This is a genomic window from Sphingopyxis terrae subsp. terrae NBRC 15098, from assembly GCF_001598815.1.
Lineage (GTDB): Bacteria > Pseudomonadota > Alphaproteobacteria > Sphingomonadales > Sphingomonadaceae > Sphingopyxis > Sphingopyxis terrae.
The window spans coordinates 389469-504811 of record NZ_BCZQ01000003.1; the positions used below are offsets into that span (position 1 = coordinate 389469).

Annotated in this window: 100 protein-coding genes, 1 tRNA gene and 3 pseudogenes (2 of these 104 cut by a window edge); 52 read left to right on the forward strand and 52 right to left on the reverse strand. The window is 66.9% G+C overall.

The window, feature by feature from the left end; all coding sequences use genetic code 11:
• The 4 genes and pseudogenes from STE01S_RS01965 to STE01S_RS01975 all read right to left on the reverse strand — a co-directional run.
• Positions 1–265: pseudogene (locus tag STE01S_RS01965) on the reverse strand (DUF2460 domain-containing protein); its annotated part reaches 1256 nt to the left of the window's first position; the annotation flags it as partial.
• Positions 266–309: 44 nt separating this feature from the next.
• Positions 310–378: pseudogene (locus STE01S_RS19490) on the reverse strand (phage tail assembly chaperone); the annotation flags it as partial.
• Positions 379–427: 49 nt separating this feature from the next.
• A complete protein-coding gene (locus tag STE01S_RS01970) occupies positions 428–742 on the reverse strand; it encodes a gene transfer agent family protein (RefSeq protein WP_003043116.1) in 315 nt (104 codons plus the stop codon).
• On the reverse strand, positions 739–1146 hold the full coding sequence (locus STE01S_RS01975) for a phage major tail protein, TP901-1 family (protein WP_062764316.1): 408 nt from the start codon (positions 1144–1146) through the stop codon (positions 739–741). The genes STE01S_RS01970 and STE01S_RS01975 overlap by 4 nt, the downstream gene beginning before the upstream one ends.
• A gap of 49 nt (positions 1147–1195) precedes the next feature.
• On the opposite strand from STE01S_RS01975, the gene STE01S_RS01980 reads away from it, so the two are divergent.
• On the forward strand, positions 1196–1531 hold the full coding sequence (locus STE01S_RS01980; RefSeq protein ID WP_058811123.1) for a hypothetical protein: 336 nt from the start codon (positions 1196–1198) through the stop codon (positions 1529–1531).
• A 224-nt stretch (positions 1532–1755) separates the two neighbouring features.
• On the opposite strand, the gene STE01S_RS01985 is transcribed toward STE01S_RS01980, so the two are convergent.
• The 11 genes from STE01S_RS01985 to STE01S_RS02030 all read right to left on the reverse strand — a co-directional run bounded on the left by STE01S_RS01985 (position 1756) and on the right by STE01S_RS02030 (position 10143).
• Positions 1756–2151 (reverse strand): DUF3168 domain-containing protein, encoded by a 396-nt coding sequence (locus STE01S_RS01985; RefSeq protein WP_062764318.1) that lies wholly within the window; start codon positions 2149–2151, stop codon positions 1756–1758.
• Positions 2148–2696: a head-tail connector protein gene (locus STE01S_RS01990; protein WP_062764320.1), complete on the reverse strand. Its 549-nt coding sequence runs from the start codon at positions 2694–2696 to the stop codon at positions 2148–2150. The genes STE01S_RS01985 and STE01S_RS01990 overlap by 4 nt, the downstream gene beginning before the upstream one ends.
• Complete coding sequence (locus tag STE01S_RS01995) at positions 2693–2968, reverse strand: phage fiber-tail adaptor protein (protein ID WP_082657267.1); 276 nt, start codon at positions 2966–2968, stop codon at positions 2693–2695. Before STE01S_RS01995 ends, STE01S_RS01990 begins: the two co-directional genes overlap by 4 nt.
• Before the next feature lie 22 nt (positions 2969–2990).
• Positions 2991–3143, reverse strand: coding sequence for a hypothetical protein (locus STE01S_RS20230; protein WP_156001055.1), 153 nt, complete (start codon positions 3141–3143; stop codon positions 2991–2993).
• Complete coding sequence (locus tag STE01S_RS02000) at positions 3140–4861, reverse strand: tail fiber domain-containing protein (protein WP_062764322.1); 1722 nt, start codon at positions 4859–4861, stop codon at positions 3140–3142. The genes STE01S_RS20230 and STE01S_RS02000 overlap by 4 nt, the downstream gene beginning before the upstream one ends.
• A gap of 119 nt (positions 4862–4980) precedes the next feature.
• Positions 4981–6123, reverse strand: coding sequence for a phage major capsid protein (locus STE01S_RS02005; RefSeq protein ID WP_082813179.1), 1143 nt, complete (start codon positions 6121–6123; stop codon positions 4981–4983).
• A 5-nt stretch (positions 6124–6128) separates the two neighbouring features.
• Positions 6129–6578, reverse strand: coding sequence for an HK97 family phage prohead protease (locus STE01S_RS02010; RefSeq protein ID WP_062764324.1), 450 nt, complete (start codon positions 6576–6578; stop codon positions 6129–6131).
• Positions 6575–6904, reverse strand: coding sequence for a DUF6127 family protein (locus STE01S_RS02015; protein ID WP_003043149.1), 330 nt, complete (start codon positions 6902–6904; stop codon positions 6575–6577). Before STE01S_RS02015 ends, STE01S_RS02010 begins: the two co-directional genes overlap by 4 nt.
• Positions 6905–7009: 105 nt before the next feature.
• Positions 7010–8116, reverse strand: a complete 1107-nt coding sequence (locus tag STE01S_RS02020; RefSeq protein ID WP_062764325.1) for a phage portal protein — start codon at positions 8114–8116, stop codon at positions 7010–7012.
• Between the two features lie 111 nt (positions 8117–8227).
• Complete coding sequence (locus STE01S_RS02025) at positions 8228–9532, reverse strand: DNA-packaging protein (RefSeq protein WP_120694133.1); 1305 nt, start codon at positions 9530–9532, stop codon at positions 8228–8230.
• Positions 9533–9603: 71 nt separating this feature from the next.
• Positions 9604–10143, reverse strand: coding sequence for a hypothetical protein (locus STE01S_RS02030; RefSeq protein ID WP_062764327.1), 540 nt, complete (start codon positions 10141–10143; stop codon positions 9604–9606).
• 400 nt (positions 10144–10543) lie between these two features.
• Between STE01S_RS02030 and STE01S_RS02035 the strand changes: the two genes are divergently transcribed.
• Positions 10544–12688, forward strand: coding sequence for a S9 family peptidase (locus tag STE01S_RS02035; RefSeq protein WP_082813180.1), 2145 nt, complete (start codon positions 10544–10546; stop codon positions 12686–12688).
• Positions 12689–12713: 25 nt separating this feature from the next.
• On the opposite strand, the gene STE01S_RS02040 is transcribed toward STE01S_RS02035, so the two are convergent.
• Positions 12714–13487, reverse strand: coding sequence for an SDR family oxidoreductase (locus STE01S_RS02040; RefSeq protein ID WP_062764329.1), 774 nt, complete (start codon positions 13485–13487; stop codon positions 12714–12716).
• A 145-nt stretch (positions 13488–13632) separates the two neighbouring features.
• On the opposite strand from STE01S_RS02040, the gene STE01S_RS02045 reads away from it, so the two are divergent.
• From STE01S_RS02045 to STE01S_RS02060, 4 genes are all read left to right on the forward strand, one after another.
• The gene (locus STE01S_RS02045; protein WP_162928176.1) at positions 13633–14502 is read left to right on the forward strand and encodes a helix-turn-helix domain-containing protein; all 870 of its coding nucleotides are present in this window, start codon (positions 13633–13635) and stop codon (positions 14500–14502) included.
• A gap of 97 nt (positions 14503–14599) precedes the next feature.
• On the forward strand, positions 14600–16249 hold the full coding sequence (locus STE01S_RS02050) for a M28 family metallopeptidase (protein WP_062764333.1): 1650 nt from the start codon (positions 14600–14602) through the stop codon (positions 16247–16249).
• 94 nt (positions 16250–16343) lie between these two features.
• On the forward strand, positions 16344–16922 hold the full coding sequence (locus STE01S_RS02055) for a phosphoribosyltransferase (RefSeq protein WP_003043171.1): 579 nt from the start codon (positions 16344–16346) through the stop codon (positions 16920–16922).
• On the forward strand, positions 16915–17943 hold the full coding sequence (locus STE01S_RS02060) for an adenosine deaminase (RefSeq protein WP_062764335.1): 1029 nt from the start codon (positions 16915–16917) through the stop codon (positions 17941–17943). The genes STE01S_RS02055 and STE01S_RS02060 overlap by 8 nt, the downstream gene beginning before the upstream one ends.
• Before the next feature lie 96 nt (positions 17944–18039).
• Here STE01S_RS02060 and STE01S_RS02065 read toward each other — a convergent pair whose 3' ends face one another.
• The 4 genes from STE01S_RS02065 to STE01S_RS02080 form a co-directional block, all read right to left on the reverse strand.
• Positions 18040–20100 carry a TonB-dependent receptor plug domain-containing protein gene (locus STE01S_RS02065; RefSeq protein ID WP_255265850.1) on the reverse strand — a complete coding sequence of 687 codons (2061 nt, stop codon included), beginning with the start codon at positions 20098–20100 and terminating at the stop codon, positions 18040–18042.
• Positions 20101–20147: 47 nt separating this feature from the next.
• Positions 20148–20903, reverse strand: coding sequence for a hypothetical protein (locus STE01S_RS02070; RefSeq protein WP_062764339.1), 756 nt, complete (start codon positions 20901–20903; stop codon positions 20148–20150).
• 113 nt (positions 20904–21016) lie between these two features.
• Positions 21017–22717: a M56 family metallopeptidase gene (locus STE01S_RS02075; protein ID WP_062764342.1), complete on the reverse strand. Its 1701-nt coding sequence runs from the start codon at positions 22715–22717 to the stop codon at positions 21017–21019.
• Positions 22714–23091 (reverse strand): BlaI/MecI/CopY family transcriptional regulator, encoded by a 378-nt coding sequence (locus STE01S_RS02080; RefSeq protein WP_003043189.1) that lies wholly within the window; start codon positions 23089–23091, stop codon positions 22714–22716. Before STE01S_RS02080 ends, STE01S_RS02075 begins: the two co-directional genes overlap by 4 nt.
• Positions 23092–23230: 139 nt before the next feature.
• Between STE01S_RS02080 and STE01S_RS02085 the strand changes: the two genes are divergently transcribed.
• The 5 genes from STE01S_RS02085 to STE01S_RS02105 all read left to right on the forward strand — a co-directional run bounded on the left by STE01S_RS02085 (position 23231) and on the right by STE01S_RS02105 (position 28251).
• Positions 23231–25045 carry a DUF885 domain-containing protein gene (locus tag STE01S_RS02085; protein ID WP_062764344.1) on the forward strand — a complete coding sequence of 605 codons (1815 nt, stop codon included), beginning with the start codon at positions 23231–23233 and terminating at the stop codon, positions 25043–25045.
• 59 nt (positions 25046–25104) lie between these two features.
• Positions 25105–26076: a magnesium and cobalt transport protein CorA gene (locus tag STE01S_RS02090; RefSeq protein WP_062764346.1), complete on the forward strand. Its 972-nt coding sequence runs from the start codon at positions 25105–25107 to the stop codon at positions 26074–26076.
• A gap of 131 nt (positions 26077–26207) precedes the next feature.
• Positions 26208–27812 (forward strand): ABC-F family ATP-binding cassette domain-containing protein, encoded by a 1605-nt coding sequence (locus STE01S_RS02095; RefSeq protein WP_003043197.1) that lies wholly within the window; start codon positions 26208–26210, stop codon positions 27810–27812.
• 59 nt (positions 27813–27871) lie between these two features.
• Positions 27872–27947 (forward strand) — tRNA-Val (locus STE01S_RS02100).
• Between the two features lie 112 nt (positions 27948–28059).
• Positions 28060–28251, forward strand: a complete 192-nt coding sequence (locus tag STE01S_RS02105; RefSeq protein ID WP_040589835.1) for a YgaP family membrane protein — start codon at positions 28060–28062, stop codon at positions 28249–28251.
• Here the strand turns inward: STE01S_RS02105 and STE01S_RS02110 are convergent.
• From STE01S_RS02110 to STE01S_RS02145, 8 genes are all read right to left on the reverse strand, one after another.
• Positions 28229–28495, reverse strand: a complete 267-nt coding sequence (locus STE01S_RS02110) for a CBU_0592 family membrane protein (RefSeq protein WP_003043326.1) — start codon at positions 28493–28495, stop codon at positions 28229–28231. The genes STE01S_RS02105 and STE01S_RS02110 overlap by 23 nt on opposite strands.
• A 71-nt stretch (positions 28496–28566) precedes the next feature.
• The gene (gene acnA / locus STE01S_RS02115) at positions 28567–31239 is read right to left on the reverse strand and encodes an aconitate hydratase AcnA (protein WP_003043329.1); all 2673 of its coding nucleotides are present in this window, start codon (positions 31237–31239) and stop codon (positions 28567–28569) included.
• 269 nt (positions 31240–31508) lie between these two features.
• The gene (locus STE01S_RS02120) at positions 31509–32519 is read right to left on the reverse strand and encodes a LacI family DNA-binding transcriptional regulator (RefSeq protein ID WP_003043331.1); all 1011 of its coding nucleotides are present in this window, start codon (positions 32517–32519) and stop codon (positions 31509–31511) included.
• Between the two features lie 52 nt (positions 32520–32571).
• A complete protein-coding gene (locus STE01S_RS02125; protein WP_062764348.1) occupies positions 32572–33570 on the reverse strand; it encodes a DUF2891 domain-containing protein in 999 nt (332 codons plus the stop codon).
• Positions 33571–33692: 122 nt separating this feature from the next.
• Positions 33693–34631, reverse strand: coding sequence for a DUF979 domain-containing protein (locus tag STE01S_RS02130; RefSeq protein WP_062764350.1), 939 nt, complete (start codon positions 34629–34631; stop codon positions 33693–33695).
• Entirely contained in the window at positions 34628–35308 is a 681-nt protein-coding gene (locus STE01S_RS02135; protein WP_062764352.1) for a DUF969 domain-containing protein, read from the reverse strand. Before STE01S_RS02135 ends, STE01S_RS02130 begins: the two co-directional genes overlap by 4 nt.
• Positions 35309–38938 (reverse strand): hydantoinase B/oxoprolinase family protein, encoded by a 3630-nt coding sequence (locus tag STE01S_RS02140; RefSeq protein ID WP_062764354.1) that lies wholly within the window; start codon positions 38936–38938, stop codon positions 35309–35311.
• Positions 38922–40517 carry a CHASE domain-containing protein gene (locus tag STE01S_RS02145; RefSeq protein WP_255265851.1) on the reverse strand — a complete coding sequence of 532 codons (1596 nt, stop codon included), beginning with the start codon at positions 40515–40517 and terminating at the stop codon, positions 38922–38924. Before STE01S_RS02145 ends, STE01S_RS02140 begins: the two co-directional genes overlap by 17 nt.
• A 201-nt stretch (positions 40518–40718) precedes the next feature.
• On the opposite strand from STE01S_RS02145, the gene STE01S_RS02150 reads away from it, so the two are divergent.
• From STE01S_RS02150 to STE01S_RS02200, 11 genes are all read left to right on the forward strand, one after another.
• Positions 40719–41369, forward strand: a complete 651-nt coding sequence (locus tag STE01S_RS02150) for a glutathione S-transferase family protein (protein ID WP_062764358.1) — start codon at positions 40719–40721, stop codon at positions 41367–41369.
• Positions 41366–42007: an energy transducer TonB gene (locus tag STE01S_RS02155; protein ID WP_062764360.1), complete on the forward strand. Its 642-nt coding sequence runs from the start codon at positions 41366–41368 to the stop codon at positions 42005–42007. Before STE01S_RS02150 ends, STE01S_RS02155 begins: the two co-directional genes overlap by 4 nt.
• A gap of 163 nt (positions 42008–42170) precedes the next feature.
• Positions 42171–44306, forward strand: a complete 2136-nt coding sequence (locus tag STE01S_RS02160; protein ID WP_062764362.1) for a TonB-dependent receptor — start codon at positions 42171–42173, stop codon at positions 44304–44306.
• Positions 44306–45385, forward strand: a complete 1080-nt coding sequence (locus STE01S_RS02165; RefSeq protein ID WP_062764364.1) for a PepSY-associated TM helix domain-containing protein — start codon at positions 44306–44308, stop codon at positions 45383–45385. Before STE01S_RS02160 ends, STE01S_RS02165 begins: the two co-directional genes overlap by 1 nt.
• 105 nt (positions 45386–45490) lie before the next feature.
• Positions 45491–45865, forward strand: coding sequence for an ArsR/SmtB family transcription factor (locus STE01S_RS02170; RefSeq protein WP_003043361.1), 375 nt, complete (start codon positions 45491–45493; stop codon positions 45863–45865).
• Positions 45862–46341, forward strand: coding sequence for an SRPBCC family protein (locus STE01S_RS02175; RefSeq protein ID WP_062764366.1), 480 nt, complete (start codon positions 45862–45864; stop codon positions 46339–46341). Before STE01S_RS02170 ends, STE01S_RS02175 begins: the two co-directional genes overlap by 4 nt.
• Positions 46342–46460: 119 nt before the next feature.
• Positions 46461–48365, forward strand: a complete 1905-nt coding sequence (locus STE01S_RS02180; RefSeq protein ID WP_062764368.1) for a potassium transporter Kup — start codon at positions 46461–46463, stop codon at positions 48363–48365.
• Positions 48366–48382: 17 nt separating this feature from the next.
• Positions 48383–49816, forward strand: a complete 1434-nt coding sequence (locus STE01S_RS02185) for a DUF4118 domain-containing protein (protein WP_062764370.1) — start codon at positions 48383–48385, stop codon at positions 49814–49816.
• Positions 49813–50493, forward strand: coding sequence for a response regulator transcription factor (locus STE01S_RS02190; RefSeq protein WP_062764372.1), 681 nt, complete (start codon positions 49813–49815; stop codon positions 50491–50493). The genes STE01S_RS02185 and STE01S_RS02190 overlap by 4 nt, the downstream gene beginning before the upstream one ends.
• Positions 50494–50538: 45 nt before the next feature.
• Positions 50539–52707: a primosomal protein N' gene (locus STE01S_RS02195; protein WP_062764374.1), complete on the forward strand. Its 2169-nt coding sequence runs from the start codon at positions 50539–50541 to the stop codon at positions 52705–52707.
• 46 nt (positions 52708–52753) lie between these two features.
• On the forward strand, positions 52754–54334 hold the full coding sequence (locus STE01S_RS02200; RefSeq protein ID WP_062764376.1) for an alpha/beta hydrolase: 1581 nt from the start codon (positions 52754–52756) through the stop codon (positions 54332–54334).
• Here STE01S_RS02200 and STE01S_RS02205 read toward each other — a convergent pair.
• Genes STE01S_RS02205 through STE01S_RS02215 form a run of 3 tightly spaced genes read right to left on the reverse strand, consistent with a single transcriptional unit; the run spans position 54328 to position 56611 of the window.
• Positions 54328–55086 carry an isocitrate lyase/PEP mutase family protein gene (locus STE01S_RS02205; protein ID WP_062764378.1) on the reverse strand — a complete coding sequence of 253 codons (759 nt, stop codon included), beginning with the start codon at positions 55084–55086 and terminating at the stop codon, positions 54328–54330. The genes STE01S_RS02200 and STE01S_RS02205 overlap by 7 nt on opposite strands.
• Positions 55083–56117 carry a bifunctional transcriptional activator/DNA repair enzyme AdaA gene (locus STE01S_RS02210; protein WP_082813181.1) on the reverse strand — a complete coding sequence of 345 codons (1035 nt, stop codon included), beginning with the start codon at positions 56115–56117 and terminating at the stop codon, positions 55083–55085. The genes STE01S_RS02205 and STE01S_RS02210 overlap by 4 nt, the downstream gene beginning before the upstream one ends.
• Positions 56114–56611, reverse strand: coding sequence for a DUF1203 domain-containing protein (locus STE01S_RS02215; protein ID WP_082813182.1), 498 nt, complete (start codon positions 56609–56611; stop codon positions 56114–56116). The genes STE01S_RS02210 and STE01S_RS02215 overlap by 4 nt, the downstream gene beginning before the upstream one ends.
• Before the next feature lie 160 nt (positions 56612–56771).
• On the opposite strand from STE01S_RS02215, the gene STE01S_RS02220 reads away from it, so the two are divergent.
• Together STE01S_RS02220 and STE01S_RS02225 are read left to right on the forward strand one after the other, a co-directional pair.
• Positions 56772–57593 carry a DUF2306 domain-containing protein gene (locus STE01S_RS02220; protein WP_062764381.1) on the forward strand — a complete coding sequence of 274 codons (822 nt, stop codon included), beginning with the start codon at positions 56772–56774 and terminating at the stop codon, positions 57591–57593.
• A gap of 36 nt (positions 57594–57629) precedes the next feature.
• Positions 57630–59189 (forward strand): S1C family serine protease, encoded by a 1560-nt coding sequence (locus tag STE01S_RS02225; RefSeq protein ID WP_062764383.1) that lies wholly within the window; start codon positions 57630–57632, stop codon positions 59187–59189.
• Between the two features lie 27 nt (positions 59190–59216).
• On the opposite strand, the gene STE01S_RS02230 is transcribed toward STE01S_RS02225, so the two are convergent.
• Complete coding sequence (locus STE01S_RS02230; protein ID WP_062764385.1) at positions 59217–59906, reverse strand: dienelactone hydrolase family protein; 690 nt, start codon at positions 59904–59906, stop codon at positions 59217–59219.
• Positions 59907–60166: 260 nt separating this feature from the next.
• Between STE01S_RS02230 and STE01S_RS02235 the strand changes: the two genes are divergently transcribed.
• The 5 genes from STE01S_RS02235 to STE01S_RS02255 are packed head-to-tail and all read left to right on the forward strand — an operon-like array spanning position 60167 to position 65102.
• Complete coding sequence (locus STE01S_RS02235; RefSeq protein WP_058811089.1) at positions 60167–60733, forward strand: F0F1 ATP synthase subunit delta; 567 nt, start codon at positions 60167–60169, stop codon at positions 60731–60733.
• Between the two features lie 38 nt (positions 60734–60771).
• Positions 60772–62301 carry a F0F1 ATP synthase subunit alpha gene (gene atpA, locus STE01S_RS02240; protein WP_003043389.1) on the forward strand — a complete coding sequence of 510 codons (1530 nt, stop codon included), beginning with the start codon at positions 60772–60774 and terminating at the stop codon, positions 62299–62301.
• 57 nt (positions 62302–62358) lie between these two features.
• The gene (locus STE01S_RS02245; protein ID WP_003043390.1) at positions 62359–63234 is read left to right on the forward strand and encodes a F0F1 ATP synthase subunit gamma; all 876 of its coding nucleotides are present in this window, start codon (positions 62359–62361) and stop codon (positions 63232–63234) included.
• A 24-nt stretch (positions 63235–63258) separates the two neighbouring features.
• Positions 63259–64797 (forward strand): F0F1 ATP synthase subunit beta, encoded by a 1539-nt coding sequence (gene atpD, locus STE01S_RS02250; RefSeq protein WP_082813183.1) that lies wholly within the window; start codon positions 63259–63261, stop codon positions 64795–64797.
• A 47-nt stretch (positions 64798–64844) separates the two neighbouring features.
• Positions 64845–65102: an ATP synthase F1 subunit epsilon gene (locus STE01S_RS02255; RefSeq protein ID WP_003043394.1), complete on the forward strand. Its 258-nt coding sequence runs from the start codon at positions 64845–64847 to the stop codon at positions 65100–65102.
• Positions 65103–65177: 75 nt separating this feature from the next.
• On the opposite strand, the gene STE01S_RS02260 is transcribed toward STE01S_RS02255, so the two are convergent.
• Entirely contained in the window at positions 65178–65918 is a 741-nt protein-coding gene (locus tag STE01S_RS02260) for a Crp/Fnr family transcriptional regulator (protein ID WP_062764387.1), read from the reverse strand.
• A 131-nt stretch (positions 65919–66049) separates the two neighbouring features.
• Between STE01S_RS02260 and STE01S_RS02265 the strand changes: the two genes are divergently transcribed.
• Positions 66050–67441, forward strand: a complete 1392-nt coding sequence (locus STE01S_RS02265; RefSeq protein ID WP_062764389.1) for a DUF1254 domain-containing protein — start codon at positions 66050–66052, stop codon at positions 67439–67441.
• A 42-nt stretch (positions 67442–67483) separates the two neighbouring features.
• Here the strand turns inward: STE01S_RS02265 and STE01S_RS02270 are convergent, their stop codons facing one another.
• Entirely contained in the window at positions 67484–68668 is a 1185-nt protein-coding gene (locus STE01S_RS02270) for an SPOR domain-containing protein (protein ID WP_062764391.1), read from the reverse strand.
• A 258-nt stretch (positions 68669–68926) separates the two neighbouring features.
• On the opposite strand from STE01S_RS02270, the gene STE01S_RS02275 reads away from it, so the two are divergent.
• From STE01S_RS02275 to STE01S_RS02285, 3 genes are read left to right on the forward strand one after another with little or no spacing between them, the layout of a single operon-like run.
• The gene (locus STE01S_RS02275; RefSeq protein ID WP_003048766.1) at positions 68927–69649 is read left to right on the forward strand and encodes a ParA family protein; all 723 of its coding nucleotides are present in this window, start codon (positions 68927–68929) and stop codon (positions 69647–69649) included.
• A gap of 17 nt (positions 69650–69666) precedes the next feature.
• Positions 69667–70383 carry a hypothetical protein gene (locus tag STE01S_RS02280; protein ID WP_062764392.1) on the forward strand — a complete coding sequence of 239 codons (717 nt, stop codon included), beginning with the start codon at positions 69667–69669 and terminating at the stop codon, positions 70381–70383.
• Between the two features lie 27 nt (positions 70384–70410).
• The gene (locus STE01S_RS02285) at positions 70411–71814 is read left to right on the forward strand and encodes an SPOR domain-containing protein (protein WP_062764394.1); all 1404 of its coding nucleotides are present in this window, start codon (positions 70411–70413) and stop codon (positions 71812–71814) included.
• 111 nt (positions 71815–71925) lie between these two features.
• Here the strand turns inward: STE01S_RS02285 and STE01S_RS02290 are convergent, their stop codons facing one another.
• Positions 71926–72939 (reverse strand): helix-turn-helix domain-containing protein, encoded by a 1014-nt coding sequence (locus STE01S_RS02290; protein WP_062764396.1) that lies wholly within the window; start codon positions 72937–72939, stop codon positions 71926–71928.
• 287 nt (positions 72940–73226) lie between these two features.
• On the opposite strand from STE01S_RS02290, the gene crcB reads away from it, so the two are divergent.
• The 5 genes from crcB to STE01S_RS02315 are packed head-to-tail and all read left to right on the forward strand — an operon-like array spanning position 73227 to position 76381.
• On the forward strand, positions 73227–73604 hold the full coding sequence (gene crcB, locus STE01S_RS02295; protein WP_062764398.1) for a fluoride efflux transporter CrcB: 378 nt from the start codon (positions 73227–73229) through the stop codon (positions 73602–73604).
• Positions 73601–74839, forward strand: coding sequence for an RluA family pseudouridine synthase (locus STE01S_RS02300; protein WP_062764400.1), 1239 nt, complete (start codon positions 73601–73603; stop codon positions 74837–74839). The genes crcB and STE01S_RS02300 overlap by 4 nt, the downstream gene beginning before the upstream one ends.
• On the forward strand, positions 74839–75462 hold the full coding sequence (locus tag STE01S_RS02305; RefSeq protein WP_062764402.1) for an FMN-binding negative transcriptional regulator: 624 nt from the start codon (positions 74839–74841) through the stop codon (positions 75460–75462). Before STE01S_RS02300 ends, STE01S_RS02305 begins: the two co-directional genes overlap by 1 nt.
• On the forward strand, positions 75459–75695 hold the full coding sequence (locus tag STE01S_RS02310; RefSeq protein ID WP_003048754.1) for a hypothetical protein: 237 nt from the start codon (positions 75459–75461) through the stop codon (positions 75693–75695). The genes STE01S_RS02305 and STE01S_RS02310 overlap by 4 nt, the downstream gene beginning before the upstream one ends.
• Positions 75692–76381 (forward strand): ATP12 family chaperone protein, encoded by a 690-nt coding sequence (locus STE01S_RS02315; RefSeq protein WP_062764404.1) that lies wholly within the window; start codon positions 75692–75694, stop codon positions 76379–76381. Before STE01S_RS02310 ends, STE01S_RS02315 begins: the two co-directional genes overlap by 4 nt.
• A gap of 25 nt (positions 76382–76406) precedes the next feature.
• On the opposite strand, the gene STE01S_RS02320 is transcribed toward STE01S_RS02315, so the two are convergent.
• The 7 genes from STE01S_RS02320 to mutM all read right to left on the reverse strand — a co-directional run bounded on the left by STE01S_RS02320 (position 76407) and on the right by mutM (position 83375).
• Positions 76407–77210, reverse strand: a complete 804-nt coding sequence (locus STE01S_RS02320) for a crotonase/enoyl-CoA hydratase family protein (protein ID WP_062764406.1) — start codon at positions 77208–77210, stop codon at positions 76407–76409.
• 11 nt (positions 77211–77221) lie between these two features.
• On the reverse strand, positions 77222–77833 hold the full coding sequence (locus STE01S_RS02325) for a 2-hydroxychromene-2-carboxylate isomerase (RefSeq protein WP_062764408.1): 612 nt from the start codon (positions 77831–77833) through the stop codon (positions 77222–77224).
• A gap of 29 nt (positions 77834–77862) precedes the next feature.
• Entirely contained in the window at positions 77863–78513 is a 651-nt protein-coding gene (locus STE01S_RS02330) for a TetR/AcrR family transcriptional regulator (RefSeq protein WP_003048746.1), read from the reverse strand.
• A complete protein-coding gene (locus STE01S_RS02335; RefSeq protein WP_062764410.1) occupies positions 78510–80033 on the reverse strand; it encodes an acyl-CoA synthetase in 1524 nt (507 codons plus the stop codon). The genes STE01S_RS02330 and STE01S_RS02335 overlap by 4 nt, the downstream gene beginning before the upstream one ends.
• A 194-nt stretch (positions 80034–80227) precedes the next feature.
• The gene (dnaA, locus tag STE01S_RS02340; protein WP_062764624.1) at positions 80228–81598 is read right to left on the reverse strand and encodes a chromosomal replication initiator protein DnaA; all 1371 of its coding nucleotides are present in this window, start codon (positions 81596–81598) and stop codon (positions 80228–80230) included.
• Positions 81599–82101: 503 nt separating this feature from the next.
• Positions 82102–82365: a 30S ribosomal protein S20 gene (gene rpsT, locus STE01S_RS02345; protein ID WP_003048739.1), complete on the reverse strand. Its 264-nt coding sequence runs from the start codon at positions 82363–82365 to the stop codon at positions 82102–82104.
• Positions 82366–82562: 197 nt separating this feature from the next.
• On the reverse strand, positions 82563–83375 hold the full coding sequence (gene mutM / locus STE01S_RS02350; RefSeq protein WP_003048737.1) for a bifunctional DNA-formamidopyrimidine glycosylase/DNA-(apurinic or apyrimidinic site) lyase: 813 nt from the start codon (positions 83373–83375) through the stop codon (positions 82563–82565).
• Positions 83376–83467: 92 nt separating this feature from the next.
• Here mutM and STE01S_RS02355 point away from each other — a divergent pair, with 92 nt between their 5' ends.
• The 8 genes and pseudogenes from STE01S_RS02355 to STE01S_RS02390 all read left to right on the forward strand — a co-directional run bounded on the left by STE01S_RS02355 (position 83468) and on the right by STE01S_RS02390 (position 91186).
• Positions 83468–84205 (forward strand): class I SAM-dependent methyltransferase, encoded by a 738-nt coding sequence (locus STE01S_RS02355; RefSeq protein WP_062764412.1) that lies wholly within the window; start codon positions 83468–83470, stop codon positions 84203–84205.
• A gap of 142 nt (positions 84206–84347) precedes the next feature.
• Complete coding sequence (ubiB, locus tag STE01S_RS02360; RefSeq protein WP_062764414.1) at positions 84348–85895, forward strand: 2-polyprenylphenol 6-hydroxylase; 1548 nt, start codon at positions 84348–84350, stop codon at positions 85893–85895.
• A 113-nt stretch (positions 85896–86008) separates the two neighbouring features.
• Positions 86009–87136: a glycosyltransferase gene (locus STE01S_RS02365; protein ID WP_062764416.1), complete on the forward strand. Its 1128-nt coding sequence runs from the start codon at positions 86009–86011 to the stop codon at positions 87134–87136.
• The gene (locus STE01S_RS02370) at positions 87124–88239 is read left to right on the forward strand and encodes a glycosyltransferase 87 family protein (protein WP_062764418.1); all 1116 of its coding nucleotides are present in this window, start codon (positions 87124–87126) and stop codon (positions 88237–88239) included. Before STE01S_RS02365 ends, STE01S_RS02370 begins: the two co-directional genes overlap by 13 nt.
• A gap of 52 nt (positions 88240–88291) precedes the next feature.
• Entirely contained in the window at positions 88292–89554 is a 1263-nt protein-coding gene (coaBC, locus tag STE01S_RS02375; protein ID WP_003048728.1) for a bifunctional phosphopantothenoylcysteine decarboxylase/phosphopantothenate--cysteine ligase CoaBC, read from the forward strand.
• Positions 89517–89978 (forward strand): annotated as a pseudogene (dut, locus tag STE01S_RS02380) (dUTP diphosphatase); the annotation flags it as partial. The gene coaBC and the pseudogene dut, both read left to right, overlap by 38 nt.
• 105 nt (positions 89979–90083) lie before the next feature.
• Positions 90084–90833, forward strand: a complete 750-nt coding sequence (locus tag STE01S_RS02385) for a HesA/MoeB/ThiF family protein (RefSeq protein ID WP_062764422.1) — start codon at positions 90084–90086, stop codon at positions 90831–90833.
• Complete coding sequence (locus STE01S_RS02390) at positions 90812–91186, forward strand: DsrE family protein (RefSeq protein ID WP_255265852.1); 375 nt, start codon at positions 90812–90814, stop codon at positions 91184–91186. The genes STE01S_RS02385 and STE01S_RS02390 overlap by 22 nt, the downstream gene beginning before the upstream one ends.
• Positions 91187–91196: 10 nt before the next feature.
• On the opposite strand, the gene STE01S_RS02395 is transcribed toward STE01S_RS02390, so the two are convergent.
• From STE01S_RS02395 to STE01S_RS02425, 7 genes are all read right to left on the reverse strand, one after another.
• Positions 91197–91940: a class I SAM-dependent methyltransferase gene (locus STE01S_RS02395; RefSeq protein WP_003048721.1), complete on the reverse strand. Its 744-nt coding sequence runs from the start codon at positions 91938–91940 to the stop codon at positions 91197–91199.
• Complete coding sequence (gene prfB / locus STE01S_RS02400; protein WP_040590389.1) at positions 91940–93067, reverse strand: peptide chain release factor 2; 1128 nt, start codon at positions 93065–93067, stop codon at positions 91940–91942. Before prfB ends, STE01S_RS02395 begins: the two co-directional genes overlap by 1 nt.
• 61 nt (positions 93068–93128) lie before the next feature.
• A complete protein-coding gene (locus STE01S_RS02405) occupies positions 93129–95645 on the reverse strand; it encodes a penicillin-binding protein 1A (RefSeq protein ID WP_062764424.1) in 2517 nt (838 codons plus the stop codon).
• 108 nt (positions 95646–95753) lie between these two features.
• Positions 95754–96434: a TetR/AcrR family transcriptional regulator gene (locus STE01S_RS02410; RefSeq protein WP_062764426.1), complete on the reverse strand. Its 681-nt coding sequence runs from the start codon at positions 96432–96434 to the stop codon at positions 95754–95756.
• A complete protein-coding gene (locus STE01S_RS02415; RefSeq protein WP_062764428.1) occupies positions 96431–97576 on the reverse strand; it encodes a DSD1 family PLP-dependent enzyme in 1146 nt (381 codons plus the stop codon). Before STE01S_RS02415 ends, STE01S_RS02410 begins: the two co-directional genes overlap by 4 nt.
• Positions 97573–98841: a D-arabinono-1,4-lactone oxidase gene (locus STE01S_RS02420; RefSeq protein WP_062764430.1), complete on the reverse strand. Its 1269-nt coding sequence runs from the start codon at positions 98839–98841 to the stop codon at positions 97573–97575. The genes STE01S_RS02415 and STE01S_RS02420 overlap by 4 nt, the downstream gene beginning before the upstream one ends.
• A gap of 71 nt (positions 98842–98912) precedes the next feature.
• Positions 98913–100181 carry an N-acetylmuramoyl-L-alanine amidase gene (locus STE01S_RS02425; RefSeq protein ID WP_062764432.1) on the reverse strand — a complete coding sequence of 423 codons (1269 nt, stop codon included), beginning with the start codon at positions 100179–100181 and terminating at the stop codon, positions 98913–98915.
• 602 nt (positions 100182–100783) lie between these two features.
• On the opposite strand from STE01S_RS02425, the gene STE01S_RS02430 reads away from it, so the two are divergent.
• The 6 genes from STE01S_RS02430 to STE01S_RS02455 all read left to right on the forward strand — a co-directional run bounded on the left by STE01S_RS02430 (position 100784) and on the right by STE01S_RS02455 (position 112279).
• Positions 100784–103414, forward strand: coding sequence for an Rne/Rng family ribonuclease (locus STE01S_RS02430; RefSeq protein WP_062764434.1), 2631 nt, complete (start codon positions 100784–100786; stop codon positions 103412–103414).
• 168 nt (positions 103415–103582) lie between these two features.
• Complete coding sequence (locus tag STE01S_RS02435) at positions 103583–104989, forward strand: M48 family metalloprotease (protein ID WP_003048705.1); 1407 nt, start codon at positions 103583–103585, stop codon at positions 104987–104989.
• A 56-nt stretch (positions 104990–105045) separates the two neighbouring features.
• Entirely contained in the window at positions 105046–106659 is a 1614-nt protein-coding gene (locus tag STE01S_RS02440; protein WP_255265853.1) for a DsbA family protein, read from the forward strand.
• A gap of 2 nt (positions 106660–106661) precedes the next feature.
• Positions 106662–108260 carry a tetratricopeptide repeat-containing sulfotransferase family protein gene (locus tag STE01S_RS02445; RefSeq protein WP_255265854.1) on the forward strand — a complete coding sequence of 533 codons (1599 nt, stop codon included), beginning with the start codon at positions 106662–106664 and terminating at the stop codon, positions 108258–108260.
• A 202-nt stretch (positions 108261–108462) separates the two neighbouring features.
• Complete coding sequence (locus tag STE01S_RS02450) at positions 108463–110928, forward strand: TonB-dependent receptor (protein WP_255265855.1); 2466 nt, start codon at positions 108463–108465, stop codon at positions 110926–110928.
• A 4-nt stretch (positions 110929–110932) separates the two neighbouring features.
• Positions 110933–112279 (forward strand): amino acid permease, encoded by a 1347-nt coding sequence (locus tag STE01S_RS02455; RefSeq protein WP_003050736.1) that lies wholly within the window; start codon positions 110933–110935, stop codon positions 112277–112279.
• Here the strand turns inward: STE01S_RS02455 and STE01S_RS02460 are convergent.
• The 3 genes in view from STE01S_RS02460 to STE01S_RS02470 are tightly spaced (each overlapping or abutting the next) and all read right to left on the reverse strand, a layout consistent with a single transcriptional unit that may run on beyond the window.
• Positions 112256–113860 carry a phytoene desaturase family protein gene (locus STE01S_RS02460; RefSeq protein WP_062764440.1) on the reverse strand — a complete coding sequence of 535 codons (1605 nt, stop codon included), beginning with the start codon at positions 113858–113860 and terminating at the stop codon, positions 112256–112258. The two genes, STE01S_RS02455 and STE01S_RS02460, sit on opposite strands and share 24 nt — an antisense overlap.
• Entirely contained in the window at positions 113857–115077 is a 1221-nt protein-coding gene (locus STE01S_RS02465) for an FAD-dependent oxidoreductase (RefSeq protein WP_255265856.1), read from the reverse strand. Before STE01S_RS02465 ends, STE01S_RS02460 begins: the two co-directional genes overlap by 4 nt.
• Positions 115074–115343: the final stretch of an aromatic ring-hydroxylating oxygenase subunit alpha gene (locus STE01S_RS02470; RefSeq protein WP_062764442.1), read on the reverse strand. Its footprint extends 897 nt past the window's final position; the window shows 270 of its 1167 coding nt (coding positions 898–1167); its start codon lies beyond the right edge, outside the window; its stop codon occupies positions 115074–115076. The genes STE01S_RS02465 and STE01S_RS02470 overlap by 4 nt, the downstream gene beginning before the upstream one ends.

Below are 115343 nucleotides of genomic sequence, written 5' to 3' on the forward strand. Positions count from 1 at the left end.
CCGCCAGTGCGACAAGGGCGCGCGCCACCAGTTGCAACCACCCCATCGCCTCGGCGTGGGCGGGCGACAACAGGGTCGATGGCGGTTCCCAGCCCGTCAGCGCAGGGTTCCCCTCGCTATCGCGCTGCTTCCAGTCCGCGGGGCAATAGGCATCGAATAATTCGTAGGAGAGCGACCAGATGAGCCCCAACCCGGCGGCGGCACATCCGGCTGCAAAGGCGCGGTGCCATGCTGCGCACGGCGCGTTGAGCGGGCCGCCCGCGACATCATGCCGCCGCCGCCATCATCGTCGCCGCGCCAGCCGGCCAGCACTGCCGCCACCTCGGCAGGCGTCGCGGCCCAGAATTCGCCGGGGCGCCAGCCGCAGACGCGCGCCATCACGCCCGCCAGCGCCAGCGCGCCGGGGGCCAGCCGATCGTCGGCCACCTCATCGCCCCTGCAATATCTGCCCGAGCAGCAGGCGCAGCGCCGGCGTCGCACCCGCCAGCCCGGCGGCAACCACCGCCTCACCCACCGCCTCGCGGGTCAGCGCGGCGGGCCGCTCGGCGATACAGTGCCAGAACAGCGTCGCCATCTCGCCCAGCGCCAGCCGCCCGTCCGCCGCCCGCTCGACCAGCGCGAACAGCGGGCCAAGCTCCGCCTCGGCCGCGACCAGCGCGCCGAAACTCGGACGCAGCACATGGGTCGCTCCGCCGATCCGCAACTCTCCCTCGCCGCGCAAGGCGTTCGCCGCCGCGCTCACAGGCTCGCCACCGCGCCGCTCGATTCCAGGTTCAGCGTGTAATTGCGCTCACCATTATAATCGCCCGCATAGTCGAGCCGCGTGACCAGGAACCGGCCGCGCAGCCGCTCGCCGCTTTCGAAGCTCAGCTCATAATCGTCGATCGCCCCCGACAGCGCATGGCCGCGCAGCCGAATTTCGGCGTCGGAGCCGGTAAAGATTCCCGCCGCGCTCACCGACACCGATCGCACCCCGGCGCCCGACAGCAGCTCGCGCCACCCGCCCGAATCCTTGGTCGTCACATTCACCGCCTCGCCGTTCACCGACATTTGCGTCGTCCGCAAACCCGCAACGGTGCGATAGGCCGGCGGCGTTTCGCCGTCGCCGATCTTCAGCAGAAAGGCGCTCCCATTTTCGATAGCCATCGTCTACATCTCCTCGCACATAATCATCCGCAAACTGGGGAGTCGCAGGATGCTTGTTTTTTCCATTCTTCTCGCTGCCATGGCGCCGTCGCCCGCTGCCGCCGTCGACAATTCGCGCGCGGTCTTCACCAAATGCCTGCGCGACCACATGAAGAAGTCGCTCGAGGCAAAGATGGGCGAAGCCGAATATGAACTCGCGCTCAAGGAAGCGTGCGGCACCGAACGCGATGCGTTCCGCAACGCGGTGATCGCGCTCGATCGCGCCGACGGCGACACTGCCGCCGAAGCGGCCGAGGACGCCGATTCGCAGGTCGAGGATTACCACTCGACCTTCATCGACAAGTTCAAGGACTACACCGAAACCAAGACGATGCCCGCCGACTAGGACGGGGGATGAAGCGGGCGGACCATCGCATCGGAAATGACACGACCGGTTTCGGCCGTTTGCGGCTGTCGGCCGATCTTTCTTTCATCGTCATCCCGGCGAAGACCGGGATCTCTACCTAACGGAATAGCGCACCGGAGAGATCCCGGCCTTCGCCGGGATGACGAAAATGGAGGGCGGCAGCTTCCCACCCCATCCCGGCCGCATTTGATTATCCCCCCACCCTAACCATCGCCAACCAGGCAGCGGCATCGCAGCACCATCTCGTGCCGCCAGCCGCCGTCGCGCCCGAAGCGCGTTCGCGTCCGTTCGACCCGCGCGCCCACCACCGTCCAGCCGTCGGCGCCGCCGCGCAGCGTCGCGGCGATCGCCTCGATCCGCGCTGCCGTCGCACCATCGACCGCGCCCGCGCCGTGCACCGCCAGCGTCAGGCGCACCTCGCGTCCCGCGCGGTCCTTGGTTCCCCAGTCACGCGCCTCGACCGCGTCGAGCGCGACGAATGGCGCGGTCGCCCGCGCCGGCACGCCGTCGAATATCCCGTGGACCAGCCCCGCCAGCTCCGCGTCGGCCTGCAACAGCGCCAATGTCCGCGCACGCACCGCTGCCTCCGCGCCGCTCATGCCGCACCGCCCAGCGTCATCCGCCGCCAGGGTTGCCACAGCGCCGCGATGGCCGCCGGCGGCGTCGCCGGGGCGCCGTCGCGCGCATCGTGCAGATGCTGCGTCATGCGCACGATGCCCTGGCGGATCGCCTCGGGAATCCCGTTCGCCTCGGCGGCGATGCCGGCGCGGTAGGACAGGCGCGCGCGCACCGCGCCGCTCGTCTGGTGAAGCGTCACCCGCGCGGTGCCGTCGCGGCCGATCACCGCATCCCATGCGTCGGCCGCCAGCACCGCCTCCCCCCCGTCAATCCCGATCAGCGCGACCGCATCGACCGCCACGACGGGCCGCACCCGTGGCACCAGCGGCGCACCGTTTATCGGCAGCACTTCCTCCGCCGCGCGCTCGATCAACCACTGGCCGACAAAGGCTTCGCAGATATTGGTCGCCGCGCGCACCAGTCCGGCGACCACGGCATCGTCGATCGTCGGGCCCAGCCGCAGCCAGCCGCGCGCCTCGTTCAGGCTCACCGGGCTCTCGCCCGGCGTCACGCTCTGCATCGTCATCGCTCCTCCACCCGCACCGTCATCGATCGCTCGTCGATCTGACCGTCGCTCAGCGTGACGCGGTTCGTCACCCGATAGACATGGCCGGCGATCCCGCCCGCCAGCGTCACCGCCGCCTGCTCCAGCTCGTGCGTCTGGGCGGCGATTGTAACCCCGCCGGGCTCGTCGGGCGTTGCCAGCCATTCGCTCGCGACCAGCGCCTGCCCCTCGGGATAGGCGGCGCCCCATTCGAATGCGAAGTCGACCCGCGTTCCGGGGTCTTTGACAATCATTGTCACCGCAAAATCCTTTCGGTCAGGGCTTGCGCACGATGACGCGCCGGGGCCGGTCGCGCGCGATGGTCATTTCGGTCTGCCGCGCGGCAGGCGCGGGTCCGCCCCATGCCGCGGCAAGGTCTCGGCGCGCCGCATCGGCAATCGCGCGCGAAGCGAGGGCGCTCCCGATCATGCCGTCTCCATCGCGGCGATCCGCGCCTCCTGCGCGGCGATCAGGAACAGCGAAAGCTGGTCGGGGCGAATACCGAACCTGTCCCCGGCGGGCGCCGCGCCATCTGCGCCGCCATCCCAGCGGTCATAACAAAGAAAGGCATAGCGGCTGTCGGGCGTGGCCTCCGGGACCAGCGGATCGATCAGGCCCTCGTCGGCCATGATCGCCCACACCGTCTGCGCGCGCACGCCGAAATGCAGCCGCGCCCCGGCGGCGCCCTTTTCGACAATGGCCGCGTTCCATTGATAGAAGCCGAGTTCGAGGGCGATCCGGCGCGCCGCCGCCATCTCCGGCACCGTCAGCGCGCCGCGCCACGTCTTTTCGCGTGCGTCGGACGTGTTGATCGATCCGGTCGCGGCATACAGCGTGCTCGCGCGGTTCGCCGCCCCGCCCAGCGGCAGGGCATTGTCGGTCGAAGGAAAGAAGGATCCGGTCGATGCGGACACGTTCCACTGCCCGCCCGCACCGGCCTGAAGACTGAGCGCGACGCCGGAGGGCGTCACCATCTTCGACGCCCATAATTCGGACCATCGGTTGGTCGCAGATCCGAAGGACTGCGTGTTGTTTCCGGCGGGGCGCAGCGCGCCGCCGGTCTCCAGAACCACCCGCTCGACATTGTTGCACCTGAGCGCCAGCCCATGCGCGGTCGAGGTGCCGACGGTCATGCCGCTCGCGGTGGTATAGAGAAACCCCCGCACCGTGTCCGATGCGCCGTACAGGGTGATCTGCGAACCGGTCGGGCCGGTCATGTGCAGATTGCGATAGCCGCCGAAATTCTCAGGCGTTGTCGTGCCGATGCCGACATTGCCGGCGCTGCTGATCGCGACGCTGTCGACGCCATTGTTCAGAAACTGGTGCGACGACGCCGCGCCGGTATCATATTGCATCGTCCCCGAACTGCTGATCCGCACCGATGCCGACCCGGCGCTGGCAACCCCGAACCGCCCGGCGCTCGTCTGGACGTCCAGCTTGTTGACGGGATCGATGCCGATGCCGACATTGCCCCCGGCCGTGACGCGGACGCGCTCGGTTCCGCCCGTCGCAAGCGCGACGATATTTGCGGCGGGACGATAAAGGCCCGTGTCGGGATCGCTCGCGAACGACACCGACGGCTCGGCGGCACTTCCGTCGACACCGGCGAGGGCCGCGCCCGCAAGCACCCGTCCACCGGCATCACGATACGCAAGCGTCGCGATCGGGATGTTCACCCAATCCGCGCCCCGCCGCACCGTGATCATGTCGCCGGCTTCACCGACGGGCACGGCCTCGTGCGTCGTCGACAGCGGTTGTTTGCCGTCCAGCGCGTCACCGAGCGCCGTCACCGCGTCGCCGACGCTCGCCATTTCGGCCGCGACCATCGCCTGGGCTTCGAACCAGTCGGCGGCAACGGTCAGCGCGATCGTCTTCAGGCCGGGGGCGAAATCGACGCGGGCACCGCCGTCCGACGACGCCGCGATCGCTGCGCGCACCAGACGTCCGGCAGAATCGAGATGGCCGGTGCCCACCTCCCACTGGTCGGGCTGCGCCACGCCGGCAATCGTATAATGGAAATCTCTATCGACAGGCACGGTCCCCGCGAAACGGCGATGGCCGGGCACCGCGCCGCTCGGCGTCAGCGGGCCGGTCCCGCCCTCGTGGCACAGCTCGCGCACCAGGTCGGCGAAAAAGGGGGTCGGCATGGCAGGGCCATCCTTTCGAATGTAGCTATAATGTCGGTGTGTCGTGCCGGCGGGTAGGCGCCCGGCCCGTCCCGAAAGGGAAGGGAGCCGGGACCGGGCGCCCTCGCGCACCAGCCGCTTTAGCTGGCGGCGAACTTCAACAGCTTGATGGCGTTCGAATCGATGATCGCACCGCCCACCCTTTTGGTTGCATAGAAATGCACGAAAGGCTTGTTGCTGAACGGATCGCGCAGGATCCGCGTCTCACCGCGGTCGGCGATCAGATAGCCGGCGCGAAAATTGCCGAAGGCGACCGACAGGCTGTTCGCGGCCACATCGGGCATATCCTCGGCTTCGATGACCGGATAGCCGAGCAGCGTCGCCGCCCGCCCTTCGACCATCCCCGGCTGCCAGACGAAAGCGCCGTCGCTCGTCTTGAACTTGCGGATGCGCGCCAGCGTATCGCTGTTCATCACCCAGCATGCCCCCTGCCGGTATGGCGCCTTCAGCGCATGGACCAGCTCGACCAGCTTGTCCTGCGGGTTCGACGCGGCAAAGCCGCCCGCCGCACCCGATGCCAGATATTGCAGCGTCCCGAAGGCGCGCGCGCTGTCGGTCTCGTTCGTCGCGGCATAGGACAGGAATCCCTTGGGACGGTTCGTGCCGTTGCCGGTCACGAAGGCCGCACCTTCGGCCACCGCGAACTCGCGGCCCAGCTCCCCCGCCAGCCAGTCCTCGACATCGAACATCGCATCGTCGAGCATCGCCTGGCTCGCCGCCGGATTGGCGTAGAGTTCGCCCGAAGGCGGCGCGATTTCGGCAAAGCTGCGCGTCGCCGTCTCGGGCCGCGCCGCCGTCTCGCCGACCCAGCCCGTCGCCGTCGATCCGGTCGCGACCAGCTTGCGGTATCCGCTCGTCCCCGTCTGCACGACGGTGGCGATCGACCGGATCGGCGATAGCGCCTTCAGCGTCGCCGCGATGCTGCCGTCGATTTCGCGCGGCACCGCATAGCCGCCCTCGCCGCCGCTCGCGCCCGCCAGGCTCTTCATCTCGACGCCCGCATCGATCCCGCGCCGCAGATAGCGTTCGACAAAGGCGTCGCGCGCCGGATCGGCCGCTGCCTTCGCGCCGTCGAGCGGCAGCCGCGAGGCCGCCACCGCCTGCGCGTCGACCTGCGCCTTCAGCGCCGCTACCGACGCCTTCAATTCGTCGACTGCCTCGGCCGCCAATACCGCATCGAACGCGCCGTCGAGCGCGTCGGCTTTCACTTCCATATCGTCCATGCTTGTCACTCCTTCACCAAATCCACCGCAATCACCCGCGCCAGCGGCTGCATCGGCTGGGCGACCAGGCTCACTTCGGCGAGGTCGAGCGCCAGCAGCTCGCGCGGACGCACCCCGCGCGCCGCGCGCACCCGATAGCCAAAGCTCAATCCGGTCAGCGCGCCGCGCTCGACCAGCCGCGCCGCCGTGGGATGCGTCACCCGCCCAACGACGCGCAGCCCGCGCGCATCCTCCGCCAGCGCCTCGATCGTCCCGACGACCGCACCGGGCCGATGCTGCCACAGCAAAGGCACCGCGCGCGCCGAACGCAAACTCGCCGCGAAAGCCCCGCTGCGCACGACATCGCCACCGCGATCGACCCGGTCGAACACCGAGGCATAGCCGGCGAAGCGTATCTCCCCCTCCCGCTCGCGGGAGGGGGTCGGGGGGAGGGAATGTTCGAAGGCCGCGCTCACTTCAGCAACCCCGGCAGCCCCATCTTCATCGCCAGCCCGACGACGAGCAGCGCCAACATCCCGCGCACCGCCCAGTCGACCGCCGCCTTCCACGCGCTCGTCTTCGCGTCGCGCCACGCGCCGAGCAGTTGGCGCAGGTCGCTAACATCGTCGCGCGCTGCCGCATCGGCGAGCCCCAGCCGCGCCAGCGCCCGCCGCGCCCCCAGCTCGCTCGCTTCCTCGACCAGCGCCCGCAGCGCCGCCGCGTCGGCGCTTCCGGCCGCACTCGTCCCAGCCCCCGTCCCAGCCAGCGCGATCAACCGCGCCAGCGCTTCATCCTCGTCCATATCGAATACTCCCGTCGCCCCCGCGAAGGCGGGGGCCGCAATCGGCCTAACTCGGCGTCACTGGGCCCAACCACAGCGCCCCCCGCATCCGCGAGGGCGCCGATGTCACGCCATGCCCAAAAGCGCCTTCTTCTCGTCGGCGGTCAGCCAGTCGGCTGCCGACACTTCGCGCCACAGCGCCATGCGGTCGTCGGCGAGCGCCGGCACCCGGTCGAGATCGACGCGCAGCGCCGCGTCGGCGAACCAGTCGCCCAGTCCTTGCGCCAGCGCGCCCAATATCTTCGCGCACAAGGGCAGCACCGTCAGCCGCCACAGCGCGCGATTGGCCTCGCGATAATTGGCATAGGTCGCATCGCCCGGCAGGCCGAGCAGCATCGGCGGCACCCCGAAGGCCATGGCGATCTCGCGCGCGGCGCTATGCTTCAACTCCAGAAAATCCATGTCGGCGGGCGACAGCGACAGCGCCTGCCATTTCAGCCCGCCTTCGAGCAGCAGCGGCCGCCCCGCATTGGCCCCGCCGGCAAAACTCTCGGCCAGTTCCTCGCGCAGCCGGTCGACCTGCTCGGCCGACAATGGCATCCCCTTGTCGCCCGGATCGTGGACCAGCGCCCCCGACGGCCGCGCCGCATTTTCGAGCAGCGCCGCATTCCACTTCGCCGCCGCATTATGCGCCGCGATGGCGCCCGCCGCCGCGCCCAGGCACCCCGCGCCATAATGATCGTCGAGCGGGTGCAGCGCCTTGATGTGGATCAGCGCGGTGCGCCCGGCGCCATCCTCGGCCGCGAGCGCCACCGCCTCGCCGCCCGCCTTGTAGCGATAGGCGACCGGCCAGCCGCGCGCATCGGCCTCGACCGTCACCCGCTCGGGCCGCAGCGCATAAAGCTCCGCCGGCCGCCCCGCGGCGTCGCGCAAAATCTGCACATAGCCATTGCCGTGCAGCAGCAATTGCGCCGCCAGCGTCTCGACCAGCCCCTGCCCGCCCGACGTCGCGGTCACAAGCGCCGCGAGCGCAGGATCGCCCGCCGCCAAAGGCGCCGCCCCCGCCGCCTCGGCCACCAGCCGCACCGACCGCTGCACGATCGCATTGCCCAGATAACCGGCCCGCACCTGCGCCTCCCACGACAGCGGCGCCGGCGCCGACCACGCCCCATACACCCGCGACAAAGCAGGCCGCGCAGCCCCCTGCGCGGCCTTCCGGCCAAACCAATTCATGATATTCTCCTGCCTTGGTTGCCTGAAGCGACCGGCTATTCCTCGCAGATCGTCACCCTGGGCTTGACCCGGGGTCCCGCTTTTTATGAGCCCACCGGAATCGATGCACGATCACATCCGCCGCACCCCCGGTTCCCGCCCTTTCCGCACCCCATCGAGCAGCGCCGCCAGCGCCCAAACGCACGCATCCGCCCGATCGGGCGAGCGCCCCGGCCCCGCATAGCCGCCGCCCACCTGCAGGCCGCAAAGCTGATCCTCCAGCGCGGCGAACGCCCCCGCATGCACCACCTGCCCGCGTTCGTATGCGAGCGCGACGGGTTCCGCGCGCCGCGCCTTGCCGACGCTCGCATGCACCGCCACCACGGGCAGCGTCACATCGGCCTGGCGCAGCGTCGCCGTCACCATCTCGCCGCCCATATTGCTTTCGGCGACGATCCGGTCGGCGCCCCAGCGCGCCGCCGCAGCGGCGACCGCCTGCGCCCACAGCGCGGGCGGCGGCGTTTCGACGCTCGCATCCTCGACCACCGCCAGCCGCCCGTCGCGCAGCAGCGCCGCGACCACGATGCCGCAGGCATCGCCGTTCGTGCTCGCCGGCGGATCGACGCCGATGATCACCCGCGCCGGCTTGCCGATCGCATCGGTTTCGACCCGGCACCGCTCGATCAGCGCGCGGGTCCACAGCGCGCCCTCGACATCCTCCAGCATCTCGCCGTCCAACTCCTGCCGACCGAGGCGCGTGCCGCCGTAATTTTCCAGCATCGCGCCAACGAAATTGGCGGGCAACCACGGATTGTCGCCTGTCCGGCCCCGCGTCTCGACCAGCCCCGACGCAGCCTTCACCCGCCGCATCGCCGCGCTGGTGCGCGGCGTCGTCGTCACCACGACGCGCGGCCGCTCGCCCAGTCGCAGTCCCATCATCAGATTGTCCCACGCCGCCTCGCCGCGCCGCCATTTGGCGAGCTCGTCGCACCAGGCGGCATGATGTTCGGGGCCGCGAAGCTCCTCGCCCGCCTCTGCGGAATAGAGCGTCGCAATCGCGCCGCTGTGGAAACGCAGTTCGCGCCGGCCCGCAATCCAGCGCACCGGCTCGTGGCTGCGCGCCACCGCAATCAGCCCGCTCGGCCCCTCGATCATCACCCGCTGCGCGTCCGCGATCGTCGCGCCGACCAGCGCGAACCGCGCGCCGGGCGAGGATCGGGCAACCTCGCTCACCCATTCGGCGCCCGCGCGCGTCTTGCCGAACCCGCGCCCCGCCTGGATCAGCCAGATGCGCCAATCTCCCGGCGGCTCGCGCTGGCCCTCATTCTCAAGTCCATACCATCGGTTTGCCATTTCACGGCGCTGTTCGACGGTCAGCGTTCGCAAAACCTGTCGGCGCTGCGCTTCCGTCAGCCGCTCCAGTTGCGACCATATCATCTGCGACCAGGCACTCAGCCGCTGCGCCGTCCAGCCATTTGCGGCCTGCCGCCGCTTCATCTGGCGCGCCGTCACGCGGTGTCTTTCAACGTCGGCGGATCGCCCGCCGCGCGAACGGCCCGCTGGCGCTTCACCATGCGAATCCGCCTGATCAGTATCGCATCGACCTCCTGTTGCGTCGGCACTTGATGCGCGGGCGCCCGCCGACCGCGGGCTTGGCCGCGCGCGACGCTCGCGCGATGCAGGCGCAGCAACGCGGTCGCCTCGGCGACCGTCATCTTGGCCACCGGCTCCCTGGCCTCGTCCAGTTCCAGATTATCGACAGCCTCGAGCGCGCGGCGCACCAGCGCCGTCTCCAGCCTTTCATATCCGATTTCCAGCGCCGCCTGCCATTGCGCAGCAAATTCCGGATCCCGCTGGCGCAGCCGATAGACGCCGGACGACGCCATCCCCGCGGCCTCATGCGCGCGCACCACGTTGCAGCTCGCCGCCAGTTCGGCCAAAAACGCTGCGCGCCGCGCCTTGGTCCACCCATTGGCGCGCGCCGCCCTCCGCTGTACGGGCCGCCCGTTTCCCGGTCCCATCGCATCCTCACCGCTTGCCTTGCCCATGCGCCGATCCCCAAAACAACGGGCCGGAACGCCCCCCGCATCGGAAGGGCGCCGGCCCGAATCGCAATTCTTCATGATGTGATACTTGTGCCATATGAGCGTAACGATGTCAATATAAAATAACCTATATGGTTATTACGTTGCCCAAACCAGAAAACGGCGCCAAGGTCGCACGCTGCCCCCCCCCTCCCGCAGGCGGGAGGGGCAGCGAGACTTGCGAGCCTGCTCGCTAGTCGCAGCGGGGTGGGCTGGTCGCACCGTCGCACCCCGCCCCCAGCCCCTCCCGCAGCGGGAGGGGAGAAGAAAATCACAACCCCCTACCCCATCCCCACCCGCTCGATTGACGCCCCGCGCCAGATGGTTACACCCTCAACCATCCACCGGAAAAAGGGGCACCCTTATGATGCGCAAACTCGCCTTGCTCGGCGCGAGCCTTCTCACCCTCGCAGCGCAGCCGCTTTACGCGCAGCAAAGCACCGCCCCCGAGCCCGCAAGCGCCCCCGCCGCAACAACCGCCGCGCAGGATGACGCGACCGGCAGCGCGCAGACCGGGCCGCAGCGCCGCCTCACCGGCGAGGATCTTTTCGGCCTCGCCGCCGCATCGGACCCGCAGATCAGCCCCGATGGGCGCCACATCGCCTATGTCCGCCGCGCGAACGACATCATGTCCGACCGCGCGGTCAGCACGATCTGGCTGATCGACACGCAAACCGGCGCCGAAGTCCCCGTCGCGGGACGCGGCGGCGATGCTTTTTCGCCGCGCTGGTCGCCCGACGGCAAGCGGCTCGCCTATGCCTCGACCGAGGGCGGCAGCGTCCAGCTCTGGGTGCGCTGGATGGACGGGGGTGAGGCGGTGAAGCTCACCGGCCTGCCGACCAGCCCGTCGAGCATCGCATGGTCGCCCGACGGCCGGTCGATCGCCTATACGATGCTCGTCAAGGACGATGCGCCGCGGTTCGGCAAGGCCCCCTCGAACAAGCCCGAAGGCGCCAAATGGGCCGAGCCGCTGGAGGTCCACGACCTGCTCACCTACCGCGCCGACGGCCAGGGCTATATCGAGCCGGGGTTCGAAAAGATCTTCCTCGTCTCGGCAACCGGCGGCGCGCCGCGTCAGCTCACCTTCGGCCCCTATCATGACGGCGGTCCGCTCAGCTGGTCGCGCGACGGCGCAATGCTCTATTTCAGCGCCGACCGCCGCCCCGACTGGGAAAGCGATCCGCTCGAAAGCAACATCTATGCGCTCGACGTCGCGAGCGGCTCGATCACCCAGCTCACGACGCGCAAGGGCCCCGATGCCAATCCGCTGGTGTCGCCCGACGGCCGGATGATCGCCTATCTGGGGTTCGACGACCGGCTGCGCGCGTATGAAAACACCGGCCTCTACGTGATGAACCGCGACGGATCGAACAGCCGCCGCATCGCTCCCGACTGGGATTTCAGCGTCGACGGCCTCGCGTGGGACGCCGACGGACGCGGCCTTTATGCCCAATATGACGAGCATGGCGAAACCAAGGTTGCGCGCATCGGTCTCGACGGATCGGTCCGCACCGTCGCCAGCGGGCTGACGAGCAGCGGGCTCGACCGACCCTATTCGGGGGGCAGCTTTTCGGTCGCCGACAATGACGCGATCGCCTTCACCGGCGGCGGCCCGGCGCGGCCGGCCGAGGTCGAACTCGCGGCCGCCGGCAAGACGCGCATCCTGACCGATCTCAACCGCACGCTGCGCGAGGTGAAAGCGCTGGGCGAGGTGCGCAAGATCACCGCCGCGTCGATCGTCGACGGCCTGTCGATCGACGGCTGGCTCACCTTGCCGCCGGGCTATCGCGAGGGGCAGCGCGTGCCGCTGATCCTCGAAATCCACGGCGGGCCGTTCGCCGCTTATGGGCCGCATTTTTCGACCGATAACCAGCTTTATGCCGCGGCGGGCTATGCCGTCCTCTCGTCCAACCCGCGCGGGTCGACCAGCTATGGCGCGTCCTTCGCCAATGCGATCGACAAAAATTATCCCGGCAACGATTATTTCGACCTGATGAGCATCGTCGACCGCGCGATCGACCTCGGCATTGCCGATCCCGACGCGCTCTTCGTCACCGGCGGGTCGGGCGGCGGCGTGCTGACGAGCTGGATTGTCGGCAAGACCGACCGCTTCAAGGCCGCGGTCGCCCAAAAGCCCGTCATCAACTGGACGACGCAGGCGCTCACCGCCGACGGTCCCGCCTTCTTCGGCCGCTACTGGATCGGCGCGATGCCGTGGGAGGATCAGACGCCGTTCTGGAGCCATTCGCCGCTGTCGCTGGTCGGCAACGTCAAGACCCCGACGATGGTCGTCGTCGGCAGCGAGGATTATCGCACCCCGGTCAGCGAGTCGGAGCAATATTATACCGCGCTGCGTCTGCGCGGCGTCCCGACGGTGCTGGTGAAGGTGCCGGGCGCCAGCCACGGCGGCATCGCCGCCCGCCCGTCGCAGGCCGCGGCAAAGGCGTCGGCGATCCTCGCCTGGTTCGAAAAATACAAGAAAGGATGGACGCCGGCCGCCAAGGATTGAAGGCCGGCCGGCGCCCGCGCGCGCCTTATTTGGTCGTATAGCCGCCATTCACCAGGATCGTCTGCCCGGTCATCCACCACCCGTCGGACACCAGCATGCGGATCCACGGAACGATGTCGGCGATGTCGGTCAGGCCCGTCTTGGTAAAGGCCGACAGCGCCGCCGCCGACTTGTGATACGCCTGCGCATCGGCGGCTTCGGCGGGATAGAAGAAGGGCGTGTCCATCGGCCCCGGACCGATGGCGGTCACCGAAATGCCGCGCGCCCCGAACTCCTTCGATGCCGCGCGGGTGAAATGCTCGACCGGCGCCTTCGTCCCGGCATAGGCGGCATAGAAGGGCGTGTAGGCGCCGAGCAGCGACGTGACGAGCGTGCAGATCTTGCCATTGTCGTTGAGGTGCTTGCCCGCTTCCTTCAGAAAGAAAAAGGCGGTCTTGCTGTTGACCGCGCTCATCGCGTCATATTCTTCCTCGCTGATCTCGACGAACGGCTTCTTCAGCACCTTGCCGACCGTGTTGATCGCGATGTCGGGCCGGCCGATCGCCGCGATGGTATCGGCGAACAATTTTTCCATGGCGCCCGCGGGGGTCAGGTCGGCCTGAAAGGCCACCGCTTCGGCACCGGCGGCGCGGATCGCCGCGACCGTCGCCTCGGTTTCGGCCGCCGCACCCGCGCTGTTATAGTGAACCGCAATCGCCTTGGCGCCCTGCTCGGCCAGATCGCGCGCGACCAGCGCGCCCAGATTCTTGCCGCCGCCGGCGATCAGCACGGTCTTTCCCTTGATGCTGTGGTCGACCATAGCCTTGTCCTTTCAGTCTGTTGGGCGGAGCTCCGCCCAGGAGGAGGGACGATCAGCTAGGCATGTTCGACCTTGCCCGCTTCCCGAATCCGGCGCAGTTTTCAAATCGGGCACATCGAGTCGTGGGGACTCGCAAGGAGCTTGATTGACCAACCAGCACCCCGGTCCATGGGACGGCAGCCGGCCGCTTTCACCGCGGCATGTGGTGCGGCGTGCGCACGCGATGCTTGGCCGGATGGACGTCGTCGCGGCCACCGAACAACTGGCTCTGCCGACCGATTGGACCATCGAACAGGATCGTCACACGATCATCGTCCACCTCGACGGCCGGCTCGACCGCATGGAATGCGTCTTTTCCAACGGACCGTCGGGGCGCGCGTTGCCCGCTCCCGGCGACATCTGGATGGTGCCGGCCGCTTCGCGCTACGCCGCCCTCGCGCAGGGCGGGTTCGCACGGTTCGTCGAAATCGGCCTGCCGCCGCCGCTCCTTGCCGGCGGCGAATTTCCCGCCCGCGTCCGGCACCGCGATCCCTTTCTTGCTGCCGCCGCAGCGCGGCTTGCCGAATTGATCGCCGATCCGGCCGACGATGTCGGCGCCATGGCCGCGCACGCGATCGCGCAAGCGATCGAACTGCATCTCCGCCACCAATATGGGCGTCCGGCGGCCCCGTCCCCGCGCCGGCTCGCATTCGATACGCAAGTGCGCCGCTTTCTGGCCGACGCCATCCATGCCACGCTCGACGATCCGCACGATCTGGAAAGCCTCGCGGCGCTCGTCGGGATGGACGTGCGGCGCTTCACCGCCGCCTTCCGCACCGCCTTCGGCTGCTCGCCCTGGCAATATATTCTCGATGCCCGCCTCGCTGCGGGCGCGCGGCTGCTGCGCGAAAGCGACCGGACGATCACTGACATCGCGCTATCCACCGGCTTTGCCACGCCAAGTCATTTCACCACGCGCTTCACGCGCCATTTTGGCGTCCCGCCCTCGCGCTATCGCAAGCTGGCGGCCGGATAGGCGGGCGCCTCTCGCCCTCGCTGCTCCATGGCGGTTCCAATTGCCGCGCATCCTGCTAGGGTCGGCGCTTCCCCAACCAACGGAGCCCGCTCCCCTGATGTTTCTGCGCCCTCTCGCCGCCCTGCTCGCTGCCGCCCTTGCCGTCCCCGCGCTTGCGCAGGATATCAGCACCGCCAATCTGACCGAGACGGTCCGCACCCTCGCGTCGGACCAGTTTCAGGGCCGCGCCCCCGGAACGGTCGGCGAAGAACGCACCGTCGGCTATCTGATCGGCCGGCTTCAGGCGCTCGGGCTCGAACCCGCCGGCCCGAACGGCGAATGGACGCAGCCCGTGCCGCTGCTCCATACCCGCCTCGGCACCCCGACCGCGCTCGCCTTCGACCGGCAGGGCAGCGCCACCCCGCTCACCCTCGGCACCGATATCTATGTGTCGAGCCAGCAGGACAAGGATGTGGCGGCGATCGCCGATGCGCCGATGGTCTTCGTCGGCTATGGCGTCCACGCGCCCGAACGCGGCTGGGACGACTTCAAGGGCGTCGATCTCAAGGGCAAGGTCGCGGTCTTTCTGGTCAACGACCCCGATTTCGTCGCGACGAAGGGCGAAGACAGCTTCGGCAAATTCGGCGGCCGCACGATGACCTACTATGGCCGCTGGACCTACAAGTTCGAAGAAGCGGCCCGCCGCGGCGCCATCGCAGCGCTGATCGTCCACGACACCGACGGCGCAGGCTATGGCTGGAACGTCGTGAAAAGCCCCGGCGGCGAAAACTACAGCCTCGTCGTACCGCCCGAAAAGGCCACCAGCCTCGCGCTTCAGGGCTGGATTTCGGGCGAAGCCTCGACCCGGCTGTTTGCATCCGCCGGTCGGGATCTCGCAAAGCTGCGCATTGCCGCCCGGCGCAAGGATTTTCGTCCCGTCGACCTCGGCACCGGCTTTCGGGCGTCGATTCCGGTCACGCATGAAGTCGTGCGCAGTCAGAATGTCCTCGCCAAAATCTCGGGCACCGACCGGGCCGACGAGGTCGTGATGTATGGCGCGCATTGGGATGCCTATGGCGAGGGCAAGCCCGACGAAAAGGGCCGCGTCTACCGCGCCGGTGCGAACGACGACGCGCTGGGCGTTGCGGCGCTGATCGAAATCGCGCGCGGTTTCAAGGCCGCACCGCCCACCGATCGCACGCTGCTTTTCGCCTTCTGGACCGCCGAAGAGCGCGGCCTTCTCGGGTCGGAGGCCTATGCGCAGGCGCCCGTCTATCCGGTTGAAAAGACGGTGGCGAACCTTGGCATCGACATTCTTCAGACGGCAGGCAAGTCAAAGGACGTCATTCTCGTCGGCAAGGGCCAGGGCACGCTCGAGGATGATCTTGCCCGCGTCGCCGCGATGCAGGGCCGCACCGTATCGCCCGAAAGCCTCCCCGAACGCGGCCTCTTCTTCCGCGCCGACCATTTCAGCATGGCCAAGCGCGGCGTCCCCGTGCTGCTGCTCATGGGCATCGCCGGCGTGTCCGACCTTGTCGACGGCGGCAAGGAAGCAGGGCAAAAATGGGTCGATGACTATACCGGCCGCTGTTACCATCAGGCTTGCGACGCGTGGGACGAAAGCTGGAATCTGGCGGGCGCCGCCCAGGATATCGCGCTCTTCTACACGATCGGCGACGAACTCGCGCGCTCGGGCAAATGGCCCGGCTGGAAGAGCGGCAGCGAGTTCAAGGCGCTGCGCGACCAGACCGCCGCCACCCGCAAATAGCATCTTGGCTGCGGGGCGGCCCGGGCGGCCGGGGGGAGAGGACGCCCCGTCGCCGCGCCTTGCCCGGCGCTTCGCCTGCGTATAACTCCGGCCCATGACCACCGACAAGATCTACATCAGCGCCAACGACCTTCTTGCCGACTCGTTGCGGCTCGGCATGCAGGTGATCGACAGCGGTTTTGCGCCGACACATCTCGTCGGCATCTGGCGCGGCGGGGCCCCCGTCGGCATCGCGGTGCAGGAATTGCTGGAATATCACGGCGTCCACAGCGACCATATCGCGATCCGCACCTCCTCCTATCACGGCATCGACCGCCAGGACACGCAGGTGAAGGTTTTCGCGCTCGGCTATCTGATCGATACGCTCGATCCCGACGACCGGCTGCTCATCATCGATGATGTTTTCGACAGCGGCCGCAGCATCCGGGCCTTTCTTGCCGAACTCAGGGCGCGATGCCGCCACAACATGCCGCGCGATATCCGGATCGCGACCGTCTATTACAAACCGCGCCGCAACGTCACCGATCTCAAGCCCGACTTCTTCGTCCATGAAACCGACCAATGGCTAATCTTCCCGCACGAAATCGACGGGCTGACGGTCGACGAAATACGCCGCCACAAGCCCGAGGCGGCGATCATCCTGCGCGAAGGAACGGAGACGCCGCATGGCTGACGCTTTTGCTACCCCGGCGGACCGGGCGGCCTTTATCGCTGCGCTCCCGAAGGCGGAGTTGCACCTTCATATCGAAGGGTCGCTCGAGCCCGAACTGATGTTCGAACTCGCGCAGCGCAACGGCATCGCCATCCCCTTCGCGACCGTCGATGATGTCCGCGCGGCCTATGCCTTTTCGAACCTGCAGGATTTTCTCGACATCTATTATCAGGGGATGGGCGTTCTGCAGACCGAACAGGATTTCTATGACCTGACGGCCGCCTATCTCGCGCGCGCGCATGCCGATGGCGTTCGCCACAGCGAAATCTTCTTCGATCCGCAGGGCCACACGGCGCGCGGCATCCCCTTCGCGACCGTCGTCGGCGGTATCACCCGCGCGCTCGACGATGCGCAGGCCCGATATGACATGAGCTCGCGGCTCATCATGTGCTTTCTGCGCCATCTCAGCGAGGAGGAGGCAGAGGCGACGCTCGACGAAGCGTGCCCCTGGCTCGACCGGATCGACGGTGTCGGCCTCGATTCGTCCGAAGTCGGCCACCCACCCGCGAAGTTTCAGCGAGTCTTCGCCCGCGCCCGCAACCTCGGCCTGCGCCTCGTCGCCCATGCCGGTGAGGAGGGGCCGCCGGCATATGTGCACGAAGCGCTCGATCTTCTGGGCGTCGATCGCATCGATCACGGCAATCGCAGCCTCGAGGACGAAGCCCTCGTCGCGCGGCTCGCCGATGACGCGATGTGCCTGACCGTGTGCCCGCTTTCCAATCTCAAGCTTTGCGTCGTCGACGACATGACCGCGCATCCGCTCAAGACGATGCTGGACGCCGGACTTCTTGCCACCGTGAACAGCGACGACCCCAGCTATTTCGGCGGCTATGTGAACGCCAATTACACCGCCGTCGCCGATGCGCTCGACCTGTCGCGGGACGAGCTTGTCACGCTCGCCCGCAACAGCTTTCTCGGCGCCTTCCTCGATGACGACGCCAAGGCGCGTCATCTCGCCGCGATCGACGCCTACGCGGCGTAGAGCATTTTCCAGTCAGGTGGAATCACCTGACGATCCAGAAAATGCGGAAAAACAAGAATCTAGAGCGGGCGATCCGATGCAATCGGATCGCCCGCTCTAGAATTTCCCGCGAACCGAGAAAGCGAAGATCGGCCCGATCAACCGATCGCGCTTTTCGACGAAGGCAATCGGGCTTTCGCCGCGCAATCCCGTCCACACCGTACGGTCGCGCTTCGACCTTGCATTGAGGATGTTCGCCACCGTCGCACGGACCGTCAGGCCGAACACATCCTTGTTTTCGACAAAGATGTTGGCGAACACAGGCCCCTCCCACGCGGTGTCGATCTGGTTGCGGCGATAGACCGGCTGGTAATGCGAATGGTTGGCGCTCGTGCCCCAGGCCCAGTCGCTGCCGGGAATATCGTGGCGCAGGCTCAGCTCGACGACCCGGTCGGTAAAGCCGTTCCACTGGCGCGTCTCGCCGGTGAAGGGATCGCGCAGCGAACTTTTCTGAAGCAGCAGCCGCGCTTCGATCTTCATGCCCTTGATGCCGGCCGGATCGAGATTGATCGTCGAGGTCCAGTCGATCGCGCCGGCGCGCGCCTTGGCAATGTTACCGACGCCTTCGCCATCGCCGATCGGGATCACATCGACCCGGTCTTCGACGTCGCGGTACACGAAGAACAGCTTCGTCGATCCCCACGCCCCGAACCGCTTGTTGACCTCCAGTTCATAGCTCCAGTCCTGCTGCGGCCGCAGATCGGTGTTGCTTCCATTCTGGTTGTCGTCGTTCAGAAAAGCGCGTGCGAGGAAATCGTAGAAGCTCAGCTGCAGCACGCGGCGCCGGATCTTGAGCGACATGTCGAAATCGGGCGCCGGCGCCCAGGCGATCGACAGCGATCCCTTCGGTCGGAAGAAGCTGCGGGTCAGGCCGTTCACGCCGCTTTGCGTGATCGTCGACCGTTCGGCGCCCGCAACGACCTGCACGTTCAGTTTGTCGGTGATCTTGCGGCCAAAACTCAATAGGCTTTCGTAGCGATCCTCCTTCACGCCGCCGGTGCCGCCCGGGAACGGAAGCTCGACGAACGTCCCGGTCGGATCGAGCGTATAAAGCGCCGCGACATTGTCGAGCGTGTTGAAGGCCGCCTCCCCCGACAACTCCCAATCGCCGCCCAGCATCTTCCACTGATATTCGCCGCGCGCGATCGTCTCGCCGATATCGCCCGTCTGGGTGAAGCGATCGCCCACCGCAGGCGATCCGTCCGAAAAGCTGGTGATCACTTCCTGCGAATAGGGTTCATGGCTGAAGCGCCGCAGCCCGATCAGCTTCAGTTTTCCGGGGCCGACCCCGAACTGGTAATCGCCGTTGATTTCGTAATTCCAGCTGTTCGGATTTTCGCGAACGGTGCGATATTCCTCTGGGGCGCCGTCGCGCGTCCGACGTCCGAATTCGACATAGGGATTATAGATGCGCTGATAATGGGCGCCCAGATGGCCCACCGTATCGGCGGGGCCGTCCCAGGTCAGCCGCCCTGAAAGCTTCGGCGTGTCATAGGGACTGCGCCAGACATCGTGGCGGCGCTCGATGATGTTGCCGTCGCCGTCGGTGATGATCGTCGGCCCACCCGCGGAACTGCGCGCCGAATCATTGTTATAGAGACCCAGTTCATATTCGATCGTTCCCTTGCGGCCACGGACCGAAATGTCGCCGCGCGTGTAGAGCGGATGCGCATAATGAGCGCGAAACTCGGGCTTCCACGCAAATTGGCCCGAAAAATCGTCGGCGCGATAAACGATATTCGCAACCTGCCCCGACAAGCCGGGAATATCGAGCGAGGCGCCATCGACGATTTCGATGCGCTCGACATTTCCGGCGGGAATGCGCGACAGCAATGTCACCATATCGTCCGACTTCGTCGAGGGACGCTCGCCGTTGAACAGGACATTGCCCGTCGCCTGCCCCAGCCCGCGGAGCTGTTCATTGTCGCGGATCGAAAAGCCCGGAACCTGATTGAGCATGTCGTAGGCGTTCTTGGGCGCGTAGCGGACGAAGTCGGCGGGGGTAAAGACCTGCCGCGCGCTGCCGCCACTCGCCGGAGCGGCGGTCGGAGCCGGAACCGGCGGCGGGGCGGCGCTGTCGACCGCGGCATCCTGCGCGCTCGCCGTCGTCGCCGTCATCGATGCGGCAAGGGCGGCCGCCAACGCGAGTCCACTTGTCATCCGCATCACTGCGTGCCTCCGGCTGCCGCATTCATCGAGCGCGCATAGTCGGGGGTAATCCCCAACGCCTTCATGCTGATCACCTGGTCGGAGGTCAGCTTTGCGTAACCGGCCTCTGCCAGCCCGCGCACATAGTCGCGGTCGACGCCCAGCGCCTTGCACGCGATCGCATCGTTGATCGAGGTGAGCCGAAGCGCGCCTGACTGGAGGTCGCGGACATAAGCGGGCGTCACCTTCAACGCTGCCGCCGCGACAAGTTCGCCGATGTGCGGACGAAGCCCCGCGTCGATCAGGCCGTCGGCCAGTTCCACCGTCGCATCGACCATCAACATGGCGAGTTGTTCCTTGCGCGTCGGCGTGCCGACACCGCGGCTCTCCAGCGCGGTCGCGAAGCCGGCATCGGGCGCAAAGCGGCATTGTCCCTCGCCCTCATAGGCTGCGTGCAGACTGCCCGTGCAATCGAGGCGGCCCGCCGCGTGCACCACGCTGAAGCTGACCGGACCGCGCCCGCCGCCCAGCGTGTCCCGCGCCGCGGAAAATTCCGCGCGGGCACCGTCGAGAGCAACGCTGCTGGTCGATTGCTTGGCACGAAGCTGCAGGCGCGGATCGCCGTCGCCGTCGTCGGGTTGCGAAACATCCCAGCGGATCGCGCTGCTCTCCTGGGCCGAGGCCGCGGTCGGCTGCGCAGGGGCAGCGCAGGCGATCAGGGTCAACAGTACGCTGCCGGCGGCGACAAATAATGTCTTCGATTGTGGTTTCATTGGGGGCACTCCTCCTCCGTGCGCCGGGCGAGCGTCATCGCTCGCCGCCGCAGCGGCGCTTCAAAATCAGGCTTCGATGAGCGGCGGCTTGGCTTCGGCCAGTGGCCGAAGGGTCAGTCCTGCGGCGCTGCGGGATTTTCAGGCGGTGCTGGCGGGCGCGGCGGACTTATCCGCGCGACCCTGCCGTCGGCGCTGCGCGCCTCGAGCGTTCCGTCCGGTCCGATGCGTGCGGTCGCGCCCGAGCTGGACCGGACTTCGCTATAGGCCCCGCCCCAATTGCCCAGCGCGCGCGCCTCGATCGCATCGTCGGGGTCGCGCATCGCGCGGCCCGCGGCACGCATCTGGCGGACATAGTCGCCGGTGACGCCCATGGCGCGCATCGCCGTCAGATCGTCGAGATTCACATCGGGGAAATAGCGCCGCATGTCGCGGGCATAGGCCGGGTCGATGCCCACCGCTTTCGCGCCAACCAGATCGCCGACATCGGCGTTCGGAAAGACACGGCGCATCGCGTTGATATAGGCCGGGTCGACGCCGGTCGCCTTGGCCGCGATAATGTCGTCGGCATCGGCATGGCCGCTTTCGCGCATCTTGCGGACATCGTCGGGCGTCACGCCGACCGCGCGCATGCCGACAAGATCGTCGGGCGACAGCGGCTTGCCGGCAGCAGCAGAGGCCGGCTTGTCGGTCCGCTCGGCCGCCGAACCCACGGCCGCGGCGGACTGCAATGCCGCGGCCGGGGCGGTTGCGACGGGGGTGTGGACAGGCCCCGACGCGGACGGTGTGGCGGTCGCGGAAAAGGCGGCAAGCGGCGCCGATACGCCGGCGAGCAGCACCAGGCTCATCAGAACCCAGCTCGCACTGGCGGGTCCGCGCTTCAGGCTGCCGTCGAGCACGCGGGTGATCCGGCGCTTCAGGCTGTTCTGCGCCGGCGCGACGCCGTGGGCGGCAAGCAGCGCGCCCTGATTGTCGTGACGCGCCGCACCGACGAGCAGCGAGGCATAGTCGGGACCGTCGATGTCGGCGAGCAGGACGGCATCATCGGCCGCTTCCTCGCGCAATTGATGGCTTTCGCGCGCCAGCATCCAGACGAGCGGATTGAACCAGAACAGCGCGCAGGCAAGGCGCGCCGCGAGCAGCTTCGCCCAGTCGAGCCGCGCGACATGCGCCAGTTCGTGCGCGATAATCGCTTCGGCCTCGGCCACGGCATCGACCGCGGCGGGGTTGAGCACGATCGTCGGGCGGACCACGCCCCAACTGATCGGCGAGCGCAGTTCGTTGCTGACCAACAGCGCGGTCCCGTGCTTGAAGCCCATCCGCCGCTGCGCTTCGGCGAGGGCCGACAGCCACGAAGGCTGAACCAGCACATCGGCCCGGCCGCGCATCGCGAACAGGCGCACCACGGCAACGGTCATCAAAAGGGCAAGCAGGAACAGGGGAAAGCTGTACACCCATATGGCAAGGTCGGCCATCGCGGGCAGCGTCCAACCGGCATCGGCTTTGCGATCCGCAGCCATCGCCGACGCCGCAGCGCCGGGCTGAGTCGCCGCCGCGGGAGGCGCCTCGACAACCGTCGGTGGCGCCGACATTGCAGGCGCAGACGCTTCCACCCAGCCGGCGGGCAGCGGGGCCCATTCGGGAAGCGCCAGCGTCGCCACGGGCAGCAGCAGCAGCGCCGCCAGCCCGGCATGCGCGATAAGCGAACGCTCGCCTGCCGAACGCGACCGCGCGAGGCGCAGCAACACCAGCGTCAGCCCGGCGATGATCGCCGATTTCCAGGCAAGACCCAGCAGGGTCGCGGCGGTGATCATCATTTCGTCCTCCCTTCGCGCGCTTCAGCGATCAGCTTTTCCAGCTCATCGAGATCGCCCGCACTCATCTTGTCCTGCATGCCGAGCAGAGCCGCGGCGGCGCTGGTCGCCGATCCGTTGAAAAAGACGCGCACCACCTGGGTCAGCGCCGATTTGCTCGCCGTCTTCTCTTCGACGCTCGGCGCATAGAGAAAGCCGCGATCCGAGGCCTCGCGAACGACGAAGCCCTTGGCCTCGAGCCGCTTGAGCATTGCGCGAATCGCCGATCCGGACAGTTCGGCGGGCAAAGCCTCGCCGATTTCGGTCACGGTCGACGCACCACGTTCGTAAAGAATATCGACAATTTCGCGTTCCCGCGGGGGCAAGCTCGACAACATGCGAATCACCTTTTGCGCTACATTTGTAGCGTGCTACATTTGTAGCGCATGCTTGGCAAGGGGTTTTATTCGACCAATACACATGCTTGCGGCAAAGCCCCCGAAACCATAGGGTCCGCGGCATGACAGGAGGACAAATATGATCGATTTCGCGCTGGATCGCCGGACGCTGCTAGCGGGCATGGGCATGGCGTCGGCGGGGCTTGCGATGCCGGCATGGGGTGCGGACAGCGCCGACGCGCGCCTCGATGCACTGCTCACCCGCCAGTTCGATCAGGCGCTGATTGACGACCCGACCCGCGCCGCGAGCCTGGGCCTCGATATCGGTGCGCGCGCCGGGCTGCGAGCGCGATTTCCCGACTGGTCGGCCGCCGCGCGGACCGCACGCGACCGCCGGATCGACACCGACCTTGCCGCACTGCACGCGATCGATCGCGGTGCGCTCGGCGATAATGCGCGAGTGGCCTATGACAGCGCCGAATTCGATCTTGTGGCCCGCCAGCGACTGGCCCGCTTCCCCTATCACACCGGCGGCTTTGCGCACCGCGCCGGTCCCTATGCGATCACGCAGCTCGGCGGCTTCTATACCGGCGTCAGCACCTTTCTCGACAGCCAGCATCCGGTGAAGACCAAGGCCGACGCCGATGCCTATATCGCGCGAATGGAGGCAACGCCGGCGCTCCTCGACGATGATAGCGCGATCGTGCGCGCCAATGCCGCGATGGGCGTCGTCGCGCCGCGCTTCATCATCGAACAGGCCCTGCAACAGCTCGGCCGTTTACGCGACGGCGATGCGGCATCGAAGACGATCGTCGCCTCGCTCACGCGCCGCGCCAAAGCCACCGGCCTCACCGGCTATGATGCACGTGCGCAGGCAATATTCGAAGGGCCGATCCGCGCCGCGCTGACGCGTCAGATCGACCTGCTGACGGCGCTGCTGCCCAAGGCTGGTGACGACGCAGGCGTATCGCGCCTTCCGGACGGTCCCGCCTATTATGCGGCGACGCTGGCGCAGCACACGACCACCGACATGACCGCCGAGCAGATCCATCAATTGGGACTCGACCAGCTTGCCGATCTGCACGCGCGCATGGACCAGCTGCTGACGGCGCAGGGGTTTAAAGAGGGCAGCTTGCGCCAGCGGCTCGACGCGCTGACCGCGACCGAGGGCCAGTTGTTCGCCAATGACGATACGGGGCGCGCGGCGCTGCTCGCCTATCTCAACGATCGGCTCACCACGATTCGCGCGCGACTGCCGCAAGTTTTCAGCCGGATGCCGCGCGCGCCCTACGAAATCCGCCGCGTGCCGCCCGAGATCGAGATCGGCGCCCCCGGCGGTTCGGCGCAGGCGGGTACGCCCGACGGGTCGCGCCCGGGCATTTTCTTCATCAATCTGCGCGATACGCACGAATGGCCGCGATACACGCTGCCGACGCTCGCCTTTCACGAGGGGGCACCGGGGCATCTGTTCGAAAATGCCCTTAAGTTCGAAGACGCGGCCTTGCCGCTTTACCGCCAATCCTCTTACGTCACGGCCTATGGCGAAGGCTGGGGGCTGTATGCCGAGCAGGTTGCGGCCGAGCTCGGGATGTACGACGACGATCCGCTCGGCGAGATCGGCTATCTGGCGTCCTATGCGTTTCGCGCGTCGCGCCTCGTCGTCGATACCGGGCTGCACGCCAAGGGCTGGAATCGCCAGCAGGCGATCGACTTCATGGTCGAAAACTCGTCCGAAACGCCAAGTTCGGCGCGAACCGAGATCGACCGCTACATCGTCTATCCGGGGCAAGCCTGTTCGTACAAGGTCGGTCAGACCGCGATCAGCCGGCTGCGTGACGAGGTTTCGTCGCACCGCGATTACGACATCAAGCGTTTCCACGACGTCGTGCTCGGTGCCGGACGCATCCCGCTTGCGGTGCTCGAACGCCGCGTACGCGACGCCTTTCCGGCTTGAGTTATTTCCCTCGGCCGTCCGGGCCGCTATCTGCAGCGGGCAGTCGAGGGAGTTTGACGATGCCGATCAAGGCCGCCCGCCTCTATAATGATGGCAAGCTCGTGCGCGAGCTGGGCCCGAACGAGGCCATTCCCGACCATTGCGATCCCGGCGACTTCTTCTGGCTTTGCCTGTTCGAGCCGACCCCCGGCGAGCTTGAGGGGATCGCCAGGCGCTTCGGCCTGCATCCGCTGGCGGTCGAAGATGCGCTGAAGGCCAACCAGCTCCCAAAGGTCGAAGCCTATGGCGAGCAATTGTTCGTCGTCGCCAGCACCGGCAATCGCGATGGCGATACGATCCAGTCGGGCGAAACCGCCTTCTTCCTTGGCCGTCACTTCATCGTGAGTGTCCGTCACGGGTCGGCGCGGACGCACAGCGAGGTGCGCGCACGGCTCGAATCCTTGCCGGCGAAACTGGCGCACGGCCCCGATTATGTTCTCTATGCGGTGCTCGATTTCATCGTCGACGGCTATTTCCCCGTGATCGACGCGATCGAGGACCGGCTGCTCACGGTCGAGGAAAGCGTCATGGACACGCCGCTCGACGCTGACGACATCCGGCATCTTTACGGCCAGCGGCACGAGATCATCCGTTTTCAACGCCTGGTCGGATTGATGAAGGATGTTGCATCGCGCCTGACCAGCGATGCCGACCTGCCGTGCATCGACGATGCCGTGCGCCCCTTTTTCCGCGACATCTGGGACCATGTGCAGCGCGCCGAATTCCGCCTCGTCGGATTGCGCGATGTCGCGGCGTCGGTCGTCGACACCAACAATCTGCTCGAACAGCAGCGGCAGGGCGCGATCACGCGCCAGCTTGCGGCCTGGGCCGCAATTCTGGCCGTGCCCACCGCGATCGCGGGCATCTACGGCATGAATTTCGAGCATATGCCCGAACTCGGCTGGACTTTCGGCTATCCCTTCGCGCTCGGGCTGATGGGCAGCGTATGTGCGCTCCTCTATTGGCGCTTCAAGCGGATCGGCTGGCTCTAATATCGGCCCCGCTCTTGCCCCGTCGCCACCGGGGCGCTATCTGTCATCCGTCATCTTTTAGAGGAGTCAGAGGATCATGGACCGCAACTGAACGCATCGCCCCTAGCCTTGCCTTCAGGAAAGCCTTGTCCATGTCTACGATAACCCTCTCTCGCCTCGGCTGGTCGACCCCCGACGGTCGCCGCATATTTTCCGATCTCGACCTTCAGTTTCGCCCCGAACGCACGGGTATCGTCGGGCGCAACGGCGTCGGCAAATCGACCCTGTTGCGCCTGATCGCGGGTGAGGCAACGCCGACGAACGGCGCGATCAGCCGCGGCGCGCACATCGCCATGCTGCACCAGACGGTGCAGGTTGCCGCCGATGCGACGATTGCCGATCTGTTCGGCGCGCGCACGGCGCTGGCCCTGCTCGCGCGCGCCGAAGCGGGGACGGCGTCGCTCGACGATATCGCAGAGGCCGACTGGACGCTGGCGTCGCGGATCAACGAGGCGCTGGCCGGTGTCGACCTGCCACTCGATGCCGCAACCCCGCTTGTGCATCTTTCGGGTGGGCAACGCACGCGCGCCGCGCTCGCCGGCGCAATATTCGCGCGGCCCGATTTTCTGCTGCTCGACGAACCGACCAACAATCTCGATCGTCAAGGCCGTGAAACGGTGCGCGCAATCCTGCACGACTGGCAGGGCGGCGCGATCGTCGTCAGTCACGACCGCGAACTGCTCGAGGAAATGGATGCGATCGTCGAACTGACCGCGACGGGCGCCGCCCGCTATGGCGGCGGCTGGAGCGCCTATCGCGCGCGCAAGGCGGTCGAACAGGCGGCCGTCGAGGCCGACCTTGCCACCGCAGAGAAGCGCGTCGATCAGGCCCATCGCCAGGCGCAGGCCGCCGCCGAGCGGCAGGATCGCCGCGATTCGCGGGGCCGGAAGAATGCGGCACGCGGCGACATGCCGCGCATCGTGATGGGGGCAATGCAGCGCCGCGCCGAAGAATCACGCGCTGCCGCCGGGCGGCTGGCCGAACGCCAGCAGGGACAGGCCGAGCAGGCGCTCGCCGCGGCGCGCAGCCGGATCGAGATCGGAGATCCGCTGGCGATCGCGCTGCCGTCGACGGGCCTCCCGGCTTCGCGGACAGTCGTAGCGTTGGAGCATGTCCGCGCGGGCTATGACGGCGGCGCACCCGTCATCGATGATTTGTCGCTCACGATCACGGGACCCGAGCGATTGGCAATCACCGGCCCAAACGGATCGGGCAAATCGACGCTGCTCGCGCTGATCGCCGGAACACTGACGCCCTGGTCGGGGAGCGTGCGCGTCGGTGTGCCGTTCGCGCTGTTCGATCAGCGCGTCGCGCTGCTCGATCCGCTACTTTCGATCGCCGACAATTTCCTGCGGCGCAACCCCGGGGTCGGCAACAATGCCTGCCGCGCCGCGCTCGCACGCTTCCGCTTTCGCGCCGACGCCGCCGACCGCATCGTCGGCACGCTCAGCGGCGGGCAGATGCTTCGCGCCGGGCTTGCCTGCGTGCTCGGCGCGCCGCAGCCGCCGCAAATGCTGATCCTCGACGAACCCGGCAATCATCTCGATCTCGATTCGCTCGCCGCGATCGAAACCGGGCTTGCGGCCTATGACGGCGCGCTGATCGTCGTCAGCCACGATCCCGCCTTTCTGGACGCGATCGGGGTGAGCCGCGAACTGGCGCTGGGAGACGACCGCGATCACCCCCCACCCGGCTGACACGCCAGCGACTTGCCAGCGGCGTCTGGCTGTGGCAGGGGCGCCGCTCCCACGCGATGGGGCGCTTAGCTCAGTTGGTAGAGCATCTCGTTTACACCGAGAGGGTCGGCGGTTCGAGCCCGTCAGCGCCCACCATCCCGCCGCCCGGCCCGAAAGGGGCGGGCCGCGTCTCTTGATCCAGCGCAATGACCGCGCGCCGCGCGCGCGTCAAAACTTCCGTGTCGCACCTGCAATCGGGAGTCTGGATATGTTTGCACGCAATGTTGGCACCATCGACCGCCTGCTGCGGATCGTCGTTGGCGTAATGCTGATCGTTCTCGCCGCGTACGGACGCATCGGCCCGTGGGGCTATATCGGGGTGGTGCCGCTGCTCACCGGCCTGTCGAGCCGCTGCCCCGCCTATTCGCTGCTTGGGGTCAGCACCTGTCCGCGCGGCTGAGACGGCGCACGTTCCACAGGGTAAAAAGGCCGATCGCGGCCCAGATGATGTTGAGGCCGGCGGACGGCAAGGCACCGTTATAGCCCGAATTGATGACGAAGCCGGTGGCGCCGACGACGTTCATCCATTGATAGGCCGCGCCGCGCGGTTCGAGCTTGCCGAGCGAGAGCAGCACATAGCTTGCCAGAATGATCGCGGCCGCGGTCCAGCCGATCACCTCGATCATGATCTGAAGCAGGTTCATCGCCCTATCCCCAAAGAAAACGCCCGCCCCGGTAAGGGGGCGGGCGCGTGTTGCCGATTATCCTGCGGCAATCAGGCCGCGAGCTTGCGCAGCACATAGTGCAGGATGCCGCCGTTCATATAATATTCGACCTCGTTCGCGGTATCGATCCGGCACAGCGTATCGAAGCTGAAGGTCGAACCGTCGGGGCGCGTGACTTCGACCGTCACCGTCTGGCGCGGCTTGATGTCGGCGATGCCCGTGATGGTGAAGCTGTCGTCGCCAGTCAGGCCCAGCGTCTCGCGGGTCTGCCCCTCGATGAACTGGAGCGGCAGCACGCCCATGCCGACAAGGTTCGAGCGGTGGATACGTTCGAAGCTTTCGACGATGACGGCGCGGACGCCGAGCAGATTGGTGCCCTTCGCCGCCCAGTCGCGCGACGAGCCGGTGCCATATTCCTTGCCGGCGATCACGACGAGCGGGGTGCCGTCGGCCTTGTGGCGCATCGCGGCGTCGTAGATCGGCATGACTTCCTGGCCATAGCGCGACATGCCGCCCTCGATACCGGGGACCATTTCATTCTTGATGCGGATGTTGGCGAAGGTGCCGCGCATCATCACTTCGTGGTGGCCGCGGCGGGCGCCGTAGCTGTTGAAGTCGGCCTTGCTGACCTGATGTTCCATCAGCCATTTTCCGGCCGGCGAATCCGCCTTGATGCTGCCCGCCGGAGAAATATGGTCGGTGGTGATGCTGTCGCCGAGGATCGCGAGCGGCTTTGCCCCGACGATGTCGCTGACCGGCGCCGGAGTCATCGACATGCCCTCGAAATAGGGCGGGTTGGCGACATAGGTCGAGCCGGCGCGCCACTGATAGGTGTCGCTGCCCTCGACCTCGATCTTCTGCCAGTGCGCGTCGCCCTTGTAGACGTGCGCGTAGCGCGCCTCGAACATGTCGCGGTCGACCGCGCCGGCGACCATGTCGGCGACTTCCTGGTTGGTCGGCCAGATGTCCTTGAGGAACACGTCCTGCCCGTCCTTGCCGGTGCCGATCGGGGTGGTGGTGAAATCCTCGATCACCGTGCCCTTGAGTGCATAGGCGACAACGAGCGGCGGAGAGGCGAGGAAGTTGGCGCGCACGTCAGGCGACACGCGGCCTTCGAAGTTGCGGTTGCCCGAGATGACCGCCGCGGCGACGAGGCCATTCTCGTTGATCGCCTTCGAAATCGGCTCGGCGAGCGGACCCGAGTTGCCGATACAGGTGGTGCAGCCATAACCGACGAGGTTGAAGCCGATATTGTCGAGATGCTTCTGCAGCCCGGCCTTTTCGAGATAGTCGGTGACGACCTGCGATCCCGGCGCGAGGCTGGTCTTGACCCACGGCTTGGGCTTCAGGCCCAGCTCGTCGGCCTTTTTGGCGACGAGCCCCGCGGCAACGAGAACGCCGGGGTTCGAGGTGTTGGTGCAGCTGGTGATCGCGGCGATGGTCACGTCGCCGTCGCCGATGTCGAAATCCTTGCCCTCGACCGGCACGCGCGTCTGCGCCTTGTTATAGACCTTTGCCATGTCGGCGTTGAACACATCGTCGACATCGGGAAGCGAGACGCGATCCTGCGGCCGCTTCGGCCCGGCGAGCGACGGGACGACGGTCGACAGGTCGAGTTCGAGCGTGTCGGTGAACACGGGGTCCGCCGCGCCGTCGACGATCCACAGCCCCTGCGCCTTCGCATAGGCTTCGACCAGCGCGATATTTTCTTCGCTGCGGCCGGTCAGGCGCATGTAATCGATCGTCTTGTCGTCGATGCCGAAGAAGCCGCAGGTCGCGCCATATTCGGGCGCCATATTGGCGAGCGTCGCGCGGTCGGCGAGGCTCAGCGAGGCGAGGCCGGGGCCGAAATATTCGACGAAGCGGCCGACGACGCCCTTGGCGCGCAGCATCTGCGTCGCGGTGAGCACCAAGTCGGTCGCGGTGACGCCTTCCTTCAGCTTGCCGGTGAATTTGAAGCCGACGACTTCGGGGATCAGCATCGACACCGGCTGGCCGAGCATGGCCGCTTCCGCTTCAATCCCGCCGACACCCCAGCCGAGGACGCCGAGGCCGTTGATCATCGTCGTGTGGCTGTCGGTGCCGACGCAGGTGTCGGGATAGGCGACGGTGGTGCCGTCGGCATCTTCGCTCGACCACACCGCCTGCGCGATATGTTCGAGGTTGACCTGGTGGCAGATGCCGGTGCCCGGAGGCACCGCCTTGAAGTTCGACAGCGACTTCGACCCCCATTTCAGGAAGTCGTAGCGTTCGCCGTTGCGATAATATTCGATCTCGACATTCTGCTCGAACGCCTTCGGCGTGCCGAATTCGTCGACCATGACCGAGTGGTCGATGACGAGGTGGACGGGGACGAGCGGGTTGATCTTGGTCGTGTCGCCGCCGAGCTTGGCAATCGCATCGCGCATCGCGGCAAGGTCAACGACGCAGGGAACGCCGGTGAAATCCTGCAGCAGCACGCGCGCCGGGCGATACTGGATTTCGCGGTTCGAATGGGGATCCTTCTGCCAGTCGACGAGCGCCTGGACGTCATCGGTCGAGACGGTGAAGCCGCCGTCCTCGAAGCGCAGCAGATTTTCGAGCAGCACCTTCATGCTGAATGGCAGGCGCGAAACGTCGCCCAGCTTTGCTGCCGCCTTTTCGAGCGAATAATAGGCGTAGCTCTTGCCGCCGACGCTCAGCGTCGAGCGGGTTCCCAGCGTGTCGTGGCCGGTGGTGGTCATAGGTCAGCAGTCCCCATGTTGGCGCGGCGGGGAATGACGGCCGGCCGCCCAAGCCAGGAGAGCGGGGCAAGCGGAGTCGCACGCGCGGGTTTATGTCCGCGCCGCCTTACGCCGGAAGGCAGGAATTGCAAGGGGGTGGCGGCGGATGATGCACGCGAACCCGGCCATTCGTCCGCGGGCGGCGCACGAAATTTTCCCGGACAAGGACACAAACGCCGCGGTCCCGAAGCTTTGTTATTCGGGATGACGATCCCGCCCGAACAATCGCGTCAGGCGGTACCGCGCACCGCGAGGCGGACGGGTATGCGGGTGCCGTCGCGGGCGTGGGCATCATCCTCCAGCGCCATGGCGACGAGCGCCTCGCCCGCGGCGTCGAGATCGGGCTCGATCGTGGTGAGCGCAGGGTCGGCGAGCGTGCCGGCGCGGATGCCGTCGAAGCCGATCAGCGCGACGTCGCCGGGCACGCTGCGCCCCATATCCTTGATCCCCTGAAGCACCCCCAGCGCGAGCATGTCGCTGGCGGCGAAAATACCCTCGATGTCGGGATGCGCGGCGAGCAGCGCGCGTGCCGCGGCGATACCCTGGGCATGGCGATCTTCCGCCGGCGGCGGCTCGGCGAGGACGGGGGCGAGGCCGTGCGCAGCGAGCGCGGCGGTGAAGCCGTCGCGGCGCTCGTCGAACTGGCGCTGCGGCGAGCGCTGCGGTCCGACGAAGGCGAGGCGGCGGCGGCCGGTGGCGACGAGATGATCGGCGGCGAGGCGCCCGCCCACCTCATTATCGCTGCGCATCCAGTGGAAGTCGCCGCCGGGGCTGCCCCAGCAGGTGAAATCATGCCCCGATGCCTGCGCCGCGGCGAAATAATCCCACGCGGCGCGGTTGCTGGTCGTGCCGATGACGATCATCGCGTCGGCGAGCCCCGAGCGAACGAAATCGGCGCGGAAATTGGCTTCGCTCTCCTGAAAGGAAACGAGCAAATTGAAACCGCGTGCCGAGGTGGCGGCGGCGATGCTGCCGAGAAGCGCGAAATAAAAGGGGTTGATCGCGCTGCGGTCCTCGCCAGGGCGGCAGATGGTCACGAGCGCGATCGTCTCGCTGCTCTTGAGGCGCAGCGACGAGGCGTGGCGATCGACGACATAGCCAAGCTCGGCCGCCGCCTGCGCGACGCGGGCACGCGTTTCGGCGTTGACGCCGGGGCTGCTGCGCAGCGCGCGCGAGACGGTCGACTGCGACACGCCCGCGCGCTCGGCGACGTCGAACGATGTCGGGCGCAGGGTTTTCATGTGCAGTCCGTCTCCCCTCTTACGCCGTCTCTTGCGTCCACGCGGGGGCTTGTCAATCGGCGAGGCCGTCCAATGCCAGGAGCGCGAAGCTCGCGAGCCAATGTTCGCCCATATAGTCGCCGGTGACGTGCGGGAGCGCGGCGGCGAGGTGCTGCTCGGCGGCGGCTTCGGCGACGGGGGTAACGGGGTGCGCGGCGCCGAGCTTGGCGGCGATCGCACGCCAGCACCAAGCGCGGCTGAGATTGAGGCCGTCGAGATGCGCGATCTTACCGTCGCTGCGGTCCGACACGGTCGCGGGGGCGAAGAGCGTTGCGGGTTGATGCGCAGCTGCGCGGGGCAGAAAGGCGTCGAACCACGCCGGGAAGGCATCGCCGAGCACGACCGCCATCAGATGCGCCTCGGTCAGCGCCGAGGAGAGAAATTCGTCGCCGCCGGGCTCCCATGCCTGACAATCGCGGTCGCCGGCGAACCAGTCGCGCGCGCAGGCATCGACCAGGGCGACGAGCGCGGGGTCGCGGAGCGCGGCCCAGTGGCGCGCGAGGAGCAGCGCGAAAGCGATGTTGAAATGGGTGCCGACGCGCAAGGGATAGGTGAGCTTGGGCAGGAAGGCATGGAAGCGCGCCGCAAAGGCGAGCGCGAGCGGTTCGAGCGCGACGGCCCAGGGGGCGTTGTGCTGTTTGGCCTCTGCATGCAGCGCGAGGAGCCACGCCCAGCCATAAGGCCGTTCGAAACCCGCCGACATCGGCCGGCCCAGAAAGGCAAGCTCGCCCGCGACCTTATCCGGCACGAGCATCGCATCGGCGCGCGCGCGGATCTCGGCCGCGACGGGCAGATCGGGATAGAGGCGCGCAAGGCGAAGGATCTGCCACCAACCATGGACGCAGCTATGCCAGTCGAAACTGCCGTGAAAGATCGGGTGATGCTCGCACGGGGGCCGTGCGTCCTCCGGCCCGTTCAGCACCAGGTCCATCTTGTAGGGATATTCGCGGCCGAGATGCGACAGGGTCGCGGTGGCAAAGCGGACGGCGTGGTCGGGGGTGAGGTCGGTCATTACCGGAATTTCTCTATCCGTTTGTGCTGAGCTTGTCGAAGCGCCGTTCTTCTCTTTCGACGCTGCAGAAGCAAGAACGGCCCTTCGACAAGCTCAGGGCGAACGGAAATTTGAAGGCGGCGCTAAAACGCAAAGAGCCAGATGAAGAGGATATTGACCGCGAGCAGCGGGATCGCGGTGCCGATCTGCACCTTGATGACCCCATAGGGGTTTTTGAGCTCGAGCAGCGCGGCGGGGACAAGGTTGAAGTTCGCCGCCATCGGGGTCATCAGCGTGCCGCAGAAGCCTGCGAGCATGCCGATCGCGGCGACGACCGCGGGATTGCCATCATATTGCTTGATGAGCAGCGGCATGCCGACCGCCGCGATCATCACCGGAAAGGCGGCGAAGGCGTTGCCCATCACCATGGTGAAGAGCGCCATGCCGAGCCCGAAGGCGACGACGGCGCCGAACAGGCTGCCTTGCGGGATCGCGGCGCCGATAAGGTCGCCGACGACTTCGCCGACCCCGGCGAGCGCGAACACCGCGCCGAGGCTGGCGAGCATCTGCGGCAGGATCGCCGCCCAGCCGACCGCGTCGAGCAAGCGCCGCCCCTGCTGCGCCGGGAGCAGGAGCGCGGGCCGCAGCCGCGCCATGCCGACGGCAAGCGCGATCAGCACGCCGATACCGAGCGAGATCAACGTCGCCTGCTTCGGATCGGCAAGCCCCGGCACCCATTTGAAGAGGAAGGTGCCGGCGAGCGCGACCGCCGGGATGATGAGCGCGACGACAAGCAGGAAATTTCCGTATTTCGCTGCGCGTTCGGCCTGCACGGCCGCCGCCACCTCGCCGCCCGGCGCGCGGCCGATCTGGCCCGTCCCGGCGATGGCGACAAGTGCGAGCACGAGCAGCCCGTTGCCGAAATCGCCGAGGCGGTCGCCCGCGAGCATCGACAGCGCGAGCAGCCCCCAGAAGGCGGCGTTGCCGAAGCGTTTGGGATTGCTGCGATCACCGAGGCCGAGCGCGGCGAAGATCGCGAAGGTCAGTCCGGCGAGGACATAGACGAAACCGAGCGTGATCATGCGCCGGTCCCTTGCCCCGGCGCGCGCAGCATCCGCTTTTCGAGCAGCCGCAGCCGGAAGCCGTGGATCAAAAAGGCCGCGATCGCGGTCGGGATCGCCCAGACCGAGAAATGCAGCGGTTCGATGACATAGCCATAGCCTTCGAGCAGCCCCTTCATCAGCAGGATCGACCCGATGGCGAGGAAGATGTCTTCGCCGAAAAACAGCCCGACATTGTCGGTCGCGGCGGCATAGGCCCGAATCTCGTCGCGCTGCGTATCGCTCAGCGCGACGCCCTGCGCCTCCGCGGCGGCTTCCGCCATCGGCGCGACGAGCGGACGCACCGTCTGCGGATGCCCGGCCACCGACGTCAGCCCGACCGCCGACATCGCCTGGCGCAGTAGCAGATAGGAGGCGAGCAGCCGGGCGAGCGTCGCGCCCTTGATCCGCCCGATCAGCGAGCGTGCATGCTGCTGAAGCCCATAGGCTTCGAGCAGGCCGATGACGGGGAGCACGATCCAGACGATGCTGACATAGCGCGTATCGTTGAACGCCTTGCCAAAGGCGGCGATGATCGCGGTAACGTCAAGCCCGGCGGCCAGACCCGTCGCGAGCGCCGACGCCATGATGACGAGCAGCGGATTGAAGCGGAGCAGGAAGCCCGCGATGATGATGGCAATCCCGATCAGGACAAGCATCTAATCCCCCTCCGCTTCGCCATAACCGCCGCCGCCGGGGGTTTCGATGACGAAGGCGTCGCCCGCGCCCAGGTCCGCGCTTGCGGTCGCGCCCAGTTCTTCGGTCGTCCCGTCCGCACGCTCGATCCAGTTACGGCCCGGTGCGCCGTCGGCGCCGCCCGCAAGGCCGCTGGGCGCGATCCGGCGACGATTAGCGAGAATGTTCGCAGCCATCGGTTCGCGGAACCGGATGCGGCGCGTCGCGCCGTCGCCGCCGCGCCAGCGGCCCAGACCGCCCGACCCTTTGCGGATCGAGAATTCCTCGACGATCACCGGAAAGCGCGCCTCCATCACTTCGGGATCGGTCATCCGGCTGTTGGTCATATGCGTCTGGATCACCGCAGTGCCGTCGAAGCCCGGGCCGGCGCCCGATCCGCCGGCGATCGTTTCATAATATTGGTAGGCTTCGTTGCCGAAGGTGAAATTGTTCATCGTCCCCTGCGCCCCCGCCATCGCGCCGAAGGCGGCGAACAGCGCGTCGGTGATGACCTGGCTGGTTTCGACATTGCCCGCGACCACCGCGGCCGGATAGCGCGGCGAGAGCATCGAATCGTCGGGAACGATCAATGTCACCGGCGCCAGGCAGCCCTCGTTCATTGGGATCGGGTCGTCGAGCATCGTGCGCAGCACATAGAGCACCGCAGCGCGCACGACCGGCAGCGGCGCGTTGAAATTATCGGGGAGCGTCGCCGACGAGCCGGTAAAGTCGATGGTGACGTGGCGTGCCGCGCGATCGACCGTCACGGCCACGACGACTTCGGCGCCATTGTCCATCGCATAGCGGAAATGCCCATCGCCCAGCCGCGCGACGAGCTGACGCACCGCCGCCTCCGCCTGACGCTGACCATGTGCCATATAGGCGGCGACGGTCGCGCCGCCGTGCGCGGCGGCGAGGTCGGCAAGGCCGCTGGCGCCACGCTGGCAGGCGGCGACCTGCGCCTTCAGATCGGCGATGTTGAGCGCCGGGTTGCGCGCCGGCAGGTCGCCTGCAGTCAGATGCTCCTGCACGGCGGCGTCGCGGAAATGGCCGTCATCGACGATCAGCATATTGTCGAAGATGATGCCTTCTTCCTCGATATTGCGGCTGCCCGGCGGCATCGATCCGGGCGCGATCCCGCCGAGATCGGCGTGATGGCCCCGCGCCGCGACGAAAAAGGCGGGGGCATCGGCTTCGCTATCGACGAACACCGGCATGATGACGGTGATGTCGGGCAGATGGGTGCCGCCGTCATAGGGAGCGTTGAGCGCATAGGCGTCGCCGCGCCGGATGCCGCGCCCGTCGCGCGGACGCCCCTCCGGGCCGGGTCCGCGCTGGCGCAGGATGGTCCGCACGCTTTCGCCCATCGACCCCAGATGCACCGGCATGTGCGGCGCATTGGCGACGAGCCGACCTTCACCGTCGAACAGCGCGCAGGAAAAATCGAGCCGTTCGCGAATATTGATCGACGAAGCGCTGTGCTGAAGCGCGCCGCCCATTTCCTCGGCAATCGCCATGAACAGGCTGTTGAAGATTTCGAGGCGGACGGGATCGGGTGCGGCCGGATCGTCACTATCGCCTTGCGATGGCGAGGCGACGGGACGGGTCGCCGATGGTTTTACGAGCCGCAGCGTCCCCTCGGGCTCGACCGTTGCGGTCCAGCCGGGTTCGACGACGGTCGTCGACAGCGGATCGACGATGATCGCGGGGCCCGCGATGCTGCGGCCGGGGGCAAGCGCGCTGCGCTGATGGAGCGGGACGGCGCAGGGTCCGCCCGCGAGCCAGGCGGTGACGGTTTCTGCCGCGACCTCGGCCTCTGGCGCGGGGGCCGGCAGAGCCGCGGGCGCGTCGCCCGCTTCGGTCAGTTCGACACGGATGCGATCGACGACCAGATCGTCGTGCGGCGCATAGCCGAAGCGTGCGCGGAAGGCATCGACAAAGGCGGCACGCACCGCTGCGGGGTTTCCGGTCGGCAGCTCGATCGCATTGTCGCTGTCGGCAAGACGCACGAACAGCAGGGTTTCGTGTGTGACCGTTACGTCGGGTGCCAGATCGCCGCGCGCCTGAGCGACGAGTTCGGCCTCCGCGCGGTGCAGCGGTTCGACGCAGCCCGCGCCGAGCGGCAGCGCGAGCGTACGCTCACGGATCGCCGACGGCCGCGCGAGGCCCATGCCATAGGCCGACAGCACCCCGGCAAGCGGATGGAGCAGGATCCGGTCGATCCCCAATGCGTCGGCCACGAGGCACACATGCTGCCCCGCGGCGCCCCCGAAGCCGACGAGATGATAGCCCTGCGTCACATCATGCCCGCGCGCGATGGTGATGCGTTTGATCGCATTCGCCATCTGCTGAACCGCGATTGCGAGCAACCCCTCGGCAAGCGCCTCGGGCGTGATGTCGCCGACTTCGGCCGCCATGGCGGCAAATTTTTCGGCGACGATGGCGCGATCGAGCGGCTGGTCGCCCGCCGGACCGAAGAGCCTGGGGAAATGTTCGGGCTGAATCTTGCCGAGCAGCACGTTGCAATCGGTGACGGTCAGCGGCCCGCCGCGGCCATAGGCGGCGGGGCCGGGATTGGCGCCCGCGCTTTCGGGTCCGACGAGCAGGCGCGCACCGTCCCAGCGGCAGATCGAACCGCCCCCGGCGGCGACGGTGTGGATACGCAGCATCGGCGCCCGGATGCGCGCGCCCGCGACGATGCTTTCGTTATCGCGTTCGAGCCGCCCGGCATAATGGCTGACGTCGGTCGAGGTGCCGCCCATGTCGAAGCCGATGAGCCGATCCTTGCCCAGCGGCGCGGCGGTGCCGACCATGCCGACGATGCCGCCCGCGGGGCCCGAAAGAATCGCATCGCGGCCGTGGAACGCCGCGGCCGACGCGAGCCCGCCCGAGCTTTTCATGAACTGCGGACGGCTATCGTCGCCAAGTTGGGCGCAGAACTGGCCGACATAGTGGCGCAGCACCGGCGACAGATAGGCGTCGGCAAGCGTCGTGTCGCCGCGCCCGACCAGCTTAATCAGCGCGCTCACTTCATGGCTGACCGAAATCTGCGCGAAGCCGAGTTCGGCGGCGATCTCTGCCAGGCGCCGTTCGTGCGCGGGGTAGCGATAGCCATGCATCAATATGATCGCGATGCTGTCGATGCCGTCCGCGCGCGCCTTTTGCAGCGCGGCGCGCGCGGCGTCTTCGTCGAGCGGGATCAGCAACTCGCCGTCGGGACCGACGCGCTCGGCAACTTCGGCAACTTGGGCGTGCGGCGGCGGCGTGCGGTCGAGCCGGCGCGCGAACAGGTCGGGACGATCCTGATAGCCGATGGTCAGCGCATCGCCGAAGCCGCGCGTGATCGCGAGCAGGGTCGGCGCGCCCTTGCGTTCGAGCAGCGCGTTGGTCGCAACGGTCGATCCCATGCGCACCGCGAGCGGCGGCAGCGCGCCTGTCCCGGCGCCGGTCAGGTCGCGGATCGCACCCACCGCCGCGTCGCCGGGACGCGCCGGGTCTTCGGAAAGATATTTGGCAGTGACGACCGCCCCCGCCGGCGAGCGCGCGACGACGTCGGTGAAGGTGCCGCCGCGATCGATCCAGATATGCCAGCGCGGATCAGGCGGCGGCGACACGATCGGGCCAGCGGATGACGATCGACAGGCCGTGATCGGCGGCAGCGCGGGTCCATTGCCCCTTGAGCTGGCGTTCGATCAGCGAGCGGATGAACTGGGTTCCGAAGCTTTCGCTTTCGATGTGCGGGGTTTCGGGCAGGCCGCTCTCGATCCACGACAGCTCGACATCGCCGCCGTCGCGGCGCCAGCCGACCGCAAGATCGCCCTTACCGCCGAGCGCGCCATATTTGACGCTGTTGGTCACCAGTTCGTGCACGGCAAGGGCAATAGCCTGCGCGCCCTCTTCGTCAAGCCGCACGTCCGGGCCTTCGACCGCGGCAAGCCGCTGTGCGTCCCAGCCCGCAATGTCGAGTTCGCGCCGGACGATGCGGCCGAGGTCGACCGTATCGACCGCGCCGGTGACGAGCATCTGCTTCGAATCGGACAGCGCGCGCAGCCGCCCGTCGAACTTCGCCTCGAACGCCTCCAGACTGTCGACCTCGCGCAGCGTGATCCGCGCGAGCGCACCGATGCGCGCGAAGGCGTTTTTCATGCGGTGCGCCATTTCGCCGATCATCAGCTCGCGATCTTCGGCATGACGCTCCTTCTCCTCAGCCAGCGCCTGCGCCACGCCGAGGCGGCGATGCTGCAGGCGGTGCAATTGCACCGCGAGCCAGGCGAGCGCGGCGCCGAATAGCAGGATCGCGAGCGGACGGCCCAGCCGGTCGATGAAGCGGCCGTAGGACAGCCGCATCGTCCAGCGGCGATCGGCGACGCGCAGCGTCTCCTGATGCGCGTCCCAGCCGACCTTGCCATGACGGAAGACGAGCGGCGCCGACGGGCCTTCGCCGGCATAGACTTCGATCCCGTCGACCGTGTCGAGCTGGTTTCCCAGCACCGCGCGCATCAGATTCTCGATGCGGAACGGCGCGTAGACAAAGGCCTCGATCGGTTGCGCTGGCGAGGGCGGCGGCACCGCAGACGGCGCGGCGTCTGCAGCCACCGGCGGGTTGGCGTAGACAGGCACATAGATCAGGAAGCCCGGCTGCTTATGCTGCGCATTACGCTCCTGGATCAGTTCGACGATCCCGCTCGCTGCCGGCTGGCCGGTCTGCCAGGCGCGGCGCATCGCCTCGCGCCGGATCGGTTCGCTGTACATGTCGTAGCCGAGCGCCCCGCGGTTGCGATCATTGTCGGGTTCGACAAGGACGATGGGAAAGCCGATCGGCTCACTTGTCCGCGGCCAGACCTTGATCTCTCTGCCGTAATTTTCGCGCAGCTGCGCCTCGGCCGCGGCGGGGGTGTCCTGCTGGATCGCGACGGCGATGCCGACCCCCTGCATCACCGGCGCGCGCACCTGCGGCCGCAGCGCCGCGAGGAAGGCGCGGACCCCCGGCCCGCTCGCCGCCGTGTCGGACTGATAGAGCGCGCGCACCCCTTCGAGCACCGCGAGCTGATCGCGCAGCCGGACGTTGACCTGCATCGCGACGCGGGTCGCCTGCTCATCCTCCTGCGCCTTGTTGTAAAAGAAACTGGCGACCGCCGCCGCGAGGGCGGCTGCCAGGATGCCAAGCCCGACGAAGCGGACCGAAAGGGCCATCAGCCGATCTGCCCAGAGCGAAGGGCGCATTACACATATCCTGATGATTGCTGCCGTAGCAGCGCCCCCCTCTGTCACAAATAGGAGCATGCCAAGCGACCGATAGCAAGCAGCATTTGTTGCGCATTGCTGTAATCATCGAACAGGTTGCAGCGAACAACCGACCGCCTATGTTCGGGCAGGAAACAGGAGGATGCCAAGATGATAGTCTATGGGTCGATCGTATCGCCTTTCGTGCGCAAATTGCTCGCTTTTCTGGGTGAAAAGGGTCTTGATTTCGAGCTCAAGGGCGTGGGCATCGGCGATCCTGATCCCGGCTTTCGCGCCGCGTCGCCGCTCGGCAAGATGCCGGCGATCGACGACGACGGCTTCCTGCTCGCCGATTCGAGCGCGATCATCCACTATCTGGAAGCGAAATATCCCGAACCAGCGCTGATCCCCGCCGACCCCGAAGCGCGCGGCCGCACCGTGTGGTGGGACGAGTTCGGCGACACCGTGTTCGCCGCCTGCGGCGGCAAGATGTTCTTCAACCGCATCGTCGCCCCCAAATTCCTGGGCCGTGAAGGCGATCTCGCCGCCGCCGCCGAAGCCGAAGCCGAGGAGCTGCCAAAATTGCTCGCCTATCTGGAAAGCGCGATCCCGGCGTCGGGTTATCTGGTCGGCGACCGGCTGACCCTCGCCGATCTGGCGGCAGTGTCACCGCTGGTCAATGTCCGTCACTGCGGCGTGACGATCGATGCCGCGACCTATCCCAAAATCGCCGCGTGGAGCGAGGCGATTCTGTCGCGCCCGAGCATGGCGCCATGGATCGCCAAGGAAGAGCGGATGATGGCCAAGGTGCTGGCGGGTTGACCCGGACCGGCGCGACGATCGCGGGCGCGCTGGCGCTGGCATCCGCGGCGGCCGCGCAACCGTCGATGCCGGTGGCGCGTGCCACCGACGCCGACCGGTTGCTCGTCGGCCTCGCGGACGAAGCGGCGGGCGAAGCGATCGTAACGCTGCGCCATGACGAAGCGAGCAACGCGGCGACGTGCAAGGCGGGAAGTGTGCCGGGCGGGCAGGCGATTGCCGATGCGTCCTGCACGCTCGCGCTCAAAAAGCTGGGCTGGGCAACGGCGGGCGTCGACCGCAACGGTAAACGGCAAGCGTTGCCGCGCCTACGCATAGCCTGGACCAAGCCCGACAAGGCGGGCGCGGACTCCGACGCCACCGACGAAGATGGTCTGACGCCAATCAGCCCCGAACGCTGGATCCTGCCTGCCGATTATCCCGGTACACGGGCGCAAGGCGCCAGCGAGTTCATACTGGATGTCGCACCTTCGGGCCGCCCGACCGCTTGCCACATCACAAAATCGGCCGGCAGCGACATCCTTGATCGCAAGACATGCGAGGTCCTGATGCGAAGCGGGCTGTTCCTGCCCGCCCTCGACGCGCAAGGAAAGCCGCGCCCCGCGCAGTTCCGATCGCGGCTCAGCTGGGCCATCGAATAGCGGCGGGTCGGCCAGCGAGACGCGGCGTGTGCCGCTTTCGTCATCCTAAGCGCCATCCAGGAAGGCGAAGCGGCAAAGGAATTGCGCTCGGCCAAATTCTGCCCTGAAACCCCTTGCATTTGCGAATCAGTCGCACTAGCGGCCTGCTTAACAGGAGTTGAGAATGATTCGCAAAATTGTCGCCGCGGCGCTGGCCTGCACCGCGCTTTCCTCCCCCGCGCTCGCGCAGACCGCGGCGCCCGACACGAAGGGCGAGGATAATATCGTCGTCACCGCGGCGCGCACGATCCTGCCGCCCAACGCCCTGCCACTGACGGTCGATGTCATCGGCAAGGACGCGCTCGACCAGCAGGTGCTGATTTCGGGATCGCTCACCGACGCGGTCGCAACGCTGACCCCCAGCTTTTCGCCGACGCGTCAGAAATTGTCGGGCGCCGGTGAGACGTTGCGCGGGCGCTCGCCGCTCTATGCGATCAATGGCATTCCGCAATCGACCCCGCTGCGCGACGGCAGCCGCGACGGCTTCACCATCGATGGCTTCTTCATCGACCGGGTCGAGGTCATTTACGGTTCGAACGCGCTGCAGGGGATCGGCGGCACCGGCGGTATCGTCAATCAGGTGACGGTCGGTGCGCCGAAGACCGAAGGCGTCAGCGGCCGACTGCTGCTGCAGGGCACCGCCGACGACGAATTTTCCGAAGCCGGCATGGGCGGCAAGGCGGCGGGGCTGATCCAGTATCGGGCCGGTCGCTTCGACGCGTCGGTCGGCGCCGCCTATGAGGTGCGCGGCATCTTTCGCGACGGCGAAGGCCGTCCGGTCGGGATCAATCTTACGCAGGGCGAGACGCAGGATTCCAAGACGCTCTCGCTGTTCGGGCGCTTTGGCTACGAGGTCGCGGACACGATGCGGCTCGACCTGATCGCCAGCCGTTACGAATTGAAAGGCGACGGCGATTATGTCGCGGTGGCAGGCAATCGTGCGACCGGCCTGCCGACCAGCGCGGCGCGCGGCACCCCGCCCGGCGATCCCGCCGCGAGCCGCACCGAAAGCCTGGCGCTGTCGTTGACCGACAGCAACCTTAGCGGCGGGAATTTCGTCGGCCAGATTTTCTGGAACCGCACCCGCGACACCTTCGGCGGCGAACCCAATCCGATCGCGACCTTCCAGGACGTCCAGATCGCGCCGGTCGGAACGCTGTTCGATCAATCGCAGAACCGCAGCCGCAAATATGGCGCCAAGCTCAGCTATGAACGTGCGGTGCCCGGTTTCGAGGCACTGACGCTGATCGCCGGTTTCGACGCGCTGTGGGATTCGACCGAGCAGCGGCTGATCGCCACCGACCGCGTCTGGGTGCCGCCGACCGATTTCCGCAGCTTCGCTCCGTTCGGACAGGCCAATCTCAAATTGTTCGACGGCCTCGTCCGCCTCGCCGGCGGCGCGCGCTACGAGAATGTGAAGATCAGCATCGACGATTATACCACGCTCGCGAGCGCCGGCCGCACCTTCGTCAAGGGCGGCAGCCCGAGTTTCGACGACGTGCTGCTGAACGGCGGGGTGATCGTCGAGCCCATCCCCGGCATCCGCGCCTATGCGAGCTATGCCGAGGGCTATACCGCCCCCGACGTCGGCCGCATCACCCGCGCGGTGAGCACGCCGGGGGTCGAGATCGACAATTTCCTGAACATCCGTCCGATCGTATCGAACAATCGCGAGATCGGCGTCGAGGTGAAGCGCGGCCCGCTCGATGCGAGTGCGACCTATTTCTGGTCGTCGAGCAAGGAAGGGCAATTGCTCGTCGCCCGGCCCGACGGCATTTTCGACGTGCTGCGCCAGCGCGTCGCGATCGAGGGGCTGGAGATCAATCTGGCGGTCAAGCTGCCGATTGACGGCCTGACCGTCTCGGCAGGCTATGCCCATCTCGACGGCAAATATGATGCCGACGGCGACGACATCGTCGAAACCGACCTCGACGGTGCGAATATCTCGCCCGACCGGCTGAACCTGGCCGCCAGCTACGCCAAGGGGCCACTGTCGGCGCGCGTCCAGACGCAATTCTATCTTGCGCGCAGTTTCACCGGCCCGATGCGCGACCCGCGGAACGATTTCGAGGGCTATAATCTGACCGACGCCTTCCTGCGCTACCAGACGCGGATCGGCGGCATCAGCCTGGCGGTGCAGAATCTGTTCGACCGGCAATATATCGCCTATGCGAGCGACACCCAGCGGCCGACCGATAATTTCTTCAACTTCGCCGGGCGCGGTCGCACCTTCACCCTCGGTTGGGATTATCGCTTCTGATGCAGTTGCTCGACACGCTGCACCGCTGGACCGGCGGGCTGATCGGGCTGGTGCTTGGCCTTCTGGGCCTCACCGGCGCGATCCTCATCCACAAGGATGCGTGGATCGGGCTGCCGCATAGCGGCGATCCGCTGCGCACCGACCTTGGCAGCGTTACGCGGGCGACCGAGGCGATCATGGCGAAGCCGGGTGCGCAGGGCATCATCTATGCCCGCGACGGCTTTGGCCTCCACCAGACCCGCTTCGGCGAAGGCGCCGGTGCCTATGCCGACCAGACGGGGCAGATCGTCACCCGCTGGGCCAGCCAGTGGGAGCGGCCCGAGCTGTGGATCTTCGATTTCCATCACCATCTCTTCGCCGGCGACAGCGGCGAGTGGGTGATCGGCATCGCCGGCCTGTGCGGGCTGTTCTTCATCGTGTCGGGCGTCATCCTGTTGTGGCGGACGCGCCGGACCTTCCGTCTGCGCCTGTGGCCCAAGCGGATGAGCCGGCCGGCGATCGTCACGCATCACCGCGACCTGGGGATCGTGATGGCGCCGCTGTTGCTGCTCTCGGTCGTCACCGGGACGATGATGATCTTCCGCCCCTTCGCAATGGCGGTCGTCGCACCCTTCGGTTCGATTGCCGCGGCGGAGAAGTCGATGGCACCGCCCAAATATAAGGGCGGCCCGCTCGCCGCGAGGCCCGATTATGCGGCGATGCTCGCCGAAGCGCGCCGCCGCTTTCCCGACGGCGAGTTCCGCATCCTCAGCCTGCCGCGCAAGGCGGGCGACCCGATCATGCTGCGGATGCGCCGACAGGCCGAATGGCTTCCCAACGGGCGCTCGACGCTGTGGTTCGATGCGCAGACGGGCCGGCTGCTGGGTGCGCGCGACGCGCTCGCCATGGCGCCCGCCGCACAGGCGTTCAACAACGCCTATCCGCTGCACGCCGCCAAGGTCGGCGGGCTCGGCTATCGCATCGTCATGACCTTGTCGGGGCTGACGATGGCGATGCTCGGCAGCTTTGCGGTGTGGACCTTCTGGTTCCGGCGGCCGAAGCCCGCCCGCGCCCGACCGCGCCGCATCGCCACCGCCTGACCCCCCGCTCCGCCCGCGATCGCGCGCCATATTGCGGCGCTCCAATAGTTAGGCATTGACCTAACTATTGGAGCGCTCTAAGAGGGTTGGCGAAAGGAGACTGCGATGTCGACCATCCGGCCCGACGCCCCGATTGCGCCCGAACCGGCGATGATCGACGGCATCTTCCGCGCCCTCGCCGACCCGACACGGCGGCAGGTTCTCGAACGGCTGGGCGAACGACCGGCGTCGGTCAGCGAACTTGCGGCGCACCACCCGATGGCGCTCCCCTCCTTTCTCGCGCACCTCAAGGTGCTCGAAGGCTGCGGCCTCGTCCATTCGCGCAAGCATGGCCGGGTCCGCACCTACAGCCTTGCCCCCGACCGGCTGCGGCTGGCCGAGGACTGGCTCGCGACCCAGCGCCGCCTGTGGGAAGGCCGGCTCGACCGCATGGATGCCTATCTGCTCTCGCTCAAAAACAAGAAGGAGACCCCCGAATGACCTTTCCGCTCAGCCCGGTCGATCCCGACCTCGACCTTGTCCTCGAACGCGTGATCGACGTGCCCGCCGACCTTGTGTGGAAGGTCTGGACCACACCCGAGCATCTGGTGCACTGGTTCGTGCCGAAGCCCTGGACGGTCACCGCCTGCGAGATGGACCTGCGCCCCGGCGGCGTCTTCAGCACGACGATGCGCTCGCCGGAGGGCGAGGAGTTTCCCAACAGCGGCTGCTATCTGGAAGTCGTGCCGGGCGAACGGCTGATCTTCACCGACACGCTGCTCCCCGGCTTCCGCCCCGCGCCCGCGCCCTTCTTCACCGCCGGCCTGTTCCTGACGCCGCAGGGCGACAGCACGCTCTATCGCGCGGTTGCGGTCCACGGCGACAGCGCCGCGCGCCAGAAGCATGAGGAAATGGGCTTCCACGACGGCTGGGGAACCGTGGTCGGCCAGATGGTCGACTATATCAAGGCGATGTGATCGGCTGATCCCTCGGCCGGCGCTTTAATGTTGCTTTAACGCGCCGGCCGCGCGATCCCCATGGCGCGCTAACACCGATACGCACCACATGCGATGCTCCAGCATATGGGGCTTTGAGTATGACGGCTGCATCCAGAACATCACGCAATTCCACCCTCGCCGCATTGACGCTCGGCGCGATTGGCGTCGTTTACGGCGATATCGGCACCAGCCCGCTCTATGCGTTTCGCGAAGCACTCGCGCAGACCAGCGGCCGGATCGGCAGCGCCGAAATTCTGGGCGTATTGTCGCTCGCACTGTGGGCGCTGATCATCGTCGTAACGATGAAATATGTCCTCTTCCTGCTGCGCGCCGACAATGGCGGCGAAGGCGGGGTGCTCTCGCTGATGGCGCTCGCCAGCCGCGCAACCCAGGGACGTTGGCCGGTCGTAATGGCGCTCGGCGCCATTGGCGCGGGACTCTTCTTCGGTGACGCGATCATCACCCCCGCACTGTCAGTTCTGTCGGCAGTCGAGGGACTGAAGACCGTTCCAGGCATCGCGCCGGTGATGTCGCTGCCCGCGATCCTGTTGCTGACGGTGGCTATCCTCATCGGCCTTTTCATGATCCAGGCGCGCGGCACAGCGAGCGTCGCGGGGCTGTTCGGCCCGATATGCGCGGTCTGGTTCGTCGCACTCGCGCTGCTCGGCCTGTGGCACATCGCCGATGCCCCGCAAATCCTGTTCGCCTTCAATCCCGTCCACGCCGTCCTGTTTCTGACGAGCCATGGCACCACCGGCCTGTTCGTGCTTGGCGCCGTCTTCCTGACCGTCACCGGAGCCGAGGCGCTGATCGCCGATATGGGGCATTTCGGCCGCAAGCCGATTCAGCTTGGCTGGCTGGGATTCGTCTGGCCGGCGCTGACCCTCAACTATCTGGGCCAGGGCGCACTCGCGCTCAAGGCGCTCGCGGCGGCGAAGGCCGCCGGGCAGCCCTTTGCCAATGCCGACTGGTTTTTTCTGATGGCGCCCGACGCACTGCGCGCGCCGCTCGTGATCCTCGCGACGCTGGCGACGATCATCGCTAGCCAGGCAGTGATCACCGGCGCCTATTCGCTGACGCAGCAGGCGATCGCGCTCGGCCTGCTGCCGCGCATGACGATCCGCCAGACCTCGGCCGACCAGCAAGGGCAAATCTATATGCCGGTGGTCAACTGGCTGTTGCTCGCCGGCATCCTGCTCCTTGTCTTCGGGTTCCAGAGCAGCAGCCGGATGGCTGCCGCCTATGGCATCGCAGTGACCGGCACAATGGTCGTCACCACCTGTCTTGCCTTCATCGTCGCGTGGAAGCTCTGGAAATGGGATGTCTTCTGGACCGCGCTCCTGTTCCTGCCCTTCCTCGCCATCGACCTGATCTTCTTTGGCGCGAACATCCTGCGCGTCGTCGAAGGCGGCTGGGTGCCGCTTCTGGTCGGCACGGTGATGATCGGCCTGATCGCGACCTGGCGGCGCGGCCGCGCCATCGCGCTGCGACGCGGAGCCGATCAGGGCATTCCGATGAGCGAACTCGCCTCCGCGCTCGCCAAGCGTCCGCCGCCCCGCGTCGAAGGCATCGCCGTCTATCTGACCGAGGATACCGACCGTGCGCCGAGCGCGCTGCTCCACAACCTCAAACACAACAAGGTGCTGCATGCCCGCAACATCCTGCTCACCGTCGCGACCGCGCGGGCGCCGCATGTGCCATCTGCGGACCGGCTCGCGCAAACGCCGCTCGGCGCCGATTTCGTCGCAGCCCGGCTAACCTACGGTTATATGGACCATATCGATGTGCCGAGCGATCTGGGCACCGCGGGGCTGCTCGCCGGCTCCGGCGGAACATCCTTCTTCGTCGGACGCAATGCGATCCGCGCGGCGGCGCGGCCGGCGATGCCGTTGATCCCCCTGCTGCTCTTCCGCTTCCTTCATCGCAACGCTGCCGACCCCACCGCCTTCTTCGGGGTGCCGACCAACCGCGTGGTCGAACTTGGCTCGCAGATCGAACTCTAGCAGGTTATGAGAGGGTCATGCGCGTCCAGCCCGCCGCCTATATCCTTGCCCTGACCGGGGTTGCGCTGGTCGCGCTGGCGACGAGCCTGTTGCACAGCCATCTGGGTCTGGCATCGGCGGCGTTGCTCTTCCTGCTGCCCGTTCTGCTCGCATCGGTTCACGGGGGCATGGGACCAGCACTGGTGGCGGCGGTCGCCGGGGCGCTGTCCTTCAATTTCTTCCTGTTGCCGCCGCGCTTCACCTTTCGCATCGACAGTTTCGACCATGTGATCAGCGTCGTCGTACTGCTGGTGGTGGCGCTGGTGACAAGCCGCCTCGCCACCGCGCTGAAAAGCCGCGAAGCCGAAGCGCGGGCGCAGGCGGCGGCAAGCGCCGAACAAGCCGAACTTGCTGGCCTGCTGGGTGGTGACACGCCCGATGCGCTGGATCGCGCTCTGGCATTGATCGGCGAACGCTATGGCAGTGCGCGCCTGATCGCCGGAACGGAACCGGACGCAAGCGATGCCGCCTTTTCGAGCCTCGATCGATCGGCTGCCGCATGGGCGACCAACGGCGCCGAGGCGACGGGTCATGGCAGCACCGCGCTGCCCGCCAGCGACTGGAGCTTCTTGCCGCTGGCACCCGGTCGGCCCGATGGCACCGCGCTGCTTGCCGTCGCGCGGCCGGCGGGCGGCGGCACCCGTACGCCGACCGAGGCTCAGCAATTGCAGGCGCTCGCCCGGCTGATCGGTCAGGCCCGTGACCGCCGCGCGCTCGACACCGAACGCCGCGCCCGCGAACGGCTGGAGGATCAGGATGCGCTGCGCGGTACATTGCTGGCGGCGCTCGCGCATGATTTCCGGACCCCGCTGACCGTTCTGGGCGGCGAGATATCGGCGCTGGGCGGCGATCCCGACATGCGCCGCCGGGCGCTCGCCGAGGTTCAGCGGCTCGGTGCCATGATGGACGATTTGGTCGGTGCGGCCCGGATCGAAAGCGGTGCCCTGCGACCGGCGATCGAGGCGGTCGATCTGGTTGACTGCATCGACAGCGCTGCCGAACGGCTCGCGCCGCAGCTGGCCGCGCGCGAAGTGGCGCGCGATCTGCCCGCCGATCTGCCGCTGATCGCCGCCGACCCGATCCTGCTGACGCACATATTGACCAATTTGCTCGCCAATGCGGGTCGTCACGCACGCGCGGCGATCCGCATCAGTGCGATGGCGGCGGACGGCTTCGTCGAATTCCATGTCGACGACGACGGGCCGGGCGTGCCGCCGACACTCCGGTCCCGTCTGTTCGAGCGCTTCGCGCGCGGCGAAGGCGGCGACCGGAGCGGCGGGAGCGGGCTTGGCCTTGCTATCGTCAAGGGCTTCGCCGACGCCATGGGAATCGCGGTGGCCGCGGGCGATGCCCCCGGCGGCGGTGCACGCTTCACGCTGCGTCTTCCGCAGCGCCAGACGGCGCGCGTATGACGCGGGTGCTGGTGGTCGACGACGAACCGGCGATCCGGCGGCTCGTCGCGCGCGTTCTAGAACGCGGCGGCTTTACCGCCGTCGCCGTCGACCATGCGCGCGGGGCGCTCGCCGAGGTCGAGCGCGCGCCCCCGGACGCCGCGATCGTCGATCTGGGCTTGCCAGACATGGACGGAATCGAGCTGGTCGCGGCGCTTCGTCAGCGGATCGCCGCACCGCTGCTCGTGCTTACCGCGCGCGACGCAACGGCGGACAAGATCGCGGCGCTCGACCTGGGCGCCGACGATTATGTCGTAAAGCCCTTCGACGGCGACGAATTGCTCGCCCGCTTGCGCGCCGCGCTCCGCCGCGCCGGGCGCGCGATCGGCGCCGACGGCTTGCAACGCCATGGCGCGATCAGCATTGATGCCGCGCACCACGAACTGCGCCGCGGCGACATGCCGGTCGCACTGACGCCGCGCGAGTTTGCGGTGATGGAAGTACTCGTCGCGGCAGGCGGCAGGCTCGTCACCCATCACGACCTTCTCACCCGCGTCTGGGGTCCGGCGCATGCTGGCGATACCGATTATATCCGCGTCGTGGTGCGCGCGCTGCGGCTGAAGCTGGAGGCCGACCCATCGGCGCCCACACTTATCCGCAACGAACCCGGCATCGGATACCGGCTCGGCGAGGCATAGCGCGCTTTCCTATTTTCGCCGCGCTCCTATATCGTCATCGCTTCCATGACCCGTGCCCGCGTCCTCCTTCTGACCGCCGCCCTCGGCCCGCTCGACTATCGCGTCCCGCACGGCAGCGACGCGCCGCTCGGCAGCGTCGTCGTCGCGCCGCTCGGCCCGCGGCGGCTGGGCGGCGCCGTGTGGGAGGACGATAGCTTCGGCGCCCCAGAGCCCGTCGGCGACAACCGCCTGCGCAATTTGTTCGAAGTCGTGCCGGTGCCGCCGATCCGCGCCCCGCTGCGCCGCCTCGTCGAATGGACCAGCGACTATTATCTCGCACCCCCGGGATCGGTGCTGCGCATGGTTCTGCCCGGCGCCGCCTTTGCCGACGCGCGGCGCCCCATCGTCGAATATCGTGCGACGGGCGAACGACCGGCGCGGATGACGCCGCAACGCACCGTTGCGCTCGAAAAGATCGGCGCACGGCAGGGCATTGTGCGCGAACTCGCGGCACTGGGCGAAGTCAGCGAGGCGGTGATCCGTGGCCTCGTCCAGACGGGCGCACTCGAGGCGGTGAGCGTGTCGGCCGATCAGCCCTATCCGGAGCCCGACTCTGCATTCGCGCCGCCCGACCTCTCGGTCGAACAGGCGGCCGCTGCCGGGCAATTGCGCGACGCCGTCGCCGCCCGCGGGTTCGAGACGCTGCTGCTCGACGGCGTCACCGGATCGGGCAAGACCGAAGTCTATATGGAAGCGATTGCCGCCGCCGTGGATGCCGGCCGGCAGGCGCTCGTCCTGCTCCCCGAGATCGCGCTTACCGAACCAATGCTGACGCGCTTTGCCGCGCGCTTCGGCTGCGAGCCGGTGGCGTGGCACAGCGGGCTGCGATCGGTCGAGCGGCGGCGCGCCTGGCACGCGATCGCAAGCGGCGAGGCGAAGATCGTCGTCGGCGCGCGCTCGGCGCTGTTCCTGCCTTACGCCAATCTGGGCGTGATCGTCGTCGACGAGGCGCATGAAACCAGCTTCAAGCAAGAGGATGGCGTCCATTATCACGCGCGCGACGTCGCGGTGATGCGCGGCCATTTCGAAGGCTTGCCGGTGATCCTTGCGAGCGCGACCCCCGCGCTCGAAAGCCTCGCGCAGGTCGAGGCCGGACGCTATCGCCACATCGTGCTCCCCGCCCGCTTTGGCGGCGCGACGCTGCCCGATCTTGCCGCAATCGACATGCGGCAGGATCCGCCCGATCGCGGCCGCTGGCTCGCGCCGCCGCTCGTCGAGGCACTCGCCGACCGGTTGCAGAAGGGCGAGCAGAGCCTGCTGTTCCTCAACCGCCGCGGCTTTGCGCCGCTGACGCTGTGCCGAACCTGCGGCCACCGCATTCAGTGCCCGAACTGCACCGCGTGGATGGTCGAGCACCGGCTCGTCCACCGCCTCGCTTGCCACCATTGCGGTCATGTGATGCCGCCGCCGCGCCTCTGCCCCGAATGCGAGGACGAGGACAGCCTTGTCGCGTGCGGCCCCGGCGTCGAGCGCGTTGCCGACGAGGTGAGCTTACGCTTTCCTGAGGCGCGCACCGCGATCGTCACCAGCGACACCCTGTGGTCGCCCGCGAAGGCGGCCGAGTTTGTCGAGGCGGTCGAGGGTGGGCTCGTCGACATCATCATCGGCACCCAGCTCGTCACCAAGGGCTATCATTTCCCCAATCTCACGCTCGTCGGGGTGGTCGACGCCGACCTCGGCCTCGACGGCGGCGACCTGCGCGCCGCGGAGCGGACCTTCCAGCAGATCGCGCAGGTCGCGGGACGTGCGGGGCGCGGCGTGAAGCCCGGCGAGGTGCTGATCCAGACGCGCGTACCCGACGCCCCCGTCATGGCGGCGCTCGTCGCCAACGACCGCGAAGGCTTTTATGCCGCCGAAGCGGCGGCGCGCAAATTCGCCGGGGCGCCGCCCTATGGCCGCTTCGCCGCGCTCGTCATCTCGTCCGAAGATATCGAGGTTGCGCGCGGTGTCGCGCAGCGGCTGGGCGAAAAGGCGCCCGTCGCCGACGGCCTCGCCATCTATGGGCCAGCGCCCGCGCCGCTCGCGATGCTGCGCGGCCGCCACCGCTTCCGCCTCCTCCTCCACGCCCCGCGCAGCTTCGACCTGCAGGGCGCTATCCGCGACTGGATCAGCAGCATCGATTGGCCAGCAAAGGTGCGCCTCGCGATCGACGTCGATCCCTATAGTTTCGTCTGAGGCGAATCGGCATTTACAGGGCCGACATTGGGGCTAGACCTCGGTCATGTCCCGCTCGACCCTGCGCCTTGCGCTCGCCCTCGCCACCGGCCTCGTTGCCGTCGGCGCCACGCCGCTTCTTGCCGAGCCGATCGCGGTTCCGGTCATCACGCCCAAAGATCTCGGCGATGATGACAGCGGGCGCCTGATCGTCTTTGCTCAAAAGGTCGAGCCCGGCACAAAACCCCAGGACGCGGTCGACACGTCGCCGTTCGAGCCGACCGGCACGGCGATCGCGGCGATCGAGGTGAGCAGCCTCAAGCCGGGCCGGACCGCAATCGTCGGCACCGACGTCGATGCCTTTCCGGCCGCCTGGTCGACGCTGGCGCCGGGCACCTATCGCATCCAGGCGGTGTTCGACCGCAACCATGATTATAACTATGGCGGACGCGGCGCGGGCGATCTGGTCTCACCCGTCGTCGAAGCCCGCCTGCCGGGGCCGGTGCCGACCTTGTCGCTCGACCGCGAGATCGCAGGGCAGGATTTTGCAGCCTGGCTTGCCGCACTTTCGCCCGAGGCGCGGGCGGGTATCGAACCCGGGCTGACGTCGGTCGAGCCGCTTTCGGTGCACAGCACCGCCCTCTCGCGTTTCTGGGGACGCAATACCGCGATCGAGGGATGGGTCGCCTTGCCGCCGGGCTATGCCAGGGGCGGCGACACCTATCCCACTGTCTATTCGGACGGCGGTTTCGGCAGCACGAACGACAGCGCGCGGGCAAGCGCCGCGCGCACCGCCGCGATGATGGCGAAGGGCGAGCTGCCCTCGATGATCTGGGTTTTCCTCGACCATCATATCGCGACCGGGACGCACGAATTTGCCGATTCGGCCAACAACGGCCCGTGGGGTACGGCGCTGACGACCGAGGCAATCCCCGCGCTGGAGGCGAAATATCGCATGGACGCCCGTCCGTCGGGCCGTTTCCTGACCGGACACAGTTCGGGCGGCTGGTCGACGCTCTGGTTGCAGGTCGCCTATCCCAAGCTGTTCGGCGGAAGCTGGCCGACCGCGCCCGACCCGAGCGACTTTCACGATTTCACGAATATCGACCTCTATGCGCCTGCCGCCAATGCCTATGCGGGCAGCGACGGCAAAGACCGGCCGCTCGTTCGCGACGACGGCAAGGTCGTCGCGACCTTTCGCCAGTTCGCCCGGCTCGAGGCGGTACTCGGCCCCTATGGCGGCCAGCTTGCAAGCTTCGACTGGGTCTTTTCGCCCAAATGCCCCGATGGACGTCCCTGCGCGATGTTCGATCGCGCGACCGGCAAGATCGACCCCGCCGTCGTCACCTATTGGCGCGATCATTATGACATCGCGCATATCATCGCGCGCGACTGGGCACGGCTCAAACCCGACCTCGACGGCAAGATTCATCTGACCGTCGGCACTGCGGACACTTTTTATCTCAACCAGTCAGCCGAGCGGCTGAAGGTCGTCCTCGACGGCCTGGGCGCCAAGGCGAGCTTCCGCTTCGTTCCCGGCCGCACCCACTTCGATCTCTACAAGGAAGGCGACGATCGCTGGGCGCTCACCAAGACGATGGCAAAGGAAATGTACGCCGTGGCGCGGCCCGCAACGGCCGCTCAATAATCGGGTTCGGCGCCGCCCAGCACCTGCTGCGCCTGACCGGTCAGCCACGCCATCGCCGCCGCCCACGGCTGATGCCCGTGGCTGATCCGCGCGACGCCGAGCGCCGCCAGTTCGGCATGGGTCGGCCCCCCCTTGGCGCGCAGGATATTGACCGGTAGCGGCGACGCCTCGCAGATCGCGCCGATGCAGCGCGGATCGCCAAGGAAGGGGACGAACAGCGACCCCGCACCGGCATCGGCATAGGCGCGGGCGCGCTCGAGCACGGCGGCGACAAGCCGTTCGCCGTCCTTCGCCGCATCGGCGCCGCGAAAAACATCGCAGCGGGCGTTTACGAAAATGCCGGTATCGGCCGCGGCACGGTAGCGCGCCTGCGCCTCCGCGATCGGCAGCAGATCGTTCCGGCCGGGCATACGGTCCTCCATATTGATCCCAGCCGCTCCCGCCGCCCTTGCCCGCGCGACCGAGACGCCGACGCCGGCAGGATCGGCGCCATAGCCCGATTCCATGTCGATCGTGACCGGCAGGTCGGTGACCGACAGGATGCGCGCCAGATTCTCGAAAACATCGGCGAGCGGAAAATCCTCGCCATCGGCGCGCCCCTGCGCACCCGCCACGCCGTAACTTCCGGTTGCGATCGCTTTGGCGCCTGCCGCAGCGACCGCCTTCGCGCTGCCGGCATCCCAGATATTGACCAGAATCAGCGGGTCGCCGGGAATGTGAAGAGCGCGGAAGGCCGCAACTTTGTCGGTCATTTGATTTCCCTTTTCAGAAGTTCGCGTTTGATTGGCAGGCCATAGGCATAGCCGCCGAGCGAGCCGTCGCTGCGCACGACGCGGTGGCACGGGATGAGGACCGCGACATTGTTGGCGCCGTTGGCGCTGCCCGCGGCGCGCACCGCCTTGGGCTTGCCGACCGCGGCCGCGATGTCGGCGTAGCTGCGCGTCTCGCCCGCCGGTATCTTGCGCAGTTCGCGCCAGACCGCTTCCTGAAAGGCGGTGCCCTTCACGTCGATCGGAATATGGTCGAAACCGGCCGCCGGCGCCTCGACCGCATCGACCACCTGTTGCAGCAGCGCCGTGAAATCGGCGCCGCCTTCGACCAGTTCGGCCGCCGGGAAGCGCGCCTCGAGCGCATCGCGTCCTTCGGCGAAGCTCAGGCGGCACACGCCCTTTGCGGTCGCCGCGACGAGCATGTCGCCAAGGCTCGTCGATACCACCGCCCAGTGAATCGTCGCGCCCTTGCCGCCGTTCACCCATGCCGAAGCGGTCATTCCCATGCGTCCCTCCATCGTGTCGTAAAAGCGCGACGGCCCCGAAAAGCCCGCGTCATAGATGGCGTCGGTCACGCGCCCCGCCTCGCTCAACGCCGCGCGGGCGCGCTCTTCGCGCAGCGCCCTTGCATAGGCGGCTGGCGACAGGCCGGTGTGGCGGGTGAAGACGCGCTGAAAATGGGTCGGCGAATAGCCGGTACGCGCCGCAAGATCGGCGAGCGCAAGCGGCTCTTCGCTGCCCTTGATCGCGGCGATTGCGGCGATCACGGCGCCTTCGTCGCGCGCGACATCGTCGGGCAGGCAGCGCTTGCACGGACGTAGCCCTGCGGCGCGTGCCGCGGTGCCGTCGGCGAAGAAGCGGACATTCGCACGCGCCGGATGCCGCGCCGCGCAGCTCGGCCGGCAATAGATGCCCGTCGTCAGCACGCCGGTGACGAAGCGCCCGTCGAGCGCGCGGTCGCGGCGCTGCACCGCCGCCCAGCGATCGGCATCGGTCATGCTGTCGGCGCTCATGGCTCGGCTCCCTCGCTCGCATCCCGCTCGATCCGCGCGGCGAAGCATCCGTACGCGGCGTTATGGGCGTCGATATAGGCGATGCCGGCGTCCGCGAACAGGTCGCGGATTGCGGCGTCGGCTTCGCCCGGCCCTGCGAGCCGCGCGGTTTGCAGCATACCGTCGGCACCAAAGGCGCGCATTGCGAGCGGGCGCCCCTCGAACACCGGCGGCGTCCGATCGCGCCATATAGTGCGCGCCGCGCCGCGCCGGACATAGATGGCATAGGCGCTGCGATAGGGCGTGGCGACATCGTGGCTGAGGTGATGCAGCAGTACTAGTTCCTCGCCCGCCCTTGCGTCCTCCAGGCTGACCCGGCACGGAAAACCGCGGTCGGCGGTGGCAATGACGCGGCGGGCGTTCCGCGCGCTCAGCGCCTCATCGTCGAGCGCGAAAAGCGGGGCGAAAGGCGCGGGGTCCAGCCCCTGAATTCGATAGCGCATTCGATAGGTCATATGCGGCTCCTTTGTCTGCTCGCCGATATGTCATGCCAGGCGCGGCGATGCGTCCCGATGCTTGCGCTCAAAGCCGGACGATGCGCGCGCCACTGAATTTTTCAATCAAAACAACAGTTTCGAGACCCCGGCATCGACGGATCACAGTGGAGACTATCGAATGGCGACCATCGACCTATCGCAAACCGGCGGGAAGCGGGCGGCGCCGCGCGACTGGCTCCGGCTTTCCGCGACCCTCTGCTTCCTGTCGATCGCGGCGGGCCAGCTGCTCTTCACCGCCTTCATCCTGCTCTTCTACTACCCGCCGTCCTTGTCGGGCGACTTCGCCGCCTGGAATGCCAAGCCGCTGATCAAGGGCTTTGTGCCCGGCGATCCGGGCGGCAATCTCTTCTTTGCGGCGCATGTGCTGATGGCGGCGGTCATCACCTTCGGCGGGCTGGTGCAGTTGATCCCGGCGATCCGAGGGCGCTGGCCCGCCGTTCACCGCTGGAACGGCCGGCTCTATCTGCTCAGCGCCCTGGTGCTCGCGCTCGGGGGGCTCTGGCTGACCTGGGTTCGCGGCACGTGGCTGCACTGGGCGGGCGCGGTGGGGATCAGCCTCGATGCGCTGCTCATTCTTCTCTTCGGCGCGCTTGCATGGCGGGATGCGCGGGCGCGCCGGTTTGCGGCTCACCGGCGCTGGACGCTGCGCCTGTTCGCGGTGGCGAGCGCGGTCTGGTTCATGCGCGTCGGCTATATGGCATGGGGCATCGCGGCCGGCGGCGCGGGGATCGGCACGGCGATGGACGGCCCGTTCGACATCTTTCTGGCCTTCGCCAACTCGCTGCTACCGCTCGGCGTGACCGAACTCTATCTGCGCACCGGCGCGCGGAGCAAGCCCGCGGCGCGATCCGCCGTGACCGCACTGCTGGCGACGAGCGCGCTCGTCATTCTGGTCGGCAGCGCCGGGGCGTGGCTGATGATGTGGCGCCCCTACCTCTAACTTGCCTTCGCGCGCGCAGTGATTAGGTTCGCGGCCATGACCCGTCTTCTCGCACGCTTCCTCGCCCCCCTGCTTGCCCTCGTCGCCCTCGCGGTTCCCGCCCGCGCCGCTGACGATATCAGCGCGGTTTCGCGCAGCGTCGTCCGCGTCGTCACTGTCGCGATGGTCGATGGCGAGGTGGTCGGCTTCGGGCATGGCAGCGGCATCGCCATTTCGCCGACGCGTATCCTCACCAACGCCCATGTCGTCGAATCGGCGGCCAAATATCCGAACAATGTCGCGCTCGGCGTCGTCCCCTCCGAAGGGCAGAAGAGCTACGCCGGCAAGCTGATCGCGATCGATACCAAGCGCGACCTGGCGCTCATCGAAATGACCGAGGGGCGCGTGCCCGCCGCAGTCATCTATTCGGGGCCGTTCGAGGCAGGGGCAGAGGTCGTCGCGCTCGGCTATCCGGGCAATGTCGACCTTGCGACCGCGCAGAGCGCGACCGATTATATCACCCCGCGCAGCCCGGTGCGGAGCGAGGGCAATCTGTCGAACACCCAGGCGATTGAGGGCATCGCCACCTATGTCCACACGGCGAAGATCGCGCGCGGCAATTCGGGCGGGCCACTCGTCGACAGTTGCGGGCGCATCGTCGGCATCAACACCTTCATCACCCGCGCCGACGACGGCGATTCGCCCTTCGCCTTCGCGATCGCGGGGCGCGAGGTGACGCGCTTTCTGGGCGATGCCGGACAGAGTTTCGCGAGCGTCGGAACGCCGTGCCTGACGATGGCCGAGGCCGACGCCCGCGACCGCGCCGCGCTGGAAGCCGATGCGCGCGCGCTGGCGCAGGCCAATGCCGCGCGCGACGAGGCGGCGAAGCTCGACCATGACCTCAAGGCCGCGCGCGCCGAGGAAGCGGCGATGACCGCGCGTGAGAACCGCATGGCGCTTGCCGGGGTGCTGTTCGTGATCGGCGCGCTCGGCGCCGGGGCGGCGCTGCTCTTCTACAATCAGAAGAATATGCGCGGCGCCAAGATCGCGGGGAGCGCCGGGGCGGCGCTGATGCTGTTCGCGGCGCTGCTCTTTGCGACGCGGCCCGATGCGCATGCGGCGCTCGACGCGGTCGAAGGCGACACGGCCGATACGGCGAAGCCCGACGGCGCCAAGCTCGCCGAAGGCAATTATCTCTGCACGATCCGCCCCGACCGCAGCCGCATTACCGTGTCGTCGACCACCGACGTCCCCGTCGCGATCGCCGCGAACGGCTGCGTCAACGACCGTACCCAATATGCGATGGGCGCCGACGGCCGCTGGCAGCGCATCCTGGTTCCCAATGAGGAGGCGACCGTGACCGTCGCGTCGATCGATCCGGCGGCGAAGGATTATCGCGTCGACCGCTATCTGCTCGATGCGGACACGATGAAGCTGGCGCGCGAGGCGCGTTCGGGAATCACGCTGAAGGCCTGCACCACCGACGCCGACGCGCTTGCTGGCCTGGCGACGCAGCAGGAGGCGATTCGCGCCGTGCTGCCCGCCAGCCCGAACGAGCGGCTCGTCTATCAATGCCAGAAGGCGGCGGCAGGGGTGGGAGCAAAGCCAGCGCCCTGATGCGGCGCGGGGCCGTGGTAGCGACTGCTACCCCCCGCACGCCTTGAACAGCATCAGCGTGCGGTCCCGCGCGAGGTCGGCGCTCGGTTCGTGATAATCCTTGCGGCGGTCGCTGTTGAAGCCGTGGCCCGCCTCATAGACGAAGATTTGCGCGGTCGGATGATCGCGCGCGATCAGCGCCTCGACGCCCTCCATCGGAATGCCGCCGTCGAAGCGGCCGAAATGGGCGATGGCGGCGCACCCCGGCGCCTCGTCCTTGAACATCGTCGGGACGAGGCTGCCGTAATAGGAGGAAGCGGCGGCCAGATCGGGGCTGATCTGCGCCATCCGCCACGCGACCGACCCGCCGTAGCAATAGCCGGTGATGAAGACCGGCCCCCCAGATATTTTGGCGCCTTTCAGGGCGTCGATGCACGTCTGCGCATCCTTCAGGCTCTGCTCGAACGGATGGAGTTCGCGCGCCAGCTGCACCGCGCGCTCGAACTGCGGCCCCGAATAGTCGCTTTCGAACCCCGGATGCTCGCGGTCGAACAGCGCGGGCGACAGCACCTCATAGCCGTCGGCCGCATATTCGTCGCACAGCTCGCGAATATGATCGGTGACCCCGAAGATTTCCTGGACGAGCACCAGACCGCCGCGGCGTTCGCCCTCTGCCGGCGCATGATAGACGGCGATTTCCGCGCCATCGTCCATCGTCATGCGGATCATTTCGCCCATCGGCCTTGCCCTCTTCCGTGCGTGCCGCGCCTGTCGTGGCGCGATCCGTGTTTCGCACCTGTTTGGAGAAAGTCGGGCGCTTCGACAAGCGCGACGCAGAGGGGGGCGGAAGGTGAAGCGGATTCCTCCCACCCCCACCTTGCATTGCAACAGAATCGTTGCTAGGCGCGCCGCGACTTCGCGCGGGGGTGGTTCGTCGAATTTCCCCGAAAACCGCGCGACCAAATCCCCCACGGGATCGTAGAGAAGGACTTTCGCGCGTGGAGAATTCCGGCGGCATTCAGGGCAACATCACGGCGGGCCTCGCGGGCCGCTATGCCAGTGCGCTGTTCGATCTGGCGAGCGAATCGAAGGCGATCGACGGCGTTCAGGCGAGCCTTGCGACGCTGCAGACCGCGCTGACCGATTCGGCCGATCTGGCGACCCTGATTTCGAGCCCCGTCGTCACCCGCGGCGATGCCGAAAAGGCAATCGAGGCAGTGGCCAAGGCGCTGAAGCTCGATTCGCTGACCGCCAAATTCCTGGGCGTGCTCGCCGAGAATCGCCGCCTTGCCGATCTGCCCGCGATGATCGACGCCTATCATGCGATCGTCGCGGCGCACCGCGGCGAAGTGACCGCCAAGGTCACCAGCGCCCACCCGCTGAGCGCCGAGCAGTTGAAAGCGCTCGCCGCCAACCTCAAGACCCGTGTCGGCCGCGACGTGAAGATCGCGACCACCGTCGACCCCGCCATTCTCGGCGGCCTCGTCGTCCAGCTGGGCAGCCAGCTGATCGACGGCAGCATCCGTACCCGTCTCAACAGTTTCGCCCAGGCGATGAAGGGCTGAACAGCCCGACGCCAAATTGCCCGATGAAAGGCTGAATAATGGAAATCCGCGCCGCTGAAATCAGCAAGGTCATCAAGGACCAGATCGCCAATTTCGGGACCGACGCCACGGTCAGCGAAATCGGTTCGGTGCTCTCCGTCGGTGACGGCATCGCCCGCGTCTATGGCCTCGACAATGTCCAGGCCGGCGAGATGGTCGAATTCGCCAATGGCGTGAAGGGCATGGCGCTCAACCTCGAAGCCGACAATGTCGGCATCGTGATCTTCGGCTCGGACAGCGAGATCAAGGAAGGCGACACCGTCAAGCGCACCGGCACGATCGTCGACGTCCCCGTCGGCAAAGGTCTGCTCGGCCGCGTCGTCGATGGCCTCGGCAACCCGATCGACGGCAAGGGCCCGATCAAGGCCGACAAGCGCATGCGCGTCGAAGTCAAGGCGCCGGGCATCATCCCGCGCACCTCGGTTCACGAACCCGTCCAGACCGGCCTCAAGGCGCTCGACGCGCTCGTCCCCGTCGGCCGCGGCCAGCGCGAACTGATCATCGGTGACCGTCAGACCGGCAAGACCGCCGTCGCGATCGACACCTTCATCAACCAGAAGGACGTCAACAAGGGCGACGACGAATCGAAGAAGCTGTACTGCATCTACGTCGCCGTCGGTCAGAAGCGTTCGACCGTCGCGCAGATCGTCCGCCAGCTCGAAGAAAATGGCGCGATGGAATATTCGATCGTCGTCGCTGCGACTGCGTCGGAACCCGCGCCGCTCCAGTATCTCGCCCCCTATGCCGGCGTGACGATGGGCGAGTTCTTCCGCGACAACGGCATGCACGCCGTGATCGTCTATGACGATCTGTCGAAGCAGGCCGTCGCCTATCGCCAGATGTCGCTGCTGCTCCGCCGCCCGCCGGGCCGCGAAGCCTATCCGGGCGACGTTTTCTATCTCCACAGCCGCCTGCTCGAGCGCGCTGCGAAGATGAACAGCGACAATGGTTCGGGCTCGCTCACCGCGCTGCCGATCATCGAAACGCAGGCGGGTGACGTTTCGGCGTACATCCCGACCAACGTGATTTCGATCACCGACGGCCAGATCTTCCTCGAAACCAACCTGTTCAACGCGGGTATCCGTCCGGCGATCAACGTCGGCCTGTCGGTGAGCCGCGTCGGCTCGGCCGCGCAGACCAAGGCGATGAAGAAGGTGTCGGGCTCGATCAAGCTCGAGCTCGCACAGTATCGCGAAATGGAAGCCTTCGCGCAGTTCGGTTCGGACCTCGACGCGTCGACGCAAAAGCTGCTCAACCGCGGCGCGCGCCTGACGCAGCTCTTGAAGCAGCCACAGTTCCAGCCGATGCCGTTCGAAGAGCAGACCGCGTCGATCTTTGCCGGCACCAACGGCTATCTCGACGCTGTCGCGACGACCGACGTGTCGCGCTACGAAGCGGCGATGCTCGCCTATCTGCGTAGCGACCATGCCGACGTGCTGAAGGCGATCCGCGACACCAAGGATCTTGGCGACGACACCAAGAAGAGCCTGGTCGCGGCGCTCGACGCCTTCGCCAAGATTTTCGCGTAAGCCAAGTTACCGTGAGCCCGGCCTCCTGCGCCGGGCTGACGAACAAGAGGGGCCGTAATGGCATCGCTTAAGGAACTCAAAGGGCGGATCGTCTCGGTCAAATCGACCCAGAAGATCACCAAGGCCAAGAAGATGGTCGCCGCCGCCAAGCTGCGCAAGGCGCAGGCCGCGGCCGAAGCTGCGCGTCCTTACGCCGAGCGGCTCGAAGGCGTCGTCGCCAGCCTCGCCTCCAAGGTCGGCGCGTCGGATTCGGCGCCCAAGCTGCTGTCGGGCACCGGCAAGAGCGACACGCACCTTCTCGTCGTGCTCAACAGCGACCGCGGCCTTGCCGGCGCGTTCAACTCGAACATCGTCAAGGCGGCACGCGACAAGGCTTTGGCGCTGCAGGCCGAAGGCAAGACGGTTCGCTTCTTCCTCGTCGGCCGCAAGGGCCGGCCGGTGATCGCCCGCCTCTTCCCCGGTCAGATCATCGAGCAGTATGAAACGACCGGCATCCGCGATATCGGCTTCGATCAGGCGAACGAGATTTCGGCGAAGGTGATGGAGCTTTACGAAGCCGGCGCCTTCGACGTCGCGCACCTCTTCTATTCGAAGTTCCGCTCGGCGCTGCTCCAGATCGCGACCGGCCAGCAGATGATCCCGGTTCCGCCGCCGGCCGACGTTCCGGCGTCGAGCGGCGCCGCGGTCGAATATGAACCGGGCGAGGAAGAGATCCTTGCCGACCTCTTGCCGCGCAACGTCACCATCCAGATCTTCAAGGGCCTCCTTGAAAACGCCGCGTCCGAACAGGGCGCGTCGATGACCGCGATGGACAATGCGACGCGCAACGCGGGCGAGCTGATCAACAAGCTGACCATCGTTTACAACCGCACGCGTCAGGCGGCGATCACCACCGAACTTATCGAGATTATCGCGGGCGCCGAAGCGCTCTAATCGATCAACCCAAGGAAGAAGACCATGGCTACCGCTCCCGCTGAAAAGAAGGCTCCCGCCAAGAAGGCCGCCGCGCCCAAGGCTGCTGCGCCGAAGAAGGCCGCTGCGCCGAAGGCTGCTGCGACCGGCACCGCGACCGGCCGCGTCGCACAGGTCATCGGCGCCGTCGTCGACGTCCAGTTCACCGGCCCGCTGCCCGCCATTCTGAACGCGCTCGAAACCGACAACAATGGCAACCGCCTCGTCCTCGAAGTCGCGCAGCACCTTGGCGAGAACACCGTCCGCACGATCGCGATGGACGCGACCGACGGCCTGACCCGCGGCCAGCCCGTCACCGACACCGGCGCGCAGATTTCGGTTCCCGTCGGCCCGCAGACGCTTGGCCGCATCCTCAACGTCATCGGCGACCCGATCGACGAGCGCGGCCCGGTGAACAGCGACATGACCGCACCGATCCACGCCAAGGCTCCCGAATTCGTTGACCAGTCGACCGAAGCGGCGATCCTGGTCACCGGCATCAAGGTCATCGACCTGATCGCGCCCTACGCCAAGGGCGGCAAGATCGGCCTGTTCGGCGGCGCCGGGGTCGGCAAGACCGTTCTTATTCAGGAACTGATCAACAACATCGCCAAGGGCCACGGCGGCGTGTCGGTGTTCGCGGGCGTCGGTGAACGCACCCGCGAAGGCAACGACCTCTACCACGAATTCCTCGACGCCGGCGTTATCGCCAAGGACGCCGACGGCAACCCCACCCCCGACGGGTCGAAGGTGGCGCTGGTGTTCGGCCAGATGAACGAGCCCCCGGGCGCCCGCGCTCGCGTGGCTCTCTCGGGCCTGACCATGGCCGAATATTTCCGCGACCAGGAAGGCCAGGACGTTCTGTTCTTCGTCGACAATATCTTCCGCTTTACCCAGGCGGGTTCGGAAGTGTCGGCGCTGCTCGGCCGTATTCCCTCGGCCGTGGGCTATCAGCCGACGCTGTCGACCGACATGGGCGCGTTGCAGGAACGCATCACCTCGACCACCAAGGGCTCGATTACCTCGGTGCAGGCCATTTACGTCCCGGCGGACGACTTGACCGACCCGGCTCCCGCCACCTCGTTCGCCCACTTGGACGCGACCACGACGCTGAGCCGCGCGATTTCGGAGCTTGGCATCTATCCGGCGGTCGACCCGCTCGACTCGACCAGCCGCGTTCTGACCGCCGCGACGGTCGGCCAGGAGCATTACGAAACCGCCCGCCGCGTTCAGGAAACGCTGCAGAAGTACAAATCGCTGCAGGACATCATCGCGATCCTGGGCATGGACGAGCTTTCGGAAGAAGATAAGCTGGTCGTCGCCCGCGCACGCAAGATCCAGCGCTTCCTGTCGCAGCCGTTCCACGTCGCCGAAGTCTTCACCGGCATCCCCGGCAAGTTCGTGCCGATCGAGGAAACGGTGAAGTCGTTCAAGGCCGTCGTCGATGGCGAATACGACCATCTCCCCGAAGCGGCCTTCTACATGGTCGGCGGTATCGACGAAGCGGTCGCCAAGGCCGCGAAGCTCGCCGAAGACGCGGCCTGAGGATAACGGCCCCTCCCTTTCGGGGGAGGGGTTGTAGGAATAGAGATATGGCTCTGAAGTTCGAACTCGTTACCCCCGCCCGCCTCGAGCGGTCGAGCGACGTCTATATGGTCACCGTGCCGGGCAGCGAAGGCGATTTCTCGGTGCTCGAAGGCCATGCGCCCTTCATGGCGACGTTGCGCAACGGCCCGCTGACCATCTATGCGACGAACGGCGCCCAGCCCGAAACGATCGAGGTCGAAGGCGGCTTTGCCGAAGTGAACGAAGCCGGCCTCACCGTCCTCGCCGAACATATCGCCGGCTGACGCCGCGCGTCGCTTGCCGGATCGAAAAGGGGCCTTGCGGCCCCTTTTTTTGTCGGCGGTGCCGGGGCAGGTCGCCTAATCGCGCTGCGCCGCGAGGCGATCGAGCGCCGCGGGGTCGCGGATGGTGATGCGGTTGTAATCGATTGCGATCAGCCCCGCCTCCTCGAAACCGCGCAGCAGCTTGTTCACGCTCTGGCGCGTGACGCCGAGCATCGCGCCCAACTGCTCCTGCGGCAATCGCAAGCCCACGTCGGTCCCCTGTTCGCCCGCGATGCCGTGGATGCGCGCGAGGTCGGCGAGCGTCCACGCCATACGCTGGTCGAGCGATCCGAGCTGCTGGTCGTTGAGCAGCCGCAGGCTGTCACCCTGCCGCGCGCACATCAGCAGCGCGATGTCGCGCCACAGGATCGGATCGGCGTCGAGGATCGCGCGCAGCCCGGCGACCGGCAGATGCACCAGCGTCGTATCCATATGCGCGCGGTAGGCGAAGCGGATCGGCGGATCGTCGAGCAAGCGAACAAGCGCGAGCACCTCGAACGGCCCCGACAGGCTGAGCACGAACTTGCGTCCGGCGGCGCTGCCGCGGCTGACCTCGACCCCGCCTGCCGCGATCACGAAAATGTCGCGTTGTTCGGGATCGCGCGCGAAGATTTCGGCGCCGCGCGGATAGTCGGCGGTGCGCGCGATGCGGGCAAGGTCGGCAAGCCGCGCCTCCGGCCAGGCAGCGAAGAGCGGGCAGCGGCGCAGCACGGCCAGCCGGTCGCCGTGCGCCGGCGCTGTGCCTTCCCCCACGCTTTCCCGCGACTGCGATGCCATGGCCTCTCCTCCCGCCGCGCATAGTAGGCTGCGGCGGCAATTTTCCTAACGAGATTGTCGCCCCGATGACAGACTGCGCCCGCCCGCCCCGCTACGGCGTCCATGCAAAGTGGAAAGAGGAGTGAGGTGCGATGAAATATCTGTTGGCGCTGCTGGCGATGCTCGCGAGCACGCTGTCGGGCACGGCCGTGCAGGCGGCTCCGGCGAGCGAGGAGGAGGCCTATGAGATCGGCCTCGACGCCTATACCTATGGCTATCCGATGGTGCTGATGGACACGACCCGACGCGTCTCGACCAATGCCGGTGCGCCCGGACGGCTGCGCGCGCCGATGAACGATTTCTCGCACATGCAGACCTATCCCGACGCGACCTTCAAGGATGTCGTGCGCCCCAACGCCGACACGCTCTATTCCTCGCTATGGTATGACGTGGGCAAGGAACCGCTCGTCCTGACGCTGCCGAAGACCGCCAGCCGCTATCATGTCGTGCCGATCATGGACATGTGGACCGAAGTGTTCGCATCGCTGGGTACGCGCACGACCGGCAACGACGGCGGTACCGTCGCGCTGGTCGGTCCGCATTGGCAGGGCAAGCTGCCCCAGGGCATGCGGATGGTGCGCAGCCCGACCGACATGGGGTGGATCATCGGGCGCATCCAAACCAACGGCCCCGCCGATTACGACCATGTCCACCGCCTGCAGGCAGGCTATGATGCTGCGCCGCTGTCGCAATGGGGCAAACCGCGCGCCGCCACGATGCCGACGGTCGACAGCAGCGTCGACATGAAGACGCCGCCGGTGGTCCAGGTCGCACAGATGACGCCCGGCGCCTTTTTCGCGCGCTTCGCCGAGGTGATGAAGCGCAATCCGCCGCACGCGACCGATTACGCGATCCTGCTGCGCATGGAGCGCGTGGGGCTGGTTCCGGGGCAGGATTTCGACCTCGCAAAGGCCGATCCGGCGGTCCAGCGCGGCCTGACGCGCGCCGCGGCCGACGCCTATCAGCGGATGCTCGATCGCCGTAAACGGCTGGCGCTGACGCGCAACAATTGGGTCGCGCTGGGCAATGCGCTGGGCGTTTATGGCAATGACTATCTGCAACGCGCCTTCGTTGCCTATGCCGGGCTGGGTGCGCTGCCGCCCGAGGAAGCCATCTACCCGATGGCGCCGCTCGACAGCGAGGGCAAGCCGCTGACCGGTGCCGCACGCTATGTGCTGCATTTCGACAAGGACCAGCTTCCGCCCGCCGACGCCTTCTGGTCGCTGACCATGTATGGCGAAGATCAGTTCTTCGTCGACAATCCGATCGACCGCTATGCGATCGGCGATCGCGACAAGCTGGCGTTCAATGCCGACGGATCGCTCGACCTCTATATCCAGAAGGATGACCCCGGCGCCGACAAACAGGCCAACTGGCTGCCCGCCCCCGCCGGGTCCTTTTCGATGAACCTGCGCCTCTACCTGCCCGAGCGCGCGGCCCGCGAAGGCCGCTGGACGCCGCCCGCAATCAAGCGGCTGCCCTGAAGCGAGTTGAGGTAACGCGAAGCGGGTCTGCCGCGCCGACGGCTATTTGTCGACGACGAGGCAGGCCTGTCCGCTCTTCTGGAGCGTGGCGCAAAAGCCTTGGGCGTCGGCGCGGGTCGTAAAGCCGGTGGCGTGAAGGCGCGTGACCGACCCCGCCTTGACATAGGCGGGGGTCTGGGCCGCAACGGCGGGATATTTGCGCGCCAGCGCCGCCCACAATTTCTTCGCGTTGCCATCAACCGCAAAGGCGCCGAGCTGTGCGCGCCAGGGGCCGGCAGTTGCGGCGCGCACCGGCGCGGGCTTGGGCGCGGCATCGGGCGTCGCCGCCGGTTCGACGCGGATACGCTTGGGCGCCGGAGCCGCGGCCGGGGTTGCCGGCAGCGGGCCCGCCAGCGGCGGCGCAGCATAGCTGGTCCCCGGCTTGGCGGCGGCCGTCGCGGCGACGGCATCGGCGGTCGCTTCGCTCGCGGCGGTGGCGGCGTCGCGCGCCTTGGCGGGCTTCGTGGCGGAGGGCTGCGGCTCGATGAGCGGCGGCGGCGTATAGCTCGCGCCCGGTTCGGAGGCCGGCAGGCTGGCGGTGCGGATCGTCGGCGCGGGCGCTGCATCGGGCGCCGGGGCGCCAGCACTGACCGCCGCGAGCCGCGCGCGCGTTTCGTCCTTTTCCATCTGCGGCAGCATCGCCAGCCCGCGCTGGCGCTGATCGAGGGGGACGAGCTGGTCGAGCTGGACCAGGCGCGCCGAAGCGACGGTCAGTCCGGCGTCGCTCGCGCGCTTGGTCAACGCGTAGCTGCGCGGCCAGTCCTTGGCGATGAGGTCGCCGTTGAACAGCGCGGTGCCGAGCACATATTGCGCACGCGGTTCGCCGCGTTCGGCCGAGCGGATGATATAGGGCATGGCTTCCTTTTGCCGCCCGGCGGTGAAGATGACGAGGCCGAGATTATCCTCGGCCTGCAGATGGCCCTGTTTTGCGGCGCGGCGATACCAGCTTTCGGCCTGCGTCAGATCGACGGGCACGCCGCGCCCGAGCTTGTACGCCTGCCCCAGATTGAACTGCGCATCGGCATCGCCGGCGAGCGCCAGCGGCCGCCATTCGGCCACCGCCTTCGCGAAATCGCCAGCCTGCCACGCATCGACGCCATCCTTGACATCGGCTTGGGCGGGCATCGCGAGCGCAAGGGCCGAAGCGATCGGAAGCGCGAGGCGCAGCGCGGTGCGAAATGAACGCATCTTATTCTCCAATGACTTGCGCCGCACCGGGCGGGCGGCAGTCGCGGGAGCCGGTCCTAGCCCCAAATGGCTAACAGCCCCTTAGCATAGGGGCCGGGCGGACCGAAGTTGCCCCGCTTCGGTACAGGTCGTTGCTGACGCCTTGTTAACCTTGTTTCTGCGCAATTCGTTCACCTTCTTTTTATCATCGTTAACCCAATTTTAGCTCCCTGCATGGCATTCCCCCGCCAATTCGTTGATTTTATCAGGGGGACAGCAGTGCGCGTTCTGGCATTGGCTTCACAAAAGGGCGGGTCGGGCAAGACGACCCTGTCGGGGCATCTGGCGGTGCAGGCCCAGCTTGCAGGCGCCGGTCCGGTCGTCCTGATCGACATCGATCCGCAGGGTTCGCTGGCCGACTGGTGGAACGAACGCGAGACCGATCTGCCGGCCTTTGCGCAAACGACGGTCGCGCGGCTGGCCTCCGATCTCGAGATTTTGCGCCAGCAGGGCTTCAAGCTCGCGGTCATCGACACCCCGCCCGCGATCACTATGGCAATCCAGAGCGTGATTTCGGTCGCCGAACTGATCGTCGTCCCGACGCGTCCGAGCCCGCACGACCTGCGCGCCGTCGGTGCCACCGTCGACCTGTGCGAACGCGCGGGCAAGCCGCTGGTGTTCGTCGTCAACGCGGCAACCCCGAAAGCCAAGATCACCAGCGAAGCGGCGGTTGCGCTGTCGCAGCACGGCACCGTCGCGCCGGTGACGCTACACCATCGCACCGATTATGCGGCTTCGATGATCGATGGCCGCACGGTGATGGAGGTCGATCCGAACAGCCGTTCGGCCGACGAGATCCGCCAGCTTTGGACCTACATCAACGACCGGCTGGAAAAGAATTTCCGCCGCACCGTCTTCTCCGCTCCGATGCCGGCACAGCCCGGCTACGGCACCGTCCGCCCGATGGGCGGCGGTTTCGGCCGCCGCATGGCCGGCCAGTGAACGGGGGAGTAGAAAAAATGGGCGAACCCAAACCCCTCGCATCGCTGAGCGCCGGACTACTGGCCCGCAAGGGCGCTGCACGGCCTGCCATGCGCCGCCAGCCGCTCGGCAGCGGCCCGGCAGCGACCTTCGGTCAGCAGGGCTATGACGATCTGGGCTGGAACGACATGGGCTATGATGTCGACCCGCAGCAGTCGTCGGAACCGGCACGCATGGTCGATCTGAAGCCGCTGCTCGCCGGATCGGTGCTCGATCATAATGCCGCCGCCGAACATGCGGTCGACGCCAGCACCGGCCACGAACTGATCACCGAAGAAGCGGCCGACCTGGCGCCCGCCGACATGGCGCCGCTCGATCCGACGCCGGTCGATCTGACGGGCGCGCCCGCGGCCGACTTTGCTCCCGAAGCAGTCGAAGTTCCCGAAATCGTTCGCCAGCAGGAATCGCTGATCGAGCGCGTCGCGGCCGTCGCCCGCAAGGTCGAGGCGCGGCCCGAACCCAAGGCGAAGAAGGACAAGGCGCCGCGAACGCAGCGCGCCCGCGAAAAGGCGGCGTTCACGCTCCGCCTCGACGCCGAACGCCATCTGCGCCTGCGGCTTGCAAGTGCGGTGACGAACCGGTCGGCGCAGACGATCCTGACCGAACTGCTCGACGATTATCTGTCGGCCTTGCCCGAAATCGACGCGATGGCGAGCCGCCTGCCCGCCGCGCGCCCGCTGCGCAAGTCGGCCTGATCCGGACCAGATAAAGGGGGACCTGACATGAACCGCAACATGCTGATGAAGCTGGCCGTTTCGGGCTTTGTCCTGGGCGTTACCACGACCGGGTGCGCCGCACCCGGCAAGGTCGCCGCGGGGCCGAACGATGCCGCGGGCAAGCCCGAGGTTGCCGCCGCGTCGGCCGAGAAGGCGCGTGCCGCCCTTGAGGACGGCAAGGTCAGCAAGGCGGTCGGTCTTGCCGAAGCCGCGGTCGCGGCAAGCCCGCGCGACGGCCATTACCGCGCGCTGCTCGGCCAGGCCTATCTGAACGACGGACGCTTCGCCTCGGCGACCGACGCCCTGTCGGAAGCGATGGAGCTGGGCGTCAAGGACAGCAACACGGTGCTGGCGATGACGCTGGCGCACATCGCGCAGGGCAAGACGTCGCAGGCGGTGTCGCTGCTCAAGGAAAATTTCGATACCGTTCCGGCCCCCGATCTCGGCCTCGCGCTCGCGCTGGCCGGTGACACCGAATCGGCGATCTATATCCTGACCGAAGCCGCGCGCGCCGAAGGCGCGACCGCGCGCACGCGGCAGAATCTGGCGCTGGCGCTTGCCCTGTCGGGCCGCTGGGCGCAGGCGCGCATCGTCGCGTCGCAGGATCTGTCGCTCGCGAAGGTGGAAACGCGCATGGCCGAATGGTCGAAACTGGCCGAACAGCCCAACTCTCAACTTCGCGTCGCGAGCCTGATCGGCACGACGCCGCAACAGGATGCTGGGATGCCGGTGCGCCTTGCGCTCAGCAATTTCGCCGGTACGCAGATGGCCGCCGCCGACACCGCGCCGGCCACCGACGCCCCGGTTCTGGCGAGCGCCGATCCCGCGCCGGTCGATCAGTTTGCGCCGCCGCCGCCGCTGCTCGCCAGTGCCGACAGCGCTATCCGCACGGTCGAACTGCCGATGCCGCAACGCGACGCCAATGGCGTCGTGCCCGTCACCGATCTGCCGCAGCCCAAGGCCGCGCCGGTCATCATGGCCGACGCCAAGCCCTATCGCGCCGCACCGCGCGTCGCGGGCGATTATGTTCGCAAGCCCTCGCCCGAAGCGAAGGAACTGGTCGCCAAGGTCATGCCGCGCGTCGCCGCTTTCGATGCCGCCAAGCCGCAGGGCTGGGCCGTCCAGCTCGGCGCCTATGACAGCCTGGGCATCGCCAAGGAAAAATGGGGCGTGCTGAAAAAGCGCAACGGCGTGCTGGCCGCATATCCGGCTTCGAGCCATTCGGCGGTCGTCGATGGCCGCACTTTCTTCCGCCTGACGGTGAACGGACTCGGCTCGCGCGCCGACGCCGTGAAGCTGTGCAGCAGCCTCAAGGCCCAGGGCCAGAGCTGCTTCGTCCGCGAAATGGGCGGCAGCGAGGCGATCCAGTGGGCATCGGCGGGCAAGCCGGTGCGCATGGCCGCGCGCTGAACAAAGTTTGCCCCTTCCACCAGAGGAAGGGGTTGAGGGGGGAAAGGGGCGTAGCCGGGGGGCCGCGCCCCTTTCGCGTTTGAAGGCCCTCTCCCCTGGGCGCGCCGACGCCTATTCGTCGAGCGCCTCGAAATAGCGCGCCATCGCCTCGTTCGCGCCGTCGGACAGCGCGATGAAGATGCGCCGCCCGTCCTGCGGATCGGCTTCGCGCAGGAAAATCCCCGCATCGGTCATCGTCTTGATCCAGCGCAGCGCCGTCGTCGCGGGGACCGCGGCGGCGATGCACAAGCTCGACACCGACACCGGCTGCCGCTCGAGCCGCGCCGCATAGAGATCGAGCAGCATGTCCCAGGCGGGATCGGCGAACAGATCGGCGGCGAAATATTGCTCGCGCATCCGGCGCTGGCGCAGCATGTGGCGCACCGCCTTGGCGCGCTGACGGTCGCGGGTGCGCTCTTCGGGTTCGAAACTGCGCGGCATCACCGAAAAATCGCGCGTCGGCGCGCGCACGCCGGCGTCATAGCCGACGATGCCGCCACCCGGGCGCGGCGCCCCCGCCAGTCCCGGCTGCCCCGCGAGTTCGCCCAGCAGACGCGAAATGCGCGCCACCTCATCCTGCAACCGGTCGATCCGCTCCATCGCCTCGTCGCGCGAAATATCGTGGACGGCGAGCCGCGCCGACGGGCGCGCTGCGGCAAGCGCGACGAGGCGTTCGGCGGGGTCGGCATCGACCAGCCATTGGGTGCGCAAAGCGTCAGGCACGGCAGCAGCGACGCGATCGAGCGCGGCAAGCGTCGTTTCGCAGACAAGGCCGCATTGCCGTTCGGCCGCCGCCGCCATCAGGTCGGCGAAGGTTTCGCTCTCGATCGCCTCCGCTCCGGCGATCCACAATATGTCGGCGGCGATCATCGCGCGCAGATGCCCCGCGGCGCGCATCGACGGCACCGCCGCGACAAGCCGCACCCCCGCGACACGGTCAACGTCGGGACAGGCCGCATCGCAGCCGACAAAAAGCAGGCGCGCCGGCGCCCCTTCGTCGCGCGGCGCCGACCATGCCGTCCGCGTTTCGTTCAGCCCTAAAGGAAAGACCGGTTTCGCCGGTCGCATATCGATCATCTGTTCCATTTCGACGCCCTTCCCTGTCGCCCTGGTCCATCGCGGTACAACTATGCCGTCACAGCGGCTCTATTCACCTTTTGTTCGTTCCCATTTGCCGCCGAAACGGACCCAAGCACAACGATAGCCTGAGTCGACGCGCGCCGACGGACGGGAAGAAGGTCCGATCTGGACATGTTTTGTTCTCATCGTCAAGCCCCCTTGGCGATGATCCCGGTCGCCGACAGGGAGCGATGCGACCATCAACGGGCGATCGCCCGCTTTGCGCCACGCGCTTTTGCGGCTAGGGCGAGCGGATGAACGGACTTTTCCCTGTCATGGTCGGCGGTGCGATCGGCGCGGGTGCGCGGCACCTGGTCGGCCAGATCCTGCTCGCGCGGCTTGGCCCCGGCTTTCCCTGGTGGACGTTGTCGGTCAATATCGCCGGCAGCTTGATGATGGGGCTGCTGATCGGCTGGCTCGCGCGCAGCGGCGGCAGCGATCAGGCCCGACTGTTCCTGGGCGTCGGGGTGCTGGGCGGCTTCACCACCTTCTCCTCTTTCAGCATGGAATTCTGGACTTTGTTCGAACGCGGCCAGATGGCGCAGGCGGCTGCCTATGTCGGCGCGTCGGTCATCATCGGCATTGCGGCGTGCGGCGTCGGAATGGCGACGATACGGCAGCTTCCGGCATGAGCGGCGACAGCGCCATTGTCGCCGAAGAAGATGACGGCATCCGCCTCGACCGCTGGTTCAAACGGCACCGGCCCGGCACGCCCCACGCGCTGATCGCGCGCTGGGCCCGGTCGGGCGAGCTGACCATCGACGGGCGCAAGGCCGATGTCTCGGACCGGATCGAGGCGGGGCAGACAATCGCGATGCCGGTGCCGCCCGCGGCGCCATCCGGCCCCCGGCCGCGCAAGGAAAAAGCGCTGTCGCCGGCCGATGTCGCGCTCGCCGAAGCGATGGTTATCCACCGCGACAAGAGCGCGCTGGTGCTCGACAAGCCGCCGGGCCTCGCGACGCAGGGCGGAACGAAGACCGACAGTCATGTCGACGGCCTGCTCGGCGCCCTGCAGGGCGATGCCGCCGTGCGCCCCAAGCTGGTCCACCGGCTCGACAAGGATACGTCGGGCGCGCTGCTCGTCGCGCGCACCCCGCGCGCCGCTGCCTGGTTCGCGAAGGCATTTTCGAACCGCAGCGCGCGCAAGACCTATTGGGCGATCGTTGTCGGCGTCCCCGACATCGCGCAGGGCGAGATCGACCTGCCGCTCGCCAAGCAACCCGGATCGGGCGGCGAGAAGATGCACGTCGACGAAAAAGGCCTGCCGTCGAAATCGCGCTATCGCGTCATCGAACGCGCGGGCAACAGTGCGGCGTGGGTCGAACTGCAGCCGCTGACCGGCCGCACGCATCAATTGCGCGTCCATATGGCGGCGATCGGCCATCCGATCGTCGGCGACGGCAAATATGGCGGCAAGGGCGCGTTCCTGACCGGCACGATCAGCCGCAAACTGCACCTGCACAGCCGCCGGCTGCGCATCGACCATCCCGATGGCGGCGCGATCGACATCAGCGCGCCGCTGCCGCCGCATTTCGCCGAAAGCCTGGAAGCGCTGGGCTTCGACCCGCTGCTCGGCGACCTCCTGACCGAAGAGGCGCCGCGCGCATCGACCAAGACGGTGCAGAAGGCGAAGGCCAAGGCGCATGCGAAGCAGGTGCGCAAGGCAAGGCGCGGCGAACGGCGCGGCCGTGCCGAAGCGAAGGTCCAATCGAAACCGGGGGCGGCCAAACCAGCGAAGTCGAAACCGGGGACGGCGAAATCCGGTGCACCGAAGCCGGGCGGCAAACCGCCTGCAAAGCGCGGCCCGGCGAAGCCCGGCGCCGCCAAGACGGGCGCCCGCGGTCCGGCGCCGCGAAAGCCGCGCTGATGCACCCCAATCCGGCGTTCCGGCCCCGGCAGGACGATCTCGCCGCGCTGCTGGTGCGCGAAATCGGCTTTGCCGCCATTTTCGCGGCGACGCCCGACGGCCCACGCGTCGCCCACGCCCCCGTCGTGCTCAGCGCCGACGCGACGACGCTGCAATTCCACCTCGCGCGCGGTAACGGGCTGACGAAGCATCTTGCCGGCGCGCCGGCACTCGCGGTGGTGCAGGGCCCCGATGCCTATGTCAGCGCCAACTGGTACGCCGACGCCGCAACCGCGGTGCCGACGTGGAATTATGTCGCGGTCGAGATGGAAGGCGTGGCGCGCAAGCTGGGCGATGCCGAACTGGTCGCGCAGCTCGACACGCTGTCGACGCTGCACGAGGCACGCGCCGGCGAAAATCCGCCGTGGACGCGCGCCAAGATGGACGCCAACCATTTCGCGCGGTTGACCGGCGCAATCACCGGCTTCGAGATGCGGATCAGCGCATGGCGGCCGACGGTGAAACTGTCGCAGAACAAGGATGCAGCCGAGCGCGAGCGCGTGGCAGCGGGAATCGAGCGGACGGGCCACGGCGCCCTCGCGCATTTGATGCGCCAGCTCGCAGGCGATAAGGCGGGGGCATGAGCAACGAACAGGACCGGCTGGCCAAGAAGCGCTTTTTCGCGCTGTCGGCGATGCGAATCGTCGGCGCGCTTTTCATCATGGCGGGTTTCGTGCTGATCCGGGGCGGCTGGGCCATCGCCGGTCAGCCCACCGATCGCTGGATCGGCGTGATCGTCGTCCTGACCGGCGTGTTCGATTTCGCAATCATGCCGCGCATCCTGGCGCGCCGCTGGCGGACACCGCCCGCGCCATGAAACGCTTCTGGAAGACTGCCACGACCGTCCCGCAGGACGGCGGCCGGGGCATCGCGCTTGACGGGCGCCCGGTGCGCACCCCCGCGCGCGCGCCGCTGGTGGTGCCGAGCGAGGAGCTTGCCGAAGCGATCGCCGCCGAATGGAATGCGCAGGGCAGCGACATCGATCCGGCGGCGATGCCGATGACCGGTATCGCCAACGCCGCGATCGATCTGGCGACGGGCGACCGCGCGGCCTTTGCCGAAACCATCGCCGCCTATGCCCAGACCGACCTTCTCTGCTACCGCGACGACCGCGATGCCGCGCTGCAAGGCGAACAGGCGGCGGCCTGGAATCCGCTGCTCGCCTGGGCGGAGGCGCGGCACGGCATCGAATTCGCGCTGGCGCAGGGCGTGCTCCCGATCGACCAGCCCGCCGCAACGGTGGCGGCGCTGCGCGAGGCGGTGCACGCGCTCGATCCCTTTCGCCTCGCGCCGCTGTCGCCGCTCGTCACCATCGGCGGTTCGCTCGTCGCCGGGCTCGCGCTCGTCGAAGACGCGTTCGCCGCCGACATGCTGTGGGGGGCGGTCAGCCTCGACGAGCTGTATCAGGAACGCCGCTGGGGCGCCGACAGCGAAGCGCAAAAGGCGCGCGCCCGCCGCGCCGCCGATTGGGGCAATGCGGCGCGGTTCTTGCGCTTACTCTGATGAATCGATGCTCTGACGCCTCCGGTCAATCGGCGAAGTCGGGCTTGCGTTTCTGCATATGCGCCATCACCGCCTCCATCTGATTGGGGGTGCGGATGACCTTTATCTGTTCGTCGCTTTCTGCCTGCAGGATTTCGGCATCGCTCGCGTCGGCAAGCATGTTGCACAGCCGCTTCGCGCCCCGGATCGCATGCGGATTCTTGCCCGCGATCACCGCCGCGAGTTCCATCGCCTTGGCGAGCGGTTCTTCGGCGACATGCGTCGCAAAGCCCAGCGCCTTCGCCTCGACGCCATTGAATTCGCGGTTGGTGTAGATCATCTCGCGCAGCACGTCGTCGGCAACCTGGGTGCGCCACAGCGCCATGCCGGCGACATCGGGGACAAGGCCCCAGCGCATTTCCATGATCGCGATGCGCGTATCGGGATGAACGATGCGGATATCGGCGGCGGCCATGATCTGGCTGCCCGCGCCAAAGGCGACGCCGTGTACTGCCGCAATCACCGGCACCGGCAGTTCGCGCCAGCCCCAGGCGGCATATTGCGCGTTGTTGGCAAGGCCGCGCGTCCGTTCGGCGAGCCCGCCGCCAGCGCTGCTTGCGCCCGGATCGCGCTCGCCGCCGAGGCTGGAGAGATCGAGTCCGGCGCAAAAGGCGCGCCCCTCGCCCGACAGGACGACGACGCGCAGCCCCGCGGTCGCCTTGAGCTGGTCGACCGCCGCCGCAAGCGCCTCCCACATCGCCCCGTCGAGCGCGTTCATCTTGTCGGTGCGGATCAGGCGGACGTCGGCGATGCCGTCGTCGAGCATGGTGATCGAAATACGGTCCTGCATGGAGAGTCCTCTCAGGCTTTCAAAAGCGCCGCTTCGACGAGCGGCAGTTGGTCGTTGCCGAAATACATATCATCGCCGTCGACGAACATCGACGGCGAACCATAGCCGCCGCGCGCGATCACCTCGTCGGTATTGGCGCGCAGCCGCGCCTTGACCGCATCGCTCGCCGCCGCATCGCGGATCGCCGCGCCGTCGAGGCCCGCGCGCGTTGCTGCCGCTTCGAGCACCGCAGGGTCGTCGAGATTGTCTTGCGCGCCGAAATAGGATTCGAACGCCGCCCGGGCGAAGGCGATCAGCGCCGGTTGATCGGGCTCGAGCGCGGTGGCGAAGCGCATCGCCGCGACGCTCTTTGCCGGATGCCAGCGGGAGGGGAAATTCATCTCCACCCCCGCGAGCCGCGCCCAGTCCCCCAGCACTTTCCAGCTATGTTGCAGCTTGCGATTGTCGCTCTGTTCGCGCACCGCATAGACCGATTGGTTCACCGCGTTGAACACCCCGCCGACCAGGATCGGCCGAAAGGTCGCGCTGGCGCCGGTGCGCGCGATCAGCGGCTGGACGTTGGTGAACGCCAGATAGGTCCAGGGCGACGACAGGTCGAAAAAGAATTCCAGATGGCGCGGCATGATCGATCCTTTGCAAATGAAAAGGCGCGTCAGGCCTGCAGGTCGGCCTGTTCGATCGCGCGGTGGAAGCGGCGCGCCACAGCGGGATCGAGCCGGTCCTCGAACAAGGTCAAATGCCGTTCGACCGTCCAGCGCGCGCTATCGAGGTCGCCGACCGCCGCCGGGTCCATCTCGCGCTGATATTCGAGGCCGAAGCGCAGGATCACGAGCGCATTGGTGCAAAGATCGCCGAGCCGCGCGCGCGACCAGTCGAGGTAGCCGCGATCGATCATCGCGCCGAGATAGAGCATCAGCTGGCCGTGCACGCGTTCGTACCAGCCGTCGATGTGGTCGAGAATGATCGGGCTCGATTCGCCATAATCGGCGCGGTCGCGATAGAGAAAGCGGAAGGTATGGAGCTCGCGCTGCATGCAGGCGAGCAGTGCGACATATTCTTCGATCAGATCGCCGTCATCGGACGGCTGCAGTTGCAGCCGCTCTTCGATCGCCTCGGCGAAATCGGCGCTGATCGCGTCGAGGAGCGCGCGCTTGCTTCGGAAATGATACCAGAGATTGCCCTCGGCGATCCCGACATCGGCGGCGATCGCCGCGGTCGATACGCTGCCGAAGCGCTGTTCGTTGAACAGGCGCAGCGCGGCGGCGAGGATACGGTCGCGCGTCTTGACGCGGGGTGCGTTCACGCCTTCTTTTCCCAATATTGGTCGCGCAGCAGCCGCTTGTAGAGCTTGCCCGTATCGTGGCGCGGCAGCGCCTCCATGAAATCGATGCGGCGCGGCACCTTCACGCCCGACAGTTTCTGGCGCGCATAGGCGCCAAGCTCGTCGCGGAATTCATCGGTCGCGTCGGCCATGTCGGCGGGCTGAATCACCGCGATCACCTCCTCGCCCATTTCCTCGTGCGGGCCGCCGACGACCGCGACATCGGCAACTTTGGGATGGGTGACGAGATGGTTTTCGATCTCCTGCGGATAGATGTTTACCCCACCCGAAATGATCATGAAGCTCTTGCGGTCGGTGAGATAAAGGAAGCCGTCGGCATCGAGCTTGCCGACGTCGCCGAGTGTCGACCAGCCCTTCGAATTGCGGCTCGACGCGGTCTTTTCGGGGTCGTCGTGATATTCGAACACATTGTCGCTTTCGAAGAAGACCGCACCCTCCTCGCCCACCGGCACTTCGGTTTCATTGTCCTCGCCGACGATGTGGACGATCCCCAGGATCGCGCGGCCGACGGTGCCCTTGTGCGCCAGCCAGTCCTGGCTGGTGGCGAAGGTCATGCCATTGCCCTCCGACCCCGCATAATATTCGAGCAGCACCGGCCCCCACCAGTCGATCATCGCCTGCTTGACCGGGACCGGGCACGGCGCCGCAGCGTGGATCGCGCTCTTCATCGACGACACGTCATATTGCGCACGCACCTCCGCGGGCAATTTGAGCATGCGGACGAAATGGGTGGGCACGAACTGCGCCGCGTTGCAGCGATAATGCTGGATCGCCGCCAGCGCGGCTTCGGGATCGAATTTCTTCATCAGCACGACGGTGCCGCCAAGCCGGTGGATCGTCATCGACCAGCGGAGCGGAGCGGCGTGATAGAGCGGCGCGGGCGAAAGATAGATGCTGTCGGCGTTGATCCCGAACGCCGCCGAGGCGAGCATCACGAGGCTGTTCGGCGCGTCGATCTCCTCCTCTTCGGGCAGCGGTACCTTGACCCCCTTTGGCCGGCCGGTCGTCCCCGACGAATAGAGCATGTCGACCCCGGCGCGTTCGTCGGCGATGCGCGTCGCGGGCATCGCGGCCAGCGCGTCCTCGATTCGGGTCCATCCGGCAATCTCGCCCCCCATCGAATAGCGCTCGATCCGCGTTTCGAGCTGGAGCGCCGCGGACGCGAGGCTCGCCGAGACGACGAGCATCTTTGCGCCCGAATTTTCAAGGATATAGTCGGTCTCGTCCTGCGTCAGCCGCGACGAGATGCAGACATAGCGCAGCCCCGCGCGCTGGGCGCCCCAGGTCAGACCATAATAATGCGGGGTGTTTTCCAGCATGAAGGCAACGACATCGTCATGCTTCAGCCCGTGGCTGCGAAACAGCTGCGCGGCGCGGTTCGACGCTGCGTCGAGCTCGGCATAGCTGATCGTCTCGCCGGTTTCGGCGACGATCACCGCGGGTTTGTCGGGCGAACTGGCGGCATGAACAGACGGGTGCATCGGGCATCTTCTCCAAGGGGCTTTTGGTTTCTTTATGTCCCGCGATCAGTAGCAAGCTGAAACTTTCGGTCAAGCCGCCGTAGGGTGAAGACCCTAGGATATGCCGATGTCAAAATGGGCGCAGTTTCGCGGCGGCCGAAGCGCCCGCCGATCCCGGCAAAAGTCCGGGGATAAGCCCGGTATAAGTCTGTGGATCAGTTGTTGAGGCTGCGCCGGATCGCGGCGATTTCGGCGTCGAGTTCGCTGTCGGTCACGCGCAGCGCCTCGACCGTGCGGACCGCGTGGATCACCGTCGAATGGTCGCGCCCGCCAAAGCGGCGGCCGATCTCGGGATAGGAGCGCGGCGTCAGTTCCTTGGCGAGATACATCGCGACCTGGCGCGGGCGCGCGACCGCGCGGACGCGGCGTTTCGACGCCATTTCGGCCTTGTCGAGCCGGTAATGGGCACAGACCGCACGCTGGATTTCCTCGATCGTGATCCGCGGGCGCGCGCTGCGGACATTTTCGGCGAGCCGATCTTCGGCGAGCGCCAGATCGACCCTGGCGCCGGTCAGCGCGGCATAGGCGAGCAGCTTGTTGAGTGCGCCTTCGAGTTCGCGGATGTTGCGCGTGAAATGGCGGACCAGATAGGCGACGACGTCGTCGGGCACTTCGACCATCGGCATGGCGGTAAGGCGCTGGCGGATGATGCGTTCGCGCAGATCGTCCTCGGGGGCCTCGATATCGGCGACAAGCCCGCCCGACAGGCGCGACAGCAGCCGCGCCTCGACCCCGTCGAGCATCGCGGGCGGCCGGTCGGCGGTGACGACGAGCCGCTTGCCCGCGGTCATCAGGTCGTCGATCGTGTGCAGCAGCTCTTCCTGCGTCGAATTCTTGCCGATCACGAATTGCAGATCGTCGAGGAGCAGCAGATCGGCAGCGCGGAGCCGCGCCTTGAACGCCATCATGTCGCCGCCGCGCATCGCGCCGACGAATTCGAGCATGAATTTTTCCGCCGACATCAGGATGATGGTCGCGGTCGGATGCGCGGCAGCATAGTCCTGCGCGATCGCCTGCAGGAGATGCGTCTTGCCCTGCCCGGTGCCCGAGCAGAGATAGAGCGGGTTGAACTGCGGCGTTTCCACCATCGCCATGCGGCGCGCCGCATTGGCAGCGAGGATGTTCGAGCGCGCGACGACGAAGCGATCGAAACAGAGCCGCGGATCGAAGCCGAGCAGCGCGGGATTGGCGGCGCGCACGGCAGCCGGCGCTGACGCCTCGAAGCTCGGCAGCGGCGCCGAGGCGAGCACGGTCGCCCGCTCGGCAGCGGCGACTCCGCCGCGCACCGACACGCTGCGCACCGCGGGCAGTAGTTGGCGCCACGCCAGTTCGAGGCGCTCGCCGAATCGTTCGTTGATCCAGTTGGCCGAAAAGCGGCTCGCGGTTTCCAGCGTCACGACGCCCGACAGGGTGCAATATTCGGCGAAACGGACGGGCTTCAGCCAATGGTCGAAGGTGCGCGCGCCCAGATCGCGGCGCAGCCCTTCGGCCACGCGCGGCCAAAGCGTCGCGGCATCGGCGTTCATCGCTTCCATGCCTGCTTTGTCGTCACGCCTGTCCCCGCTTTGCACCACAATCCATGCCCCCGATATGCCCCCACGGCGGCCCGATCGCCCCGCAGCCCACCACATGCCGATCCGGGCGCCCACGCCGGGGCGCAAGCATCCTGTCCCGGGCGCGCAGCCCGAAGCTTTCCGAATCATGTCGATGTGGCGGCCGCCGGCGAAGGCCAACGACGCCTTTTTCTAGGCAGGGGGAGACGAGTCGATCAAGGGTGCGGAGCGTAAAAAATCTGAAATAAAATTCTTGACTCGCAAGGGGGCGCGGAAACGCGTTGGAGGGCAATATTTCCTATATTTTTCATATGTTTAATGCGACGCGAAAACGTCATGGTAAACGAATCGCGATAAATCCGTCACTTACCGCGCTGCAACAGCTTTGCCATCGCGCTGTAACAAAAAAGGACCCGCGGGCGCTTGGCCGGCGGGTCCTTTTTTGTGCCCTTTCGGGACGGTGCGGCGTGCGCGGATCAGGCGATCGCGTTCACGCTCTTGGTCAGGCGCGAATATTTGCGCGCAACCGTGTTCTTGTGGAGGACGCCCTTGGCAACGCCGCGCGCCATTTCGGGCTGCGCCGCTGCGAGCGCTGCAGTCGCGGCGGCCTTGTCGCCGGCGGCAACCGCGTTTTCGACCTTCTTCACGAGCGTGCGGATGCGCGACACGCGATTCTTGTTGATCAGCGTGCGCGCGCTGTTGCGACGGATGCGCTTTTTTGCCTGCGGCGTATTGGCCATAAGTTCCTCAAAATATCCAATCGGTTCAACGGTCGGAGCACAGCAGCAGCGGAGCAGCCGAATCGCGCGTGGACGGCGAATCAATGTCCGGATGCGGCCGGTTCCGGTTGACCGGACCCTGCTCGAAGGGTGGGCCCATAGCCAGCATGTCTCCGAAGGTCAACGCTTTTCGCTGGAAAAGCGGCATCCGATCACGCTCACCGCTGGCATTTGGGGCAATAGAAGGTGGACCGCCCCGACTGGACGATCCGCACGATCGTGCCGCCGCATTCGCAGCGCTCGCCCTCGCGGCCATAGACGCGCCAATCCTTGGCGAAATAGCCGAGGTCGCCTTCGGGACTGAGGAAATCGCGCAAGGTCGAACCGCCGGCAGCGATCGCCGCCGCCAGCACCGCCTTGATCGCCGGCGCCAGTGCGCCGAGCTTTGCCCGCGACACGTCGGCCGCGGCGCGGGTCGGCGCGATTCGCGCCATGTTGAGCGCCTCGCACACATAGATGTTGCCGAGTCCCGCGACGATCGTCTGGTCGAGCAGCATCGCCTTGATCGGCGCGCGACGGCCGGCGAGCGCGCTGGCCAGATAGGCGGCGTCGAAATCGTCCGACAGCGGCTCCGGCCCCAGCGTCACGAAGGCTGGAAAGATCGCGAGCGGGTCGCCATTCACAAGATCGACCGACCCGAACCGCCGCGGATCATGGAGGAACAGCCTGTGTCCGGCGCCGGTTTCGAGCAGCAGATGGTCATGCTTGCCCGCTTCGCCGCCCTCGGTGCGCCAGCGCCCCGACATGCCGAGATGGAAGATCATATGGTCGTCGCGGTCGGTCGAGACGATGCCATATTTGGCGCGCCGCGCGAGATGGGTAACCGTCGCCCCGGTCAGCCGCTGCGCAAGGTCGGCGGGAAAGGGGCGCCGCAGATCGGGGCGGAAGGTGCTGACCGTGACGAGCCGCTGCCCCTCGAGAAAGGGCGCGAGGCCGCGCACGGTGGTTTCGACTTCGGGAAGCTCGGGCATTTCGCGCCAGCGGTATCTGGCATTTGCGCGCGCGGCAAGGCCCGGCTAAAGGCGCTGCTGAAACAGGCTTTCCCCGCAAAGGCGCGCACCCGATGACCACCCCCGACACCGTCAGCTTCGGCTATGAACAGGTCCCGGCGACCGCGAAGACCGCGATGGTCGGCGAGGTGTTCAGCCGCGTTGCGCGCAAATATGACATCATGAACGACGCGATGTCGGGCGGGATGCACCGGCTGTGGAAGGACCGCTTTGTCCGGCGCGTCAAGCCGCGCGCGGGCGAAGCGATCCTCGACATGGCGGGCGGCACGGGCGACATCGCCTTTCGCATGGAGCCGTCGGGCGCGAGCATCACGGTCGCCGATATCAATCCCGACATGCTGGGCGTCGGCATGGAACGCGCGGCGGAGCGCGGCATCGACACGCTGGTATGGTCCGAACAAAATGCCGAAAAGCTGAGCTTTCCCGACCAGTTTTTCGACGCCTACACGATCGCCTTCGGCATCCGCAACGTGACCGACATTCCCGCCGCGCTGAAAGAGGCGCACCGCGTTCTGCGCTATGGCGGGCGCTTTTTCTGCCTCGAATTTTCGACCAACGAATGGCCCGGCTTTGCACAAGTCTATGACGCCTATTCGCACCATCTGGTACCAAAGCTCGGCAAGCTGATCGCCGACGATGAAGACAGCTATCGCTATCTGATCGAATCGATCCGCCGCTTCCCGCCGATGCCGCGTTTTGCGCAGATGATTCGCGATGCGGGCTTTACCGCGGTGAAAGTCGAACCGATTCTGGGCGGACTGGTCGCGATCCATAGCGGGTGGAAGGCGTGAGATCGATAAGCGAAACTACCCCCTCCCGCTCGCGGGAGGGGCAGCGAGACTTGCCAGCTTACTGGCTAGTCACAGCGGGGTGGGCAACGTCGCCGTTGCTGGCCCACCCCCACCCCCTCCCGCAAGCGGGAGGGGGGCCAAGGTGACCCGACCCGTCACCCATATTGCCCGCCTGCTGAAGTGGGGCCGCATCCTGGCGCGCCACGGCGCGCTGCGCGGGATCGAGACCGCGCCACAGACGCCGCCGGGGGTCAAGCGGCTGTGCCGTATCGCACGGATCGGCACGATCCAGCCCAAGGTGCCCGATTATGCCGCCGCCTTCCAGGCGATCGGGCCTGCGGCGGTCAAGCTGGGCCAGACGCTCGCGACGCGTCCCGATCTCGTCGGCGAAGAGGCGGCGCGCAACCTGCTGACCCTGCAGGACGCGCTCGCGCCCGTGGCCTTTGCCCGCATCCGTGCCGAGATCGAGGCGACGTTCGAGGCACCGCTCGAAAGCCTGTACAGCGAATTCGATCCCGACCCCGTCGGCTCGGCCTCGATCGCGCAGGTTCACCGCGCGGTGACCACCGACGGCCGGCAGGTCGCGGTCAAGGTTCGCCGCCCCGGCATCGACAAGCAGTTCGCGCGCGACATCGAAACCTATGAATGGGCGGCCGCGCACCTCGAGGCACTGGGCGGCGAAGCCGCACGGCTGCGGCCGCGACAGGTGATCGCCAATTTCCGCCGCTGGACGCTGCGCGAGCTCGACCTGCGCCGCGAAGCGGCGTCGGCGTCCGAACTGCGCGAGGCAATGGCGGCCGAGCCGACCTACGAAGTGCCTGCGATCGACTGGGACCGCACCGCGTCGCGCGTCATGACGCTCGACTGGATCGACGGGATCAAGATTTCGCACCGCGAGGCGCTCGTCGCGGCGGGGCACGATATGGAAAAGCTGGCGACCAATCTGGTCCACGCCTTTCTGCGGCAGGCGATCGCCGAGGGGTTCTTCCACGCCGACATGCACCAGGGCAATTTGTTCGTGAAGGCCGACGGGACGATCGCGGCGGTCGATTTCGGTATCATGGGGCGGATCAACCGGCAGGCGCGCTACTGGCTCGCCGAGATCCTCTATGGGCTGACCACAGGCAATTACCGCCGCGTCGCCGAAATCCATTTCGAGGCGCAATATGTCCCCGACTATCACAGCGTCGAGGAATTCGCGACGGCGCTGCGCGCGGTCGGCGAGCCGATGCGCGGAAAACCGGTGAGCGAGCTGTCGGTCGGGCAGATGCTCGACGGACTGTTTGCCATCACCCGCGACTTCGACATGCAGACCCAGCCGCATCTTCTGCTGCTGCAAAAGACGATGGTGATGGTCGAGGGCGTGGCCACGATGCTCAATCCGCGGATCAACATGTGGGATGTATCGGGACCGTTCGTGCAAGGCTGGATTCGCGACGAACTGGGCCCCGAAGCCGCGCTGGCCGACGGACTGCGCGAACAGGGGCGGACGCTGGCGCTGATCCCCGACATCATCCGCCGCCTCGACGCGCAATTGCCGAAGCCGGGTGCTGCTCCGCCCGCGCCGCCGCTCCCCGATGTCCGGCTGATGTGGGAAAAGGGCGAAAAGCGGACGGCCTGGCGCTATGCGCTGACGGCGCTCGCCGGGGCGGCCGCAGGCGCTGCGATCCTCCTTGCGCTGGGCGGTTGATCGCCGCTGCCAAGGCCGATTGTGATTACCAAAGATTTACCTTAATTCGCTAGCGTTTTTTGAGGACCAACAGGGCGGTACCGCTCGATCGAACCGAGGCATCTTCACCCGACATGCACCACGAAACCGCCCTTGCCGACCCGATCGTGTCGGTTGACACCCTCCCGCTCGAAGTCGCGGTCGTCGTCCCGACGCTCAACGAGGCCGCCAATGTCGAGCGGCTGGTCGAGAAGCTGACGAACGTGCTTGCCGGTCGCGGCTGGGAAGTGCTGTTCGTCGACGATAATTCGCCCGACGGCACCAGCGACGTCGTGCGCCGTATCGCGCGCACCTCGCGCCACGTCCGCATCGTTCAGCGCGTCGGCCGCCGCGGCCTGTCGTCAGCGGTGATCGAAGGAGTGCTGGCGACGGCCGCTCCGGTGATCGCGGTGATGGACGGCGATCTTCAGCACAGCGAAGACGCGCTGCCGCGCCTGATCGACGCGGTGGCGTCGAACGACGCCGACATCGCCGTCGGCACCCGCTATGTCGATGGCGGTGGCGTCGGCGAATGGAGCGCGCTGCGCGTGTCGATGAGCCAGTTTGCTACGAAGATCGGTCAGATCGCGCTGCGCACCAAGGTGAGCGATCCGATGAGCGGCTTTTTCGCGATGCGCCGCGAAGCTTTCGAAGCAGCGCTGCCGCGCCTGTCGGCGATCGGTTTCAAGATATTGGCCGACATATTGGCGTCGTCGCCGACGCCGCTGCGCGTCGCTGAAGTTCCCTATCAATTCCGCACCCGCGAAGCGGGCGAGAGCAAGATCGGCGCGCGCGTCATCGCCGAATATGCCGAACTGCTCGCCGAAAAGACGATCGGCCGCTTCGTGCCGGTCCGTCTGCTGAAATTCCTGATGGTCGGCGGACTGGGCGTCTTCGTCCACCTGTCGGTGCTGTGGGCGCTGCTGACCGCAGGCAACAGTTTCATGATGGCGCAGACCGGCGCGGTCGTGACCGCGATCGCGTTCAATTTCTTCCTCAATAACAGCTTCACCTACGCCGACCGCAAGCTCAAGGGCTGGGCGGTGCTGGGCGGACTGGCGAGCTTCTATGCGATCTCGGCGGTTGGCGCGCTTGCCAATATCGGCATCGGCACCTGGCTCGCCGGGCAGAATGAGCGTTGGTGGGTCGCGGGCGTCGCCGGGGTCTTGGTGGGCGCGATCTGGAATTTCGCCATGTCTTCGGCGCTGACGTGGCGCAAATAGCACCGGCGGCCGGCACCGGCTGGAACCGCTTTTCGGCCATCCCGCGTCTCTGGGCCGCGGTCGTGCTGGTCCTGCTCGCCGCGCTGATGGTGGCCGGATGGAGCGGCGGCGTGGGCGGCAAGAGGGTACAGCCCGCCAAGCCCACATCGATGAAGTTCGAAGGCATGGTCGGCGACCATGCGCTGTACCTCAACATCCTGCGCAAGATGGAGGCGGGCCAATCCTATTATCCTGCCGCGACGGAAACGCAGCGCGCGCATCGCTATCCGCTGCATCCTTTCTTTACGGTGCGCCTACCCACCCAAGCCGAAATCATGGCGGTGATCGGCCTGCGCGGGTCGGTCGCGCTGCTGACGTTGACCGGCCTTGCGGCGATCCTTCTGTGGCGAAAGCGGTTGATGGCCGATGACGACCTGCCGCGCTACGCGCGCTTCGGCGCGCTTCTGATGGCGGCCAACATGTCGCAGATCGTATCGCGCCAATGGGTGCTGATGCACGAAGTGGTGGCGGGCGTGCTGATCGCGCTGGCGCTCGCCCTCTATCGCCCTGCCCGCCCCTGGCCGGCGATGGCCGTGATCGCGCTCGCGCTGGCGATGCGGGAAACGGTGCTGCCCGTGGCGATGTTGCTGGGCCTGTTCGCGCTGATCGACCGCGATTGGCGCGCCGCCGCCGGCTGGCTTGGCATCGGACTGGGTTTCCTGGCCTTGATGGCGTGGCACGCGGCGACGCTGACCGCCTTTGTCCGCCCCGACGATATGACCACCCCAGGCTGGAGCGGGATGGGCGGATGGCCTGCTTATCTGTCCTTCGTCCATGTGTCGTCGGCATTCCGCTTTCTTCCGGCGTGGACGATGGTGCCGGTGGTGCCGCTGGCCTTGCTTGGCTGGGCCGCATGGCGGTCGCGGCTGGGAACGACGATGCTGATCGTCCAGCTCGGCTATGCGGCGATGCTGATGCTGTTCGCTCGCCCCAATAATTTTTACTGGGCGATGCTGATCGAACCGACATTGTTCGTGGGGCTTATCTTCGCGCCCGCCGCACTCTTTGCCCTGTACCGGTCGATCCGGGCAGTGCCGTCACCGGTTTCCGTACCCGCGGTCTGAGCGGTCAGAATCTGCGTGGATCGCGGGCGCGGACATCCTATAGGATAGGGTCATGACCCATCGGCGTATCCTTCTGATCATCGGCGGCGGCATCGCCGCCTACAAAGCCATCGAGCTGGTGCGCCTGCTCCGCAAGGCCGGCCATAGCGTGCGCTGCGTGCTGACGCGCGCGGGCGAGCAGTTCGTCACCCCGCTGACGCTCGCCGCCCTGTCCGAAAATAAAGTATATACATATCTTTTCGACCTGAAGGACGAGGTCGAGATGGGGCATATCCAGCTTTCACGCGAAGCCGACCTGGTCGTCGTTGCCCCCGCGACCGCTGATCTGCTGGCAAAGATGGCGGGGGGCATCGCCGACGATCTGGCGACAACCTTGCTGCTCGCGACCGACAAGCCGGTGCTCGCGGCGCCCGCTATGAACGTACGCATGTGGCTGCACCCCGCGACCCAGCGCAATGTCGCGACGCTGCGCGGCGACGGGGTGACGGTGATGGAGCCCGACGAGGGCGAAATGGCGTGCGGCGAATATGGCCCCGGCCGCCTGCCCGAGCCCGAAGCGATCAAGGCGGCGATCGAGGCGGCGCTGGCGCAAGGCACGATTGTCCGGCCGCTCGGCGGCCAGCCCGATTTCGCGCCGTCGCGCCACCGCCCGCTCTATGGCCGCCGCATCCTCGTCACCGCGGGACCGACCCACGAACCGATCGACCCCGTCCGCTACATCGCCAACCGGTCGAGCGGCAAGCAGGGCTTCGCGATCGCCGCCGCCGCCGCCGAAGCGGGCGCGGAGGTGCTGCTGGTCGCGGGGCCGGTACCGCTGCCGACGCCGCCGGGGGTGGTTCGCGTCGATGTCGAAACCGCGCGCGAAATGGCGGCCGAGGTCGAGGCGGGACTGCCCGTCGACGCCGCGATCATGGTCGCCGCAGTTGCCGACTGGCGCGCCGCCGACACATCGGCGCAGAAGATCAAGAAGGACGGCAGCGGCGAGGTGCCGCCGCTCGCGCTGGCAGAAAATCCCGACATTCTGGCGAGCGTCGCGAAGAGCGCCAAGCGGCCGCCGCTGCTCGTCGGCTTCGCCGCCGAAACCAACGACGTGATCGCTCATGCCCAGGCAAAGCTCGCCCGCAAGGGCTGCGACCTGATCGTCGCCAACGATGTCTCGGCGGACCCGATGGGCGGCGAGACGAACCGCGTTCATATCGTCAGCAAGGCTGGCGTCGACAGTTGGGACCGACTGCCCAAGGAAGCCGTCGCCCGCAAATTGATGGAAAAAATCGCCGATGAACTCGATACCCGCGTCCCCCTTGCCGATGATTGAGATCCGCCTCCAGCGCCTGCCCAACGGCGGCGGCCTGCCGGTTCCGGCCTATGCCAGCGACGGCGCAGCGGGGATGGACATCGTCGCGGCCGAGACGCTGACTCTGCGCCCCGGCGCGCGCCACGCGGTTGCGACCGGCTTCGCGATGGCGATTCCCGCAGGCTATGAGGTGCAGGTGCGCCCCCGCTCGGGCCTCGCGATCAAGCACGGCATCACCTGCCTCAACACGCCGGGGACGATCGACAGCGACTATCGCGGCGAGGTGAAGGTGATCCTCGCCAATCTCGGCGACGAGGTGTTCGAAATCAAACGCGGCGACCGCATCGCGCAGATCGTGCCCGCGCCCGTCCAGCGCGCGATCTTTGCCGAGGTGGAGACGCTCGACGAAACGGTGCGCGGCGCGGGGGGCTTCGGATCGACCGGGGTCGCGAGCGGCACGGCCGACGAACAGAGCGAGGGCGACCAGGATGCGCCCGCCAATGTCGGGTCGCTCGCGGCGATGAAGATGCGGCGGCCGGGCGAATAGGTCTTGCTCAGCGACGCCGAACTCGACCGCTATGCGCGCCAGATCATCCTGCCGCAATTCGGCGGCGCGGGGCAGGCGAAGCTGAAGGCGGCGCATGTCGCGCTGATCGGCGCGGGCGGGATCGGCTGTCCGGCGATCACCTATCTGGCGGCAGCGGGGGTCGGCAGGCTGACGATCATCGACGATGATCGCGTCGAACTTTCCAATCTGCAGCGTCAGCCGCTGTTTACCGATGCCGACATCGGCCGTCCCAAGGCGGTCGTCGCGGCAGACGCCGCGCGGCGCATCAACCCCCATGTCGAAGCGGCGGTGGTCGAGGCGCGGCTCGATACGGGCAATGCCGAAGCGCTGCTGGCCGGTGCGACCCTGATCCTCGACGGATGCGACAATTTCGCCACCCGCCTCGCGGTCAACCGCGCGGCGGTCGCGCGCGAGATTCCGCTGCTCAGCGCCGCCATCGGCGCGTTCGAGGGACAGATCGCGCTCTATGAAGGCTGGCGCGGCGACAGCCCCTGCTACGCCTGTCTGGTCGGCGACGATCCCGACCGACCAGGCATCAACTGTGCCGAAGCGGGCGTGATGGGCGCGCTCGCCGGAATGATCGGAGCGATGGCTGCGCTCGAAGCGGTGCGCGCGCTGACCGGCTGGGGCCAACCGCTGACCGGCCGCCTCGCCATCCTCGACATGCTCGATCGCCGCTGGCGCGAGGTCGGTGTCGCAAAGGAGCCGATATGTCCGATATGCAGCGCCTGAGCATCATCGTCGCGAGCCGGGACGGCGCGCGCTTCTATGCCGCGCTGGAGACGGGGATCGCCGCCGCGGCGCTCGGCCGCCCGGCGCGGCTGTTCCTGCAGGGCGAGGCGGCGGCGCTGCTGCGTACCCCCGTCACCTTTGCCGGCGACAGCGCGCGCGAGGCGGTCGGCCAGCCGGGGCTTGCCGCACTGATCGCCGAGGCGATGGCGATGGATGTCGACCTGTTCGTCTGTCAGTCGGGTATCGCGCTCGCGGGCATGACGGCGAACGACCTGGTGCCGCAGGTGCGCGCCGCTGGCCTCGTCAGTTTCCTTGCCGACGCGCGCGCCGACGACAGGCTGCTGGTCTACTAGGGTCAGGACCCTAGGGGTTCTTGCAGACCTTGATGGCTTTGGGCGCCGGGCGCTGACCATCGGGTACAAAGCGCGCGAGATAGCCGCCCGCGTGCGCCTTGTCGTCATAGGACAGAAGCTTGAAGCCCACCGCCTCGAATTCGCAGACGAGCAGGCGAAAGGGTGTGCCATGCTGGGCGATCGGACGATCGCCGTCGACGACGATCACCTGCCCGTCCCGGCGCAGCGCCGGGCGCAGGCGCCACAGAAAGGCATAGGGCTCGCCGATCTCGTGATACATATGGACCATGAACACGCGGTCGAAGCTGGCCGCGGGCAGGCGCGGATCGTCGACCGCACCAAGTTTGAGCGACACGTTATCGAGCCGTTCGCGCGCGACACGGTCGGCGAGCCGCTCGATCACTTCGGGCTGGATATCCTGCGCCAGCACGCGGCCCGACTGGCCGACCCGTGGCGCGAGCCGCACTGTATAATAGCCATCGCCGGCGCCGATGTCGGCCACGGTCATGCCGGGGCGCACGTCGGCTGAATCCATGATGTCGTCGGCTTCGTTGACGCGGTCGCGCGCCTCTTCGGTCGACCATTTGGTCGAGGTGATCGGCGCGACCGGACGGTCGGCGGGCGGAAAGTCGCGCGCGGTTTCGGGACGGTCGCTATTGTCGCTCCACGGCGCGTTGCATCCCCCGAGCAGCGACAGCGCAGCCAGCGCGGCGAACAGCGGCAGTGCCGCAGGCCGGGCCGCGCGGCGGCGCATCAGTCGATATCCTCCACCTCGACCTTTTCGCCCGTCACCTTCTGCGACAGCGCCGCCGCCATGAAGGGATCGAGCGCGCCATCGAGCACGTCGGAGGGCGCAGTCGAGGTCACGCCGGTGCGCAAATCCTTCACCAGCTGGTAGGGCTGGAGGACATAGGAGCGGATCTGGTGGCCCCAGCCGATTTCGGTCTTGGCCTGATATTCGCCCGAAGCCGCGGCTTCGCGCTTCTGGAGCTCCGCCTCGTACATTCGCGCCTTCAGCATGCCCATCGCGGTGGCGCGGTTCTTGTGCTGCGACCGGTCGTTCTGGCTCGCGACGACGATGCCGGTCGGGATGTGCGTGATACGCACCGCCGAATCGGTCGTGTTGACGTGCTGCCCGCCCGCGCCCGAAGCACGATAGGTGTCGATCTTGAGGTCGCCTTCGTTGATCTCGATCTCGATATTGTCGTCGATCACCGGATAGACCCAGACGCTGGAAAAGCTGGTGTGGCGGCGCGCCGAGCTGTCGTAGGGCGAAATGCGGACGAGGCGGTGAACGCCGCTCTCGGTTTTGGCATAGCCATAGGCATTCTCGCCCTTGACCAGCATCGTCGCCGATTTGATGCCCGCCTGTTCGCCCGCCTGATACTCGATCAGTTCGACCTTCATGCCGCGCTTTTCGGCCCAGCGCATATACATGCGCTGCAACATTTCGGCCCAGTCCTGGCTTTCGGTGCCGCCGGCGCCGGCGTGAACCTCGATATAGCAGTCATAGCTGTCGGCCTCGCCCGCGAGCAGTGCCTTGATCTTGTCCTCTTCGGCGCGCGCCGCCAGCGTGGCGAGCGACTGCACCGCGTCATCGACCAGCGCCTCGTCGCCCTCCATCTCGGCAAGCTCGATCAGTTCGACCGTATCGCCCATCTCCTTTTCGATCGACCGCGTCGCGGTGATCGCCTCGTCGAGACGGCGGCGTTCGCGCATGACATCCTGCGCCGCCTTGGGATTGTCCCAAAGCGTCGGGTCCTCGACCTTCGCATTGAGTTCGTCGAGGCGGCGCACCGCGCGGTCCCAGTCAAGGAAACGGCGCAAGAGCGCCAGCGCGGCGTTGATGGTATCGACATGATCCTGCGCTTCGGCGCGCATGGTCTTTGCTCCTGAAACTGTAGGCGACGGCCATAGTGGCTCAGCCGCGCGAGGCAAGCCGTCAGATGATACCGCCGCGGTCGTCGAGGAAGTCGGCGTCGCTGCGCCGGCCATTGCCTTCCTGTACCGGCGCATCGGGTCGCTTGGCGGAGGCGGCGGGCTTGATCTCTTCTTCGCGGATCGTCCGGCGCGGTTCGCTTTCGGGCTTGAAGGCTTCCCAGATGATCGCCGCCTTGGGATCGGTCCCCGGCCACGCGCCATAGACACGGCGGCCCGACTGGCGGTCGATACGCACCATACGGATATTCTTCGGCGCTATGAACGGCACCGGCGGCCGGTCGGTCAGCGATTCGAGAAAGAATTGCTTGAAGACCGGCGCGGCGAGGCTGCCGCCCTGCGCATAGCCGCCCATGCTGCGCGGCTGGTCATAGCCCATGTAGAGCCCGGCAACGACGTCGGGGGTGCCGCCGACGAACCAGACGTCGGTCGGGCCGGTGGTCGTCCCCGTCTTGCCGAACAGCGGCACGTTCAGATCGCGCAGCACCTGCGCGGTCCCGCGCTGGACGACACCTTCGAGCATATGGACGACCTGATAGGCGGTCATCGGGTCCATCAGTTGCTTGCCCGACGGCGTGAAGCGCGGCATCGGCTTGCCATCCCAATCGTCGCTGTTGCACCCGTCGCAGGGCCTCCAGTTCTTGGGGAAAATCACCTTGCCGCGGCGATCCTGGACATAGTCGATCAGTCGGGGCTTGAGCTCGCGGCCGTGGTTCGCGAGCATCGAAAAGGCGTTGACCATCTTTTCGACCGTCGTCGACCCGGCGCCGAGCGCGGTCGACAGATAGGGTTCGTGCGTCCCGATCCCCATCGTCTTGATCGTTTCGACGATCGGTTCCATCCCGATCTGGCTCGCCGTCCTGACCGTCATCAGGTTGCGCGACTGTTCGAGGCCCCAGCGCATCGTATGCTCGCCGCTGCCGCTCGCGCCGCCGAAGTTGCGGAAGCATTTGTTGCCGAAGCGCGCGCCCTGATAGACGCAGAAGGGGCCGTCAACGATCAGCGTCGCCGGCGTCATGCCATTGTCGAGTGCCGTCGCATAGACGAAGGGCTTGATCGTCGACCCCGGCTGGCGTTCGGCCTGGGTCGCGCGGTTGAACGGCGACAGGCGGACGTCGAACCCGCCCTGCATCGCATAGACGCGGCCCGAATGGGGGCTTTCGACGACCATGCCGCCCGACACTTCGGGGATGTTCTTCAGCGTATATACGCCGGGCCCGGTCGCCTTGACCGCGATCAGGTCGCCCGGGCGCATCGCCGAAAAGGCGCTGCCGCCCGTCTTGCGATAGCCCATGCTCGCGGCGCCTGCGGGCAGGCGGCCCTCTTCGCCGTCGGCAAAGCCGATGCGCGCCTCGCCGGCCGTTTTGGCGAGCACTGCGGCCACGCGCCAATTGTCGTAGTCGATGCCGATGAAGCTCGATGCGAGGCGGCTGCGCCATTTGTCGTCGGCCTCGATCCGCGCAATCGGTCCCGACCAGCCCTTGCCGGTGTCGTAGCGGACGAGGCCGCGGCGCAGCGCGCCGGTCGCGGCCTGCTGCATCTTGTCGTCATAGGGGGTGCGCACCCAAAGCCCGCCGCCATAGACGCTGAGGGGGCCGTCCTCGGGGGTCTCGCCGAACTGGTCGATCAGCTGGCGGCGCACCTCTTCCATATAATAGCCGCCGACCTGCGCGACCGCCTTGTTGCCCGTTTCAGATAGGCCGAGCGGCATCGCCTGCGCGGCGTCGCGCTGCGCCGCGGTGATCCAGCCGTTGCGGAACATTTCAGAAAGCACGAAATTGCGCCGCGCGATCGCCTTGTCGGTATTGCGCGCGCGGCCGTAGGTTTCGGGTGCCTTGGGCAAAATGGCGAGGAAGGCCATTTCGTGAAGCGCGAGCTGATCGACATCCTTGTCGAAATAGGCGCGCGCCGCGGCCTGGACGCCGAAGCTGCGACGGCCGAGCGGGATCTCGTTGAGATACAGTTCGAGGATCTGCTGCTTCGTCAGCGCCGCCTCGATCCGCTTGGCGAGGATCGCCTCGCGAATCTTGCGAGTATAGCTGACCTCGCCCGTCAGCAGCAGATTCTTCGCCACCTGTTGCGTGATCGTCGACGCGCCGACCGGACGGCCGTCGCGCTTCAGGTTGGTCAGGATCGCGGTCGCGATGCCGGGATAGTCGATCCCGCCATGTTCGAAGAAGGTGCGGTCCTCGGCCGCGAGAAAGGCGCGGACGAGAAGCTGGGGATATTCGGCATATTCCAGCTGGACGCGGCGCTCGCGTGCATAGCTGTGGACGGGCTTGCCCTCGCCGTCGCGCACCATCGTCGGCAGCGGCGGCTGATAGTCGCGCAGCTGGTCGACCGAAGGCAGGTTACGCGCGAAGATCGCCCACAGCAGCGCCAGTGCGGCCACGCCCGCCAGCGCAAGATAGCCGAGCCAGCGGAACCAGCGCCGCGTCCACATCTGCCGGAACCAGCCAATGACGGCGTTGCTGTCGCGGCGCAGGCGGTAACGGAAGTGGGACGTGCTGTCGGCGACCATGATTGGCCTGCCTCTAAAGCCTGCTTCGCCGAAAGGGAAGCGGCTTGCGGTGGTCGGGCATCCCCCTCCCGCAGGCGGGAGGGGTAGCGAGACTTGCGAGCTTGCTCGCTAGTCGCAGCCGGGTGGGCCACCCGACTGTCCGGGCCCACCCCCAACCCCTCCCGCTTGCGGGAGGGGGGTCAGGTCGAGCAACAGTCCGCCCAGCATGGCGGTAACATCGGCAAGGACGGAATCGGCCGGCACGCAGTCTTCTTCATTCGTCATCTCTTCGGCGGCAAAGCCAAGCTCGACCGCGAGGCGAAGCCGGCGCCACAACATGTCCCGGCCAATAGCAGGCAAATGCGGAGCGCATGCATCGGTCAGCCGGTCGGTGACGTGGCGATGCGATTCGAGCCGGACATGGACGAGCCGCGGGGTCGCGTGGAGCGCGCGCAAGGTCCACACCGCGCCCGGTTCGACCCGCGTCACCGCGGCGGTTTCGGCGAGCAGTTCGCCGATATGCCCGGCCATCGCCGCGATGCCGCCGCGCCGGTGCCGCTCGATCCACGCCTCCAGCACCGCATTCTGCCGCTCCATCAGCCGGCGGCCCAATGCCTCAAGAACCGCATATTTGTCGCCGAAATAGCGATAGAGTGCGGGCGGGCTCAGCCCCGCCTCGGCGGCGATCCGGTTGGTCGAAATGCGCTCGATGCCCTCTTCGGCGAGGAGCAGGCCCGCGACATCGAGCAGCCGGTCATAGGTGGCGCGCGCGCGGTCCTGCTTCGGCGGCGCCTTCGCCGCGACGCTCATCGCGCGCGGCCGCGCGCGCTCACCGGCCAGATGGCGACGAGCGTGTCGCCTGCGACGACATGATAATGGTCATAGAGATTGACGGTCGGGTCGCAGTGCGGGACGGTCAGCGTCACCGGATCGCCCGGCGCCATCCGTTCGCCGATGCCGGGCGCGACCAGCGCGGCATGTTCGTCGCCCATGAAGGCGAAGAAGCTGTCCGCGGGCGCGCCGCGCCGGACCACGGCGACCCCGCCGTCGGTCGACAGCGATTTGAAGCCTGCGTCGATGGTGACGAGGCCGCTATGATTGGCGCTGACGACGCGCGCATCGACACCGAGCGCAACCTCGAACGGTACCGCGCCGTCGCCGGTCAGATCGCAGTCGCAATATTGCTTGTCCATGAAGACGTAGGAGCCCGCCTGCAGCTCGGTAAAGACGCCGAGGTCGAGGTCGATATGGTGCGTTCCCGTCCCCGATCCGCTGACGATTTCCGCCGCGAAATCCGCGTCGGCAAGCGCGGCGAGCACGGTCTTCAGATAGTCGGTGCGCTCGACGATCGCGGCGCGGCGCTCGGCATAATCCTCGATATGTTGCTGCGACCCGCAATAATATTGGACGCCGCGCCAGCGCAGCGCCGGAAGCGCGGCGATGGCGCGCGCAAGGTCGACCGCCTTTTCGGGCGAGGCGACGCCGGTCCGCGCGATGCCGGGATCGATGTCGATCAACACGTCCAGCGTCGCGCCCTGCGCCGCAAGCGCGGCATCGATCCGCTTTGCGACATCGGGATGATCGACCGTCGCCATCAGCCCGTCCGCATGCGTCGCCAGCGCCGCAAGCCGTTCGATCGCGTGCGGCGCGGCGACCGGCGAGGTGATGAGGATGCCGGTGATGCCGCCATCGGCAAGCGCCTCCGCCTCGCCGATCTTCGCGCAGCAGACCCCGGCGGCGCCCGCCGCAAGCTGGCGCTTCGCGATATCGACGCTCTTGTGGGTCTTGGCATGGGGCCTGAGGCCGATGCCACGCGCAGCGGCCAGCCCCGCCATTGCCGCGATATTGCGGTCGAGCGCCTCGATATCGAGGACGAGCACCGGCGTATTGAGGTCGGCGCGCGCCCCCTGACGGCCGACGAGATGGGCGTGCAGGGTCAGATCGTCGCTCATGAAAACAGCGCCTCCAGATGCGGGTTCAGAAATTTGCCATGCGGATCGGCGGCGCGGCGGACCGCGCGATAGCGTTCGGCCATCGGATAGAGCGCATCGACATCGGCGCGCGTCAACGTGTGGCGCTTCGCCCAATGCGGCCGCCCGCCATGCGCCCGGAAAATCGCCTCGGCACCGGCAAAATGATCCGCCCATGGCATTTTCGCATATTGGTGCATCGAGATCGCAGCGACCGGCCCCGCGTTCATCGGACTCATCCAGATATCGTCGGCGGCGACGGTGCGATATTCGAAGGGAAAGGTCACGGGCAAACGCCCGGCGCGAATCCAGCCGATCACGGCGTCGAGCGCGGCGAGGCCCGCGGCGCGCGGCAGTTCATATTCCATTTCCTCGAAACGGATCGTGCGGTCGGACGGAAAGATGCTGTGCGCGGGGCCGCGTCGCTCGCCGTCGAAGCGCGTCTTCATCATCGCGCGCTGGAGCAGCGGGGTCAGAAAGGGCGCGAAGGCCGCGATGTCGAGCGCGCGGCGGAACGCGCTTTCGTCGACATCGCTCGTCGAGCGCGGCGGATCGCACGGGTCGCACGGCGTCAACGTCTTCAGGATCACATGCTCGGCGTGCGGAAATATCCAGAATTCGATGTGGCGGTGCTGCTCGGCAAGCTCGTCGTAGCTTTCGCGGATTTCGTCCCAGCGCCTTTTCTCGATCCGTTCGACCAGATGAAAGGCAGGGACGACGGCAACCTCGATCTCGGTCGCGATGCCGAACAGCCCGAGCGACAGCCGCTGCGCCGCGAACAGATCGGGGTTTTCCTGCGCGTCGCACCAGCGCGTCGCGCCGTCGGCGCCGATCAGCCGGAAGCCCCGCGCAAAGGTCGACAGCGAGCCGAGATTGACGCCGGTCCCGTGCGTGCCCGTCGCCATCGCGCCCGCCAGCGCCTGCGGATTGACATCGCCCTGGTTGGCGAGCGCAAGGCCGTGCTGCCACAGCGCCTCGGTCAGCCGCTTGATGCTCCATCCTGCCGGGATGCGCGCGGTCTGACGATCGGGGGCGATACTGAGCTCGCCCGTCATCGCGTCGAGGCTGACGATCAGTTCGTCCGACCGGCATAGCGGCATGAAGCTGTGCCCGGCGCCGACCGCGCGCACCTTGGCGGCCTCGCGCACCAGCGCGGAAAGCGCCGCCTCGTTCGTCGGTCGTGCCACCCTGGCTGGAGCACTCACGCTGCCCGACCAGTTGCTCCACCCTGCTTCTGCCGTCGCCATGCCACTCTCCCGCCGCGAACGGGACGGAAGCTGCGCGCCCGCAAAAAGTTAGTCAAGACTAACTTTTTGGTTCAGCGGCCGACGGCGGCGATCTGCCGCGCAAAATGAACCTGGATGGCGTCGCGGACGCCGCGCGCGACCTTTTTCTGCCCCGCCGCCGAAGCCAGAAATTCCGAATCATCCTTGTTCGAGATGAAGCCGGTTTCGAACAGGATCGACGGCGTATCGGGGGCCTTGAGCACGACGAAGGATGCAAAACGGTGCGCGGTGGTGCGGAAGGTGACATCGTCCGCCGCCTCACGCTGGAGCAGACGGGCGAAATCGGACGCGACATTCATCGTCTCGCGCTGCGTCAGGTCGAGCAGGATCGACGAGACTTCACCGCTGTGCGCGCCCAGATCGACGCCGTTGATGATATTCGCCTTGTTCTCGCGCGCCGCAAGCCGCGCCGCCTCGCGGTCGGAGGCGACTTCGGACAGCGTATAGACCGACGCGCCATGCGCCTCTTCATTCTCGGCCGCGTCGGCATGGATCGAAATGAACAGGTCGGCCTTCAGCCGCCGCGCGATGCCATAGCGTTCCTCGAGCACCAGAAAGCGGTCGTCCGAGCGCGTGAGCGCAACGCGGACGCGGCCGCTGGCGATCAGATCGTCGCGAATCGCGCGCGCAATCCCCAGCGTGATATCCTTTTCGCGCTTGCCGCTGTGCGGCGAAATCGCGCCCGGATCGTGCCCGCCATGGCCGGCGTCGATGACGACTAGCGGCAGGCGTGGATTATTCGGCCCTTCGATCTTGGGCAGCGCCGGCGCCGGCTTGGGTGCGCCGATCGGCACGGTGACGCTGTAGCGCTTTTCGGGGGGCTTGGCGCGAAAGTTGAGCGGCGGCTGCCATTCGGTGCGCGGCGTCTTGGCGGCGCGTTCGAACTCGTCGGCCGAGACGGGACGCAAGCGTAGCGACAGGCTGCGCCCGTCGGCGGCGAAGCGCGCGTCGGTGACCACGGCGGGCCGCGCCAGATCGAGCACGACGCGCGCCGTATCGGCGGCCGGCCGCCCCTGACGCACGGCGCTGACAAGGCCGCTGCCCTGCGGCGAACGGCCCGGATCGGCGCCCAGAATGTCGAGCGCGATGCGGTCGGGTCCGGCGAGGACGAAGGCCGACGCGCCCGCGACGACGTCGGCAAAGCGCAGCGTCACATCGCGGTCGCCGATTTCGACCGCGCGAATATCGCCCGCGATCGCCGCCGGTATCGACAGGATCGTCGCAATCAGGACAAGGATCAGGCCCATCGCCCGGTTATGCCGCCCCCGGCGCGCGATGGTCCAGCGCTTATTCGAAAACATGAGGGCTCCGGCCGCAAAAAAGGATGAACCAGCCATTAGCCATCGCCCGTCAAATCGCGGTCAACCGGCACGGTTAACAGGCGATTCAGCACGAATTGTGCAAAACGCCTTGTCGGCGTGCGCGAACATTCCCATGTGTCTGCCGTGCTTTGGGTTGCCGTTGGTCCGTGCCGATGCTAGCACCCGACACACTGACGGTGTCCGACCCGATCCCGTCCGGCCTTTTGAGGGGAAAGGCTGACCCGCGCGATTCGCGGTTCATGGCCTCCCCGGCGCCGGACATGCGGGGAAAGACATGTCCGTCAGTCCACCCGGATGACCGGGCGGCGGCCGACCCCATTCCAGCGTCGCCTGCCATAACGGTCACCCCGTAACAGGTTGATGCCGTATGAGGCTTGCCATGCCCTCTTCCCATGCCGACGCAGTCGCATTTGCGCCGCGCGTCGACGTGACGGAAGACCGCATGCGCGTCCAGGACCGGACGCGGGCCACGCGCGGCAATAACGTCTTTTTCCGTTTGAACCCTATCGACCGCAGCCGCCCTCCACGGGCGGCGGCGGCCTTTTTGTTTGGCGCGCTGCGGCGCGCCTGGAGTGATAATAATGACCACGCGCATGTTGATCGACGCGCGGCACCGGGAAGAAACCCGGGTCGCCGTCACCAAGGGAAACCGCATCGAGGAGTTTGATTTCGAGTCCGCCGAGCACAAGCAGCTCAAGGGCAATATCTATCTGGCCAAGGTAACCCGCGTCGAACCGTCGCTGCAGGCGGCGTTCGTCGAATATGGCGGCAATCGCCACGGCTTCCTGGCCTTCAGCGAAATCCACCCCGACTATTACCAGATTCCGAAGGAAGACCGCGAAGCCTTGCTGCGCGAAGAGGCGGAGCATGCCGCCGAAGCCGCGATGCGCGCCGAGGAAGACCTCGACGAGCTGGAAGGCGATGTGGCCGATGTCGACGAGCCCGGCGACGATGACGCCGCCGTTGCCGCCCCCGAAACCATCGGCGAGGACAGCGACGACGATGGCCGCGAAGATTCCGCGGACGACGCCGAGGGCGAAGATGGCGAAGAAGCGCGCGACGATCGCGACGACAAGGGTCGACGGGGCCGCGGGCGGGGCCGGGGTCGCAAGGGCGGCCGCGGACGCGGACGCCGCGACGAGGATGAAAATGGCGAAAGCCGCATGTCGCTGCGCCGCAAGTACAAGATTCAGGACGTCATCCGTCGCCGCCAGGTGATGCTGGTGCAGGTCGTCAAGGAAGAGCGCGGCAACAAGGGTGCGGCGCTGACCACCTATCTGTCGCTGGCCGGCCGCTATTGCGTGCTGATGCCCAACACGATGCACGGCGGCGGGATCAGCCGCAAGATTTCGAACGGCGCCGATCGCCGCAAATTGAAGGCGATGATCGACGAGCTCAACCTGCCGCCGTCGATGGGCTGCATCGTCCGCACCGCGGGGATGAGCCGCACCAAGACCGAGATCAAGCGCGACTTCGACTATCTCGCCCGGCTGTGGGACGAGATTCGCGAAAAGACGCTGGGGTCGAGCGCGCCGGCGCTGATCCATTCGGACAGCGACCTTGTGAAACGTGCGATCCGCGACATCTATCACCGCGACATCGAGGAAGTGCTCGTCGAGGGCGAAGAGGGCTATAAGGCGGCGAAGCAGTTCATGAAGCTGCTGATGCCCAGCCACGCCCGGCGCGTGAAGCAATATGCCGACCCCGTTTCGCTCTATCAGCGCTATGGCGTCGAGGATCAGCTTGCGGGGATGCTCAATCCGGTCGTCCAGTTGAAATCGGGCGGCTATCTGGTCATCAACCCGACCGAGGCGCTGGTGTCGATCGACATCAACTCGGGCCGCTCGACGCGCGAGCATAATATCGAACAGACCGCGCTCAGCACCAACCTTGAGGCGGCACACGAAATCGCCCGCCAGCTCCGCCTGCGCGACATGGCGGGCCTGATCGTCATCGACTTCATCGACATGGATCATGGCTCGAACGTCCGCAAGGTCGAGCGCGCGATGAAGGATGCGCTCAAGAATGACCGCGCGCGCATCCAGGTCGGCCGCATCTCGGGCTTCGGCCTGATGGAAATGAGCCGCCAGCGGCTGCGCACCGGCGTGCTCGAAGCGTCGACGCGCCCCTGCCCGCATTGCGAAGGCACCGGCCTCGTCCGCACCGCATCGTCGGCGGGTCTCAGCGCGCTGCGCCTGATCGAAGAGGAGGCCGCACGCGGTAAGGGCAGCAAGATCATCCTGCGCGCGAGCCAGGAAGCGACCTTCTATCTCCTCAACGAAAAGCGCCGCGAACTGCGCGATATCGAGGATCTGTACGGCGTCAGCGTCGAAATCCTGCCCGACGGCGAAACCGAAGGCGCGCGCATGGCGATCGAGGTCGGCGGCCCGCCGCCCGTTCAGCGCCGCAGCTTCGCCCCGATCGCGCCGATCGAGGATGATGATGACGACGATATCGTCGACGAAGAGGATATCGAAGAAGAGGAAGAAGAAGCCGAACGCCCCGCGCGCCGCGAACGCGAGCGTGAAGAGGGCGATGCCGATGGCGAAGGCGGACGCAACAAGCGCCGCCGGCGTCGCCGCCGCGGTCGTCGCGGTCGCCGCGATGACGAGGGCAACGAAGCCGCCGAGGGCGAAACGGCTTCCGAAGAGGCCGAGGAAACCGACGGCGACGACGAAGCCGGCGCCGATGGTGCGGCCGAACCCGTAGCCGCCGAAGCGAGCGAGGAAGGCGAAGCCAAGCCGCGTCGTCGCCGCGGCGGCCGCGGTCGCAAGAAGGTCGAGGTCGAAGCCGTCGAGGCCGAGGCAGGCGACGCGGACACGAGCGCGCCCGAACCGGAAGCCGTCGAAGCTGCTGCCCCCGAAGCGCCGCCGGCTGACGAAAAGCCGAAGCGCAAACGCGCGCCGCGCAAGACCAAGGCGGCGATCGCTGCCGAAGCGGCCGCGGCCGAAGCCGCCGACGCAAGCAGCGAAGCGCCCGAGGCTCCTGTCGCCGACGTGCCGGTAGAGGAAGCAGAACCCGCCAAGCCCGCGCCGAAAAAGCGCGCGAGCCGCAGCAAGAAGGCGGCCGCCGCCGAAGCGCAGCCCGCCGAAGCAACCGCAAGCGCTCCGCAGGGCGATTCCACGGTCGAAGCCATCCCTGCCGACGCCGAAGGCGACGCCCCTGAGGGCGGACCCCGTCGCGGCTGGTGGCAGCGCACCTTCGGCAACTGACGGGCCTGAATTGCATGAAAAGACGGGCCCTCGCGCAAGCGGGGGCCCTTTTTTCGGACAGGCGCCGCAGTAGCGGCCATCACGCACCTTGCGCCCGCGCGGCTGGCGCCCCAATAAGTCTCCATGGCTTCATTCGAGGTTCAGACGCGCGGCGCAAGACGGGCGGCGATGATCGCGCCATCCCCGTCCCACATCCTGGCCCGGCCGGGCGCCTGGCGCGCCGCGCTGCGCCTGCTGCTGACGCTCGTCGCCATGGTGGCGGTTGCTGCGCGGCCGGTGATGGCGCAGTCGATGCTGCGCGACGCCGAAACCGAGGCGCTGTTCCAGGACATGGTCGATCCGCTGCTCGTCGCGGCGGGGCTGCGTCCCGGACAGGTGCGCGTCCACCTGCTCGGCGATCGCAGCATCAACGCGTTCGTGGCGGGCAGTCAGGACATCTATGTCTTTAGCGGCCTGATCGAGACCGCCGACAGCGCCAACGAAGTGCAGGGCGTACTCGCCCACGAGCTCGGCCATATCATGGGCGGCCACGCCATCCGCGCCAGCGACGGCGCCAAGACCGCAACGGGCATCTCGCTGCTCAGCCTGCTGCTCGGCGCCGCGGCGATCGCGGCGGGCGGCGGCGATGCCGGTATGGGCATCATGATGGCGGGGCAACAGGCCGCGCTCGGCAAATATCTGGCGTTCAGCCGGGTTCAGGAAGCGACCGCCGACGCCGCCGGTGCGCAATATCTGTCGAAGGCAGGGATCAGCGGCAAAGGCAGCCTCGATTTCTTCAAGAAGCTGCAGAATCTCGAATTCCGCTACGCCGTCAAACAGGATGATGATCAGGCCTACAGCCGCACGCACCCGCTGTCGGGCGATCGCATCCAGGCGCTCCGCGAAGTCTATGTCGTCGATCCGGCGTGGGACAAGCCAAGCGATCCCCAGCTCGAAGCCCGCTTTCAGCGCGTGAAGGCCAAGCTGCTCGGCTATATGGAAGAGCCCGAGCGGACGCTGCGCAAATATCCCGAAAGCGACAAGAGCGTGCCCGCGCGCTACGCCCGTGCTTACGCCTGGCACAAGAGCGCCTATCCGCAAAAGGCGCTGGACGAGGTCGACGCCCTGATCGCCACCAATCCCGAAGACCCGTATTTCCTCGAGCTCGAAGGCCAGGTCTTGCTCGAATCCGGGCGGCCCAAGGAAGCGATCCCGCCGCTGCGCAAAGCGGTCGCCAATTCGAAATCGCAGCCGCTGATCGCCTCGACGCTCGGCCATGCGCTGATCGCGACCGAGGATCCGGCCAATTTCCCAGAGGCCGAAAAGGTGCTGAAAACCGCCGTCGCGCTCGATAACGAGAATCCGTTCGCCTGGTATCAGCTCGGCATCGTCTATGCGAACCGCGGCGATCAGGCGCGCGCCGCGCTCGCCTCGGCGGAACGCTATAGTCTCGAGGGTGGACAGCCGATGCTCGCGCTGCGTAATGCCGAAATGGCGATGCAGGGCTTGCCGCAAGGGTCGCCCGACTGGATTCGTGCACAGGATATTTCGATGGTTGCGCGCGCCGAGGTAGAACGGACGCGCAAACGGCGCTAGATTCACGACGAAATTCGGGGATGCATCGCAATTTCGCGAATGCACAAGGGCGACAAGTGACAGACAAGAAAGACGAATATTATCAGCCGTGGTTGCGCGACCCGTCGCCGGCGCCCGAGCCGATGCCGCGCGCCGACGAGGGGCTGGCGAAGCCGAAGGACGCGCCGCCCGTCGGCATCGACGTCGGCCGCTATACGCCGAAGCCCGCGCCGGCGCGCGATCCGCGCGTCACGGGGGAGCAGTTGAAGGCCGGCGCGGCGCGGCTGTGGGGCGCGATCCGGCGCGGGACGGAGGCTTTCGCCGACTGGACGATCGATGTCGGCGAACGCGCCGATATCCCCGCGCGCGTCGAGGCGATGGAGATACCGCGGCGGACGCGCGACCTTGCGCAGCGTTCGGGCCGCGGCGCCGCGCGCGCCGCGCGTGCGGTCGGACGCGGATCGGCGAAGGCAGCGCGCAGCGCGGCGAGCGCGAGCGGCGAGGCGTGGGGCAAGATGGCGCTGGGCGACAAGGTCGCGAAAATTTCCAGCGAAGCCGGACGCGGGATCGGCGAGGTTGCGGGCAAGACGAAGGCCGGAATCGGCCAGGTCGCAGGTCAGGTTGCACGCGCCGGCAAGGACGGCATCGGCGATGCCGCGAACAAGCTGCGCCCGGCCGCCGAAGAGCTTGCGCCGCCGCCGTCGGGGCTCGAACAGTTGCTCGCGCGCGAAGAAGCCGAGGCGCGCGCCGCCGACGCCCAGAATGCCGGCGACCTCCCCCTCTTTGCCGGCGAGGCGATCCCCGCGACCTTGGCCGAAACGCAAGCCAAAGCCGCGGCGATAGCCGCCGTGCCGGACGATGATCGCACCCCGCATGTCGCAGCCCCGGCCAAACCCAAGCCCGCGCGCGCCAAGGCGATGACCGCGGGCCGTTTGCCGCAGCGCCAGGGAGGAATGATGGACGGCGTATCGACGCGCACCCTGCTGATCGGCGGCATCGCCGCGCTCGCACTGCTCGGCGCGACCTTCTGGCTTGGCGGCCGCTTCGGCGGCGGCATGAGCAAGAGCGAGGTCGAGACAATCGTCGGCGACTATATTCGCGCCAATCCCGAGATCATCCCCGAAGCGCTGGAGGCGCAGCGCGACCGCGAAATGGCGAAGGCGATCGACGCGATCCGCCCCGCACTCGAAAAGCCTTACGCCGGCGCCTGGGCGGGCAATGCCGACGGCGACGTCACACTGGTCGTCTTCACCGACTATGCCTGCGGCTTCTGCCGGGCGAGCGTGCCCGACGTCGACCGGCTGGTCCGCGAGGACAAAAGGCTGAAGGTCGTGTTCCGCGAATTGCCGATCATCTCGCCGCAAAGCCGCGATGCCGCGCTGATGGCGCTCGCTGCGGCGCGGCAGGGCAAATATGACGCTTTTCACCACGCGATGTTCGCAGCGAGTTCGCTCGACCCCTCGGCGATCGCCGCCGCGGCGCAGCGCGCGGGCGTCGTCACCGACGGCAGCGCCGACGCGACCGCGAACGAGGCGCTGTTCCAGCGCGAACTCGACGCGAACCTCGCGATCGCAACCCAGCTTCAACTCAACGCGACCCCCACTTGGGTCGTCGGGGACCAGCTTTTCCAGGGGCAGGTCGGCTATGACGCGCTGAAGCGCGCCATCGCCAAGGCCCGGTCCAAGAGCTGAGCATGACGTCCGATCGCGTTCAGGCGACGATCGAACGGGCGATCCGCAACCCGGAGCTGATGACGGCCGCGCTCGCGCTCGCCGAGGGGCGACTGCACGACGCAGAGCCGGCACTGAAGGCGCATCTCAAGCAAGACCCCTTCGACGTGACGGCGATTCGCATGCTTGCCGAACTGGCGGCGCGTATCGAACGCTATCGCGACGCCGAAGCGCTGCTGCGCCGCGCGATCGAACTGGCGCCCGAATTTCTCGCCGCACGGTCGAACCTTGCAACGATCCTCCACCGTCAGGGCCGTTCGGCCGAGGCGGTCGAGGAACTTGAAAAGCTGCAGCAGGTCGATCCCGACAATCTGATGAACGCCAACCTGAAGGCCGCTGCGCTCGGACGCGTCGGCGAGTTCGACGAGGCGCTCGCACTCTACGAGCGGGTATTGCAAGGCATCGATCGCCAGCCGCGCATCTGGATGTCCTACGGTCATATGCTCAAGACGGTCGGGCGACAGGAGGACGCGATCGCCGCCTATCGCCGGGCGCTGGCGCTCAACCCCGCGCTCGGCGAGGTGTGGTGGAGCCTCGCCAACCTCAAGACCTTCCGCTTTTCGGACGCTGATCTGGATGCGATGCAGGCGCCGCTCGGCCGTGACGATCTGGCGGTCGAGGATCGTTTCCACCTCCATTTCGCGCTCGGCAAGGCGGAGGAGGACCGGCAGCGCCCGGCCGAGGCCTTTGCCCATTACGCGCGCGGCAATGGCTTGCGCCGGACCTTGCTCGACTATGACGCCGATCAGACGCGCGCTGCGGTCGACCATGCCAAGGCGCTCTATACGCCAGATTTCTTTGCTTCGCGGTCCGATCATGGCGCCGATGCGCCCGATCCCATTTTCATCGTCGGCATGCCGCGCGCGGGATCGACGCTGATCGAACAGATATTGTCGAGCCACTCGATGATCGAGGGGACCATGGAACTGCCCGACATCCCCAGGCTCTTCGCCACGGCACGCGGGATGGGCGGAATCGCGAAACTGTCGGCGGAACAGGCCCGCGACCTTGGCGAAACCTATCTTCACCAGACGGAGATCCAGCGCAAGAGCGGCAAGCCCTTCTATATCGACAAGTTGCCGAACAACTGGCTGCATGTCGGCTTCATCCGGTTGATCCTGCCCAATGCGAAGATCATCGACGCGCGGCGGCATCCGCTCGATTGCTGCTTTTCCAATTTCAAACAGCATTTTGCGCGCGGCCAGGCGTTCAGCTACGATCTTGCCGACATGGGGCGCTATTATGCCGATTATGTCGATCTGATGGACCATTTCGACGGCGTTCTGCCCGGCCATGTTCACCGCGTCTTTCATGAAGATGTGCTCGCCGATCTCGAAGCCGAAGTGCGCTCGATGCTCGGCTGGCTCGGCGTGCCGTTCGAACAGGCCTGCCTCGAATTTCACAAAAGCGACCGCGCGGTTCGCACCGCGAGTTCGGAACAGGTACGGCGGCCGATCAACCGCGATGGCGTCGGCCAGTGGCGTGCGATGGAGCCGTGGCTCGATCCCCTGAAAACTGCGCTCGGCCCGGCGCTCGACGCCTATCCCGCGCGCGGCGCATGATTGTTGCAATTTTGTCATAGTGACCGGGAATCTGCGTTCTTTGGGGGTGCTGCACGCGCGTCTCGATTGACGATCGAAAGAAAGCTGGCACACCTCTTCGCTTGCGCTGCAACATATGGCGCAGCGCAGAAAAGGGGGGTCTTGCATGCGAGTCCATTTTTCGCACCGGGCGTTGCTTCTGGCATCGCTGTCCACGGCAGTCATGACATCGGGAACCGCGTTCGCCCAGGAGGGGCCGGGCGCGGCGAATAGCGACGAGATCGTCGTCACAGCGCAGAAGCGCGAGGAAAATCTTCAGGACGTTCCGATCAGCATCCAGGCGCTCGGCACGCGCAAGCTCGATCAGCTCAACGTCGCCAACTTCCAGGATTTTTCGAAACTTCTGCCCAGTGTGGCCTTCCAGTCGAGCCAGCCTGGCGTCACCACCGTCTATATGCGCGGCGTGGCGAGCGGCGGCGACGGCAACCACTCGGGGTCGCTTCCCAGCGTCGGCGTCTATCTCGACGAACAGCCGGTCACGACGATCGGCGGCACGCTCGACGTTCATATCTATGACATCGCGCGCATCGAATCGCTCGCCGGACCGCAGGGCACGCTGTACGGCGCCTCGTCGCAGGCGGGGACAATCCGCATCATCACCAACAAGCCCGACACCGCCGGCTTCGAAGGCCGCGTCGACGGCGAACTCAACAGCGTCAAGCATGGCGGCATGGGCGGCCGACTCGAAGGCATGATCAACGCACCGCTCAGCGAGATGGCGGCAGTGCGCCTCGTCGGCTGGTATCAGAAGGATGCCGGCTATATCGACAATGTGCCGGGAACGCGCAGCTTCCTCGGCGCTCCGATATTGGACGAAGGCAACAACCTGGTTGGCAACCAGCCGGGCATAACGGTCAACAACAATGCCTTCGAAAAAAAGAATTTCAATGACGCCGAAATCTATGGTGGCCGCGCCGCGCTGAAGGTCGATCTCGACGAAAACTGGACGGTCACGCCGACGCTGCTCTACCAACATCAAAAGAGCAACGGCACCTTCGCCCAGGATCCGCGCGTCGGCGATTTGCAGGTGCAGCGCTTCTACCCGGACATGCGTACCGACAAGTTCATTCAGGCGGCGCTGACGATCGAAGGCAAGCTCGGCAATTTCGATGTCACCTATGCGGGCGCCTATCTCGACCGCAAGGCGTATCAGATCAACGATTATACCGACTATGCTGAAGCCTATGACCAGTTGTACGCAAACTACACCTATGAAGGTGAGTTTCAGTGCAGCGGCCTGGCAGGTTGCTTTTTCTTCGAGGACAACGCCGGCAACACGATCGACCCGCGGCAATATATCATCGGCACCGACCATTTCCGCAAGCTCAGCCAGGAACTGCGCATCGCTTCGCCGCAGGAAGAACGGTTCCGCGTCGTCGCCGGCCTGTTCTATCAGCGGCAGAGCAACCAGATTCATCAGGACTATCGCGTCCCCGGCCTTGCCGACGACCTGTCGGTCAACGGCCTCCCCGGTACGCTGTGGTTGACCCAGCAGAAGCGCGTCGACAAGGATTATGCGATCTTCGGCGAGGCAAGCTTCGACATCACTCCGACGGTGACGCTCACCGGCGGCGGCCGTTTTTACAAATATGACAACAGCCTGATCGGCTTCTTCGGGTTCGGGCGCAATCCCGACGGCCCGCCTTATAATGGCGCGGGCAGCTCACGCACCGGGGTCGCGGGCTGCTATACGACCACGGGCGACATATTGCGCGACAATCCGGGCGGGACGCTGTTCCCTGCGGCGGTGCCGGGTGGGCCCTGCACCAACCTTGCCGATTATGTGAACGGCAAGCTGGTTCCGAAGCGGACCAAGGACGATGGCTTTACCCACCGGTTGAACCTGACGTGGAAACCCAGCGACGATGTCATGGCCTATGCCACCTGGTCGCGCGGCTTCCGCCCGGGCGGGATCAACCGGCGTGCGACCATTCCGCCTTACGACGCCGACTTCCTGACCAATTATGAAATCGGGATCAAAACGACGTTGGCTGGCGGGCTCGTCCGCCTCAACGCGGCGATCTATCAGCAAGATTGGAAGCGCTTCCAATTCTCCTTCCTCGGCCTCAACAGCTTTACCGAAATCCACAACGGGCCGAATGCGCGCATCCGGGGTATCGAAGCCGACGTCAACATCCGCCCGGTCGATGGGCTGACGATCGCGGCGGCTGCGGCCTACACCGATGCCAAGACGCGCAATAATCTGTGCGCGATCGACGACCCGACCTATCAATGTACCGCCGATCCTGACAACAGCATCGCCGCGCCGCGGGGAACGCGACTGCCGGTGACACCGCGGTTCAACGGCAATGCGACGATCCGCTATCAATTCCCGGTCGGACCCGGCGAATTGCATCTGCAATCGGTCGTTGCGCATCGCAGTTCGGCGACCCCCGACATCCGCGTCGATGTCGCGAACGCGCTGGGCCGGATCCGCGGTTCAACGACGGTCGACTTCGCGGTCGGTTTTGACTGGAGCAAATACAGCTTCGAATTGTTCCTCCAGAATGCCTTCGACGAGCGGGCCGAACTGTCGCGCTTCTCCAACTGCGGCCAGTGCGACAGCCGGGTGCAGATATTGGTGAACACGCCGCAGACGATCGGCGCACGCTTGGGCGCCAAGTTCTGACCGGGTGACGAACCCCGCACAGCAACAGGGCGAGGCCGGGCAGAAGCTCGGTCTCGCCATGTGCGTCGCCCTCGTCATGGGCAATATGATCGGGTCGGGGGTGTTCCTCCTGCCCCGCGATCTGGCGCCGCTCGGCTGGAACGCCGTCATCGGCTGGGGCGTGACGATCACCGGCACCCTGTGCCTCGCCATCGTCTTTGCGCGGCTTGCGCGGCGATTGCCCGGCGGCAGCGCGACGTTCACCTACGCCAATGCCGCCTTCGGCCCCGGCACGGGATTCACCGTCGCCTGGAGCTACTGGATCAGTTGCTGGACGGCGAATGCGACGCTCGCCGTCGCGGCGGTCAGCAATCTTTCGATCGTCATCCCCCGGCTGGGCGACAAGGGGCCGCTGCCCGCGCTGGTCGCGATCGGCTTCCTGTGGCTGTTCACGCTCATCAACCTGTCGGGCATCCGCCGCGCGGGCGAGACGCAGATCATCACGCTGCTGTTGAAGCTCGTGCCGGTGATCGGCGCGGTGCTGGTCGCGGCTTGGCTGCTCGGCACCGGCGAAGGCCATGCTGCGGGCATGGCGCATACCCAGCCGGTCAGCCTGTCGGCAGTGAGCGGCGCGGCGACGCTGACGCTGTTCGCGCTGCTCGGCTTCGAAAGCGCCGCCGTCGTTGGCGACCGGGTGCGCGATCCCGAACGGATGATTCCGCGCGCCACGCTGATCGGCGCCGCGGCGACCGGCCTCCTCTATCTCCTGTCCTGCACCGCGGTCACCATGCTGCTGCCCGTCGAAACGCTGCAACAGTCGAACGCCGCCTATGCGACCTTTTTCGGAACGCTGGTCAGCCCGCTGGCGGGCGATATCGTCGCGGTCTTTGCCGCGATCGCCGCGCTCGGCGCGCTCAACGGATTCGTGATGCTGCAGGGCGAGATTCCGCGCGACCTCGCCCATCGCGGCCTGCTCCCTTCCCTTTTCGGGCGCGACAATCGCTTCGGGTCGCCGCAAATGGCGCAGATCGCGTCGAGCCTGCTCGCGAGCATCGTCGTCTATGCCAATTATTCGCGCGGGCTCGCCGAGCTTTTCACCTTCATGGTGCTCATCACCACCTCGACCGCAATCATCCTCTATGTCGTCGGCAGCCTGTCGGCGCTGCGGCTGGAACAGGCGGGCAGCCTGCGCGTCTCGCCGGGCTTTGCGGCGCTGACCCTCGTCGGCTTCGGCTATAGTTGCTGGGCCTTTTACGGCGCCGGGATCGAGGCGAGCCTGTGGAGCGTCGCGATGACCGCGGCGGGGCTGCCCATCTATCTGCTCATGCGCCGCCGCGGGGGCGCGGCCTCAGCGCCAGCGGGGCGCGAATAGACCGCGGTCGCGCAGGATCACCTGCGCCGCATTATGCCCCGGCGCGCCGGTGACGCCGCCGCCGGGATGCGTTCCCGCCCCGCACATGTAAAGCCCTTTCACCGGGCCGCGATAGCCGCCATTGCCGAGCACCGGCCGCGCCGACCAGAGCTGATCGAGGCTCATGTTGCCGTGCATGATGTCGCCGCCGACCAGCCCGAACTTGCGTTCAAGACCCTTGGGGCTGAGGCGCGTCTGGCCGACGATGCTGGCGCGGAAGCCGGGCGCATGCTTTTCGACCGTGTCGATGATGCAATCGGCTGCGGCTTCCTCCTCATCGTCCCAGTCGCGTCCGCCCGGCAACTCGGGCGCGAATTGCTGGCAGAAGAGGCTGGCGACATGGCAGCCTTCGGGCGCGAGGCTGTCGTCGACGGTCGAGGGGATGAGCATCTCGACGATCGGTTCCTTCGACCAGCCGTCGCGCTTCGCGTCGAGAAAGGCGCGGTCCATATAATCGAGCGTCGGCGCGAGGATGATCCCCGACTGGTGATGCTCGCCGGGTTCGGGAAGACAGGTGAATTTGGGAAGCTCCGACAGCGCGACATTCATGCGGAAGGTGCCGCTACCGGCCTTGAAACCCTTGATCCGGCGTTCGAAGTCGGCAGGCAGGTCGCCCGCGTCCATCATCCGTTCGTAGAGCAGCTTGGGTCCGACATTGGCGATCACCCGTGCCGCGGCGATCTCCTCGCCGCCGACGAGCTTGACCCCCACGGCCTTGCCGCCGTCGACGAGCACTTTGGCGACCGGGCTTTCGAGGCTGATCTCGACCCCCATGTCGCGGCAGACCTTGGCCATGATCTCGGTGATCCTGCCCATACCGCCGACGCTGTGGCCCCACGCGCCCTTCTTGCCGTTCACCTCGCCGAAGACGTGGTGGAGGAGGACATAGGCACTGCCCGGCGTGTCAGGGCTGGCATAGTTGCCGACGACGGCATCGAAGCCGAAGGCGGCCTTGACCGCCTCGCTCTCGAACCAGCTGTCGAGCATCGTGCGCGCCGACTTGGTGAAGAGGTCGAGCACATCGCGCTGTTGTTCGAGGCTGAGCGTCGCGAAGCGCCGCCCCTGCCGCGCGCCGTCGAGCAGCGTGCGCATCCCTTCGCCGACATTGGGCGGAACGCGCAGCGCAAGATCGCGGAGCAGCTCGGCGACATTCTCGAGCGCGTCATAATATTGCGGCAGCACCTCGGCATCGCGGGCGCTGAACTTGCGGAACTCGGCCTGCGTCCGTTCGAGCCCGCCACCGAGCTTGAGGTAGCCGCCATCCTCCTGCGGCAGGAAATTGCTGATCGGCCGTTCGATGACGCGATAGCCATGATCGGCGAGCTTCATGTCGGCGATCACTTTCGGTTGCAGCAGGCTGACCGTATAGCTCGCAACCGAATTGCGGAAACCCGGCGCAAACTCCTCCGTCACGGCGGCGCCGCCGACGACATCGCGCGCCTCCACGATGCGGACCTTGAGCCCCGCCTTGGCAAGATAGAAGGCGCAGACAAGGCCGTTGTGGCCGGCGCCGATGATCAGCGCGTCATAGGCTTTGGTCATGAAAAATCTTTCGCAAGGGGGGACTGGACATGCTGCCGCCCGAAACCGAGGCCGAGTATGCGGCCGGGAATGCGGCGCAGCAGCGGGATATGGTCGAGCAGGCGGATCGCGAGCGGGACATGATCGATCTCGCCGCGCAGCATCGGTTCGACGACGCGCTGGTGCGCGAAGCGCTGTAGCGCCTGCATCCTTGTCGTCGGCTTCCATCGACGATCCTGCACCTGCGCGAGCAACGGATCGGGATCGGCACCGGCGGCGAGCGGCGCCGCGAGGATATTCGCCGCGGCCACCGCATCCTGCACCGCAAGGTTGATCCCGACGCCGCCGACGGGCGACATCGCGTGCGCGGCATCGCCGATCGCGAGCAGTCCGGGCTGCCACCAGCGGGTCAGCCGATCGAGCGCGACCGACAGCAGCTTGACGTCGTCGAAGCTGGCGATCGCGTCGATTCCGGCGGCAAGGCCCGGCGCTATCGAAACAATGGTCTCACGAAAGGCCGCAATACCGCGCGCTTCGACCGCCGCGAAGCCGCCCTTTTCGATGATCTGCGCGCACTGCCAATAATCGCCGCGCGGGATCGCGACGACCATTCCGCCCTTGTCGATCGTGCCGAGCGGGACTTCGGTCCTGTCCAGGTCCGCCGGCATCGGCACCCGGAACCATAGCACATCCATCGGTGCGCCGAGATCGTCGAGCGGCAGCCTGGCGGCATCGCGCAGCACCGACCGGCGCCCGTCCGCTGCGATGACGAGCCGTGCGGGCAGCGTTTCGCCGCTCGCCAGCGTTACGCCGTCGACGCGGCCGGTCGGATCATGGCGCAATCCGGTTGCTTCGGTCGACATGCGCAGGTCGAAGGTGCGATATTTGCGGCCTTCGCGCGCGATGAAGTCGAGCAGATCCCATTGCGGCATCATCGCGATAAAGGGTGCGGCAACGGGCAGATGCTTGAGCGTCGCGATCGTGTAGCGGCGCCCGAGCAGGTCGAGCGTCATCGTGTCGAGCGCGGCATGCGGAAGCGCGAGCAGAGCGCCGAGCAGGCCGATGTCGTCGAACAGGTCGAGCGTCGAGGGATGCACCGTATCGCCGCGAAAATCGCGAAAGAAGTCGGCGTGCTTTTCGAGCACGGTCACCGCCACCCCGGCGCGCACGAGCAGCAGCCCCGCGACCATCCCGGCGGGACCGCCGCCAACGATCACCACGGGCGCCGTGCCGGTCAAGCGCGGCTCCACCCCGCCGCCGGCGCCTGCTCCAGTCGCGCTTCGGGGATGATCGCGCGCATCCGGGCACAGAAATGCTTGAGGCAGACTTCCTTGTCGCTGAGCGGTCCCATCTGGAAGCTTTGCGATTGCATGCCCTGCTGGACGCGGGTGATCAGCGCGGTATCCTCGGCATTGACCTGACGATTGATGCGCCAGTTCAAATAGCGCGCGGCCTTCATCTCGCGGCGCGCATCAGGAAGCACGTAACTGATTTCGCGGATCAG

Excerpts from the sequence above, each read along its gene's own strand:
- STE01S_RS02195 (WP_062764374.1), top strand. The coding sequence starts at position 50,539 with ATGACCCGTGCCCGCGTCCTCCTTCTGACCGCCGCCCTCGGCCCGCTC.
- STE01S_RS02220 (WP_062764381.1), top strand. The coding sequence starts at position 56,772 with ATGGCGACCATCGACCTATCGCAAACCGGCGGGAAGCGGGCGGCGCCG.
- STE01S_RS02015 (WP_003043149.1), bottom strand. The coding sequence starts at position 6,904 with ATGGACGAGGATGAAGCGCTGGCGCGGTTGATCGCGCTGGCTGGGACG.
- STE01S_RS02190 (WP_062764372.1), top strand. The coding sequence starts at position 49,813 with ATGACGCGGGTGCTGGTGGTCGACGACGAACCGGCGATCCGGCGGCTC.
- STE01S_RS02210 (WP_082813181.1), bottom strand. The coding sequence starts at position 56,117 with ATGAGCGCCGACAGCATGACCGATGCCGATCGCTGGGCGGCGGTGCAG.
- STE01S_RS02080 (WP_003043189.1), bottom strand. The coding sequence starts at position 23,091 with ATGTTGTCGAGCTTGCCCCCGCGGGAACGCGAAATTGTCGATATTCTT.
- STE01S_RS02425 (WP_062764432.1), bottom strand. The coding sequence starts at position 100,181 with ATGTTTTCGAATAAGCGCTGGACCATCGCGCGCCGGGGGCGGCATAAC.
- STE01S_RS02335 (WP_062764410.1), bottom strand. The coding sequence starts at position 80,033 with ATGCACCCGTCTGTTCATGCCGCCAGTTCGCCCGACAAACCCGCGGTG.
- STE01S_RS01985 (WP_062764318.1), bottom strand. The coding sequence starts at position 2,151 with ATGAGCGGCGCGGAGGCAGCGGTGCGTGCGCGGACATTGGCGCTGTTG.
- STE01S_RS02300 (WP_062764400.1), top strand. The coding sequence starts at position 73,601 with ATGAGCGGCGACAGCGCCATTGTCGCCGAAGAAGATGACGGCATCCGC.
- STE01S_RS02000 (WP_062764322.1), bottom strand. The coding sequence starts at position 4,861 with ATGCCGACCCCCTTTTTCGCCGACCTGGTGCGCGAGCTGTGCCACGAG.
- STE01S_RS02125 (WP_062764348.1), bottom strand. The coding sequence starts at position 33,570 with ATGACCGACCTCACCCCCGACCACGCCGTCCGCTTTGCCACCGCGACC.
- STE01S_RS02410 (WP_062764426.1), bottom strand. The coding sequence starts at position 96,434 with ATGAGCGTCGCGGCGAAGGCGCCGCCGAAGCAGGACCGCGCGCGCGCC.
- STE01S_RS02315 (WP_062764404.1), top strand. The coding sequence starts at position 75,692 with ATGAAACGCTTCTGGAAGACTGCCACGACCGTCCCGCAGGACGGCGGC.
- STE01S_RS02075 (WP_062764342.1), bottom strand. The coding sequence starts at position 22,717 with ATGATGATCACCGCCGCGACCCTGCTGGGTCTTGCCTGGAAATCGGCG.
- STE01S_RS02120 (WP_003043331.1), bottom strand. The coding sequence starts at position 32,519 with ATGAAAACCCTGCGCCCGACATCGTTCGACGTCGCCGAGCGCGCGGGC.
- STE01S_RS02135 (WP_062764352.1), bottom strand. The coding sequence starts at position 35,308 with ATGCTTGTCCTGATCGGGATTGCCATCATCATCGCGGGCTTCCTGCTC.
- STE01S_RS02035 (WP_082813180.1), top strand. The coding sequence starts at position 10,544 with ATGATGCGCAAACTCGCCTTGCTCGGCGCGAGCCTTCTCACCCTCGCA.
- mutM (WP_003048737.1), bottom strand. The coding sequence starts at position 83,375 with ATGCCCGAGCTTCCCGAAGTCGAAACCACCGTGCGCGGCCTCGCGCCC.
- STE01S_RS01995 (WP_082657267.1), bottom strand. The coding sequence starts at position 2,968 with ATGATTGTCAAAGACCCCGGAACGCGGGTCGACTTCGCATTCGAATGG.
- STE01S_RS02205 (WP_062764378.1), bottom strand. The coding sequence starts at position 55,086 with ATGACCGACAAAGTTGCGGCCTTCCGCGCTCTTCACATTCCCGGCGAC.
- STE01S_RS02390 (WP_255265852.1), top strand. The coding sequence starts at position 90,812 with ATGTCCGATATGCAGCGCCTGAGCATCATCGTCGCGAGCCGGGACGGC.
- STE01S_RS02230 (WP_062764385.1), bottom strand. The coding sequence starts at position 59,906 with ATGGGCGAAATGATCCGCATGACGATGGACGATGGCGCGGAAATCGCC.
- prfB (WP_040590389.1), bottom strand. The coding sequence starts at position 93,067 with ATGCGCGCCGAAGCGCAGGATCATGTCGATACCATCAACGCCGCGCTG.
- STE01S_RS02095 (WP_003043197.1), top strand. The coding sequence starts at position 26,208 with ATGTCTACGATAACCCTCTCTCGCCTCGGCTGGTCGACCCCCGACGGT.
- crcB (WP_062764398.1), top strand. The coding sequence starts at position 73,227 with ATGAACGGACTTTTCCCTGTCATGGTCGGCGGTGCGATCGGCGCGGGT.
- rpsT (WP_003048739.1), bottom strand. The coding sequence starts at position 82,365 with ATGGCCAATACGCCGCAGGCAAAAAAGCGCATCCGTCGCAACAGCGCG.
- STE01S_RS02325 (WP_062764408.1), bottom strand. The coding sequence starts at position 77,833 with ATGCCGCGCCATCTGGAATTCTTTTTCGACCTGTCGTCGCCCTGGACC.
- STE01S_RS02085 (WP_062764344.1), top strand. The coding sequence starts at position 23,231 with ATGATCGATTTCGCGCTGGATCGCCGGACGCTGCTAGCGGGCATGGGC.
- acnA (WP_003043329.1), bottom strand. The coding sequence starts at position 31,239 with ATGACCACCACCGGCCACGACACGCTGGGAACCCGCTCGACGCTGAGC.
- dnaA (WP_062764624.1), bottom strand. The coding sequence starts at position 81,598 with ATGAACGCCGATGCCGCGACGCTTTGGCCGCGCGTGGCCGAAGGGCTG.
- STE01S_RS02165 (WP_062764364.1), top strand. The coding sequence starts at position 44,306 with ATGCAGTTGCTCGACACGCTGCACCGCTGGACCGGCGGGCTGATCGGG.
- STE01S_RS02150 (WP_062764358.1), top strand. The coding sequence starts at position 40,719 with ATGATAGTCTATGGGTCGATCGTATCGCCTTTCGTGCGCAAATTGCTC.
- atpA (WP_003043389.1), top strand. The coding sequence starts at position 60,772 with ATGGAAATCCGCGCCGCTGAAATCAGCAAGGTCATCAAGGACCAGATC.
- STE01S_RS02200 (WP_062764376.1), top strand. The coding sequence starts at position 52,754 with ATGTCCCGCTCGACCCTGCGCCTTGCGCTCGCCCTCGCCACCGGCCTC.
- STE01S_RS02055 (WP_003043171.1), top strand. The coding sequence starts at position 16,344 with ATGACCACCGACAAGATCTACATCAGCGCCAACGACCTTCTTGCCGAC.
- STE01S_RS02285 (WP_062764394.1), top strand. The coding sequence starts at position 70,411 with ATGAACCGCAACATGCTGATGAAGCTGGCCGTTTCGGGCTTTGTCCTG.
- coaBC (WP_003048728.1), top strand. The coding sequence starts at position 88,292 with ATGACCCATCGGCGTATCCTTCTGATCATCGGCGGCGGCATCGCCGCC.
- STE01S_RS02265 (WP_062764389.1), top strand. The coding sequence starts at position 66,050 with ATGAAATATCTGTTGGCGCTGCTGGCGATGCTCGCGAGCACGCTGTCG.
- STE01S_RS02320 (WP_062764406.1), bottom strand. The coding sequence starts at position 77,210 with ATGCAGGACCGTATTTCGATCACCATGCTCGACGACGGCATCGCCGAC.
- STE01S_RS02435 (WP_003048705.1), top strand. The coding sequence starts at position 103,583 with ATGATCGCGCCATCCCCGTCCCACATCCTGGCCCGGCCGGGCGCCTGG.
- STE01S_RS02255 (WP_003043394.1), top strand. The coding sequence starts at position 64,845 with ATGGCTCTGAAGTTCGAACTCGTTACCCCCGCCCGCCTCGAGCGGTCG.
- STE01S_RS02130 (WP_062764350.1), bottom strand. The coding sequence starts at position 34,631 with ATGATCACGCTCGGTTTCGTCTATGTCCTCGCCGGACTGACCTTCGCG.
- STE01S_RS02405 (WP_062764424.1), bottom strand. The coding sequence starts at position 95,645 with ATGGTCGCCGACAGCACGTCCCACTTCCGTTACCGCCTGCGCCGCGAC.
- STE01S_RS02065 (WP_255265850.1), bottom strand. The coding sequence starts at position 20,100 with ATGACGGCGACGACGGCGAGCGCGCAGGATGCCGCGGTCGACAGCGCC.
- STE01S_RS02105 (WP_040589835.1), top strand. The coding sequence starts at position 28,060 with ATGTTTGCACGCAATGTTGGCACCATCGACCGCCTGCTGCGGATCGTC.
- STE01S_RS02160 (WP_062764362.1), top strand. The coding sequence starts at position 42,171 with ATGATTCGCAAAATTGTCGCCGCGGCGCTGGCCTGCACCGCGCTTTCC.
- STE01S_RS02355 (WP_062764412.1), top strand. The coding sequence starts at position 83,468 with ATGACCACCCCCGACACCGTCAGCTTCGGCTATGAACAGGTCCCGGCG.
- STE01S_RS02450 (WP_255265855.1), top strand. The coding sequence starts at position 108,463 with ATGACATCGGGAACCGCGTTCGCCCAGGAGGGGCCGGGCGCGGCGAAT.
- STE01S_RS02175 (WP_062764366.1), top strand. The coding sequence starts at position 45,862 with ATGACCTTTCCGCTCAGCCCGGTCGATCCCGACCTCGACCTTGTCCTC.
- STE01S_RS02060 (WP_062764335.1), top strand. The coding sequence starts at position 16,915 with ATGGCTGACGCTTTTGCTACCCCGGCGGACCGGGCGGCCTTTATCGCT.
- STE01S_RS02395 (WP_003048721.1), bottom strand. The coding sequence starts at position 91,940 with ATGCGCCGCCGCGCGGCCCGGCCTGCGGCACTGCCGCTGTTCGCCGCG.
- STE01S_RS02215 (WP_082813182.1), bottom strand. The coding sequence starts at position 56,611 with ATGACCTATCGAATGCGCTATCGAATTCAGGGGCTGGACCCCGCGCCT.
- STE01S_RS02420 (WP_062764430.1), bottom strand. The coding sequence starts at position 98,841 with ATGGCGACGGCAGAAGCAGGGTGGAGCAACTGGTCGGGCAGCGTGAGT.
- STE01S_RS02415 (WP_062764428.1), bottom strand. The coding sequence starts at position 97,576 with ATGAGCGACGATCTGACCCTGCACGCCCATCTCGTCGGCCGTCAGGGG.
- STE01S_RS02070 (WP_062764339.1), bottom strand. The coding sequence starts at position 20,903 with ATGAAACCACAATCGAAGACATTATTTGTCGCCGCCGGCAGCGTACTG.
- STE01S_RS02090 (WP_062764346.1), top strand. The coding sequence starts at position 25,105 with ATGCCGATCAAGGCCGCCCGCCTCTATAATGATGGCAAGCTCGTGCGC.
- STE01S_RS02305 (WP_062764402.1), top strand. The coding sequence starts at position 74,839 with ATGCACCCCAATCCGGCGTTCCGGCCCCGGCAGGACGATCTCGCCGCG.
- STE01S_RS02180 (WP_062764368.1), top strand. The coding sequence starts at position 46,461 with ATGACGGCTGCATCCAGAACATCACGCAATTCCACCCTCGCCGCATTG.
- STE01S_RS02445 (WP_255265854.1), top strand. The coding sequence starts at position 106,662 with ATGACGTCCGATCGCGTTCAGGCGACGATCGAACGGGCGATCCGCAAC.
- STE01S_RS02050 (WP_062764333.1), top strand. The coding sequence starts at position 14,600 with ATGTTTCTGCGCCCTCTCGCCGCCCTGCTCGCTGCCGCCCTTGCCGTC.
- STE01S_RS02260 (WP_062764387.1), bottom strand. The coding sequence starts at position 65,918 with ATGGCATCGCAGTCGCGGGAAAGCGTGGGGGAAGGCACAGCGCCGGCG.
- atpD (WP_082813183.1), top strand. The coding sequence starts at position 63,259 with ATGGCTACCGCTCCCGCTGAAAAGAAGGCTCCCGCCAAGAAGGCCGCC.
- STE01S_RS02270 (WP_062764391.1), bottom strand. The coding sequence starts at position 68,668 with ATGCGTTCATTTCGCACCGCGCTGCGCCTCGCGCTTCCGATCGCTTCG.
- STE01S_RS02365 (WP_062764416.1), top strand. The coding sequence starts at position 86,009 with ATGCACCACGAAACCGCCCTTGCCGACCCGATCGTGTCGGTTGACACC.
- STE01S_RS01990 (WP_062764320.1), bottom strand. The coding sequence starts at position 2,696 with ATGACGATGCAGAGCGTGACGCCGGGCGAGAGCCCGGTGAGCCTGAAC.
- STE01S_RS01980 (WP_058811123.1), top strand. The coding sequence starts at position 1,196 with ATGCTTGTTTTTTCCATTCTTCTCGCTGCCATGGCGCCGTCGCCCGCT.
- STE01S_RS02145 (WP_255265851.1), bottom strand. The coding sequence starts at position 40,517 with ATGGCCCTTTCGGTCCGCTTCGTCGGGCTTGGCATCCTGGCAGCCGCC.
- STE01S_RS02020 (WP_062764325.1), bottom strand. The coding sequence starts at position 8,116 with ATGAATTGGTTTGGCCGGAAGGCCGCGCAGGGGGCTGCGCGGCCTGCT.
- STE01S_RS02005 (WP_082813179.1), bottom strand. The coding sequence starts at position 6,123 with ATGGACGATATGGAAGTGAAAGCCGACGCGCTCGACGGCGCGTTCGAT.
- STE01S_RS02225 (WP_062764383.1), top strand. The coding sequence starts at position 57,630 with ATGACCCGTCTTCTCGCACGCTTCCTCGCCCCCCTGCTTGCCCTCGTC.
- STE01S_RS20230 (WP_156001055.1), bottom strand. The coding sequence starts at position 3,143 with ATGATCGGGAGCGCCCTCGCTTCGCGCGCGATTGCCGATGCGGCGCGC.
- STE01S_RS02290 (WP_062764396.1), bottom strand. The coding sequence starts at position 72,939 with ATGGAACAGATGATCGATATGCGACCGGCGAAACCGGTCTTTCCTTTA.
- STE01S_RS02280 (WP_062764392.1), top strand. The coding sequence starts at position 69,667 with ATGGGCGAACCCAAACCCCTCGCATCGCTGAGCGCCGGACTACTGGCC.
- STE01S_RS02030 (WP_062764327.1), bottom strand. The coding sequence starts at position 10,143 with ATGGGCAAGGCAAGCGGTGAGGATGCGATGGGACCGGGAAACGGGCGG.
- STE01S_RS02430 (WP_062764434.1), top strand. The coding sequence starts at position 100,784 with ATGACCACGCGCATGTTGATCGACGCGCGGCACCGGGAAGAAACCCGG.
- STE01S_RS02025 (WP_120694133.1), bottom strand. The coding sequence starts at position 9,532 with ATGATATGGTCGCAACTGGAGCGGCTGACGGAAGCGCAGCGCCGACAG.
- STE01S_RS02185 (WP_062764370.1), top strand. The coding sequence starts at position 48,383 with ATGCGCGTCCAGCCCGCCGCCTATATCCTTGCCCTGACCGGGGTTGCG.
- STE01S_RS02460 (WP_062764440.1), bottom strand. The coding sequence starts at position 113,860 with ATGACCAAAGCCTATGACGCGCTGATCATCGGCGCCGGCCACAACGGC.
- STE01S_RS02245 (WP_003043390.1), top strand. The coding sequence starts at position 62,359 with ATGGCATCGCTTAAGGAACTCAAAGGGCGGATCGTCTCGGTCAAATCG.
- STE01S_RS02170 (WP_003043361.1), top strand. The coding sequence starts at position 45,491 with ATGTCGACCATCCGGCCCGACGCCCCGATTGCGCCCGAACCGGCGATG.
- STE01S_RS01975 (WP_062764316.1), bottom strand. The coding sequence starts at position 1,146 with ATGGCTATCGAAAATGGGAGCGCCTTTCTGCTGAAGATCGGCGACGGC.
- STE01S_RS02110 (WP_003043326.1), bottom strand. The coding sequence starts at position 28,495 with ATGAACCTGCTTCAGATCATGATCGAGGTGATCGGCTGGACCGCGGCC.
- STE01S_RS02310 (WP_003048754.1), top strand. The coding sequence starts at position 75,459 with ATGAGCAACGAACAGGACCGGCTGGCCAAGAAGCGCTTTTTCGCGCTG.
- STE01S_RS02040 (WP_062764329.1), bottom strand. The coding sequence starts at position 13,487 with ATGGTCGACCACAGCATCAAGGGAAAGACCGTGCTGATCGCCGGCGGC.